Genomic DNA, 115,343 nt, shown 5'->3' with positions numbered 1-115,343 from the left:
CGACTTCCTGCGCCTGTTCCCGAGCAACGAAACCGACCAGACCTGGTCGGGCGACCTGGCCAAGCGCAGCACCAAGTGGGCTGCTGCCCTGGGTGAAAAGGACGCGGCCATCGTTGCCTGCCAGCAGAAGCTGATCGACCTCGAGAACGAAACCGGCCTGACCGTGGCCGAGATCAAGGAAATCAACCGTCGCATGTCCATCGGCGAGGCGAAAGCCCGTCGGGCCAAGAAGGAAATGGTCGAGGCCAACCTGCGTCTGGTGATCTCCATCGCCAAGAAGTACACCAACCGCGGTCTGCAGTTCCTCGACCTGATCCAGGAAGGTAACATCGGCCTGATGAAGGCGGTGGACAAGTTCGAATACCGTCGGGGCTACAAGTTCTCGACCTATGCCACCTGGTGGATTCGCCAGGCGATCACCCGCTCCATCGCGGATCAGGCGCGCACCATCCGTATTCCGGTGCACATGATCGAAACGATCAACAAGCTCAACCGGATTTCCCGCCAGATGCTGCAGGAAATGGGCCGCGAGCCGACCCCGGAAGAGCTGGGTGAGCGCATGGAAATGCCTGAGGACAAGATCCGCAAGGTATTGAAGATCGCCAAAGAGCCGATCTCCATGGAAACCCCGATCGGTGATGACGAAGATTCGCACCTGGGCGATTTCATCGAGGACTCGACCATGCAGTCGCCGATCGATGTGGCCACGGTCGAAAGCCTCAAGGAAGCCACCCGTGACGTGCTCTCGGGCCTGACCGCACGCGAAGCCAAGGTGCTGCGCATGCGTTTCGGTATCGACATGAACACCGACCACACTCTCGAAGAGGTCGGCAAGCAGTTCGACGTGACCCGCGAGCGGATCCGTCAGATCGAAGCGAAGGCGTTGCGCAAACTGCGCCACCCGACCCGCAGCGAGCACCTGCGTTCATTCCTCGACGAGTGACGATCAAACCCCGGCCCAGGCCGGGGTTTTTCTTATCCGACAAATAGTTGTGGACGGCTAGTCGACTGGCCATTTGCCCGTCTACACTCGAGTTCAGACCCACTGAACGCGAGAGTGCTATGCAGCCGATGCCGGCCATCCTGTTGTTGCTCCTGATCTTGTGGAACACAACGGCCGGCGCCCTGACCCTGACAGACGAAGAAAAAACCTGGCTTGCTGAGCATCCACAGCTGAAGCTGGGCGTCTACGCCTCCCGGCCACCGTTCGAGTTTCGTGACCAGGAGGGCCGGTACCAGGGATTGGCCGCCGATTACATCAGCTCGCTCCAGGAACGTCTTGGGGTGAACATGACGCCGGTCGAGCCCAGCAGCTGGAACGACGTGCTGCAGCAGGCGCGCGAAGGGCGTATCGATTTGCTGCCCGGCATCATGTCCACGCCCGAGCGTCAGGATTACCTGGCGTTCACCCGCCCGTACCTGGACTTCCCCATCGTCATACTGGCCCACAAGGGCGGCCCGCAACCGCGCACGATCAACGACCTGTACGGGTTGAAGGTAGCGGTGGTCGAGAACTACGCGCCGCATGAGCTGATGCGTGCCCATCACCCGGACCTCAACCTGGTGAGAATGCCCAACCTCACCTCGGCACTCCAGGCCTTGGCCACCGACACGGTGGACGCGGTGGTCGGCGACCTCGCCTCGAGCGTGTGGAGCCTGCGCCAGCTCAAGCTCGAAGGGCTGTACGTCAGCGGCGAGACGCCCTACCGCTATCAGCTGGCCATGGCCGCACCGCGCAGCGAACACGTGCTGATCGGCATCCTCGACAAGGCGATGGCTGACATGTCCAGCGCCGAAATCGCCGACATTCAGCAACGCTGGGTCGGCAATGTCGTGGACCAACGCAGTTTCTGGCGCGACATGTTGCTGTATGGCCTGCCGGCGGTGTTGCTGCTGGTGGCGATCCTGGCCGTGGTCATTCGGATCAATCGCCGGCTCAGCTCCGAAATATCCCGCCGAATTGCCCTGGAGCAAGAACTACGCAGCAGCGAATACCATTATCGCGGCCTGATCGAGAGCCTGTCGGCCATCGCCTGGGAAGCCGACGCCAACGACTTCACCTACCGCTATGTCTCCCCTCACGCCGAAGACCTGTTGGGCTATCCGCTGCACGACTGGCTCAAACCGGGCTTCTGGCGCAGCATCGTGCACCCCGACGACGCGCTCTGGGCCCAGGCTTTCTGCGAAAGCGAAACTGCAGCTGGGCGCGATCATAGCCTCGACTACCGCGTGTTGCGCGCCGATGGCCAGCCGCTTTGGGTGCGCAACATCGTCAGTATGATCGAGCACGGCCACCGCCCGGTGATGCGTGGCCTGATGATCGACATCAGTGAAACCAAGCGCACCGAGGACGCCCTGCGCCTGTCGGAGCAGAAGTTCGCCTCGGTCTTCGAGCAGTGCCCGGACATCCTGCTGATTGCCCGGCACAGCGATGGCGTGCTGCTGGAGGTCAACGAAGCGTTCGAAGAGCAGATCGGCCTGAGCCCGGGCGAAGCGCTCGGCCGCACCGCCACCGAACTCAACCTGTGGGCCGACGAAGGCATGGGGCCCAAACTGTTGCAGCGTCTGCATGAAGGCGGCATCCGCAACCTGGAAATGAGCTTTCGCCGCAGCAATGGCCAGCTATTCACAGGCCTGACCTCGGCCGAGACCTTCGAGCTCGATGGCACCCTGGCGCTGGTCGTGGCAGTTCGCGACATCAGTCAACTCAAGGAAACCCAGCAGCAACTGCAAACCTCGGAAGAAAAGTTTGCCAAAGCTTTCCATGCCTCCCCGGACGGTTTGCTGCTGTCACGCCAGAGCGACGGCCTGCTGCTTGAGGTCAACGAAGGCTTTTGCCGCCTGACCGGTTATGAGTTCCGCCAGCCGATCGACCAGACCTCGTTCGACCTGGGCATCTGGGTCGATCTGAACGAGCGCAAGCGCCTGGTCGAACGCCTGGGCCGGGATGGCTTCGTGCGCGACTTCAGTTGCCACCTGCGGCGCAGCGACGGGCAGATTCGCCTGTGCGAGCTGTCGGCCAGGCCGCTGCCGATCGCGGGCGTCGACTGCATGCTGACCATCGCCCGCGATATCACCGAACGCCACTTGATGCAGGAAAAACTGCAGCTGGCGGCCACCGTGTTCGAGAACACCGCCGAAGGCGTGTTGATCACTGATACCGACCAGCGCATCAGCGCCGTCAACCGCGCCTTCAGTGAAATTACCGGCTACAGCGAGATCGAGGCGCTTGGCCAAACCCCGCGCCTGCTGGCCTCCGGCCAACATGACAGCGCCTTCTACGCGGCCATGTGGCACCAGCTGACTGCAGAAGGCCATTGGCAAGGCGAGATCTTCAACAAGCGCAAGAATGGCGAGCTCTACCCTGGTTGGTTGACCATCAGCGCCGTGCGCAACAGCGAGCGCGAAATCACCCATTTCGTGGCGGTGTTCGCCGATATCTCAAGCCTCAAGCACGCCCAGGCCAAGCTCGACTACCAGGCCCACCATGACCCGCTGACCGGCCTGCCGAACCGCGCCCTGTTCGAGAATCGCCTGCAGGCGGTGTTGACCTGCGCGCAGGTGTCCAACCGCCAGGGCGCGGTGCTGTTCCTCGACCTGGACCGCTTCAAGCACATCAACGACAGCCTCGGTCACCCGGTGGGCGACTTGCTGCTCAAAGGCATTGCCCAGCGCCTCAAGGAGCAGGTGCGCGACGTCGATACCGTGGCGCGTCTGGGCGGCGATGAGTTCATCATTCTGCTGCCAGGCCTGCATAAGCCCAGCGATGCCGACGCCATCGCCAACAAGCTGCTGGCGTGCTTCGCCGCGCCATTCCAGGCTGGCGAGCACGAGTTCTTCACCAGTGCCAGCATTGGTTCGAGCCTCTACCCGCAGGACGGCACCGACGTCGCCACGTTGATTCGCAACGCCGATGCCGCCATGTACCGCTCCAAGGCCAAAGGCCGTAACCGCGTCGAAGCCTATACCCGCGACCTGACCGTGCAGGCCAGCGAGCGCATCGCCATGGAGCACGAGCTGCGCCGCGCCATCGAGCGCAACGAAATGAGCCTCAACTTCCAGCCCAAGCTCAGCCTCAAGACGCAAACCCTGGTCGGCGCCGAAGCCCTGATCCGCTGGAGCCACCCGACCTTTGGCGAAGTGCCACCAGAGCACTTCATTCACCTGGCCGAAGAGAACGGCACCATCCTGCAGCTGGGCGACTGGGTGCTGGAGCAGGCGTGCCAGCAGATGCACAGCTGGAAGAAGCGCTACCAAGCCTTCGGCCCGTTGTCGATCAACCTCGCCGGTGCGCAACTGCGCCACCCGAACCTGGCCCAGCGCATCGAGCACCTGTTGAAGGTCTACCAGCTCAAGGCCGGCGACCTGCAGCTGGAGATCACCGAAAACTTCATCATGAGCCAGGCCGAGGAAGCCCTGGCCGTGCTGCACGAGCTCAAGCAACTGGGCGTGCAGCTGGCCATCGACGATTTCGGCACCGGCTATTCGTCGCTCAGTTACCTCAAGCGTCTGCCGCTGGACATCCTCAAGATCGACAAGTCGTTCATCCGCGGCCTGCCCGACGATCCCCACGATGCCGCCATCGCCCGCGCCATCATCGCCCTGGGCCGCAGCATGCAGCTGACGATCATCGCCGAGGGCGTGGAAAACCAGGCGCAGCAACGCTTTTTGGCGGCTGAGGGATGCGAGCAGATACAAGGCTACATCGTCAGCCTGCCGCTGCCGCCTGAGGAATTTGCCGCAGCGTTCCTTCGCATAGCACTAACCGATCTTTCGGATGGCACGCTATCGAAACCCTCGTTATAATCCCGCCACTTACTGAGGGCCTATAGCTCAGTTGGTTAGAGCAGAGGACTCATAATCCTTTGGTCCACGGTTCGAGTCCGTGTGGGCCCACCAGATCTGCCGAAAGCCGCGCACCCGCGCGGCTTTTTCATGCCTGCGCGATAACCCTGCGGCAGGGCTTGCCCTGCCTGTCCATGCCTGACTAGGCTAACGGACTTAACGCAGAGGCTCGTCATGTCGAACGCCCTTCCCATCTCCCTCGACGAAATCGATCGCAAGTTGATCGCGCAGTTGCAGATCAACGCACGTGAGAGCGTCGCCACCCTCGCCCGGCAACTGGGTATCGCCCGCACCACGGTCAATTCACGGCTGGAGCGCTTGGAAAAACACAAGGTCATCACCGGCTACGGTGTGCGCCTGGGCCAGCGCGTGATCGGGGGCGGATTGCAGGCGTATGTCGGGATCAAAGTTCAGCCACGCTCCGGCAAGGACGTGGTGCGTCGGCTGAGCGCCATGGGCCAGGTGCAGCAGCTGTGCGCCGTCAGCGGCGAGTTCGACTATGTGGCCTGGCTGCGCAGTGACTCGCCCGAGCAACTCGATGACCTGCTGGATCAGATTGGCAGTGTCGAAGGCGTCGAGAAGACCACCACGTCGATCATCTTGAGCAACAAGGTCGATCGAGGACAGCCGCTGTGACGAGTTCGTCATAACTGTTCAATCGAGAGTCATAGTGACGAACATGCGTTCATAAAGTCTCCACTCTGCGCCTTAATTACGATCCGCCCACTCCCTAAAATGACTTCCAGCCATCTCCTATACTCAGGCTCCGCCCCTCGCGCAGCCGCTCTGGCAAGGTCATTACATGAACAACAACAACCGCCACCCCGCCGACGGCAAGCCACCGATCACCATCTTCGGCCCGGACTTTCCCTTTGCTTTCGATGACTGGCTGGCGCACCCGGCCGGGCTAGGCCGCATTCCTGCCGAGCGCCATGGCGAAGAAGTCGCCATTGTCGGTGCCGGTATCGCCGGCTTGGTGGCGGCCTACGAGTTGATGAAGCTCGGGCTCAAGCCCGTGGTGTACGAGGCGTCCAAGCTTGGTGGGCGCCTGCGCTCGCAGGCCTTCAATGGTGCTGATGGCATCGTCGCGGAGCTCGGTGGCATGCGCTTTCCGGTGTCTTCCACAGCGTTCTACCACTATGTCGACAAGCTTGGCTTGCAAACCAAGCCGTTTCCCAACCCACTGACCGGCGCCTCCGGCAGCACCGTGATCGACCTGGAAGGCCAGACCTACTACGCGCAAAAGCCCAGTGACTTGCCCGATCTTTTCCACGAGGTGGCCGACGCCTGGGCCGATGCGCTGGAAAGCGGCGCGCAGTTCGCCGATATCCAGCAAGCCATCCGTGATCGCGACGTCACGCGCCTCAAAGCGCTGTGGAACAAGCTGGTGCCGCTGTGGGACGATCGCACCTTCTATGACTTCGTCGCCACCTCGCGCTCGTTCGCCAAGTTGAGCTTCCAGCACCGCGAAGTGTTCGGCCAGGTCGGCTTTGGCACCGGGGGCTGGGATTCGGACTTCCCCAACTCGATGCTGGAAATCTTCCGCGTGGTCATGACCAATTGCGATGACCATCAGCACCTGGTCGTCGGTGGCGTGGAGCAGGTGCCGCAGGGTATCTGGCGGCACGTGCCGGAGCGCTGCGAGCACTGGCCGGCAGGCACCAGCTTGAGCGCGTTGCACGGCGGCGCGCCGCGGGCCGGGGTCAAGCGCATTGCCCGGGCCTCCGATGGCCAGCTGGCGGTGACCGATAACTGGGGCAACGCCCGCCATTATGCGGCGGTGCTGGTTACCTGCCAGAGCTGGCTGCTGACCACGCAGATCGACTGCGAAGAATCGCTGTTCTCGCAAAAGATGTGGATGGCCCTGGACCGCACACGCTACATGCAGTCGTCGAAGACCTTCGTCATGGTCGACCGGCCGTTCTGGAAAGACAAGGACCCGGAAACCGGGCGCGACCTGATGAGCATGACCCTCACCGACCGCCTGACCCGCGGGACCTACCTGTTCGACAACGGTGACGACAAGCCGGGGGTGATCTGCCTGTCCTACGCCTGGATGAGCGATGCCCTGAAGATGCTGCCGCACCCGGTGGAAAAGCGCGTGCAGCTGGCGCTCGATGCGCTGAAGAAGATCTACCCGAAAACCGACATCGCCGGCCATATCATCGGCGACCCGATCACTGTGTCCTGGGAGGCCGATCCGTACTTCCTCGGCGCGTTCAAAGGTGCGCTGCCGGGGCATTACCGCTACAACCAACGCATGTACGCGCACTTCATGCAGAAGGACATGCCCGTCGAACAGCGCGGCATGTTCATCGCCGGTGACGACGTGTCGTGGACCCCGGCCTGGGTCGAGGGCGCCGTGCAGACCTCGCTCAACGCGGTGTGGGGTATCATCAATCACTTCGGGGGCCATAGCCATCCGGACAACCCAGGCCCAGGCGATGTGTTCGACGAAATCGGCCCGATCGCCCTGGCTGACTGAACCCAAGGAGGCCGCATGCGTATCGCTCTGTACCAGGGCACACCTCACCCGCTGGATGTAGCCGGCAACGTGCAACGCCTGCGCGAGCAGGCACAACGGGCGGCAGAGGGCGGTGCACGGGTGCTGGTGTGCCCGGAGATGTTCCTGAGCGGCTACAACATCGGCCTGAGCAACGTGCGGCGGCTTGCCGAAGCCAACGACGGCCCCTCGGCCATGGCGGTGGCCGAGATCGCCCAGGCGCACGCGCTCGCCATCGTCTATGGCTACCCCGAGCGGGCCGCGGACGGGGCGATCCATAACAGCGTGCAACTGATCGATCAGCACGGCCGCAGCCTGTGCAACTACCGCAAGACGCACCTGTTCGGCGAGCTGGACCGGGCCATGTTCAGTGCCGGCGCCGATCACTTTCCGGTGGTGGAGTTGGAGGGCTGGAAGATCGGCCTGCTGATCTGCTACGACATCGAGTTCCCGGAAAACGCCCGGCGCCTGGCGCTGGCCGGTGCCGAACTGATCCTGGTGCCGACCGCCAACATGGAGCCCTACGATTTCGTCTGCCAGGTAACCGTGCGCTCGCGGGCCCAGGAGAACCAGTGCTACCTGGTGTACGCCAACTATTGCGGTGCCGAGGGCGATATCCACTACTGCGGGCAGAGCAGTATCGTCGGGCCAGACGGCAGCCTGCTGGCCATGGCCGGGCGGGACGAATGCCAGTTGCTCGCGCAGCTCGAACACGAACAGGTCCGGCGCGGCCGCGAGGCGTTTCCCTATCTCACTGACCTGCGCCGCGAGCTGCACTGGCTGAAAAACTGACCGCTGCCCCAGGCGCACCTGGCAAATGGGTTAGCATGAACGCCTGCCCTGGAGTTGCCATGCCCGACCCTACCCGCCACCTCATCCTGCCCAACGGCCTGACGCTGAAGCTGCGTCAGGCCTCGCGACTCAAGCGCTCGGCGGCAGCCCTGCGGGTGCAGGCTGGCAGCCACGACGCTTCGCCCCGCTGGCCGGGCCTGGCGCACTTCCTCGAGCACCTGTTCTTTCTCGGCACCGAGCGCTTCCCGCTGCACGACGGCCTGATGCGCTATGTGCAGGCGCTTGGCGGCCAGGTCAACGCCAGTACCCGCGAACGCACCACCGACTTTTTCTTCGAAACGCCGCCTGCAGCATTGGCCGGCGGCCTGGAGCGCTTGTGTCAGATGCTGGCCGAGCCCGACCTGGGCATCGCGCGTCAACGTCGCGAACGGGAGGTGATCCACGCGGAGTTCATTGCCTGGTCGCGCAACCCGCAGGCTCAGCAGCAGTTCGCGCTGTTGCAGGCGTTGACGGGCGAGCATCCGCTGCGGGCGTTTCACGCGGGTAACCGGTATTCGTTGCCGCTGAACAATGAGGCGTTCCAGCAAGCCCTGAACGGCTTTCACCAGCGCTTTTATCAGGCTGGCCAGATCACCCTGAGCCTGTGCGGGCCGCAATCGCTGGATGAGTTGGAGCAACTTGGCAGGCAGTACGGCGGCAGGTTCGAGGCGGGTACCAGGCGGCCGCAAAGCGTGCCACCGCCATTAGCTTGCTCGCAGCCATGGTCATTCGCCCACGAAGGCTTGCCCGATGGCGCGGAACAGGCACTTGAACTGCTGCTGGCGAACCTGCGCGACACCCGACCCGGCAGTTGGCTGGATGCCCTGCAGCGCCGCGGCTGGCTGAGAGGGTTCGCGATAGAAAAACTGTACGCCTTCGCCGGGCAGCTGTACTGGCATATCGATCTGAAGCTGAGCCCGCAGGCCGATGCTGAAGAGGCGTCGAGGCTGTTGCAGGGTTGGTTCGACTATCTGCGCCAAGTTCCAGTGGAGCTTCTTGCCAACGCCTTCGCCAGCCTGCAGCAACGCCACGAACGCAGCGCCACCGCCCTGGACCTGGCCCGCCGCGACTGCGCCGGTCTGCCATTTGCCGCACTGGATGCTCAAGGCCGCAACGCGCTCTGCCTACTGCTCGAACAGCTGCCCCGATCGACTTATGGCAGCTGGCAGTTGCCAGACGCCGACCCGCTGATGCTCGACCCTCTGCCCGCTGCGCGCAGGGTGCACAAGCCGCATGGGCTGTGGATCAGTGACCTGCTGCCGGCTACCCGGCAGTTCGCTGCGCTGTACCTGCGCTGGCAACTGCCGGCAGCGGACCATCGGCTGCAGGCTATGCTGGCGCAAGCCTTGCAGCCCTTGCAGGCGCGCTGTGAACAAGCCTCGGTACACCTGCGATTCAGTGCGATCGGCGACTTCTGGCAATTGCGCTGTGCCGGCCATCCGGCAGCGGTGCTACGGGCCACGCAAGAAGCCCTGGCCGTGGTGCAGGCGCCGAACAGCTGGCAGCAACCGGCAAACGATGACCCCGCTCTGATACCGATCAGAGCACTGCTCGAGCGCTTGCCGGACGCCGTGCTTGGCGCTGCCCCGCTGGCCAACCCGCCGGGGCCGCTCGACCAGGCACTGCTCGACGGTACCTGGCGACACAGCCGCTGGCAGGGTTTGGCCGTGGGCTTCGACCCCAGCGCCGTCCAGGCACTGAGCGCAGTGCTGCAAAACTGTCCCGGCCACGCGGGCGCGCCTTCGCCTGCGCCCCGCTGGCCGGGTCGCCGTTGGCAGCATGCCCACGTGCCCGGCAGTGAAAACGCCCTGCTGCTGTTCTGCGCCCTGCCCCCCGCTGTGCAAGGCAGTGGTCGCCTGCTCGCGCAACACTTGCAAGGGCCGGTCTACCAACGCCTGCGGGTCGAGCTGCAACTGGGCTACGCCGTTTTCAGTGCTTTTCGTCAGGTCGAGGGTGTCGACGGTCTGCTGTTTGGCGTGCAATCCCCGCACGCCGGTCAGGTCGAGATCCTCGATCATCTGTGCGCCTTGCTGGGCCAAGGCGTGACGCTAGATGTTCAGGCACGCCAGCAACTGGCCGAGCAGTTCGCCGAGCCGGCGATGGCCAATCCAGAGGTCGCGGAATGGGCTTGGCAATGCCACCTGGGCTCGCAGCCCGCCGACCTTCCCGCGCTGCAGCAGACTATCCTGAATACCCAGCAAGCTGACCTGGATGGCCTGCTAAGCTACCTGCAGAGCGAGCACTGCGCCTGGCTGTGTCTGGCCAACTGCGCCGCGCCCGACCCTGCATGGCACTGACGACAGGTCGATTGTTACGTTTGGCGCAAGGGCGCTTATCAAACAATTAACCTTTCGGTACAAAAATTTCTTGTAAGATAACGCTATCTCCGCCAAGGGAACCTACCGTTCCAGGCGGCGCCCAATGCTTAGTTGAACCCCCCATCCAGCAAGAAGGAGAACGCCCATGTGGACCAAACCTGCCTACACTGACCTGCGTATCGGCTTCGAAGTGACCATGTACTTCGCCAACCGCTAAGCCCTGCTTGCGGTTCGACGCCTCGGCTCGCCGGGGCGTCGTCGTTTTCATCTTCGGTATTTCGCACACGGAGCGGCCATGTACATCCAGATTCTCGGTTCCGCCGCCGGTGGTGGTTTCCCGCAGTGGAACTGCAACTGCGTCAACTGCAAGGGCTATCGCGACGGCACCTTGCGCGCCACGGCACGCACCCAGTCCTCCATTGCCCTGTCCGACGACGGCGAGCACTGGATACTGTGCAACGCATCGCCCGATATCCGCGCCCAGCTCCAGGCGTTCGCCCCCATGCAGCCGGCCCGTGGCCTGCGCGACACGGGTATCGATGCGATCGTCCTGCTCGACAGCCAGATCGACCACACCACGGGCCTGCTCAGCCTGCGTGAGGGCTGCCCGCACCCGGTGTGGTGCACCGACATGGTCCATCAGGACCTGACCACAGGTTTCCCGCTGTTCACCATGCTCAGCCACTGGAACGGTGGCTTGCAGTGGAACCGCATCGAGCTCGAAGGCAGTTTCGTCATCCCCGCCTGCCCGAACCTCAGGTTCACCCCATTCCCGCTGCGCAGCGCCGCGCCGCCTTATTCGCCGCACCGTTTCGACCCGCATCCGGGCGACAACCTCGGCCTGCTGGTCGAAGACACGCGCACCGGTGGCAAGCTGTTCTATGCCCCAGGGCTCGGCCAGGTCGATGACGCGCTGCTGCAGATGATGCACGACGCCGACTGCCTGCTGGTCGACGGCACGCTCTGGGAAGATGATGAAATGCAGCGCCGGGGTGTCGGTACACGTACCGGCCGGGAAATGGGCCACCTGGCGCAGAACGGCGCGGGCGGCATGCTCGAAGTGCTGGACGGCTTCGCGCGCCAGCGCAAAGTGCTCATCCACATCAACAACACCAATCCGATCCTCGATGAAGACTCCCTCGAACGCGCCGAAGTCGAGCGCCGCGGCGTCGAAGTGGCCTTCGACGGCATGAGCATCGAGTTGTAAGGAGGCGCCGTGAGCGACGCACTGCCGATGTCCCCTGCCGAGTTCGAGCAGGCCCTGCGCGCCAAAGGCGCCTTTTATCACATTCATCATCCGTATCATGTGGCGATGTACGAGGGGCGTGCGACCCGCGAGCAGATCCAGGGTTGGGTCGCCAATCGCTTCTACTATCAGGTCAACATCCCGCTCAAGGATGCCGCGATTCTCGCCAACTGCCCGGACCGTGAAGTGCGCCGGGAGTGGATTCAACGCCTGCTCGACCACGACGGCGCGCCGGGTGAAGATGGCGGCATCGAAGCCTGGTTGCGCCTCGGCCAGGCCGTGGGCCTCGAGCCTGAGCAGCTGCGCTCGCAAGAACTGGTATTGCCAGGCGTGCGCTTTGCCGTGGACGCCTATGTCAACTTCGCCCGTCGCGCCAATTGGCAGGAAGCGGCCAGCAGCTCGCTGACCGAGCTGTTCGCGCCGCAAATCCACCAGTCGCGCCTGGACAGCTGGCCGCAACACTATCCGTGGATCGACCCTGCCGGCTACGAGTACTTCCGCACCCGCCTGGGCCAGGCGCGGCGTGACGTCGAGCACGGCCTGGCGATCACCTTGCAGCACTACACCACCCGCGCCGGCCAGGAGCGTATGCTGGAGATCCTGCAGTTCAAGCTGGATATTCTCTGGAGCATGCTCGATGCCATGAGCATGGCCTACGAACTGCACCGCCCGCCTTATCACACCGTCACCCAGCAACGGGTATGGCACAAGGGGATTGCGCTATGAGCTTCGACCGTAAACAAGTGCCGAGCTGGCGCCCCGGCTACCGCTTTCAGTACGAGCCGGCGCAGCAAGGCCATGTGCTGCTGTACCCCGAGGGCATGATCAAGCTCAACGACAGCGCCGGCCTGATCGGTGGGCTGATCGACGGCAAGCGCGACGTGGCGGCGATCATCGCCGACCTGCAAGGGCAGTTCCCCGAGGTGCCGGAAGTCGCTGACGACATCGAGCAATTCATGGAGGTGGCCCGTGCCGAGCACTGGATCACCCTCGCCTGAGGTTCCGGTCGGCCTGCCGCTGTGGCTGCTGGCCGAGCTGACCTACCGCTGCCCGCTGCAGTGCCCGTATTGCTCCAACCCGCTGGACTTCGCCGCCCAGGGCCAGGAGCTGAGCACCGCGCAGTGGTTCAAGGTGATGGCCGAAGCCCGCGAAATGGGCGCGGCGCAGATTGGCTTCTCGGGGGGCGAGCCGCTGGTGCGCCAGGACCTTGCCGAGTTGATCGGCGAAGCCCGCCGCCTGGGTTTCTACACCAATCTGATCACCTCGGGGATCGGCCTCACCGAAGCGCGCATCGCCGACTTCAAGGCGGCCGGGCTGGACCATATCCAGATCAGCTTCCAGGCCAGCGACGAGCAGGTCAACAACCTGCTGGCCGGCTCGAAGAAGGCCTTCGCGCAGAAGCTGGCCATGGCCCGGGCGGTGAAAGCCCACGGTTACCCCATGGTGCTGAACTTCGTCACCCATCGGCACAACATCGACAAGATCGACCGCATCATCGAGCTGTGCATCGCCCTCGAAGCGGATTTCGTCGAACTCGCCACCTGCCAGTTCTACGGCTGGGCGCATCTCAATCGCCTGGGCCTGCTGCCCACCCGCGAGCAGCTCGAGCGCGCCGAGCAGGTCACCAACGAGTACCGTGCCAAGCTCAAGGCAGCGGGCAGCCCTTGCAAGTTGATCTTCGTCACCCCCGACTACTACGAGGAACGCCCCAAGGCCTGCATGAACGGCTGGGGCAGTCTGTTCCTGACCATCACCCCCGACGGCACCGCCCTGCCCTGCCACGGCGCGCGCCAGTTGCCGGTGCAGTTTCCCAACGTCCGTGATCATGATCTGCGGCACATCTGGTACGACTCGTTCGGTTTCAACCGTTTCCGCGGTTATGACTGGATGCCCGAGCCGTGCCGCTCGTGCGACGAAAAGGAAAAGGACTTCGGCGGTTGCCGCTGTCAGGCCTTCATGCTCACCGGCGATGCCAGCAAGGCCGACCCGGTGTGCGCCAAGTCGCCCGACCACGGCATCATCCTTGAGGCTCGCGAGCAGGCGCAAACCGCCGATCTCGCCATTGAACAGATGACCTTCCGCAATGAGCGAAACTCCCGTGTCATCGCCCGCGGCTGAGTTCAGCGCCGCCCAGGCCGTCGCTGCCGGCACCGACTTCGCCGAGCTCAAGCTCAGTGCCGATGGCCTGTTCTGGGTCGAATTCCGACCTGCCGACGGCGCCTGTCGCATCTGGCACTGGCAGCAGCAGCAGGCGCGCTGCCTGACCCCTGACGGCTTCAGTGTGCGCAGCCGCGTCTATGAATACGGCGGCGGCAGCTTCTGCCTGGGTGGCGTTGGGGTAGTGTTCGTCAACGAAAGTGACCAACAGCTCTACACTCAGCCGCTCGACGGCGCACCGCCACGCGCACTGACCGCGCGCAGCGACTGCCGCTACGGCGATGTGCAATGGCACGACGGCAGGGTTCTAGCCGTGGAGGAGTGCCATGGCGAGCAGGTCGAGCATCGCCTGGTGGCCATCGCTCAAGGGGCCCGTGAGGTGCTGGCCGAGGGCGCCGACTTCTACGCGGCACCGACCGTCAGCAGCGATGGCCAGCGCCTGGCCTGGATCGAATGGGACCGCCCGGCGCAGCCCTGGACCGTGACCCGGCTAATGTGCCGGCTGCGCGATAGCCATGGGCGCTGGGGTGCCAGCGAGTGCATCGCGGCTGCCGACGAGTCCCTGCAGCAGCCGCGCTTCGACCACGAGAGCCGGTTGTATTGCCTGTCGGACCGCAACGGCTTTTGGCAGCCATGGGGCGAGGTCGACGGCCGCTGGCAAGCGCTGCCTGCCGAGCTCGCCGACCACGCCGCGGCGCCTTGGCAAATGGGCGCGAGCACTTGGCTGGCAGCAGGTCCGCGAGACTACCTGGCCACGTGGTTCGTCGATGGCGTGGGGCAGCTGGGGCTGCGCGACGCCGACGGACGCGTGGTGCAGTACGCCAGCGCCTACACTCGCTTTCGCAGCCTGGCGGCCGATGACGCGCATATCTACGCCATCGCCGCATCGCCGATCAGCCCGCCGGCAGTCATCCGCATCGGCCGTGCTAGCCACGAAGTCAGCGTCCTTGCCGGTGGCGCCGAGGTGCTGCCCGCCGGCCGCATCAGCCTGCCGCAGCCGCTGTGCTACCCAAGCGCAGGCGCCTTGGCACACGGTTTCTTCTACCCCGCAGCGGCCAGCGACGGCCCCACGCCCTTGGTGGTGTTCATCCATGGGGGCCCGACCTCAGCCTGTTACCCGGTGCTCGATCCACGCATCCAGTTCTGGACCCAACGCGGCTTCGCCGTCGCTGATCTGAATTACCGCGGCAGCACTGGCTATGGACGAGACTATCGCCAGGCGCTGCACCTGCAGTGGGGTGTGAGCGATGTCGAGGATGCGTGCGCCGTGGTCGAGCACCTGGGCGCACGGGGGTTGATCGACCCAAGCAAAGCCTTCGTTCGCGGTGGCAGTGCTGGCGGTTACACCACCCTGTGCGCCCTTGCCTTCAGCCAGGTATTTAGCGCTGGTGCCAGCCTGTACGGGGTCAGCGATCCACTTTCCCTGGCCAAGGCTACACACAAGTTCGAAGGGGATTACCTGGACTGGCTGATCGGCGACCCGCAGCAGGATGCCGAGCGCTATCGTCAGCGCACGCCGCTGCTGCATGCAGCGCGGATCCAGGTGCCGGTGATTTTCTTCCAAGGTGAGTTGGACGCAGTGGTAGTCCCTGAGCAGACCCGCTCGATGCTGACGGCGTTGCAGGCCAATGGCATCGAGGCAGAAGGGCATTTCTACCCGGAGGAGCGCCATGGCTTTCGCAAGGCCGTGAACCTGGCCGATGCGCTGGAACGGGAATGGAAGTTCTATTGCCGCGCGCTGCGCCAGTAAGGTAGCGGGCAAGCCAGCCTGCCCGCTACCGGTCAAACCCAGATCTAGCGTTTGGCGATGATGTACACCGCATGGATGATGCCTGGGATATAGCCCAGCAAGGTCAGCAGAATATTCAGCCAGAAGGCCCCGCCAAACCCTACCTGCAGAAACACGCCCAATGGCGGAAGAATGATGGCGATGATGATGCGAATGAAGTCCATGGGGCTCTCTCCTGTAGGGGTTACAACAGAGACTCGCCGCGCCGTGCAGAGGTTCCACAGGCAAAAAAACGCCCCTGGCCGAATGAAACAGGCCAGGGGCGATGCGCAATAACGCCAGACGGTTCGTAGAAAGCTTTGATCAGGCCGGCATGTCGCGCCGGGCCTGTTGCAGGGTGTGCAGCCGGGCGAAGGCACGGGCCAGGCGCAGCAGCATCTCGTCGATGTTGCCCTTGCTCACCGTCAACGCCGGTGAGAAACGCAGTACGTCGGGCTGCACGGCATTGAGCAGCAGGCCTTCGTGCATGGCTGCATCGACCAGGGCGGGGGCCAGGTTGTCCTGAAGCTGCATTGCCCACAGCAGGCCCTGGCCGCGTACCTCGCCCTGGCCGTAGCGGCCGGCCAGACGGCTCAAGCCGTCACGCAAATGGCGGCCGCTGTCCTGCACGCGCTCGAAGAAGCCTGGCTCGAGAACCGTGTCCAGCACTGCCAGGCCCGCAGCGCTCATCAGAGCATTGCCATGGTGGCTGCCCTGCAGCTCGCCAGGCTCGGCGCAGCAGGCGTTGCCGCGGGCCAGCAGGGCCGCCAGCGGCACGCCACCGCCCAAGCCCTTGCCGAGGGTGATGATGTCGGCCCGCACGCCGTAGCTATGCTCGGCCAGCAGCGCACCGCAACGGCCGATAGCGGTCTGCACTTCATCGAGGATCAACAGGATGCCCAATTCGCGGCAGAGCTTTGCCACCCCCTGAAGGTACTCGCGGGTCGCTGGAATCACGCCGGCTTCGCCCTGGATCGGTTCGAGCATGATCGCCACGGTACGCGAGTCGACCTCGGCATGCAGCGCTGCCAGGTCATTGAACGGCACCTTGCTGAAGCCCGGCAAGCCAGGCTCGCAGCGCTTGCACGGCAGCGGATCGGAGGCCGAGAGCGCACCCAGGCTGCGGCCATGGCAGGCTTGGCTGGCGGTGATGATGTGATAGGCGCCGTTGCGGTGCAGTTGGCCCCACTTGCGCGCCAGCTTTATTGCCCCTTCGCAAGCCTCGGCGCCGCTGTTGAGCAGGTAGGCCTGATCGCTGCCGGTGCTTTGGCAGAGGCGCTCGACCAAGGTCAGCAGCTCGCGGTTGAGGTAGCCGGCGCCAGGGTTGATCAACGCCTGGGCTTGCTCGCTCAACGCCTTGCTCAGTACGGCCGGGCTGTGGCCAAGGCTGTTGACGGCGCCGCCCTGATTGAAATCCAGATAAGCATGCCCGGCATCGTCCCACAACCACGAGCCCTGACCGCGTACGAACACCTGCGCTTGGCGCTCGGCGCCGGCCAGCAGGCGCTGGGCCGGGTGTGACGGCGTCGCCACGGGGCTCACAGGCGCGCGCCGAGCCTCGGCCACGGTAACGGCAGCCGAACGGCGCAGTTTGAACAGGTTCATCGAGGCTCCAAACTCACGGTAGGGGTAACCAAGGCCCGGTCTTGGCGCCGGCGCTGATTAATTCTGTCTTGCCTATCAAAAGAGCGTTGTCGAATCGGTAACGAACAGCCGGGTCTAACGCTGTAACCCATTGGAATACGGCGATAGACTAGGGCGCAGCGGCTCACGCGGCCATTTCGATTTCCCAGCTTTTTCAATAAGTATCAGTTATGGATTTCCGCCAACTGCGTTATTTCGTCGCGGTTTATGAAGAAGGCCACGTCGGCCGTGCCGCCGAGCGCCTATCACTGTCGCAACCAGCGCTTTCACAACAGATCCGCCAGCTGGAACATGGGTTGGACCTCAGCCTCTTCGAGCGCAGCAACAAGCGCCTGTTACCGACCTTGGCGGCCCATACCCTGTACAACCACGCGGTGCCTCTGCTCGATGGCCTGCAACGTGCCCATGAAGCCATGCGCAACTTCAAGGGCCAGTCACTGCGCACCCTGGCCATCGGCGTGCTGCAAACGGTAAGGCCGAGCCTGGTGCCGCAGTTACTTGAACGCGTGCGCAAGGCGCAACCGCATCTGGTGGTGCAGATCTACGAGTTGTCGGGGCTTGAAATCGAACGGCGCCTGCTCAGCGGCAACCTCGACATCGGCATCAGTTACCTGCCCCCGCGCCAGCCGGGGCTGCATGGACTGCTGCTGTACGAAGACGAGTTGCAGCTGGTCATCCCCGACGGTCATCCCTTGAAGGACTTCAAAAAGGTCTCGATTCGCCAGGCGGCCGAATTGCCGATGTTGATGCTGGGCGAGGAATTTCAGATCCGGCAGATCTGGAAAGAACAGCTGGCCAGCCAGGGCCGACGGCCACAGGTGCAGGCAGAGATGAACAACATGGCAGGTATTCTCGACAGCCTGTCGCATACGGCGCTGGCGACTATCCTGCCCGGCCGGGCCAAGGATGCCGCTGAAGATGACCAGGGCTTGTTGTGGAAACCGCTGAGCGAGCCGCGCGTGCCGCTGCAAGTGGGCTTGGTGTTTCGTGACGCACAGCGTCAGCAGGCCTCGGTCGAGTTGCTGCGCACCTTGCTGGAGGAAGAAACCCACACCCGGTCGCCCAGTGCGCCAGCGCGCGACGTGCCTGGCTGAAGCGCAGACGAAGAAAACCCCGCCGAAGCGGGGTTCTCTAGACTGTTTCCCTATGACATCCCTATCGCCCCGCCTTCCTGGCAGGAAATCCTTCGTTGTCCCTGTTCTGTCCTTTGCGCTTCCTGCGCAACGTCCATGTGAGAAAGATTAACCGTGGATCCAATCTGACACCAGTGGCGAAAAGTCACCACGCAGTGTAGGAAAAAGCTTACAAACAGCAGCCATTCACAAACGCCTTCAGAACTGCTCGGCCGCTAGCAGATACAGCGACTCGCTGCCTGCCTGTACCGATGCGGCCAAGGACGTCACGCGCGGCAACAGGCGCGCGTAATAGAACCGTGCCGTGCCCAATTTGGCCGAGTAGAACGCCTCATCGCCCTGGCCAGCCAATGCGGCGCGTGCCATCAATGCCCACATGTAGGCGTAAGCCACATAGCCGAAGGCGTGCAGGTATTCCACCGAGGCCGCGCCGATTTCGTTCGGGTTGCCCTTGGCCTGCTCCAGTACCCATTCGGTCAAACCGTCGAGCTGATCGAGATAGCGGCCCAGGGGCGTTGCGAACTCCGTCATATCGCCATGGCAGGCGGCGATGAACTGGCGAATCTCGTCAGAGAACAGCCGGTAGAACGCACCACCGGAGGCCACCACCTTGCGCCCCATCAGGTCGAGCGCCTGGATGCCGTTGGTGCCTTCGTAGATCTGGGTGATACGCACATCGCGCACCAGTTGTTCCTGGCCCCACTCGCGGATGTAACCATGACCGCCGAACACCTGCTGGCCGTGGACGGTGCATTCCAGGCCCAGGTCGGTGAGAAACGCCTTGGCCACGGGGGTCAACAGTGCCACCAGCTCCTCGCTGCGCTTGCGCGTGGTGGCGTCTTCACTGAACTTGGCGCTGTCGAGCTGCATGGCGACATAGGTGGAAAACGCCCGACCGCCTTCGGTGAGCGCCTTCATGGTCAACAGCATGCGCCGTACATCCGGGTGCACGATGATCGGGTCGGCAGCTTTTTCCTTGGCCTGTGGGCCGGTCGGTGCGCGGCTCTGCAAGCGCTCGCGGGCGTACTCCACCGCGTTCTGATAAGAGCGCTCGGCCGACGCCAGGCCTTGAATGCCAACCCCCAGGCGCTCGTAGTTCATCATGGTGAACATCGCCGCCAGGCCCTTGTTCGGCTCGCCCACCAGGTAGCCGACCGCGTCGTCGAAGTTCATCACGCAGGTGGCCGAGGCCTGGATACCCATCTTGTGCTCGATCGAGCCGCAAGTCGCCGGGTTGCGTGCACCGAGGCTGCCATCATCATTGACGTGGAATTTCGGCACCAGGAACAGCGAGATGCCTTTGGGGCCAGCCGGTGCATCCGGCAGCTTGGCCAGCACCAGGTGGATGATGTTCTCGGTCAGGTCGTGCTCGCCGCCGGTGATGAAGATCTTGGTTCCCGTCACCTTGTAGCTGCCATCGGCCTGGGGTTCGGCTTTGGTGCGGATGATGCCCAGGTCGGTGCCCGCGTGCGGCTCGGTCAGGCACATGGAGCCGGCCCAGACACCGGCATACATGTTGGGCAGGTATTTTTCCTTCAGCGCCTCACTCCCATGGGCATTGATCGACAAGCAGGCGCCCGCCGTCAGCATCGGGTACAGGCCAAAAGCCAGGCTGGCAGCGTTGACCATTTCCTCGACCTGGGCAGAAACCGCCTTGGGCATGCCCATGCCGCCGAACTGCGGATCACCGCCCACACCCACCCAACCGCCTTCGGCGTAAGTGGTGTAGGCCTCGATGAAGCCAGCCGGCGTGCGCACGGCGCCATTGTCCCAGTGGCAGCCTTCTTCGTCGGCCGCGCGGCTCAACGGCGCGATGCTTTTGCTGGTGACCTTGCCGGCTTCTTCGAGCACCGCCAGGGCGGTTTCCACGTCGACCGCCTCAGCCAGCGCAGGCAACTGCGCCCACAGCTCGGCCACGTTGAAGACTTCATTCAGTACGAAGCGCATGTCGCGCAGGGGCGCTTTATAGTCAGCCATGACAACCTCTCGCTGGTCGGGTCAGGCGGTCGATGGACCGCAGCACTGGGCAGGGGCTCGGGTCGCTGACCCGGCATTGAATCCAGTGTAACCGAACAACTTTTGCGAGACATAGGGTCATCACGTGACCTATCAGTCAAGCCCGGTCACGCCATCCGTACCGCTCCGCGCTGGGCTTGGCGGCCGTGAACCATGACGCAATTGCGCCCCGCGCTCTTGGCGCTGTACAGCGCCTGGTCGGCGGATTTGAGCACTTGCTCGGGATTGCGATGGTCCGACTGCCGCTCGGCGACGCCAATGCTGATGGTGACCGAAACCGTACCGCTGGCGCTGCCGCTGCGGCGCTGGCGGCCGGCGCTGTCATCTTGCGGGCGGCTGTTCTGGTCGCGCAGGTGCATGGTGTAGTTGGCGATCATCTCGCGCACCGCTTCGACATGCGGCACGCACTCCTCAGCCGTCTTGCCGGCGAACACCAGGGCGAACTCCTCGCCGCCGTAACGGTAGGCGCGCCCGCCGCCGGTGACCTTGGACAGGCGGCTGGCGACCAGGCGCAGCACTTGGTCGCCGACATCATGGCCATGGGTATCGTTGAATTTCTTGAAGTGGTCGACATCGGTCATGGCGATCACATAGTTGCGCCCCAATCGCTGCATGCGTTCGTTTAGGGCGCGGCGGCCGGGCAAGCCGGTCAACTCGTCACGAAACGCCATCTGGTAGGCCTCATGGGACACCGCCGCCGCGATCATCAGCATGACCTGGCTGCACATGATGTTCAGGGTGAACGGCAGGATGAAGGTCTTGGGCAACATCCAGAAGATCCCGACCAGGCCGATCAACTGTGCCGCATGCAACGGCCGGGGTTCGCGCAGGTACTGCACGATCAGCAGGACGAAGATCAGCAGAAACAGCGGGTAGGCCATCTGGATCAGGCTCATCCACTGGCCGTGCAGGGACGGCCAGCGAATCTCGGCCAGCCAGGCCAGCAACGCATCCGGGTAGCTCTGCTCGAGCGCCACGGCCACCCCGCCGACGGCGAACAGTACAGCGAAGCGGGCGAGCAGGTCCTGAGCCAGGTGGGTGCGTTCCTGCCAGGCGCCGAACAGGCCGTAGAGCGCGGGCAACAGCAGGCAGACCAGATGAAAGATCACCGCCGCATCCTCGCGCACACGGCCATTGTCGCGATAGAAATCGGTCTGGGTGTCGAGCAGGAAGTAAGCGATGTACACCGTGACCATCAAGAACAGTTCGCGCTGGCGGCGGTACACGGCGCAGTAGGCACCGCCCAACAGCAGCACCAAGGTCGGCAAGACATTGAACAGTGACGTGAAGAAGACGTTGAGGTCCCTCACGTAAGCCGCCGCAAGCCCGGCCAGCAGCAGAATCAGCGACGGCAGGAAGTGGCTTGCGCGTACAGCGTTTAGACGAAACAAGGGTAATCTCCGACCCTGTAGATCAATAATAGCATTGTGCCTCTACTTCATCGGCAGCACACGTGAATAGATGAGTGCATGGCTGGGTTAACGGCCGTCAACCCGTCTCGCTTGAGCTTTGTTGCGTGCAAAAAAAAACGCCGCTCACAAGGAGCGGCGTTGATTCGAAGCCAACCTGCCGGGCTTAGTAGCCCAGGGCGAAGTCTTCTTCCTTCATGTCCATCAGGTTGTTTGCACCCGACAGCATGGTCGCCACATGGGCGCGGGTACGCGGCAGGATGCGCTGGAAGTAGAAGCGCGCGGTCTGCAGCTTGGCGGTGTAGAACGCTTCTTCGCTGGTGCCGGCCGCCAGTTTCTCGGCCGCCAGGCGCGCGATGTCGGCCCAGAAGTAGGCCAGGCAGGCGTAGCCGGAGTACATCACGTAATCCACCGAGGCCGCGCCCACTTCTTCGCGGTCTTTCATGGCCGCCATGCCCACTTTCATGGTCAGCTCGCCCCACTCCTTGTTCAGGGCGTTGAGCGGCGTGACAAATTCTCTGAGCGCCTCGTTGCCTTCCTGCGCCTGGCAGAACTTGTGCACGATCTTGGTGAAGCCCTTGAGCGCTTCACCCTGGGTCATCAGCACCTTGCGGCCGAGCAGGTCCAGCGCCTGGATGCCGGTCGTGCCTTCGTACAGCATGGAGATGCGGCTGTCGCGCACGTTCTGCTCCATGCCCCACTCGGCAATGAAACCATGGCCGCCATAGATCTGCACGCCGTGGTTGGCGGCTTCGAAGCCCACTTCGGTCATGAACGCCTTGGCGATCGGGGTGAGGAAGGCCAGCAGCGCGTCGGCTTTCTTGCGCTCTTCTTCATCCTGGCTGTACTTGACGATATCGACCTGCTTGGCAGTGAAGTACACCATGGCCCGATTACCTTCGGCGAAGGCTTTCATGGTCAGCAGCATACGGCGCACGTCGGGGTGGACGATGATCGGGTCGGCGGCCTTGTCCGGGGCCTTGGGGCCGGTCAGCGAACGCATCTGCAAGCGATCGCGGGCATATTTCAAGCCGCCCTGGAAGGCCACTTCGGCGTGGGCCAGGCCCTGCAGGGCAGTACCCAGGCGCGCCGTGTTCATGAAGGTGAACATGCAGTTCAGGCCTTTGTTGGCTGGGCCAATCAGATAGCCGGTGGCAGCGTCGAAGTTCATCACGCAGGTCGCGTTGCCGTGGATGCCCATCTTGTGCTCGATCGAGCCACAGGTCACGCCATTGCGCTCACCTACGCCGCCTTCGGCATTGGGCAGGAACTTCGGCACGATGAACAGTGAGATCCCTTTGGTACCTGCCGGTGCATCGGGCAGGCGCGCCAGCACGATGTGCACGATATTGTCGGCCATGTCGTGTTCACCGGCCGAGATGAAGATCTTGGTGCCGGTAACCTTGTAGCTGCCGTCGGCCTGCGGCTCGGCCTTGGTACGCAGCATGCCGAGATCGGTGCCGCAGTGTGGCTCGGTCAGGCACATCGTGCCGGTCCACTCGCCGGAAACCAGCTTGGTCAGGTAGGTGTGCTGCTGTTCGTCGGTACCGTGGGCGGAGATGGTGTTCATCGCGCCATGGGACAAACCTGGGTACATGCCCCACGACCAGTTCGAGCCGCCGACCATTTCGCTCAGGGCCAGGCCCAGCGACTCTGGCAGGCCTTGGCCGCCATGCTCGACGTCATGGGCCAGGCTTGGCCAGCCACCCTCGACGAACTGCTGGTAGGCCTCCTTGAAGCCGGTAGGGGTTTTCACCCCCGACTCGCTCCAGGTGCAGCCTTCCTGGTCACCGACACGGTTCAGTGGCGCCAGCACCTGCTCACAGAATTTCGCGCCTTCTTCCAGGATGGCGTCAACCATGTCGGGGGTGGCGTCCTGACAACCCGGCAGGCTCTGATAATGCGCCTCGTAGCCGAGCAGCTCGTCGCGCACGAAACGAATATCACGCAAGGGGGCTTTGTAATCAGGCATTGCGATGAACCTCTGTGATGAGTTCGGTAAGGGGCCGCTGATACCGACCAGCTCTTGAGTGGCTTTCGGTCAAACAGTTGTTTGAAACTTACGTTTAGCACCGCCCGATGTCAAGCAGGGACTATGGTGCCATTTATGCTGCGCAAGAGGGCATTTCTGCCAGCGTCGCCAAGCGGCCGGCAATAGCTAGAGATGAGCGCGCTCGCCGGCAAACGCCTCGGCGCAAGACGCCATCGGCATCCGTGCTAGGGCATTTACAGGCAAACGCGCTGCGGCAAGAGAAACTGAGAGCTGAGCGGGTTCAGGCGTAGGTGTCGATGAAACGACCGAGCATTTCGTCGGAAGCCTTGGCAGCTTTGACACCAATCTCTACCTGGGCTTTACCCAAGGCCAGCTCGACGGTGCTGGTGGCAAGGTCCATCTGCTGGCTGCGGTCGACACCGCGCAGGCGTTCTGCCTGGAAGTCGCTGGACTGGCTGGTGGCGGCGCGTTCGACCGACGCGTTGGCGATCTGGCCGGCGGCCTGATCGACGCGGTTCTGGCCGTTGTAGATCGCGTTGAGGCCCGCGTGATACGCGGTGCTGCCGGTGATTTCCATGTCACAACTCCAATGCATCTGGATGGGAACAGGAGCCAATTAAAACAGGCCTGGGTCGAAAAGGCCCGTTTAAATCTCTAATGGCACCTTGCCACCTGATAGGCCACAGGTATTTCTGCGCTGCTCAATCGAGCAGGTCGAGTTGCAGGTATGCCGCCACGGCGTCTGCCGATGCTTGTCTGAGCTTGGGCACACGACCCAGGCACGGCGCCGGCAGCCGCTCTGCCAAGCTGGCCAGGTTCTCTTCAAGGCGCGAGGTTTTCGGTTCGATGATGTTCGCCACCCAACCGGCCAATTGCAGCCCGTCGCGAGCAATCGCCTCGGCGCTGAGCAGCGCATGGTTGATACAGCCAAGGCGCACGCCCACCACCAGAATCACCGGTAGCTGCAAGGCAATGGCGAGGTCCGACAGATTGGCATGATTGGACAGCGGTACACGCCAACCGCCTGCGCCTTCGATCAGGGTGAAGTCCGCTTGCTGTGCGAGCACGTGCACCATGGCCTTGGCCAGCGCCGCGACCTCCAGCGCGATACCGGCTTCGCGGGCTGCCACGTGGGGCGCGATGGCCGGCTCGAAGGCGAACGGGTTGATCTGTTCGTAGCTCAGCTTGATCGAGCTTTCATCGATCAATGCCTGGGCATCGCTGTTGCGCAGTCCCTTGGCGGTCATCGTGCAACCCGAGGCCACCGGCTTGGCGCCCAGGGTGCTGAGCCCTTGAACGCGTGCGGCATGCAGCAGCCCGGCGGCGATGGTGGTCTTGCCCACGTCGGTGTCGGTCCCGGCGATGAAATAGGCCTGGCTCATGTCGCTCCTCTCATGCCTGTGGCTTGCGCAGCACACCATAGACCACTTGATAGGTAGCCGGCAGCCCCTGGGGCTGGCGAAACGCTTCGTAGGCTTGCATCAGGCCCAGCATGCGCGCCCGGCCGGTCAGACCCGCCGGCCGGCCAGGGTTGAGGTTGTGAGCGCCGAGGGCCTTGAGTTCATGGGTCAGGCTGCGCACGTCGGGGTAGTAAAGCACCTGCGCCTCACGCCGCAGAACGAGCGTCTGCAAGCCACTGGCCGCGCACAGGCGCTGATAGTCTTCGAAGCGGCGGAAACGATTGACATGCACCAGGCCATCGACCGCCTGCCAACTGGCCCGCAGTTCATCCAGGGTACCGACACACAGGCTGCTGAATGCCAGTACCCCACCTGGACGCAAGACCCGTTGGGCTTCGTCGAGCACTGCCGCGAGCTGGTCGCACCATTGCACGGCCAGGCTGCTGAACACCAGGTCGACGCAGGCTGCCCGCAGCGGCAGACGCTCGGCGTCGCCGGCCACATGGTGGCGAGCGCCGCCGCGCCGGTTGCGGGCGTGATGCAACATGCCCTCGGCGATGTCTAGCGCAACGCCGCAGGCCTGGTCGAAGCGCTCGTCCAGTACGCGGCTGAAATGCCCGGTGCCGCTGCCCAGGTCGAGCCAGCGCTGCGGTGCCAGGTCGCCAGGCAACTGCTCCAGCAGGCTGATACCGACCGCGCGCTGCAAGGCGGCGACGCTGTCATAACTGGCGGCTGCCCGGGAAAACGAAGCCGCCACCTGGCGCTTGTCCGGCAGGCTGCCAGGCAGGGTCGGACGGGATAGATCAGTCATCGCCACTCTCATGCAGGAAATTCTTGATGCCCGCCGCCAGCTCCTGGGGATACTCCAACAGGAAAGCGTGGGAACTGTCTTCGACCAGCCCGACCTCGACGTCCGGCAGCAGCTCGCTCAAGGCCTTGGCCGCCTCCGCCGGCACCAGCGCGTCGCTGCCGGCAAACAGATGCAACTGCGGCCCGGCATAGGCCTGCAAGGCCTCTCGGGTGTCGAGCATGGCCAGCACCTCGAGCCCCGTGCCAAGGTACAGCGGGTCGGTGTCGGGCACCCCGATGCCCAACTGACGCAGGAGCGTGCGCGGTTGCAAGGCGCCGTCGCTGCACAAACTGCGAAAACGCTTGAGGGTCACTGAGGTATGGCTGCGGCAGCCGTCGACAAACGTGCCGAAGGTATCTTCGGCCATGCCGTGCGGCCAGTCGCTGCGGGCAACGAAGCTCGGGTTGCTGGCCAGGGTGAGCAGGCCGCAGCAATGATCGCCACGCTTGCGTGCCAGCTCGCTGGCCAGCATGCCGCCGAACGACCAGCCGCCCAGCCAGGCATCGCTGGGCAACTTGCGGTCCAGGTAGTCGACCCACGCCTGCACATCGGCGTCGGCCAGTTCCGGCAACGCCGCCAGCTCGACCTGCAGGCGCGGATCTTGTGCGCGCAAGCTGGCGGCCAATGGCTCGAGGGCGGCGCTGCCCAGTCCCCAGCCGGGTAGAAGGATCAAACGATTACGCATCGGCGGCCTCCAGTTGTGGATAACACTCGGCCAATGCATTCAACAATAGCTGCACCTGCGCCTCGCTGTGCGCTGCACTGAGGGTCACGCGCAAACGCGCACCACCAACCGGCACGGTCGGCGGACGAATGGCGGTCACCAGCAGCCCGCGCTTGCGCAGCAACTGCGAGAGCTTCAGGGCCTTGGCGCTGTCACCGATCAGGATCGGCTGGATCGCCGTCGGGCTGTCCATCAGCGCAAGCCCCAGGCGCGCCGCGCCCTCGCGAAATTGCCCGATCAACCCGGCCAGATGCTCGCGGCGCCAGGTTTCGCGGCGCAGCAGCTCGAGGCTCTTGAGGGTGGCGCAGGCCAGCGCCGGCGGTTGGCTGGTGGTATAGATGTACGGCCGGGCGAATTGCACCAGCGCCTCGATCAGCTCTTCGCTGCCGGCGACGAAGGCGCCAGCGGTGCCACACGCCTTGCCCAGGGTGCCGATCAGCACCGGCACGTCATCGATACCCAGGCCGAAGTGCTCGACGATGCCCGCGCCCTGCGCACCCAGGGTGCCGAAGCCGTGAGCGTCGTCGACCATCAGCCAGGCACCACGCGCTCGCGCCACAGCAGCCAAGCCCGGCAGGTCGGCCAGATCGCCGTCCATGCTGAACACCCCATCGCTCACCACCAGGGTATTGCCGCAGGCTTTTTCCAGACGCTTGGCCAGGCTGCTCGGGTCATTGTGCAGGTAGCGGCTGAACCGCGCGCCGCTGAGCAATCCGCCGTCGAGCAGCGAGGCATGATTCAGGCGATCCTGCAGCACCGTATCGCCCTGCCCCAGCAGGGCAGTGATCGCGCCGATGTTGGCCATGTAGCCGGTGGAAAACAGCAGCGCACGGGGGCGTCCGGTGAGCTCGGCCAGGGCTTCTTCCACGGCGTGGTGCGGCGCGCTGTGACCGATCACCAGATGCGACGCGCCGCCACCGACGCCCCAGCGCGCGGCACCGTCCTGCCAGGCCGCGATCACCTGCGGGTGGTTGGCCAGGCCCAGGTAGTCGTTGCTGCAAAACGCCAACAACGCCTGGCCATCGACCACCACCTCGGGGCCTTGCGGGCTCTGCAGCAGCGGTCGCTGCCGGTACAGGTCAGCCGCGCGCCGTTCGGCCAGGCGCGCGGCCAGATCGAAGGCCATCTCAGGCCGATGCTGCGTCGTAGAACAGGGCGGTGCTGCGCTGCTCCACCACGGCCTGCTCGATGGCCGCCTGATGCACTTCGTCGGCATGCTCTTCACGCGCTTCGGGCTTGATGCCCAGGCGGGCGAACAGTTGCATGTCTTTGTCGGCTTGCGGGTTGGCGGTGGTCAGCAGCTTCTCGCCGTAGAAAATCGAGTTGGCCCCGGCCATGAAGGCCAGCGCCTGCATCTGCTCGTTCATTTGCTCACGGCCAGCCGACAGCCGCACGTGCGACTTGGGCATCAGGATGCGAGCCACGGCCAGCATGCGAATGAAGTCGAAGGGGTCGACATCCTGCTCGTTGGCCAGGGGCGTGCCGGCGACTTTCACCAGCATGTTGATCGGCACCGATTCGGGGTGTTCGGGCAGATTGGCCAACTGGATCAGCAAGCCTGCGCGATCGTCCAGCGACTCACCCATGCCGAGGATGCCACCGGAGCAGATTTTCATGCCGGCTTCACGCACATAAGCGAGGGTCTGCAGACGCTCGCTGTAGGTCCGCGTGGTGATGATGCTGGTGTAGAACTCAGGTGAGGTGTCGAGGTTGTGGTTGTAGTAATCCAATCCGGCGTCAGCCAGGGCCAGGGTCTGCTCCTGGTCGAGCTTGCCGAGGGTCATGCAGGTTTCCAGGCCCATGGCTTTGACGCCCTTGACCATTTCCAGCACGTACGGCATGTCCTTGGCAGAGGGGTGTTTCCAGGCAGCGCCCATGCAGAAGCGCGTCGAGCCGATGGCTTTGGCCCGGGCCGCCTCTTCGAGCACCTTCTGCACTTCCATCAGCTTCTGCTTTTCCAGACCGGTGTTGTAGTGGCCGGACTGTGGACAATATTTGCAATCTTCAGGACAGGCACCGGTCTTGATCGACAGCAGCGTCGACACCTGCACGCGATTGGCATCGAAGTGCGCGCGGTGCACGGTCTGCGCCTGGAACAACAGGTCGTTGAAGGGCTGCTGGAATAGCGCCTTGACCTCGGCCAGGGACCAGTCGTGACGTGTTGTTGCAGTTGTGCTGGCGCTCATCGGTGTTTCCTTGTTTAGGCTGTAGCTGGCGCCGAGCAGCAATGCCGTTCAGCGCATCACGGATTGCTCGCATAGTCATGGAAGGCTTATGAACTGTCAACCTTGGTTAAAGTCGCTGGTTTACAAGTGTTTAAATATTAACCACTCATGTTTGTTGTGCGGCGAATCCGCCCAGCAGCCTTACCCGCTGTGCGTAGCCTGCGAACAGGAACTGCCCTGGCTCGATGAGTATTGCCTGCGCTGCGCCCTGCCCCTGCCGATGGCAGGCCTGACCTGTGGGCAATGCAGCCGCCGGCCGCCGGCCTTCGAGCAGGTCGTGGCGCCCTGGCGCTATGGCTTCGCCCTGGACACCATGATCAGCCGTTTCAAGCACCGCAGCCAGTGGCCGCTGGGCCGCCTGTTGGCAGAACTGCTGGGCCTGAATCTGCGGCACCGCTATGCGGAAGGCCTGGCCAGGCCGCAACTGTTGATACCCGTGCCACTGTCGAGACGGCGCCTGCGCGAGCGGGGTTTCAATCAGGCTGGCATGCTGGCCCGCTGGCTGGCCAAGGCCGTGCAGATCGACTGCAAAGAGCAGTGGCTGCTGCGTTCCCGTGACACGCCTGCGCAACAGCGGCTGAACGCCAAGGCTCGGCGCGGCAATCTGCGCCAGGCCTTCGCCCTGAGCGGCGAAGCTGAATTTGCGGATCGGCATGTGGCCATCGTCGATGACGTGATGACCACCGGAGCCACTGCGCAAACCATTGCACAGCTGTTGCGTGAGGCCGGCGCGCGCAGGGTCGATGTGTATTGCCTGGCACGCACGGCAAAACCGGGGCAAGCTTGATGGGTCAGTTTCAGATAGGCGCCATCATGTCCCTGCCCGCCCCGCTTACCCAGCATATCGCCCGCCGCCCGCAGCGCATCGCGCTGCTCCAGCACATCGCCGAGCAAGGCTCGATCACCCGCGCCGCCAAGGCTGCTGGTATCAGCTACAAGGCGGCGTGGGATGCCATCGACGAGCTCAACAACCTCGCCAATCAGGCCTTGGTCGAACGCAGCACTGGAGGACGCGGCGGCGGCGGTGCGAGATTGTCGGACGAGGGGCAGCGGGTGCTGCGTCTGTATCAAAAGATCCAGGCACTGCAGGCGCAGATCCTCGATGCCGCCGAGCACGCCAGCGATCTCGATCTGCTCGGCCGCTTGATGCTGCGCACCAGCGCCCGCAACCAGTTGCAGGGCCAGGTGATCGCCATCGAGCACCAAGGGCGGTATGACCGCATCAGCCTGGCGCTGGCCGGTGGCCTGCAGATAGCAGCCTTGATCACCCCAGACAGCACTGCGCGTCTGGAACTGCACTGCGGTCGCACGGTGGTGGCGCTGCTCAAGGCCGGTTGGGTGCATCTGCTGATGGCGCAGGACGGCGCAACAACGGACGCCAACCTGCTCGACGCCACGGTCGCGGCAATTGCCACTGATGCAGAAGGCCAAGGCGAAGTACGGGTGCTGCTGGAAAACGGCCAGACACTCTGTGCGTTCGCCGATGCACAGTGGCTGGCGCAACGTGACATCAATGAAGGCGCCAGGCTCAAGGTGCAATTTCACCCTGACGCCGTGTTGCTGGGCGTGCCGGTCTAGGTGCTGGCGTCGGGCTGCCAGCCGTACTACGCCACATGCGGTACCATGCCTGAATGCCGCCATTTTCCGGAGCTTCCATGTCTCACCCCTTCGCTACCTTGACCCCCGACCTGGTGCTCGACGCCGTCGAGAGCCTGGGCTTTCTCAGTGACGCCCGTGTGCTGGCGCTGAACAGTTACGAGAACCGCGTGTATCAGGTGGGTATCGAAGGCGCTCAGCCACTGATCGCCAAATTCTACCGGCCCGGTCGTTGGAGCGATGCGGCGATCGGCGAAGAGCATCAGTTCACCGCCGAGCTGGCCGAGTGCGAGGTCCCGGTAGTAGCACCGTTGCAGCATGCCGGGCAGTCACTGTTCGAACACAAGGGCTTTCGCTTCGCGCTGTTTCCCCGGCGCGGCGGGCATGCGCCGGAACCGGGCAACCTCGATCAACTGTACCGCCTTGGCCAACTGCTCGGCCGCCTGCATGCGGTAGGCGCGGCGCGCCCGTTCCAGCACCGCGAGGCACTGGCTGTGGACAACTTTGGCCATGCTTCGCTCGACACCTTGCTCGAAGGCGGGTTCGTGCCCAAGGAGCTGCTGCCTGCCTTCGAGTCGGTAGCCCGCGATCTGCTCAAGCGCGTTGAAGCGGCCTACGCGCGCACGCCGCACCAGATCATCCGCCTGCACGGCGACCTGCACCCGGGCAACCTCATGCACCGCGACGAGGTGTATCACGTGGTCGATCTCGACGACTGCCGCATGGGCCCTGCCGTGCAGGACCTGTGGATGATGCTCGCCGGCAGCCGCGAGGAGCGCCTGGGGCAGTTGGCCGAGCTGATCGATGGCTACAACGAGTTTCACGACTTCGACCCACGCGAACTGGCCTTGATCGAACCGCTGCGCGCCCTGCGTCAGTTGCACTACAGCGCCTGGCTGGCCCGGCGTTGGGACGATCCGGCATTCCCGCCGAGCTTTCCGTGGTTCGGCCAGCCGCGCTATTGGGGCGACCAGATCCTGGCCCTGCGCGAACAGTTGGCAGCGCTGGATGAAGAACCGCTGAAATTGTTCTAGAAGCAGGTGCGGCTCTGTCTACAATAGGCCTCGCTTCACTGAGCAAGGACTCTTCATGCAAGCTGCAAACCTGCGCCGCGGGTATCTCCTGGGCCTGAGCGCCTACATCATCTGGGGCTTGTTCCCCCTTTACTTCAAAGCGATTCAGAGCGTTCCGGCGGTCGAGATCATCGTTCACCGGGTGCTTTGGTCGGCACTGTTCGGCTCCTTGCTGCTGTTGCTGTGGAAGCACCCCGGCTGGTGGCGCGAGTTGCGCGACAACCCGCGCAGGCTGGGTATCCTGGCCCTGAGCGGCACGCTGATCGCCGGCAACTGGCTGACCTATGTCTGGTCGGTGAACAACGGGCGCATGCTCGAGGCGAGCCTGGGCTACTACATCAATCCGTTGATCAATGTGCTGTTAGGCATGCTGCTGCTCGGTGAACGCTTGCGCCGCTTGCAATGGCTGGCAGTGGCCATGGCAGCGGTTGGCGTGGCCCAGCAGGTGTGGCAGGTAGGGAGCTTGCCATGGGTGTCCCTGGCGCTGGCACTGAGCTTTGGCTTTTATGGCCTGATTCGCAAGAAGGCGCCAGTTGCAGCCCTGCCGGGCTTGGTCGTGGAAACCTGGATGCTGGTGCCGCTGGCGCTCGGCTGGTTGCTGCTGCATCCGGCTGCGATGAGCGCACAAGGCGCCTTCTATGGCAGCAGCGAGGCGCTCTGGCTGATCGCAGCAGGCCCGGTGACGCTGGTTCCGCTGGTGTGTTTCAACGCGGCAGCGCGGCATTTGCCCTACACCACCTTGGGCTTCCTCCAGTACCTGGCGCCGACTCTGGTGTTGTTGCAGGCAGTGCTGCTGTTCGATGAGCATTTGTCCCAGAGCAGCCTGATGGCCTTCATCTGTATTTGGGCAGGGCTGGCGGTGTACAGCGTCGATGCCTGGCTGAATTTACGCAAACGCGCCTGATCAAAAGATGATCAAACAGCTGCAGGCCAGGTATCGCAGGGCCTGCAGCAACATCTCCAGAGGTTATCCACACCCTCGTCCCCGCGCTTTGTGCAAAAGCCAAGCAGTATTGTGCAGTTTTTGATCAAACCTCTGCAGGTCCCATGGAATATGGGGTGGCGGCTTGGACCCCCAGGTTATCCACAGGGCCTTCCCCGTAAAAGCGGGATAACCCAGGCGGGCGCTGGGCTCATTCTTCAGAGCGCCATTGCAGCTCCACCATCAAATCATCGGCCAAGCCCTCCAGGCGCCGCTGCAACTCATCCAGCGACAGGGTCAGCGGTAGCGCGAGCAGGGCGTCGGCGCGGAACAACGCCTCATTGCTCATGGGGGCCGGGGTAACTTCGGTGCTCAGACGCTCCACATTCACCCCCTGCTCTGCCAACAGCCGCGTGATATCGCGGACGATGCCAGGGCGGTCGGTACCGACCAGCTCCATGCTGATGGGCTTGCGATCACTGGCAGGCTCCAGGCCGCTTTCAGCGATGAGCACGCGGATGTCTTCTTGCGCCAACCCTTTGAGCGACTTGAGCAATGCTTCATGTCGCGACGCCGGTACTGCGACCCGCAAAATGCCAGCGAACTGCCCCGCCATGCGCAGCATGCGGCTTTCCAGCCAGTTGCCGTCATGTTCGGCAATGCACTGGGCAATCCGCTCGACCTGACCTGCTTTGTCAGGTGCTATAACGGTCAACACTAGATCATCCACTAGCCACCCCCTGCACTGAGCCGCCGACGGCGGCGAAATCGCGTATCGCGTGAGTATAGGCAAGGCGCGGCAACCTGCCGCAGGGCAGAACGGCACACCAATCGTGTACTGTTTCAAGATTTATCTGGAACAATCCACCTCTTTTTTGCGAACATAGCGCGTTCCAGCGTGACCATAAGCGACCAACCGGTCGCAGAACGGCGCTTTTAGTCTGATTTTGCCGCGTCTACCGCTTCATGTAGTATCCCGTGGCGCGGACTACAAAACGTCGTTTGGATGTCTGCCAAGGCGCCTGTGAAAATACGCACACTGTCTGCCAGCCGGTCTGGCAGGCTGCACCCAGCCGCGCTCGGCTCGTTCGCCGAGGGCAAGCACTGGTACGTGTTTAGAGAAGCGCTACAGGCTTAATACAGAAGAGCGAAATAGCTGAGCAGAGTGAGGCAAGCAATGACTGGATACGTTCAAGTCGGTGGCCTTCAGGTCGCCAAGGTCCTGTACGACTTCGTCAACGACGAAGCCATCCCAGGGACCGGCATCGTCGCCGAGCAGTTCTGGGCCGGTGCAGAGAAGATCATCAATGACCTCGCTCCAAAGAACAAAGCCCTGCTCGCCAAGCGCGACGAGCTGCAAGCCAAGATCGACGCCTGGCATCAGGCACGCCAAGGCCAGGCCTTCGATGCCGTAGCCTACAAAGCATTCCTCCAGGAAATCGGCTATCTGCTGCCACAAGCCGAAGATTTCCACGCCACCACCCAGAACGTGGACGAAGAAATCGCCCACATGGCTGGCCCGCAACTGGTGGTGCCGGTCATGAACGCCCGCTTTGCCCTGAACGCCGCCAATGCCCGTTGGGGCTCGCTGTACGACGCGCTGTACGGCACCGACGCCATCAGCGATGAAGGCGGTGCCGAGAAAGGCCAGGGCTACAACAAGGTACGTGGCGACAAGGTCATCGCCTTCGCCCGCGCCTTCCTCGACGAAGCCGCACCACTGGCCGCGGGCTCGCATGTCGATTCCACCGGCTACCGCATCGAAGCGGGCAAGCTGGTCGTCGCACTGAAGGGCGGCAGCAACAGCGGCCTGCGTGATGACGCTCAGCTGATCGGCTTCCATGGCGATGCCGCGGCGCCAACGGCCGTGCTGCTCAAGCACAACGGCCTGCACTTCGAGATCCAGGTCGATGCCAGCACGCCGGTCGGCAGTACCGACGCCGCCGGGGTCAAGGACATCCTGATGGAGTCGGCGCTGACCACCATCATGGACTGCGAAGACTCCGTGGCCGCCGTCGACGCCGACGACAAGGTGGTGGTCTACCGCAACTGGCTGGGCCTGATGAAAGGCGACCTGGCCGAGAACGTCAGCAAGGGTGGCAAGAGCTTCACCCGCACCATGAACCCGGACCGCGAATACGCCGCGCCCAACGGTGGCAGCGTGACCCTGCATGGTCGCTCGCTGTTGTTCGTGCGCAACGTTGGTCACCTGATGACCAACCCGGCGATCCTCGATGCCCAGGGCAACGAGATTCCCGAAGGGATCCAGGACGGCATCTTCACCAACCTGATCGCCCTGCACAACCTCAACGGCAACACCAGCCGCCGCAACACCCGCACCGGCAGCGTCTACATCGTCAAGCCGAAAATGCACGGCCCGGAAGAAGTAGCCTTCGCCGCCGAGATCTTCAGCCGTGTCGAAGACGTGCTGGGCATGCCGCGCAACACCGTCAAGGTCGGCATCATGGATGAAGAACGCCGGACCACGGTCAACCTCAAGTCGTGCATCAAGGCGGCTGCCGAGCGTGTGGTGTTCATCAACACCGGCTTCCTCGACCGCACCGGCGATGAAATCCATACCTCGATGGAAGCCGGCGCCGTCGTGCGCAAGGGCGCGATGAAGAACGAGAAGTGGATCGGCGCCTACGAAAACAACAACGTCGACGTAGGCCTGGCCACCGGGCTGCAGGGCCGGGCGCAGATCGGCAAAGGCATGTGGGCCATGCCCGACTTGATGGCGGCCATGCTCGAGCAGAAGATCGCTCACCCGCTGGCCGGTGCCAACACCGCCTGGGTGCCGTCACCCACCGCCGCCACCTTGCATGCCCTGCACTACCACAAGGTCGACGTGCAGGCACGCCAGCGCGAACTGGCCTCGCGCACCCCAGCGTCGGTCGACGATATCCTGACCATTCCGCTGGCCGCCAATACCCAGTGGTCTGCCGAAGAGATCCGCAGCGAACTGGACAACAATGCCCAGGGCATCCTTGGCTATGTGGTGCGCTGGATCGACCAGGGCGTGGGTTGCTCAAAGGTCCCGGACATTCACGATGTCGGGCTGATGGAGGACCGTGCCACCCTGCGTATTTCGGCGCAATTGCTGGCCAACTGGCTGCGCCATGGCGTGGTCAGCCAAGAGCAGGTGCTGGAAAGCCTCAAGCGCATGGCGGGCGTGGTGGACAAACAGAACGCCGGTGATGCCTCGTACCGGCCGATGGCGCCGCACTTCGATGACAACATCGCCTTCCAGGCCGCTGTCGAGTTGGTGCTCGAAGGTGCCAGGCAGCCCAACGGCTACACCGAGCCGGTGTTGCACCGCCGGCGCCGCGAGTTCAAGGCTCGCAACGGGTTGTAAGGCGCGAGCCACAAAGTAACAAGGGGCGCTGCGGCGCCCCTTTTTGCTAGGCGATTCGTAACTCTGCCTTGACCAGGCTGAGCAACTTGCCCAAGTCCACCGGTTTCAGCAGAAAGTCGACGACGCCCAGGTGCATGACATCCACCGCTTCCTTCACGTCGGTGTCGCCTGAAACCACGATGATCGATAGCGCCGCCCGCTCCGACTCACGGACCTCCTTGATCAGCTCAAGACCATCGGCCGGCTGCATGCGCAGGTCGGTGATCATCAAAGCAATGCGCGGCTCGTAGTGCAGCTTGAGCATCGCCTCCTGCGCACCGTCAGCCGTCATGCACTCGATGCCCCTGCTTTTCAGGTACAGCTTCAAGGCCTCGCTGTTCACCGGATTGTCATCGACAATCAATACCACGGGGCTCGGCGCCAGCGGCGCACTTACCACGGCCAATGCTTCGCGCTCAGCGTCGCTCAGAATGTCGTCATGCTCAGCCATGGTCATCTCGTCAAAAAAATCCCGCTTAAGGTTTAAGACCGCAGAACCGGCGTAACCCGGCTCGCCTTTCGTCGGCTGTTTGACACCGCCATTCATAGACTTACGTCCAATGGGCACCACTGCGTTGTCGGCTGACCATGGATGCCGAGAACAACAAGGCCGGCACCTATATAGATATATATAGTCCGGCGCAGCGATACGGTCAGTGTCATGAGTAAAAAGGACGCCTACAGCCAGGCGGGCAGAACGGCAGTACTGCAGAACATCCAGGGTACCTTGCAGTTCCTCCAGCGCTTCCCGCCGTTCAATCAGATGGAACATGCACACCTGGCGTTTCTGGTGGAGCAGTGCCAGCTGCGCTTCTATGCCCGTGGCGAAAGCATCATCAAGCCGGCCGATGGGCCGGTCGAGCACTTCTATATCGTCAAGCAAGGCCGCGTGGTGGGCGAGCGCCAGCACCTGGTCAAGCCGGGAGTGGAAACCACCTTCGAGATCGCCGGCGGCGAGTGCTTTCCGTTGGCGGCACTGCTCGGCGAACGAGCCACCCGCACCGAACACCTGGCTGGGGAAGATACGTTCTGCCTGGAACTGAACAAGGCGGCGTTCATTCGCATCTTTTCGCTGTCGGAAGTGTTTCGCGATTTTGCCCTGCGCGGTGTCAGCAGCCTGCTCGACCAAGTCAACCAGCAGGTGCGCAACCGCGCCGTGCAGACCCTGGGTATGCAGTACTCGCTCAACACCCCGCTGGGCGAGCTGGCCATGCGCCACCCGGTGGTCTGCGAGCCGCACACACCCTTGCGCGAGGCCGTGCGCCTGATGCACGAACAGCAGGTCGGCAGTATCGTCGTGGTCGACCCGCAGCGTTACCCGATCGGCATTTTCACCCTGCGCGACCTGCGCCAGGTGGTCGCCGCCGCCGACACTGACCTGGCCGCCGCCATCGCGGGGCACATGACCGCCCAGCCCTTTTACCTCAGCCCCCAGGCCAGTGCCTTCGACGCCGCGATCGCCATGACCGAGCGGCACATCGCCCATGTCTGCCTGGTGGATAACCAGCGCTTGTGCGGGGTGGTGTCAGAGCGTGACCTGTTTTCCTTGCAGCGGGTCGATCTGGTGCACCTGGCGCGCACGATCCGCCACGCCCCGCGTCTTGATGCCCTGGTGCAATTGCGCGGCGAGATTGGTCAGCTGGTCGAGCGCATGCTCGCACATGGCGCTTCCTCGACGCAGATCACCCAGATCATCACCCTGCTCAACGATCACACGGTGTGCCGCGTGATCGAACTGGCCCTGGCCGAACGCGGCGACCCCGGGGTGCCGTTCAGCTGGTTGTGCTTCGGCAGCGAAGGGCGCCGTGAGCAGACCCTGCATACCGATCAGGACAACGGCATCCTGTTCGAGGCCAACGACAGCGCCGACGCCGATGCCATTCGCGCGCGCCTGCTGCCATTGGCACAGTACATCAATCAGTGCCTGGCGCAGTGCGGCTTCAGCTTGTGCCAGGGCAACATCATGGCCGGCAACCCCGAGCTATGCCTGTCGCGCAATGAATGGGCCAACCGCTTCGCCGCCTTCGTGCGCGAGGCCAGCCCGGAAAACCTGCTGGCGTCGAGCATCTACTTCGACCTGCGGGTGGTCTGGGGAGATGACAGCGGGTGTGAACAGCTGCGCCGCCAGCTGCTCGAGCAGGTAGCCGACAACCGCATCTTCCAGCGCATGCTGGCCGCCAACGCCTTGCGCCAACGCCCGCCAGTCGGTCGCCTGCGCGAATTCGTGCTCAGCCGCCAGGGCGACGACAAAGCTGCCACCCTCGACCTCAAGGTCCAGGGCCTGACCCCGTTCGTCGATGGCGCCCGCCTATTGGCGTTGGCCAACGGAATCGGCGCGTGCAATACCCTGGAACGCCTGCGCCAGTTGGTCGCCAACGGTGTGATCGATGGCTTCGATGGCGCCGCCTTCGAGGAGGCCTACCACTTTATCCAGCAGACCCGCATGCAACAGCACCAGCGCCAGACCCGTAGCAACCTGCCCTATTCCAACCGTGTCGACCCGGACAGCCTCAACCACCTGGACCGGCGCATCCTGCGCGAGTCGCTGCGCCAGGCGCAACGCCTGCAAAGCAGCCTTTCCTTGCGGTACCAGCTGTGAGCCTGTTCGCCTGGCTGCGCCCCGCCGGGCCACTGCTGGACGATGCCTTGCGCCAGCGCCTGGCCCGCCTGCCGTCGGCACTGCCACTGGGTGTCTGCTCCCTGCGCGAACAGCGCTGGGTGGTGCTCGACCTCGAAACCAGTGGCCTCAACCTCAATCGCGATGAAGTGCTGTCGATCGGTGCCGTTGCCATCGCCGATGGCGCCATCGATTTTTCCCAACAGTTCGAGCGCACCCTGCACCGCCCGCAGGTCAAGACCAGTGCCAGTGTGCTGATTCACGGCCTGGGGCCAAGCGCCCTGGCCGCCGGTTGCGACCCGGCCGAGGCCTTGCTCGATCTGCTCGAGTTCATCGGCAACAGCCCGGTGCTGGCCTTCCATGCGCCCTTCGACCAGCGCATGCTGGCGCGCGCCTTGAAGCACAGCCTCGGGCATCGCTTGCAGGTGCCCTTCATGGACGTCGCCGAACTGGCGCCGATGCTCAACCCCGACACCGTGCTGCGCGAAGCGGGCCTTGACGACTGGGTGGCGCGCTTTGGCCTGCAGGTCGATGAGCGCCACCATGCCAGTGCCGATGCCCAGGTCACGGCTGAACTTGCGCTGATTCTGTTCAGCCAGGCTCGACGCCAGCAGTTGGACAGTCCGCTGCAACTGGAGCAGCGCCTGCGCGATTGGCGTCGCCGCGCGGTGCCGGCCTACGGCTTATGAACGCCCCATCAGCGTCAGTTTTTTCCATGATGGCATTCCGATAAGCGTCCATTGCAAGCGCCCCCGCCCTCTGTAACAATCGCGAATAATTATCGTTAGTTAATGCATTCGCTCCGGGGGGACGCTGCGTGTCTTCTGCCCACAGTCCACATGCCGAGTTGGTCGGCGCGCTGTACCGCGACCATCGTCGCTGGCTGCTGGCCTGGCTGCAGCGCAGCATCGCCTGCCGCCAGCGTGCCGAAGACCTGAGCCAGGACACCTTCGTGCGCCTGCTTGGCCGTGAGCAGCTGGACACCCCCCGCGAACCCCGTGCCTTCCTCGCTTCGGTCGCCAAAGGCCTGCTGTTCGATCATTTCCGCCGCGCCGCATTGGAGCAGGCCTATCTGGCAGAGCTGGCGTCACTGCCCGAAGCCGAACAACCCTCAGCGGAAATCCAGCACCTGATCCTCGAAGACCTCAAGGCCATCGATCGTCTGCTCGGCAAGCTGTCGAGCAAGGCCCGCGCTGCATTCCTGCACAACCGCCTCGATGGCATGAGCCATGCCGCCATTGCCGAGCGCCTGGGCGTCTCGGTGTCGCGGGTGCGCCAGTACATCGCGAAAGGCATGCGCCAGTGCTACGTGGCCTTGTACGGTGAGCCGACGTGAACAGCGCACCGGTTTCCTCACGGGTGTTGGAGGCTGCCATCGCCTGGAAGCTGACCCTCGACGCAGGCTGCGGCACGCCTGAGCAACACAGCGCCTTCAGCCGCTGGCATGCCGCCAGCGAAGAACATGCCCGCGCCTGGCAGCAGCTTGGCGCCCTCGATCAGCGTGTCGGCGCGGCAGCCGGTCCCGCCCGTCAGGCCCTGCTGCAATCACGCGCCGGCCTGCGCCGGCGCATCGGCAAAGCCGGCAGCAGTCTGGCCGGCATGCTGCTGCTGGGCGGTCTGCTGGCCTGGCTCGCCGGGCCTTCGTTGGCACCCAGCTATTGGCTGGCAGATCAACGCACCGCCACCGGCGAACTGCGGACCCTGCGCTTGGCCGACGGCACGCTGCTCAGCCTCAACAGCCACACGGCGGTAGATATCGACTTCGACGGCGAACAGCGTGTGCTGGTGCTGCACCAGGGCGAAATTTCCGTAGAGACCGGTCACGACGATCCGCGTGCCCTGCTGGTGCGCACCGACGACGGCCGCCTGCGGCCACTGGGCACGCGCTTCCTGGTGCGCCGCGAAGCCCAGGGCACACGCCTGGAAGTGCTGCAGTCATCAGTGGCGGCCAAGCCGCACAATCACCTCGAGGAGCAGGTACTGCACGAAGGTCAGCAGGTTTTGATGAGCGCCGATGGCCTGGGCCAGGTGGGCGCGGTAGCGACCGGAGCCGACGCCTGGACCCGCGGCATGCTGGTGGTCGACAACATCCGCCTGGCCGAGCTGCTGAAACAGCTGAGTCCTTATCGCAGTGGCCATCTGGGTGTAGCCGCTGAAGTCGCCGACCTGCGCGTGAGCGGCAGCTTCCCATTGACCGATACCGACCTGGCGCTTGCCTCGCTGCTCCCGGTGCTACCGGTGAAGCTCGAACGGCATGCCCCGTGGTGGGTGACCGTCGTTCCCAAATAGATGATTTAGCGGCGAGCGCCTGCTCGTTACCTGCGACCGGGCGCCGAAGCGCCCGCCTGCGGCTCACCTTCAGAGCCGAATAATTCTCAGTATTTTTCCGATTAGCCCTGTCACTTCTGCAATCTCGCTCGGCAAGGAAGCAATTAGCACTCATCCGTCGAGGAACCGCTGAATGTCCCGTGCCGTTGATCGTGTCTTGCGTCCTAGCCTGTTGGCCTTGGCGGTCGCGTTTTGCCTGCCATTGACCAGCCCCACCCTGCATGCCGCCGAGCAGGCTGCGCTGCGTACCTACAACCTGCCAGGCGCGCCGCTGGCCTCCACCCTCAACCAGATCGCCAGCCAGGCGGGCATCACCCTGGCCATCGACCCGGCCCTGGTCAGCGGCCGCACCGCGGCGCCGGTCAACGGCCAGTACGATGGCCTCGCCGCGCTGCAGGCAGCCTTGGCAGGCACCGGGCTGCAGTTGCAGTCGAGCAGTGCGGGCAGCTATAGCCTGGTGGCCATACCGGACGGTGCGCTGGCCCTGCCAGAAACCGCGATCAATGCCAGCACGGCCTATGAAAGTGCTTGGGGGCCGGTGGACGGCTATCTGGCCAAGCGCACCGCCGCAGGGACCAAGACCGACACCGCGCTGGTAGAGGCGCCGCGCTCGATTTCCATCGCCACGCGCCAGCAGATGAGCGACCGTAGCGTACACAGCCTCGACGACGCCGTGAAATACATGCCGGGCATCGTTTCGGCCAGTTTCGGCAGCGATACCCGTTATGACTGGATGCGCGTGCGTGGCTTCGAGCCGACCCAGTTCCTCGACGGCTTGCCGCTGCCGCGCGGGGTCTACGCCAACCCCAAGGCCGAAACCTGGAACCTCGACCGCCTGGCGCTGCTGCGCGGCCCGGCCTCTTCGGTCTATGGGCAAACGCCTCCCGGCGGCCTGCTGGACATCGTCAGCCGTCGCCCGCAGGCCGAAAGCACGCATGAAATCGAAGTGCAATATGGCAGCGACAACCATCGCCAGCTCAACTTTGCCAGCACCGGCAAGATCGATGAGCAAGGCCAGTTCCTGTACGGCGTCAGCGGCGTGATTCGCGACGGCGGCACGCAGATCGATCACATCGACGACAAGCGCTACAACATCGCCCCGAGCCTGACCTGGAACATCGACGAGGACACTTCGCTGACCTTGCTCAGCCAGTTCACCCGTGACGATACCGGCGCCACCAGCCAGTTCCGACCGATCCAGGGCACCAAGATCGACATGCCGTTCGGCAAGATCTCGCACCACAAGAACCTGGGTGATCCGGATTACGAGTTCTACGACCGTACCTATTACGCGCTGGGTTATGCCTTCGAGCATCGGCTTAATGACGTCTGGCAGTTCCGTCAGAACCTTCGCTACACCAAGTCGGACCTGGCCTTCCAGACCATCACCCCCGGCAGCTATTACCAGCCTGGCGGCCCGGTGCAAGACGACGGCACGGTCAGCCGCATGTCCACCAATACCGACGAGGACATCAGCCAGTTCGCGGTGGACAACAACTTCCAGGCCGACTTCGCCACTGGCGACATCACCCACACCCTGCTGCTGGGCCTGGACCACCAGCGGGTCAACAGCAACTACCTGTCGATCTTCGGCTTCAACGTGCCGAACAGCAACGTGATCGACCCCGTATACGGCGTGCCAATCACCCGCCCCGACCGCTCCACGGCGTTCTACGATTACAACCAGAAGACTCGCCAGACTGGCCTCTATGCGCAGGACCAGATGGCCCTGGGCAACTGGCGTCTGACCTTGGGTGGGCGCGAGGACTGGGTGCACACCAGCACCAAGTTCCTCAACCAGGGCAACGCCACCAATACCCAGCGCGACAAGCAATTCAGCGGCAACGCGGCGCTCAGCTATGTGTTCGACTCAGGCTTTGTGCCGTACATCTCCTATGCCGAGTCGTTCCAGCCCGCCAGCAATGCGGCTGTGTCAGCCTCCGAGTCGTTCAAGCCCACCGAGGGCAAGCAGTGGGAGCTGGGGGTGAAATACCAGCCGCCGGGCTCCAACACGCTGCTGACGGCAGCGGTGTATGACCTGACCCAGAAGAATGTCTCGGTCACCAACAATCAGGGCGGTGTGACCTTCACCAGCCAGACCGGCGAAGTGAAAGTGCGAGGCCTGGAACTCGAAGCGGTGGCTGATGTGTCGGACAACCTCAAGCTGACCGCCGCCTACACCCTCGCCAAATCCGAAGTGCAGGACGGCCTGTACAAGGGCAACCGTCTGCAACTGATGCCCAACCAGCAAGCCTCGCTGTGGGCCGACTACACCTGGCACAGCGGCATCCTCGATGGCTTCGGTATCGGCGGCGGCGCCCGCTACACCGGCAATACCTATGGCGACCAGGCCAACACCTACCTGGGCAAAGCCAACGCCTACACCGTGTTCGACGCCAGCGTGCACTACGACCTCGGCCGCCTGAGCAACAGCCTCAAAGGCGCCTCGGTAGCCGTCAATGCGACCAACCTGCTGGACAAGGACTATCTGTCCACCTGCGATAGCTATTACTGCTACTACGGTGACGAACGCAGCGTGGTAGCCAGTGCTTCCTATCAGTTCTGAAAGAACGGGGGGCTGCTGCGCAGCCCCCAGGTTCGCACAGACCGAATCGGTACTGTCATGAAAAGCCCAACCCTTCGCCGCTGGTCGGTGATTCACACCTGGAGCAGCCTGGTCTGCACCCTGTTCCTGTTGTTATTGGCCCTCACCGGCCTGCCGCTGATCTTCCATCACGAACTCGAACACCTGCTCGGCGATGCCGCAGTGCTGCGCGAGATGCCCGCTGGCACCGCGCACCTGGACCTGCAGCAGCTGGTCAGCAAGGCCGAGCAGCACCGCCCGGGTGAAGTGGTGCAGTATTTCGGCTTCGACAAGGACGAACCAGACGGCGTGCTTGCCATCACTGCCGCCAGCGCCGGCACCGAACCCAACGCGTCGCACACCTTCATGCTCGATGCCCGCACGGGCGAGGCAGTGGCCATGCCAGCCGCCAACGGCGGTGTCATGATGCTGATGCTGCGCCTGCACGTAGACCTGTTCGCAGGCCTGCCCGGCAAGCTGCTGCTGGCCTTCATGGGCCTGCTGTTCATCGTCGCGATAATTTCCGGCACGGTGCTGTACGCGCCGTTCATGCGCCGCCTGGGTTTCGCCAGCGTGCGCCGTGACAAGTCGCGCCGGCTGCGCTGGCTCGACCTGCACAACCTGATCGGCGTGGTCACCCTGACCTGGGCGCTGACCGTGGGCGTGACCGGCGTGATCAGCGCGCTGTCGGATCTGGTGATCGCCGCGTGGCGCAATGACAGCCTGGCGGCGATGGTTGCGCCGTACCAGGACGCGCCGGCGCTGAGCGAGCGCGCCCCGGCCACGCGCCTGCTAGCGATCGCCAGCGAGGCTGCGCCGGGCATGCGTGCAGACTTCATCGCGTTTCCCGGAACGCGTTTCTCCAGCGAACACCACTACGCGGTGTTCATGAACGGTGCCACGCACCTGACCTCGCACCTGTTCACCCCAGTGTTGATCGATGCCCGTACCCTGGAGGTCACCGCAGTCGGCGACCGCCCCTGGTACATGGACGCCATGGGGCTGTCGCAACCCCTGCATTTTGGTGATTACGGCGGGCGTCCCATGCAGATCCTGTGGGCCGTGCTGGATATCCTGACCATCGTCGTGCTCGGCAGCGGTGTCTACCTCTGGCTGGACAAACGCAAGCGCGCCAGGGAGGCCAAGGCATGAGCCACCGCTCTCGTTCCACCGTGCGCGTGTTAGCCTGGCCTGCCCTCATCGCCCTGCTCGGGGCCCTGGGTTTGTTCGCCGCCCTGCTCGGTGACGGCGCCTGGGATCTGCTGGCCTGGCTCGGCCTGGGCATCCCGGCAGCCTTGAGCCTGCGCGCACTCTGGCAAGGCTCAGGGCGAAGATGAGGTAGCAGGCTACACCCAGCCGGCGCACGCCTCACCACACCATGCCCGCTCCCGCCTACAAGGAGCGCCGCATGCTACCTTTGCAACGCATCGATTCGCTTCACGACCAGATAGTGGCATCGCTCGCGGCGATGCCGGTCATCAACACACCGCTGCCTTCACGCCAGCAACTGCACGGCGACCTGGCCGACTATTGGGCCTCGCCGAACAGCCAGGGCCTGTCGCGCCGTGAACAGCTGGCCGAGAGCCGTCGCGCCATGCTCCACGCCGAATCCGCTCTGCGCGTAAGCGACGGCACCTTGAGCGCCGAGCAAGCCGCAGCGTTCAGCGTGCTGCTCGACATGCCGCAGGCCTGGCAACGCCACCATCAGGCGCTGGAGCGCCGCGCCCAGATCTACCGGCCAGTGCTGTCGCGCAGCCGCCCGGCCTGGCGTGCGGCCATACCAGGCCTGTTCGTCATGGTTCTCGGCCAGGCCGAAGGCCGCGACCTCGATCCTCAGCACCCGACTGGGCCAGTGCTGGTGTTCGGGCTGGGTCAGGGACTGGAGAGCTACGACTCACTGCAGGCCCTGCACCAGGAGCTGAGCGAGCGCGTCGACGACCCGATCCAGGGCAGGCAGCTGCTGCAGTTGCTGGTCGAACCAGACAGCCTGGCCAGTGCCCGCCAGGCCGATCAATTGCGTTACCAGTGGTACGCCGATGATCCACTGCTGGCACAAGTCGACAGCTTGATCGAAGCGCAGCGGCTGCGACTGAATCAGGTATGGTCAAGCCCCTCGAGCGACGCCGCGCCAAGCGTCGAGCAACTCCGTCGGGCTCTGCAGCTGGCCGAGGATGCAGGCAGCAAGACGCTGCTGGCCACGCGCTACGCCGCTCTGCTGGAAAAAAACCTGCCTAATTGGATGCGTTCGGCGAGTCCGCAAGCGCTTGCCCACATCATGCAGGGCATGCAGGAACTGGTGGCCGCAGGCGAGCGGGTAGCAGCGCCCGGCATCCTGACCCTACGCCAGTTTCAGCAACAAGACACCCTGCAGCTTTGGGCCCGCCAGCGTGTCGAAGCACGCCTGCGCCATGACCTGGGGCTGGACCTGACCCCCGAGCAGACTTTCGTCACCGTGGTTCACACCCGCCAGACCGGGCCATGGATCTACCCGCTGCAACCCTCGACCCACGTCACCTGGCGGGGCTTTCAGAAGGTCGGCGGCCAACTGATCGAAGCGGTCGCTGTGCGCTATTCGCTGGACGAGCTGGCCAGGCATAACGTGGCATGGTTCGACTACGACTACTGGCTGACTGCACGCGTCAGCGCAAGTGACAGCAGGGCCTTGCCTGCTGGCTTGACGCCTGCCTACATCAAAGCGATGGTCAGAAGCCTGAACGTCGGCGCGAGCTATGCCGATTACCTGCGCACGCAGCTGCTGGACACTGCCGCCGGCCAATGGCGCTTGCGCGCCCACAGCGTGATCAATCGCGCGCGCATGCGTGCCGAAGCCGCCAAGGCGCGTTATGCCGGGCACCTTGCCCAGGACTGGGACGAACGCGACTACCGTTGGGTCGAGCAGGTCATTTCCCAGCCACACAACGCCCTGCGCCCACGTATCGATGGGCATCCGGTAATCGTTCGGCAGCTGCTGATCGAGCAGCACACCGTGCTGGGCGTGCTGCTCTTGAGCAGCGGCTCGCCAAATACAAACGCCTTTGTGCTGTATACCCCCGACGCCCCGGACCGCCGTGCCTGGCGCTCGTTCGCGAGCCCCCGTGCGCTGTTGCGCCTGGTCCGTGCCAAGCCCGCGCTGCGCACCTATCTGGCACAGCGTCTGCCGCTGTTGCCCGCTGAGCAGATTGAGCGCTGGCTGGTCAAAGGACAGCTGGCCAGGCGCTTGCAGACCCCCGCCATCGAGGACGATCTGTTCCACGCCTGCTACATGGCCGAGGTGCGCAGCATGCTGGCACTGGCAGACGCCGACAGCCAGACCACGGCCGAGGCAGACCTCCACCAGGCGGTCACCCTGAGCTGGACACTGCTTGATCTCATCAGCATCTTTCTGCCGATCAAAGTCATGGTGCCGTTGACGCTTGGGCGCATGGTGCTGGAGATCTGGAAAGGCGTGGACGCTTACCGGCACGAAGACCTCAATGGCGTGCTGACCCATGCCTACAATGCCCTGAGCCATGCCAACGACGCCGGCACCAGCCTGGTCAGCACCGGGCTGGTGCGGCGTGTGTTGCGCGGCATACCCAAGCCACCGCCGCTGTTATTGCCACTGCGCTATAGCGTCAAGCCTGACAGCAGCAACCTGCGTTACCACATCAACGGTCTGTACGGGGAACAGGTGCATGAAAAAGCCTCGGCCTTCGAGGGTCTGTCCCAGTACTACGTGCAGGACAGCCATGGCCGCTACTACAAAGTGACGTTCGATGGCAGTCGCTGGGGGGCGATCGACCCGGACCAACCGGACGCCTACCTGACCCAACCGGTCAAACGCCTGGCCAACGGCGATTGGGTAATCGACTCACCGTTGCTCTGGTACGACGGCCTGCCGGATCTGCAGTTGCTGCTCGACAGCTGCCGCTTGCCGGCGCCGTTACAGGGCACCGCGCTGAGCGCAGCCGATGGCCTGCATGATGCGGATGGGCAACTGTACCTGCAGACCGACGCCGGACAGTTGCCGCTGCGCCAGCACATCCTGGCGGGCCGCTACCACCTGCCGATACCTGAGGCTGACACGGCCGGGGTGGTGCCATGGGCGGTCCTGCGCTGGCGAGATGAACAATGGCGCATCCAAGTGCGCCAGGCAGGGCGCAGCAGCGACTGGCTGGCCCTGCCTGCGGCCTATTCGGTGAGTTTGGGCAGCAACTGATCCAGGCGCTGGTACAGCGCGCTGCCGCTCGGCCAGTTGCGCAGCAGCCGCGCCCGGTCCCGGGCGTAGGCTGGCGCAAAGCTGAGCCCAGTGGCGTGCTGGCACATGGCGTCGAGATCGATCAGCCACCATTTGCCATCGGCCCAGAACAGGTTATGCCCCTTGAAGTCGCCATGGCTGATGCGCTCGCGGATCAACTGCTGCATGACCTGAACCAGGGCATCGAGCTGTTCCTGGGGGGCATCACCACTGTCTACATAGGGCGCGAAACACTCGCTCAAGTCCGGCCCGTCGAGGTACTCGGTGACCAGGTAGGCCCGGCTACGCAGCCCCAGCACCCGCTGCTCCAGCACCGCCAAGGGCCGGGGCGTGGCGATGTCGAGAAACATCAGACGCTGGCCTTCGATCCACGAATGCCAGGCCCGGCTAGGGCGCCAGAAGCGCTTGAACCAATGGGCAGTGTTCTTGATGTTGTAGCGCTTGAGGATCAGCGAGCGCCCCTGCACCTCGATGCGCGCCACGCTGGCCGCGCCTCCGGTCTTGTACAGGTGGCCTTGCTCGAGCAACGCATCGGCCTGCTCCAGCACCGCAAGCAGGTCCGGCAGTTGGTCACGTGCAATCCCGCGCAGCCCGGAGAGACTGCGCTCGACGCTGAACAGGCTGCACTCGCGGCCGGCTTTTTCCAGATAGTCCTTCTGCCGCCAGTGGCGCACCTTGTCGACCTGCTTCTGCAGCGCTTCCATCGGCAAGGCGTGCTCGGCGTTGGCCAGCAGGTAGTGCACCAGCAGCTCTTCGATGAAGGGTTCCAGACGCTTGGGCAACTGGGCGAAGAACACCCCGAGGTTTTCCAGCACGCGCGCACGCGTGAGCGGCTGCCCTGGCGTCTCGGCCTTGATGCCGGCGCCATCGATCAAGTACAGCTTGCCGCCATGGCGCAGCAGGTTGTCCAGGTGCAGGTCTTCCTGCCACAGCCCTTGCGCGTGCATCTGCGCAACGGCAGTGAGCGCTTCGGCCAACACCGCCTGCTGCTCGTCAGCCAGCACCGGCATCGCCTCGACCGCCGCCCAGGCATCGGCCAGGCTCTCGGCGCCATCGAGAAACTCGAACAGCAACCAGCCGCCCTCGCCCTCGACAAGCCCATCGGCGAGCAGCTTCGGTGTCGTCAGGTGCTGTTGCGCCAGCAGCCTGACGCCATCGAGTTCACGCTGGAAATGCCGCGCGGCATTACCGCCGACCAGCAGCTTGGCCAGGACCGGCGTGCCGCGCCAGATGGCGGCGCCGACGTAGCGCTGCCCCGGCAGCACGCGCAGCAGGCTGAGCAGTTGCAGATCCGCGCTGCCGGCCGCATCGGCCAGGGTGATGCTCAACGGCAGCGTCGGGCTGCGCCCAGCTGCTTGCAGTTCGGACAAGCGCATCAACGGGCCTCCTTTTCACGACGGCGGTGCATCAGGCGTTGCAGCCAGGTATCGACCAGGGTGCTGGCGGCAGGTTGTTGCAGGTAAGCGGCCAGCAGCTGGCGCACGTCCGCTTCGCTCCAGATCGGTGCACGGCGCAACAATGGCTCTAGGTCGCGCAGGCGATCGCGCATGCCAAACAGCAGTGGCCGGGTTTTTTCCAGGTCGATCAGTTGCGCTTCCCAGCTTTCGCGACGCGGGCGCAGGAAGATGTGCTTGGGATAGAAGCAGCCATGCACCTGGCCGGCCCCGTGCAGCGTGCGCGCCAGCTGCCCGCAGGCGTTGAGAATAGCGATGCGGGCCGCGTCGTCCAGCTCGGGCCACTGGGCCAGCAGGCTGTCAAGATCGTTCCATTGATCCAGCGCGCGGGTCATCAGCATCGCCCGGTGCTGGCCGTTGTGCTTGCGCTCGCCATAGAACACCGCCTGCAGCGCCGGGATGCCCAGCTTCTGGTAACGGCTGATGTTGCGGAACTCGCGGGAGAAGGTCGGTTCGCCGAACGGTCGGTGCAAGCTGCGGGTCAGGTAGTCGCACTGGCGCTTGAGGTAGTAGCCCTTGCCCTCCAGCTCCAGGCGATAGACGCTACTCCAACCGCCACGTGCCGTGTTGGGTTCATCCACCGCGTCCAGCTGCAGCGCCCACAGCGCTTCGAAATCATTCAAGCCATGGCGCTTGAGCAACGCAAGATCGGTACTGGCCAGGTAATCGGTCATTCCCTTCCCTCGAAGAAGCCCAGTACCTGGCGAATCCGGCGCTTGTCCTGCGCACTCAGGCGCTCGCGCTCACGGTACTGCAGGTAGAAGCGCAGGCGCTGGGTCGCCGACAGGTGATACTTGGCCACCTTGTCCAGGCATGCCAAGTCCTTGATCAAGCGATGCCGCCACATGAAGCCACGCCAGAAGTCGCCGGTCGGGCAGTCGATGAAGAACAGCGTACCCTGATCGTCCACCAGCAAGTTGCGCCACTTGAGGTCGTTGTGGGCAAAGCGGTGCTGGTGCATGACCCGGGTGTGGCGAGCCAGTTGGCGGCTCAGCTGATCGACCCAGGCGCGATCGGCCAGGCGCGCGTCGTGCCGTTCGGCCAGCGCCGATAGGTCTTCGGTGTGCGGCAATTCACGGGTGATCATCGCCCCGCGACCAAAGGCCAGACCCTTGCGCTCCAGCCCCCAGGCCACCACCTCGGCCGTCGGGATGCCCCACTTGGCGAACTGCTTGAGGTTCTGCCATTCAGCCTTGATGCGCGGGCGCCCCAGGTAGCGGCGCATGTGTTTGCCAGCGCCGGTATAGCGCTTGACGTAATAATTGACCCCATCGCGCTCGACGCGCACGACCTCGCTGAGCGGGTCGCGCGTGAGGCGCTCGCCCTGCAAGGCGAATACCGCGTCGAGGCTGCCGAAGTCCGCCGCCAGGTGTTGATAGCCTGGCGCCAGTGTCCAACCCGCCATCAGAGTGCATCCCCATAGCGTTGCTTGCGATCGTAGAGTTTCTGCGCCTTGCCCTCGAGCCAGGCGAGCAGGCTCGCCTCTTCGGCCAGCACCTGGCGCAGCGGGCGCTGGAAATAACCGCGCAGGAAGCGCAACTTGTCACGCCGCGTCAGGCCGATGTCCAGGGCCGAGAAGTACAGCGCGGCCAGGTCCTTGTCGCGCCAGCGCCGGCTGATTGTCGCGCGGGTCTGCGCGCGGTGCAGGTCGATCACCGACAGTTTGAAGTCATCCGCCGTCACCGGGCGGTCGGTGTGCAGCAGAAAGTGGCAGATGTAGCAGTCACGGTGATTGACCCCGGCGCGGTGCATGGTGCCGGTCATCTTCGCCACTTCGGCGATCAACGCGCGTTTCAGACGTGGCTGCGGTGGCTGCTGGCGCCAGTCGATGCTGAAATCTTCAAGGCTGATGGTCGGTGCCAGTTCCTCGGTGATGATGAACGAATGCTGGCTGGCCGGGTTGCTGCCGCGCTCGCCGTAGGCCACCGCGGTCATGGTTGGCACGCCGGCCTCATGCAGGCGCTGGATGGCTCGCCATTCCTGGCCGGCACCAAGCACCGGCAATTTCGCGGTGAACAGGTTCTTGAAGATTTCGCCCCAACCGATACCACGGTGAATCTTGACGAAGAAACCTTCGCCAGCGACTTCGGTACGCAAGGTCCGGCGCCCTTCGAGCTCGCGGTATACCTCACCTTGCAAGGCTTCGACGGCCACGAACGGATCGCGCCCGGCCCACAGCCGCTTGAAGGGTTCGGCCACTATCAGCTTCATGCGTTCTCCTGCCCCAGGATCACATCGGCAGCATGCTGCGGCATGCTGTAGAGGTCAGCGCTGTCGGCAAACGCCAGACCATTGCGCGACCAGTCGGCACGGGCGTGCGGGTCTTCGAGCATGCGCTGCAGGTAGCCGTTGAGCTGCTCTTGCTCGAACGGCTCGTCCAGCACCAGGCCACTGTTGGCCTCGGCAATGTAGTGGGCGTAGCCGCAGACCTTGGACACCAGCACCGGCAAACCGGCTACCAGCGCTTCGAGCAGCACGGTGCCGGTGTTTTCGTTGTAGGCCGGGTGGATCAACAGGTCGGCGCCCAGCAGAAAGCGCGGGATATCGCTGCGACCTTTGAGAAACTGCACCTGCTCGCCCAAGCCCAGCGCCGCGCTCTGCAGCTGGAACACCTTGGGATCGTCCTGGCCGATGACCATCAGCCGAGTCCGCTTGCGCAAGGCCGACGGCAGCGCCGCCAATGCCTTGAGGCTGCGGTCGACACCCTTGGTCTTGAAGCCTGAACCGATCTGCACCAGCAACAGGTCATCGGCGCCCAGGTTGAATTCGCGGCGAAAGTCGGCGCGGATCTCGGCAGCGTTGTCCGGCGCCCTGCGGTCCTGGGAAATACCCGGCGGCAACAGGTGGAAACGCTCCACCGGCGTGCCGTAATGCTTGATGAACAACGGCTGCTGCACCTCGGAAATCATCAGGATCTCGGTGCTGGCGTCCTTGGCGAACACGGCGCGCTCGTACTCGGCGAAGTGCCGGTAGCGGCCCCAGCGCCGGTACAGACCGCCGCGCAAGGTCTGCGCCTTGTCTTCGAAACAACCGTCGGCGGCGTAATACACATCCAGCCCCGGCATCTTGTTGAAACCGATCAGCCGATCCACCGGGCGCTTGGCCAGGTCGGCCGCCATCCAGGCGCTGAGTTTCTCGTTACGGCGGTGGTTGAAAACGGCCTTGACCGGCGCCACCAGCACTTCGAAGCCCGGTGGAATGTCGCCTTCCCAGATCAGCGTGTAGACCCGGATCTGGTGGCCGCGCTTCTGGCATTCCAGGGCAATGCGCATGAAGTCGCGCTGCAGTCCGCCAAAAGGGAAGTATTTGTAGAGTACGAAAGCCAGTTGCATCAACGGACATCCTCAGCCAGCAGCAGCGCGCTCAAGCGGCTCGCCACATGCTCGGGATTCAGGCGAGTGAAGCACAATGGCCACTCGCGTTTGAGATCGAACCGGCGCAGGTCCTCGGCGCTCGGCTTATAGGTGCATTTCTTCTGCAGGCAAGGCGCGCAAGACCAGTCGCTGGCCTGGTGTACCTGGGTCCGTCCGTAGGCGCCGGTCAGGCCCGGGTTGGTCGGGCCGAACAGGGAGATGGTCGGCACATCGAGTGCCGCCGCCAGGTGGCCAAGGCCGGTATCGACCGCCACGCAGGCTTTCGCCGCCGCCAGTACGCGAGCGACGCCGACCAGATTCAACTTGGGGAGCACCTGGCAATTGTTCAAGCCTTGGGCGATGCGCTCGGCACGGGCTTTTTCCGCAGTGTTGCCCCAGGGCAGGCGCACCTGCAGCTGGCGTCGGCCCATGCGCTCGGCAAGCTCGCGCCAGTAGGCTTCGGGCCAGTGCTTGGTGGCCCAGGTGGTGCCGTGCAGAAACACCACATAAGGCGCGGCGGGCGGCAATTGCAAACGCTCGAGATCCAGGCCGTAGTGGCCGACGCCTTCGGGCAGGTCATAGGCCAGGGCCATGGCGAACAACTGGCGCACGCGCTCGACCGCATGCTGCCCGGTGGCCACCGACAAGCGCCTGTCGTAGAAGCGACTGGCCCAGCCCTCGCGGGCGCTGTAGCGGTCCAGTCCGGCTACCGGTGCTTTCACGTAGCGGGTCAGCCAGGCGGACTTGACCAAACCCTGGGCATCGATCACCAGGTCATACCGACGCTCGCGCACGCGCTGCTTGAAGGCCTTCCACTCGCCGCTCTTGAGGGTCTGCCAGAGGTTCTTGCGCCAGCGCCGAATCGCCACCGGAATCACCCGGTCGACCGCCGGATGCCAGCCGGGGATCTCGGCGAAACCTTCTTCGACCACCCAGTCGAAGCGGATCCCGGGCACCGCGTGGGCGGCGTCGGTCAACGCCGGCAGGGTGTGGATCACGTCGCCCAGCGACGAGGTCTTGATGATCAGTACCCGCACTTAGTCGACCTCGGCCAGCACGTCGATGATGTTTGGCCCACCCAGCCGGGTGAGCGCGGCGATGACCATGCCGGGTTCGAGCAGGCGCAGGCAGTTGTAATGGCCGAAACGGCAGGTGCGGTCGAAGCACGGGCTGCACTCGATGCCGGTGCGCACCACTTCGACCTGTTCGGCCAGCGGCGGCGTGAAACCGGGCGAGGTCGAGCCATAGACTGCCACCAGCGGGCGATTGAGCGCCGCCGCCACGTGCATCAGGCCAGAATCGTTGGACACCACGGCATCGGCGCAGGACATCAGGTCGATGGCCTCGGCCAGCGAGGTTTCGCCGGCCAGGTTGTACGATTCTTCTCTTAGCCCCGGGATCAGCCGCTCGCGGATCTGCTCGCCGACCGGGTGATCGTTTTTCGAGCCGAACAGCCACACCTGCCAGCCCTGACGAATCATCGCGTCGGCCACGGCGGCGTAATGCTCGGCAGGCCAGCGCTTGGCCTCACCGAACTCGGCGCCTGGACACAGCGCCAGCACAGGGCGGTCCAGGGTCAGGCCGAACTTGGCCTGCGCAGCCTCGCGGCTGTGCGCCTCGATCTGCAGGTGCGGCCGCGGATAGGGCTGCGGCAAATCGGCGTCCGGCGCGTAGGCCAAGGCCATGAAGCGCTCGATCATCAACGGATAACGGGCTTTGTCGAGCTTGCGCACATCGTTGAGCAGGCCAAAGCGCATCTCGCCGCGCCAGCCGGTGCGCTTGGGAATGCCGGCAAAGAACGGCACCAGCGCCGACTTCAGCGAATTGGGCAACAAGATGGCCTGGTCATACTGACCGGCCAGGGATTTGCCGATGCGCCGCCGCGTGGCCAGCTCCAGCGCCCCATGGCCGAGCGGGAAGCTCAAGGCCTGGCGCACTTCGGGCATGCGCTCGAGGATTGGCCGGCTCCACTCGGGGGCCAGCACGTCGATCACGCAGTCGGGGTGCTGCTGTTTCAGGCACTGGAACAGGGTCTGCGCCATCACCATGTCGCCGACCCAGCTGGGGCCAATGATCAGTATTCTCATGCTTAGTCCAGAAACGCTCGGGGAGGCTACAGGCTGCATACCGCCTGGCCTCCCCTCTTTATATTCAGGCTATGTGGCCGACAGTGTACCACTGCCGTCGAGGCAGGCGCCCTGGCGGCGGCTATCTCAGGTCAGCCCCAACTCGCTCCAGATGCGCCGCACCTCGCGACGCTCGTCGGCAAACTGCGCCGCATCGATCACCCCGGCCTGCTTCTGCAGGGCCTGGCGGTGCGACGCCGAGCGGAAGGCCTTGTACACCTCACGCAACAGCACCGCGTCACTGGCCGGCATCAAGCCTGCCTGCTCCAGCTCTTCCAGAATGCGGATGTTATCGGTCCATCGGAGTATGGCCGGGTGCTGGTCAGACCAGGCCAAAGCGGCGTATTGCACCATAAATTCGATATCGACGATACCGCCGGCATCCTGCTTGATATCGAACGCCACACCCGCCTCGTAGGCATTGGCTGCGGTCCCGGCCGCGGTGGCCTTGGTACCCAGGTTGTCACGCATCTTGGCGCGCATCTCGCTGACTTCCACCCGCAGCTTCGCCAGGTCACGCGGCTGGCCGAGCACCCTGGCGCGTACGCCCTCGAACGCCGTGGCCACCTGCGCGCAGCCGACCAGCACGCGGGCACGCACCAGCGCTTGATGCTCCCAGGTCCAGGCCTCGTTCTGCTGATAGCGCTCGAAGGCGCCCAGCGAACTGACCAACAGCCCGGCTGCACCCGAGGGACGCAGGCGCATGTCCACCTCATAGAGCTGCCCGGAGTTGGTATGGGTGGTCAGCAGGTGAATGATGCGTTGGCCCAGGCGGGTGAAGAACTGGGCGCCATCGATCGGCTTGGCGCCGTCGGTTTCAGCATTCGGGTCGCCGTCATGGATGAACACCAGGTCCAGGTCCGAGCCATGGCCCAGTTCCAGGCCGCCGACCTTGCCGTAACCGATGATCACGAAGCCTGGATCGCACACACTGCCGTCACTGCGCTGGGGCTGGCCGTGGCGAGCCACGGTCTGGCGCCAGGCCAAGGCCAGAACCTGGTCGAGAATGGCTTCGGCCAGCCAGGTCAGGTAATCGCTGACCTTCATCAATGGCAGATTGCCGCTGATTTCCGAGGCGGCCACCCGCAGGCTGTGGGCCAGCTTGAAATGCCGCAGCGCCTCCATCTGCTGTTCGAGATCGTCCTCGGGAATACGGGTAAGGCGCTCACGCAGTTCGGCCGCCAACTCTGGCGCCAACGGTGGGCTGAACAGACGCCCTTCGTTGAGCAGCTCATCGAGCAGCAGCGGGTAGCGTGCGATCTGCTCGGCAATCCATGGACTGGCCGCGCACAGGGTCAACAGACGCCGCAAGGCGCCGGGGTTTTCCGTGAGCAGCACCAGGTAGGCCGAGCGCCGCGCGACAGCTTCGACCAGCGGCAGTACGCGTTCGAGCACCAGGTCCGGGTTGTCATGCTCTACCGCCTGGGCCAGCAGGCGCGGAATGAATGCGTCCAGGCGCTCACGGCCAATGCGCTGAATCGAGCGCAGCTGCGGGCTGGCGCGTAACCCGCCCAGCCGGCGCAGGGCCTCGGCTGGTTGCTCGAAGCCAGCCTCGGCCAACTGGCGACCAGCGGCCTCTTCGTCCTGGGCCTGCTCCCACAACGGCGACCATTCGCCGCCCACCACCAGCTCACCCTCGCCTTCGTCGTCGTCGGGGTCGGGGTCGGCGATGACCTGGCGAAAATGCCAGTCGATACGCCCGCGCCAGTGCATCAACTGGGCATGGAACGCCTGCCAGTCGGCGAAGCCGAGCATGAAGGCGATACGCGCGCGGTCCAGGTCGTTGTCCGGCAGCATCTGCGTCTGGCGGTCGGCGATGGCCTGGATGGCATGCTCGGTATAGCGCAGAAACTCATAACCCTCACGCAGTTCGGCAACCACTGCCGGCGGCAGATAACCCTGAGCTTCCAAGGTTGCCAGGACCTTGAGCAGCGGCCGCTGTTGCAGGCTCAAGTCGCGCCCGCCATGAATCAACTGGAACGCCTGGGCGATGAACTCGACTTCGCGAATGCCCCCGGCACCCAGCTTGATATTGTCGGCCATGCCCTTGCGCCGCACCTCCTGCTGGATCAGCTGCTTCATGGTGCGCAGCGCTTCGATGGCGGAGAAATCCAGATAGCGGCGGTAGACGAATGGGCGCAGCATTTCCTGCAATTGCGCCCCGGCGGTTTGATCACCGGCCACCACCCGCGCCTTGATCATGGCGTAGCGCTCCCAGTCGCGCCCCTGGTCCTGGTAATACTGTTCCAGGGCATTGAAGCTCAGCACCAGCGCGCCAGCCGAGCCGTAGGGGCGCAGGCGCATGTCGACGCGAAATACGAAGCCATCGACGGTCACCGGGTCCAGGGCCTTGATCAGACGCTGGCCCAAGCGGGTGAAGAACTCCTGGTTTTCCAGCGAACGCTTGACGCCTTCGGTCTCGCCGCCCTCGGGGAAGCCGAAAATCAGGTCGATGTCCGACGACAGGTTCAGCTCCCCTGCCCCCAGTTTGCCCATGCCCAACACCACCATATGTTGCGGCTGGCCGCTGCGGTTGCCGATCGGCGTGCCGAACTGCTGGCAGTGACGCGGGTACAGCCACTGGTAGGCTTCATCGATGGCGGCGTCAGCGAGGTCCGAAAGGTCGCGACAGGTTTCGCCGAGTGCAGCCTGCCGGGTGATGTCGCGCCAGATGATTCGCAGCTGTTGGCGATTGCGCGCGCGGCGCAGGTGACGCGCCAGTTCTTCCTCGCTTTGCGCGGCCTGGGCCGCTGCAGCGATCTGCGTGCGCAACTCGCCTGGGCCGTAGCGCCGTTCCAGCTCGCCACTGGCGATCAGGCTGAGCAATTGCGCCGGTTCGCGCTGGACCGCAGCGAGCACGAAGTCGCTGGCAGCGGCGACCTGATCGAACTGCTGGCGGTAGGCTGGGGTCAACGCCTGCAGATCGAGGTCGGCATTGCCGGCCACGGCATCGCGCAGAAACTGCTGGTTGCGCACGACCAGCGGTTGCAGGGATTCAGGCAGTTCGGGCGGCAAAGGCAGGCGCATGGGCTATCCTTGATCGGCGTGAAATGGAGGAGGAAAAGCAGCCGCGAGGAATCCGGCACACGGTTGGACTGTCGTACAAAAGTTGGAAATAGCTGAAAAAACCGAATCCCTGGCACTAATCATCAAGATTCGCCCGCTCTCGACACCAAGCCAACCAACATGAACGTTTTTCCTCACAAGCCGAGGTGCGACCAAACGTCGCATTTCTGTAGTTTTACTACTACCCATTGGATGCAAAAGCATGAAATGCCGGAGCAAATGTAGTAAAACTACACGGCGCCGGGAGACACCCCGGTAATCCAAGAATTCACGACGTCTGCCCATAAGGCCAGTCGCAAACTCAGGCCCCCGATTCTGGTGGCCTTTCCGCCCTGGAGCAAGCCATGCAAGACCTCGATCCAATCGAAACCCAGGAATGGCTGGATGCCCTGGAGTCGGTCCTCGACAAAGAAGGCGAAGACCGCGCTCATTACCTGATGACCCGCATGGGCGAGCTGGCCACCCGTAGTGGCTCCCAGCTGCCGTACGCGATCACCACGCCATACCGCAACACCATCCCTGTCACCCACGAAGCACGCATGCCTGGCGACCTGTTCATGGAACGCCGCATTCGCTCGATGGTGCGTTGGAACGCGTTGGCCATGGTGATGCGCACCAACCTCAAGGACTCGGACCTGGGCGGCCACATCTCCAGCTTCGCTTCCAGTGCCACCCTGTACGACATCGGCTTCAACTACTTCTTCCAGGCCCCTACCGAAGAACATGGCGGCGACCTGATCTTCTTCCAGGGCCATGCCTCGCCAGGCGTCTACGCCCGCGCGTTCATGGAAGGCCGCATCAGCGAAGAGCAGATGGACAACTTCCGCCAGGAAGTCGACGGCAAAGGCCTGTCCTCCTACCCGCACCCCTGGCTGATGCCTGATTTCTGGCAGTTCCCCACCGTGTCGATGGGCCTGGGCCCGATCCAGGCGATCTACCAGGCACGCTTCATGAAGTACCTCGAAGCCCGTGGCTTCATCCCGGCCGGCAAGCAGAAGGTCTGGTGCTTCATGGGCGATGGCGAGTGCGACGAGCCGGAATCCCTGGGCGCCATTGCCCTGGCCGGCCGCGAAAAGCTCGACAACCTGATCTTCGTCATCAACTGCAACCTGCAGCGCCTCGATGGCCCGGTACGCGGCAACGGCAAGATCATCCAGGAACTCGAAGGCGTGTTCCGCGGTGGTGGCTGGAACGTCAACAAAGTGGTCTGGGGCCGTTTCTGGGACCCACTGCTGGCCAAGGACACCAACGGTGCCCTGCAGCGCCGCATGGACGAAGTCATCGACGGCGAGTACCAGAACTACAAAGCCAAAGACGGCGCATACGTGCGTGAGAACTTCTTCAACACGCCAGAACTCAAGGCCATGGTCGAAGACCTGTCCGACGACGAGATCTGGAAGCTCAACCGTGGCGGCCACGACCCGTACAAGGTCTATGCGGCCTACCACCAGGCGGTCAACCACAAAGAACAGCCGACCGTCATTCTGGCCAAGACCATCAAGGGTTACGGTACCGGTGCCGGCGAAGCCAAGAACACCGCGCACAACACCAAGAAGGTCGACGTCGACAGCCTGCGTCACTTCCGTGACCGCTTCGACATCCCGGTCAAGGATGCCGACCTCGAGCACCTGCCGTTCTTCAAGCCTGAAGAAGGTTCTGCCGAAGCCAAGTACCTGGCCGAGCGCCGTGCTGCCCTGGGCGGTTTCGTGCCGCAGCGCCGCGCCAAGAGCTTCAGCGTGCCGACTCCGCCACTGGAAACGCTGAAGGCGATTCTGGACGGCTCGGGCGACCGCGAAATCTCCACCACCATGGCCTTCGTGCGCATCCTGGCGCAACTGGTCAAGGACAAGGACATCGGCCAGCGCATCGTGCCGATCATCCCGGACGAAGCCCGTACCTTCGGTATGGAAGGCATGTTCCGCCAGCTGGGCATCTACTCGTCGGTCGGCCAGCTCTACGAGCCAGTCGATAAAGACCAGGTGATGTTCTACCGCGAAGACAAGAAGGGCCAGATCCTCGAGGAAGGCATCAACGAAGCCGGCGCCATGTCGTCGTTCATCGCTGCCGGTACCTCGTACAGCTGCCACAACCAGCCGATGCTGCCGTTCTACATCTTCTACTCGATGTTCGGTTTCCAGCGCATTGGCGACCTGGCCTGGGCCGCTGGCGACAGCCGCACCCGTGGCTTCCTGATCGGCGGTACCGCCGGCCGTACCACCCTCAACGGTGAAGGCCTGCAGCACGAAGACGGTCACAGCCACATGATGGCGGGCACCATCCCGAACTGCCGCACCTACGATCCAACCTACGGCTACGAGCTGGCGGTAATCATCCAGGACGGCATGAAGAAGATGACCGAAGAGCAACAGGACATCTTCTACTACATCACCGTGATGAACGAATCCTACCAGCAGCCTGCCATGCCGGCCGGTGTCGAGGAGGGCATCATCAAGGGCATGTACCTGCTCGAGGAAGACACCCGCGAAGCGGCGCACCACGTCCAGCTGATGGGCTCGGGCACCATCCTGCGCGAAGTCCGCGAAGCGGCGAAGATCCTGCGCGAAGAGTTCAACGTCGGTGCCGACGTGTGGAGCGTCACCAGCTTCAACGAACTGCGTCGCGACGGCCTGGCCGTGGAACGTGCCAACCGCCTCAAGCCTGGCCACAAGCCACAGCAGACCTACGTCGAGCAGTGCCTGGGCGGGCGCAAGGGCCCGGTCATCGCCTCCACCGACTACATGAAGCTGTTCGCCGAGCAGATTCGTCAGTGGGTGCCGAGCAAAGAGTTCAAGGTCCTGGGTACCGACGGTTACGGTCGCAGCGACAGCCGCAAGAAGCTGCGTCACTTCTTCGAAGTCGACCGTCACTTCGTGGTGCTGGCTGCCCTGGAAGCGTTGGCTGACCGTGGCGAGATCGAGCCCAAGGTTGTGGCTGATGCCATCGCCAAGTTCGGCATCGACCCGGACAAGCGCAACCCACTGGACTGCTGAGGAGTATTTTTAAGTGAGCGAACTCATTCGCGTACCTGACATCGGCAGCGGTGAAGGTGAAATCATCGAGCTGTTCGTCAAGGTCGGTGATCGTATCGAGGCTGATCAAAGCCTGCTGACCCTGGAGTCCGACAAGGCCTCCATGGAAATCCCGGCCCCCAAGGCCGGTGTTATAAAGGAACTGAAGGTCAAGCTGGGCGACCGCCTGAAAGAAGGCGACGAACTGCTGGTCCTGGAAGCCGAGGGCGCCGCTGCGGCCCCTGAGGCAGCTGCCCAAGCACCGGCGCAAGCGCCTGAGCCCGCGCCGGCCGCTGAAGCTGCAGCGCCTGCCGAGGCCCCGGCCCCGGCTGCTGGCGCCAGCGTGCAGGACATCCACGTGCCGGACATCGGTTCGTCGGGCAAGGCCAAGATCATCGAAGTGCTGGTCAAGGTTGGCGACACTGTCGAAGCTGACCAGTCGCTGATCACCCTGGAGTCCGACAAGGCCTCCATGGAGATTCCATCGCCGGCTGCCGGCGTGGTCGAAGAAGTGCTGTGCAAGCTCGAAGACGAAGTCGGCACTGGCGACCTGATCTTCAAGCTCAAGGTCGCAGGTGCCGCTGCCCCTGCGGCTGCGCCCGCTCCAGCCAAGGCTGAGGCGGCGCCGGCTGCCGCGCCTGCCGCTGCAGCACCAGCCCCAGCTGCAGCGCCTGCTGCGGCTGCAAGCGCACCGGCTGCGGCAAGCAACGCCAAGGTCCATGCAGGCCCTGCAGTGCGTCAGTTGGCCCGCGAATTCGGTGTCGAGCTGGGCGCTGTCGCCGCCACTGGCCCGCACGGCCGTATCCTCAAGGAAGACGTGCAGGTCTACGTCAAGGCGATGATGCAGAAGGCCAAGGAAGCCCCGGCTGCTGCCGGCGCGACCGGTGGTGCTGGCATTCCGCCGATCCCTGCAGTGGACTTCAGCAAGTTCGGTGAAGTCGAGGAAGTGGCCCTGACCCGCCTGATGCAGGTCGGTGCTGCCAACCTGCACCGCAGCTGGCTGAACGTGCCGCACGTGACCCAGTTCGACTCCGCCGATATCACCGAGCTGGAAGCTTTCCGCGTCGCGCAGAAAGCCGTGGCCGAGAAGGCCGGCGTCAAGCTGACCGTGCTGCCGTTGCTGCTCAAGGCCTGCGCCTTCCTGCTCAAGGAACTGCCGGATTTCAACAGCTCGCTGGCACCAAGCGGCAAGGCCATCATCCGCAAGAAGTACGTGAACATCGGCTTCGCCGTGGATACCCCGGACGGCCTGCTGGTCCCTGTGATCAAGAACGTCGACCAGAAGAGCCTGCTGCAACTGGCTGCCGAAGCCGCTGCGCTGGCTGAAAAAGCCCGCAGCAAAAAGCTCTCGGCCGACGACATGCAAGGCGCGTGCTTCACCATTTCCAGCCTCGGTCACATTGGCGGCACCGGCTTCACGCCGATCGTCAACGCGCCGGAAGTTGCGATCCTGGGCGTCTCCAAGGCGACCATGCAGCCTGTCTGGGATGGCAAGGCCTTCCAGCCGAAGCTGATGCTGCCGCTGTCGCTGTCCTACGATCACCGTGTGATCAACGGCGCCGCCGCCGCGCGCTTCACCAAGCGTCTGGGCGACGTGCTGGGCGACATCCGCACCATGCTGCTGTAAGGCAGCCCGCTGCCCCCGTACGCGGGGGCAGCAACGTTTTCGAGCTGCCACGCTCGTACCTCAACCCCGCCACCTTGGCGGGGCTTTTTTTGCCTGGTCAACGGCGGCGCGCACAGCCGATTACAGTTTCCCGCCGAGCGGCCGAAAACATGTAAAGGACAGCCCTAATGGCCGCTTGCCAGCCCTAGGGACATGATGCAACCTTGCCAGATGCGCCGTCGCTCAGACCGCGTCCCTCTTCAAGCGAGTCTTCGATGAAAAGCCAACCCGATGCCGCCAGCCGTGTGGCGGCCGAGGTCGTCACGCAGCTCCCCGTGCCTTCACGGCTCGGCATGCTGCGTTTCGAAAGGCTCAACGAAGCGAACTGGGCAATGTTGTACCTGGACCCAGCCTGCTACCGACAGTTCGGCCTGCCAGCTTCGGAGCTCTGCGCGTTGATCGATTCGCCCTATGCCAGCCTGATGGAGCCTGAGGCCCGCTACCGGCTGCATGACGACATTCAGCTGCAACTGAGCAATCGTGGCTATTACCGGGTGCGCTACATCCTGCACACGCAGACCCACACCTTGCGCCTGATGGAAACCGGCGAGGCGTTCAAGCAGCACAATCGCCAGTTGCTGCGCGGCTACCTGAGCGTGCTGGACGACGAAGACGACAGCGAGTTCGACACTCATGCCCTGGAGTCGCGCAACAATCGCCTGCAACTGGCCCTGCAGATCAACCAGCGCGCCCAGCAGGAGCAGCTCGAACACCTGGAGCGCGTGCGCGCCCAGCAAGACCTGATCCTGCGTCTGGCTCGCCAGCGTTACAGCGCGGAAAACTCGCTGCTCGAAGCCGCCCAACTGATCACCCGCAGCGCCTGTGAGATCTACAAGGTCGACAGCGCCAGTATCTGGCACCTCGACGATCAGCGCCTGGAGCCCATCAGCGCCTGGCTGCGCAGCGAACAACTGCACCGTCTGCCGGAACCCATCGATGCCAGTCGCTTTCCCGACTACCTCGAAGCGCTGCACGCCAGCCGTGCCATCGATGCGCACAACGCCAAGCATGACCCGCGAACCCGTGAACTGGCCGAGTGCCTGTCCGCCGACAACAACGCCATGCTCGATGCCAGTATCCGCGTCGATGGCCAAGTGGTGGGCGTGCTGTGCCTGGAGCAGACCGGCCAGCCAAGGGCCTGGCAGTCCGACGAAATCGCCTTTGCCGGCGAACTGGCCGACCAGTTCGCCCAGGTCATCACCAACCACAACCGGCGCACTGCGGCCAGCGCCTTGCACCTGTTTCAACGCGCCGTCGAGCAGAGCGCCAGCGCCTTTTTGCTGGTCAACCGCAGCGGCGTGGTCGAGTACGTCAACCCCAGCTTCACCGCCATCACCCAATACAGTACCGAGGAGGTGCAGGGTCACCACCTGGCCGAGCTGCCAGCCCTGGAGAACCTCAGCGAGCTGCTGTTCGACTCGCCGTCGAGCCTGGCCATGGGCAACAGCTGGCAAGGCGAGTTCAAGAGCCGACGCAAGAACCTCGAACCCTACTGGGGCCAGCTGTCAATTTCCAAGGTCTATGGCGACAACCGCGAGCTGACCCATTACATCGGTATCTACGAAGACGTCACCCAGAGCAAGATGGCCCAGCAACGCATCGAGCGCCTGGCCTACACCGACAACCTGACCAACCTGGGCAACCGCCCGGCGTTCATCCGCAAGCTCGACGAGCGCTTTGCCCGTGACAGCGAAAATCCGCTGTGCCTGCTGCTGGTGGACATCGACAACTTCAAGCGCATCAACGACAGCCTGGGCCACCACACCGGCGACAAGCTGCTGGTCAGCCTGGCCAGGCGCTTGCGCAACAGCCTGAGCGCCAATGGCGTGCTGGCCCGCTTCGCCAGTAACGAATTCGCCGTGCTGCTCGATGAAACCAGCCTGGAAGATGGCCAGAGCGTCGCCCAGCAATTGCTGCGCACCCTCGACAAGCCGATGTTCGTCGACAACCAGCTGATCAACGTCACCGCCTCCGTGGGCCTCTCGTGCGCGCCGCTGCACGGCAGCGATCCGACCACGCTGATGAAGAACGCAGGCCTGGCATTGCACAAGGCCAAGGCCAACGGCAAGCACCAGGTGCAAGTGTTCACTGAAGTGCTCAATGCCGAGGCCAGCTACAAGCTGTTCGTCGAGAACAACCTGCGCCGCGCGCTGACCCAGAACGAACTGGAGGTGTTCTACCAGCCCAAGCTGTGCCTGCGTAGCGGACGCTTGCTGGGGCTGGAGGCGTTGCTGCGCTGGAACCACCCCGAGCGCGGCATGATCCGCCCGGACCAGTTCATCAGCGTGGCCGAGGAAACCGGCCTGATCATCCCCATCGGCAAGTGGGTGGTGCGCCAGTCCTGCCGCATGAGCCAGCAACTGCAACAGGCCGGCATGGGTTGCCTGCATGTCGCGATCAACCTGTCGCCCAAGCAGTTCTCCGATCCGGATCTGGTGGCCTCGATCGGCACCATCCTCAAGGAAGAAGGCCTGCCGGCGCACCTGCTCGAGCTGGAACTGACCGAGGGCCTTCTGCTCGAAGCCACCGAAGACACCCACCGCCAGCTCGACGAGCTCAAGGCCCTGGGCCTGACCCTGGCCATGGATGATTTCGGTACTGGCTATTCGTCGCTCAGTTACCTGAAGAAATTTCCGATCGACATCATCAAGATCGATCGCAGTTTCATCAACGAGATCCCTGACAACCAGGACGACATGGAAATCACCTCTGCCGTGGTGGCCATGGCGCACAACCTCAAGCTAAAGGTGGTGGCCGAGGGTATCGAGACGCCGGAACAGCTGGCCTTCCTGCGCCGGCACCGCTGCGACGTGGGCCAGGGCTACCTGTTCGACCGCCCCATTCCCGGCCGGGAGCTGGAAGAAAAACTCAAGCGCTATCCGCGCGGTCCAATGGCCTGACAGCAACGCCAAGCTCGGGCACACTAGTCCTCATCCGGGCCACGTGCGAGCGGCCCCAGCACCTATTCACAGACCTACAGAGGAACGGCCATGGTCCTGCGTTCGGAAATCCTGGTGAACAAAAACGTCATGCCTACCGCGGAACAGGCCCTGCCTGGTCGCGAAACGCCCATGCAGTTGCCCGAGTTCCACTACGTGTTCGAAGGCACCCCATTGCTTGGCCCCTTCTTCGAAGGCGCTATCGACTTCGCCATCTTCGGCCTTGGCTGCTTCTGGGGCGCCGAACGGCGCTTCTGGCAGCGTGAAGGCGTGGTCAGCACCGTGGTCGGCTACGCTGGCGGCTTCACCCCGAACCCGACCTACGAAGAAGTCTGCTCGGGCCTGACCGGCCATACCGAGGTGGTGCTGGTGGTGTACGACAAGGACAGGGTCAGCTACCGCGAGCTGCTGGCGATGTTCTGGGAGCTGCACAACCCTACCCAAGGCATGCGTCAGGGCAACGATGTCGGCACCCAATACCGCTCGGCAATCTACTGCACCAGCCCCGAGCAGCTCGAGCAGGCCAAGGCCAGCCGCGATGCTTTCCAGGCTGAGCTGAGCAAGGCCGGCTTCGGCGAAATCACTACCGAAATCGATCAGGCCCCGACCGTGTACTTCGCCGAGGCCTACCACCAGCAGTACCTGGCCAAGAACCCCAACGGCTACTGCGGCATCGGCGGCACCGGTGTGTGCATGCCGCCAAGCCTGCAAGGCAACTGAGCCATGGGCAGCATGACCCTGTTCCACTCGCCATTGTCGCCTTTCGTACGCAAGGTCATGGTGGTGCTGCACGAAACTGGCCAGCTGGACAGGGTCACCCTGCAGCCGGTGAACATCAGCCCGGTCAATGCCGACGCGCAGCTCAACCAGGACAATCCGATCGGCAAGATTCCTGCCTTGCGCCTGGCGGACGGTACGGTCCTGCATGACAGTCGGGTCATCTGCGAATACCTCGATCAGCAGCACGTTGGCCAACCGCTGCTGCCCCGCGAGGGCTCGGCGCGCTGGCGGCGCATGACCCTGGCATCGCAGGCCGATGCGATGCTCGATGCAGCGGTGGCCAGCCGCTACGAGCGTTTCCTGCGCCCTGAAGACAAGCGCTGGGATGCCTGGCTGGAGGCGCAAGCCGAGAAGATTCGCCGCAGCCTGGCCAACCTTGAGCAGCAGCACCTGGCGGAACTGGCGTCTGGTTTCGATCTGGCGGCGATTGGCGTGGCCTGTGCGCTGGGGTATCTGGACCTGCGTCAGCCAACGTTTGGTTGGCGCGAGCGTCAGCCCGGCTTGGCTGCCTGGTACGCCGAGGTCGCCAAGCGACCGTCGATGCAGGCAACCGCTCCGCCAGCCTGACGGCGCTGCAACCCTTGCAGGAGCCGCCTTGCCGGGGCGCTCCTGCACGAGCGCCAAACCACGCTGTGGATCAGCAGCCAGGCTTGCCCGCTGTGTACTTCTTGGCCGGATTGACCGCCGCCTTGAACTCACGCAAGGCCTTCGAGCCGATCAGCAGCGGATAATTGAAGCTGCTGCGGTCCACCAGATTCACTTCGACCGTGCGTTTCTCCTCACCCAGGCACAGCTCCAGGTCGACCACCGGGCGCTTGGACACTTCCGGCGTGTCGCCCTCGTCCTCTTCATCGGCCCGGCCTTTGATCTTGCTGATGCGCGACACCTTGTGTTCGTAGACCTTGCCGTCCGAGTCCTTGGTCGCCAGGCGGAAGCGCACCCACTCATCGCCATCTCGGGTGAACATCTCGATGTCCTTGGCGGACAGTGAGGCGGTGAAGGCCCCGGTGTCCATCTTGGCTTTGAGCGTTTCGCCCAGCTCAGGCAACTTGATGTTCTCGTAGCGACCATAGAGCGTGGGATCGGCAGCCATCACCGGCAGGGCCAGCAGCGATAACAGGGCAAGCAGTGGTTTCACAGTCGGGCTTCCTTGAAAGGGGTCAGTGCTTAGACTGCACTGGGCAGATAGGTTCGCGGTCACAAGCCTAGCCAACATGTTGTGAAACATTTGTCTGTGCCGCCGAGCATTGGATATTTGGCGTAGCGCGCAGCGCTGCTTATCATTGCGCCCTGCTAATTTCCCACAACAAGAGTCTCTCTATGCGTCGCCTGTTTACCGGCATTCTTACGACCACCCTGCTGCTGCTCAACACGGTGGTGTTGATCTGCCCGCTGTTGGTCTTCGCGTTGCTCAAGCTGGTATTACCCGGTCGCGGACGCGACTACGCCTCGGCGGCGGTGATGTGGGTGGCGGAAACCTGGTCGGAAATCGACAAGGCGATTTTCGCCCTGTGCATCCCCACGACGTGGGACATTCGCGGCGTGGAGAACTTGCGCCGCGACACCTCGTATCTTGCCATCAGCAATCACCAGACCTGGGTAGATATCCCGGCGTTGATCGAAAGCCTCAACCGGCGCACGCCGTTCTTCAAGTTCTTCCTGAAAAAGGAGCTGATCTGGGTGCCGCTGCTGGGCCTTGCCTGGTGGGGCCTGGATTACCCGTTCATGAAGCGCTACAGCAAGGCGTTCCTGGACAAGCATCCCGACCTCAAGGGCAAGGACCTGGAAATCACCAAGGCCGCCTGCGAGCTGTTCAAGCGCCAGCCGGTCACCGTGGTCAACTATTTGGAAGGCACACGCTTTAGCGAAGCCAAGCACCGCGAACAACAATCGCCCTATCGCTACCTGCTCAAGCCCAAGGCGGGCGGCGTGGCGTTCGTGCTGGCGGCCCTGGGCGAGCAACTCGATGCCCTGCTGGACGTCACCATCGTTTACCCCGGCAACCCGGCCCCGGGCTTCTGGGCGTTGCTCAACGGCAGCATCAGCCGGGTAGTTATCGACATTCAGGTACGCGAGTTGGACCCCGCGCTGTGGGCGGGTGATTACGAAAATGATCCGGCGTTCCGCCAGACCGTGCAGGCCTGGGTCAATCAACTGTGGCTGGAAAAGGATCGACGGATCGAACTGCTGCGGGCAGAACTGCGCTGAGCGACACGCCCCGAGGGTGACCGCACGCCTCGATTAGAACCCTGGCTAATAATCAGCATAAGTAATCCTTTTTTGTCATCACCCCCTCATGTGGATAAAAATCGACCAAAGCACAACTACAAAAATGCCTGGATCGATCGATGGCCAACCTACCCAGCTCCAACTCCGCCCAACTGCGCCGCGTCCTCGGCCTCCCCGCCCTGGTCTTCTTTGGCCTGGTGTACATGGTCCCGCTGACCATCTTCACCACCTACGGCATCGTCACCGAGATCACCGGTGGGCGCACCGCCAGCGCCTATCTGGTCACCCTGGTGGCCATGCTGTTCACTGCGGCCTCCTACAGCTTCATGGTCAAGCGTTTCCCGGTCGCCGGGTCCGCCTATTCGTACACCAACATGGCGTTCGGCCCCAACGTAGGGTTTCTGGCCGGATGGTCGCTGCTGCTCGATTACCTGTTCCTGCCCATGATCAACTACCTGCTGATCGGCCTGTTTCTCAACATTGCCTTCCCGGCCATTCCGGCCTGGTCGATTGCCTTGGCTGCGATCGTGCTGGTGACCGTGCTCAATGTGGTGGGCATCCACTCGGTGGCCAAGACCAGTAACCTGATCGTCGGCGCGCAGATCGTCTTCATCGGGGTGTTCGTCGCGCTGTCGTGCCAGTCGCTGGGCGGTCAGCCCGTGGACTTGCTGTCGCCGCTGCTGGGCGACGGCTCACAGCCTGGCTTTGGCGCGATCATGGCAGGGGCCGCCGTGCTGTGCTTGTCGTTCCTGGGCTTCGATGCCGTTTCGACGTTGGCCGAGGAATGCCGCGACGCGCGCCGCGACGTGCCACGGGCGATCATCCTCACCACGCTGTTCGCAGGGGTGCTGTTCACGGTCCTGGCCTATGTCAGCCAGCTGGTCTTGCCCGGCAGCACGTTCGCCAATGCCGATGCCGCGGCCAATGAGGTCATGTTCAAGGCGGGCGGGCAATTTCTGGCCAACTTCTTCACTGCCGCTTACGTGGCTGGCAGCCTGGGGTCGGCACTGGCCTCGCAGGCAGCGGTGTCGCGCATCCTGTTCACCATGGGGCGCGACAACGTGTTGCCACGGCGCAGCTTCGGCTACCTGTCGCCGCGCTTCGGCACACCCGTGTTCGCCATCGTGCTGGTATCGGCGTTTTCGTTGTTGGCGCTGGTGATCGACCTCGCCACCCTCGCCTCGCTGATCAGCTTCGGTGCGCTGGTGGCGTTCTCGGCGGTGAACCTGGCAGTGGTGAAGACCCACTTGATGGATGACCGCGCCCAGCGTCACCTCAAGGGGCTGCTGTGTTATGGCCTGGTGCCGTTGGTGGGCTTGAGCCTGACCTTGTGGCTGTGGACCAGCCTCTCGGCGCTGACCTTGGTGATCGGCCTGTGCTGGTTCGCCCTGGGCCTGGCTTACCTGGCAGTGCTCACCGCCGGCTTCCGCCGCCCGGTCCGGCTGGTGGACTTCACTGAAGCCGCCTGAGCGGACGTGGCCCTGCTGTGCTTGTCATGTGGGAGCCAGTGCCGGCGAAAAGGCCGGCACTGGCGCCGTAAAGATCATCACACCGACGGTTGAGCCAACGGCGCAGGCGTTGTCCACAAGCTCCCCAGGCTCTGCAACAACGATCCGGCAATCCCCTGCTGCCCCAGGTACTGCAGAATCAACGGCGCAAACTGGCCGATCATGCCGGTATCCATCCCCAGCGCCTTGAACGCGTTGTCCAGGTCACTGCGGCTTTCCACATCATTGCCCAGGGCCTTGCTCAAGGCCCACTGACTGTCCTTGTTCTCACCCAGCAACTCACCCAACCCACTCAGCCCGCCCAGGGCATTGGCCCCCGACAGCAGGTCCAGCCCCGGCACGGCCTTGCTCAGCTGGCCATAGTCATAGGTACTGAGGTTGTTGCGCGCCAGCCCCAGCATCGCCCCTGCCCCGCCCACCGCCTGTTCGGGGGTGATGTTCAACTGGCTGCCCAGCGTATTGAGCAGGTCGGCCTGCCCCTCGGGCGCCTGTACCTGGCCTTGTTGCTTCTGACTCTGCATGGAGGAGACGGCGTTGGCGGCGTCGCTCAGGTTGAAGGCGAACACCGGGCTTGCGGCCAAGGTCATGAGGGTTGCCAGGGTGAATGCTTTCATCGGGAGGGACCTCGTGGGTCGGGATGACCTCGGGAACGGATATTGGAGCGAAAGCCGGGAAAATTGTTCCCTGCCCTCGTCAGTTTAATTTGTCGATCCGAAGCTGCTGTCAGCTTCGACCAGCCAATTATCCGCAAGGATGTATTTGCCTATTATTTTTGCCAGTTGACGCTCAGCATAGAGCGCATGAAGACTAAAGCGTCGAACATGACCCTGCTGATCGATACCAAGGTGATCACCATGCCCGCTCGCAGCCGTACATATGTCTTCTATCAGAAAAACAACGTTACCGGATTACTTTCAGGCGGCGAAAATCGCCGGGTGATACAAGCAAACAACATAGCCTTAGCAGAATCCTGCAGTGACGACGCTACCCCAGCATCCATATTGGCAAGCGACTTGAATGGATCCATCTTCGAAGTCATAAGCAGCACTTCACGTGAAACCCATGCCTATTCGGCTTATGGCTTTAATGTAAAACTACCTTCGCCCAACACTTTGTTTGGATTTAACAGAGAAATGGTAGATCTGTCGAGATGTGTTTACTTACTCGGCTCATACCGTACGTACAGCCCTGGACTCAAGCGCTTTCAATCACCTGACAATTTGAGCCCCTTCGAAGCGGGTGGGCTAAACAGCTACTGCTATGTAAGCGGAGACCCCATAAATCAGGTAGATCCGTCAGGCCACGCCTTTATAAAAGGCCTTAAAAACCTCCTGGGGCGTCAGGAAAGAAAATTTGAAAGAATAAAAAGATATAATGATGACGCCTCACACTACAATGCCAAAGCGAAGCCCCTTACGTTAAGAGATAACGCCCGCAGCGCAGCTGATGGACGGGTCGACATTACCAAACTTTATTTCAACCGGGAAACCATCGAACAGATCGACCAACTCCCGGCCAGGCCAATATTGTCAAACAAAGACCGGCACTACGCAAACAAACACGAACGAGCCGTGGCCCAGCTTGTTGAAGACCCAAGAGAAAGCCCCTCTTATCTATTCACTCAAGTTCTAATCAAGAAAAATCTCAAGGAACTAAATAGGCTTCGACGAGAAATTCACCCCGCAAAAGCGGCTCGCGAGGTCCGTGGTCATGTTCCGGAAAGCAGTTTGCCGGGCTACTGGACTGGACGTAAGCCTAGGGACCGATTTGGTTTCAACCCTGAAGTCTGATTCGACGTAGAACAGGTGTTGAGCACACCAACGCGTTGTCGCGGATCGATTAGCAGCGAACAGATGAAATCTGCTTAGGTTTTCGTTATTTGCTCTTACCTGTGGGACGTTTCTGAGTTACTGGGCTTGTCCGCTATCGCGGCACAGGTCCAGCTGAACCAGAGTTCTGAACCTTTTATGCCTCCGCTGACATCTCCGCGGCTTCGGTCTCGTAACATGATTTAGGCGTGCTGACCAAAGCGCTGATGAACGATGCAGGGTTGGGGATGGTGGGCCAGCGAACGGTTAAAACTGTCATTTTTGCCAGTATCTAAATCCCTGTAGGTATTCACAATGAGCTGCACTGAGAGCCCATCCATCCCGCGCAGCAGGTGGTCTAGCCATGAACAAAGCACCGAATCGCACGCTCTTCTTTTACCAACTCAACAAGCTCATCTGCATCAAGCAAGGCGACCAGCATCGCTCCATTTTCCGGCATGCGGATGTGCCGCTGGCTGAACATCAAGTGGGTGGCGACCCGAGCACCGCATTGTTAGCCACTGACGATAAAGGTTCGGTTCTCGTCGCTGCGGACGAAGGCGATTCGGAAGACCACCTCTATTCAGCCTACGGTCACGATCCTAACCTGCCGTCGGCACGAACTGCATCAGGCTTCAATGGCGAGTTTTTCGAACCACACTCTATCTGCTATCGCCTTGGGCAAGGTTATCGAGCGCTAAGTGTAGTGCTGATGCGATTTCTCTCAGCCGATAGCTGGAGCCCTTTCGGGCAAGGCGGCACTAACGCCTATACCTATTGCAGCGGTGATCCAATTAACAACACCGACCCCAGTGGCCATGTGCTGGTCCGGGTTCCACCCGCCTCAGCGCTCACTCCCAGGGCACCCAGTACACCTAGCTATCTGGAATCCTGGGGCAAGCGGATCGTGCAGCGCTTCAAGGTAGATCACTATGAGAGCTTGACCACAAAGACGATTGTGACGACAGGTAAGGGCAGGAATACCAGCAGCCAGGTTAGCGAAACAACACGTAGAACGTTACGCACCACTGAGCTGTTCGAAGTGATTGCCGATCCCCATAAAGGCCCGGCTACCGTGCACGTTACCCGTACACAGCTGGACAGCTTCCTGGAAGCGAGCAATAACCTGCGTAACGCACAGGCGGCTAACGCACTGGTCGATTCGGCTAACACAGTGAGCACTGCCTATATCCGCAACTTAGAGAATTTCCGGCGCGGCTTGACCGTTAGCGGCGAAGATCTGGCACGGCGAGCCAACAACCCAAACGATCTGACAGCGTACTTGGCGGGGAGCTTCCGAGTCAGCGACGGCAACTCGAAGATTCGTCAACGTTAATGATCATTACGGCTGTACCCACTTTGGCTACCGATATCCTCCATTCAGAAAAAAGCCCCTCATCGTGAGGGGCTCTTGGTTACATCACGCGATCACGCCGCGCCCCACATCTTGTGCGGGTCGATCACGAATTTCTTCGGCACACCGGCATCGAACTCGCCGTAACCTTCCGGCGCCTGATCCAGGTTGATCACCTGCACACCCACCACTTCAGCGATGTTGATGCGATCCCACATGATCGCCTGCATCAGCTGGCGGTTGTACTTCATGGTCGGGGTCTGGCCGGTGTGGAAGCTGTGCGACTTGGCCCAGCCCAGGCCGAAGCGGATGCTCAGCGCGCCAATCTTGGCAGCGGCGTCCACCGCACCCGGGTCCTCGGTCACATACAGGCCAGGGATACCGATCTGGCCGGCAACACGGGTCACCTGCATCAGCGAGTTGAGCACGGTGGCTGGTGCTTCGTGCTTGGCGCCTTCATGGCCATGGCCACGGGCCTCGAAGCCTACGGCGTCAACGGCGCAGTCCACTTCCGGCTCGCCGAGGATGTCGACGATCTGCTCGTGCAGCGGGGTGTCCTTGGACAGGTCGACCACTTCGAAGCCCTGGGACTTGGCGTGGGCCAGGCGCGCCGGGTTGAGGTCGCCGACGATCACGCAGGCAGCGCCCAGCAGGCGCGCCGAGGCAGCGGCAGCAAGGCCAACGGGGCCTGCGCCAGCGACGTAGACGGTGCTGCCTGGGCCAACACCTGCGGTGACAGCGCCGTGGTAGCCGGTCGGCAGAATGTCGGAGAGGCAGGTCAGGTCACGGATCTTCTCCATGGCCTTGTCGCGCTCTGGCAGTTTCAGCAGGTTGAAGTCGGCGTAGGGCACCAACACGTATTCGGCTTGCCCGCCAGTCCAGTCGCCCATGTCGACGTAGCCGTAGGCACCGCCTGCGCGGGCCGGGTTGACCGTCAGGCAGACACCGGTGTGCATCTCTTTGCAGGAGCGGCAGCGGCCGCAGGCGACGTTGAACGGCACCGACACCAGGTCGCCGATCTGCATGCGCTCGACGTCGCTGCCTTTCTCGACGATTTCCCCGGTGATTTCGTGGCCCAGGACCAGGCCGACCTGGGCAGTGGTACGGCCACGGACCATGTGCTGGTCGGAGCCGCAGATGTTGGTGGAGACCACCTTGAGGATCACGCCGTGCTCGATCTTCTTGCCGCGCGGGTCCTGCATTTTCGGGTAGTCGATCTTCTGCACTTCGACCTTGCCGGCGCCGAGATATACCACTCCACGATTGCCAGACATGCTCTTACCTCGCTTGATTTGTATTTATGCAGCGGTGGTTGAACGTGCCGCCATCCATGGGCGGCATGTGTTACTGGAATGCAGGGAATTGTGGGCTTGATAGGGCGATGTGCGCTGACTGGAAACGACAGGGAGATGCCATTTAGCGGCAAGGAAAAAGCTGGGGCCGCTGTGCGACCCTTTCGCGACACAAGGCCGCTCCTACAGGGGGAATGTGACACCTGCAGGCGCGGCCTTGTGTCGCGAAAGGGCTGCACGGCAGCCCCAACAGGTTCAGAGCACGACGGTCCGATTGGCGTTGAGGAACACCCGCCGCTCGATGTGATAGCCCACCGCCCGGGCCAAGGTCAGGCACTCGATGTCGCGGCCCTTGGCGATCAGGTCTTCCGGGTAGTGGCTGTGGTCGACGGTCTCCACCCCTTGGGCAATGATCGGCCCTTCGTCCAGGTCGTTGTTGATGTAGTGAGCCGTGGCGCCGACCATCTTCACGCCCTTGTTGTAGGCCTGATGGTACGGCTTGGCGCCCTTGAAGCCCGGGAGCAACGAGTGGTGAATGTTGATCGCCCAGCCATCCAGACGCCGACACAGCTCCGGCGACAACACCTGCATGTAGCGGGCCAGCACCACCAGCTCCGCACCGGTTTCCTCGATCACCTGAATCACCTTGCGCTCTTGCGCAGGCTTATCCTTGGGGTCGAGGGCGAAATGGTAGTAGGGAATCTTGTGCCAGTGCGCGAGCGGCTCGAGGTCGGGGTGGTTGGACACCACCGCGACCACATCCATCGACAGCTGGCCGATGCGCTGCCGGTACAGCAGATCGTTCAGGCAGTGGTCGGCCTTGGACACCATGATCACCACTTTGGGGCGGTGATTCGGTGCGGTCAGCTCGAAGCTCATGCCGAAGGCATCGCTGCGCTCGGCAAGGCCGGAACGAAAGCCGGCTTCGTCGAAATCGTCCGGTTGGCGAAACTCCACCCGAATGAAGAAACGCCCAGACAGCCGGTCGTCGAAGGAATGGTGCTCGGTGACGTAGCAGCGCTGCTCGTAGAGGTAACGCGTCACCACGTCGACCGTGCCGAGCATGCTCGGGCAGTCGGCGGTGAGAATCCAGGTATCCGGTGCCCGACTCATGTTCAGCGCTCCTTAACCTTCGATGCTCAAGCCATACTCAGCCGACGCGTCCTGCAGCCACAGCCACCAGTAGTCGGCGAAGCTGCGACGAATGACCAGCTCCCAGGTGTCCTCGGCAGTGCGCCGGATCACCAGTTGCGACTTGGCGAACACGGTGCCGACCGCCTTGCCGACCGGGAAGTTGTTCGGATGAACGTCGTAGCTGGTGGATTTCATCAGCACTTCACGCACGTTCGGCCCACGCAGCTCCAGCAGACTCTGCCCGCCGCTGACGTTGACCACCTGGATGTGCTGGCCTTCAAGCGCCGCGCGCAGCTTCTGCTCGACGGCCAGTTCCTCACCACCCGGGACGATCAGCAGCCACTCATCCGGCCCGACCCATTGCAGCGACATGTCGCCGTTGGCGACCACGGTCAATGCCACAGGCAGCTCCAGGCCCAGGGCCTTGTGCACGCCAGCGGCGAACTCCGGGTTGTGGCCGTCGCCACGCAGGGTCAGATGGCCGAGGAACTTGCGTTCGCGCAAGGTCACGCCGGCGTTCTTGCGACCCTTGCCGACCAGGCTGGCCAGATCGGCGTGATGCAGTGGCGACTGGGCCTTGGCCTCAGCGCCGGGATTTTGCTGGAAGACGTTGATAGCGCTCATTTCGTACCTGCCTTGAATTCTTGTTCGTCAGGGCAGCGCAGCCATGGGTTCAGGCTGCGCCGCCATCCGGGGCCTTAGACGTTCTGCCGCTCACCCTTCGGATCGAAGAACACCGAAGACACGATTTCCGCCTCGATCACGCTGCCATCGGCCTGCGGCGAGTAGACACGCTCGCCCATGCGCTTGAGGCCGCCCTTGACCACACCCATGGCGAACGAGTAGCCCAGGGAGTTGGCTGCGTAGCTGGAGGTCACGTGGCCGACCATGTCCATGGGGATCGGCTGCTTCGGATCGAACACCAGCTGAGCACCTTCCGGCAGCCATTTGGTCGGGTCGATCGGTTTCAGGCCAACCAGCTGCTTGCGGTTGTCACGCAGGCAGTCCTCGCGGTTCATGCCACGCAGGCCGATCCACGAGAACGGCTTGTTGCGGCCCACGCACCAGCTCATGTTGAGGTCGTCCGGGTTCATCGAACCGTCGGTATCCTGGCCGACGATGATGAAGCCCTTCTCGGCACGCAGGACGTGCATGGTCTCGGTGCCGTATGGCGTCAGGTTGTACTTCTTGCCGGCTTCGATGATCTGTTCCAGCACGCCCATGGCGTAGTTGGCCTGGACGTTGACTTCGTACGACAGCTCACCGGTGAACGAGATACGGAACACCCGCGCAGGGACCCCGCCGACGTTGCCTTCCTTCCAGGTCATGAACGGGAAGGCTTCCTTGTCCATGTCGATGTCGGTCAGCTCGCTGAGCAGCTTGCGGCTGTTGGGGCCGGACAGGGTCATGGTGGCCCAGTGGTCGGTGACCGAGGTGAAGTACACCTTCAGGTCCGGCCATTCAGTCTGGTGGTACAGCTCCATCCACTGCAGGACGCGGGCAGCGCCGCCGGTGGTGGTGGTCATGATGAAGTGGTTGTCGCCGACGCAGGCGGTCACGCCATCATCGAAGACCATGCCGTCTTCCTTGCACATCAGGCCGTAGCGGGCCTTGCCCACATCGAGCTTGGTCCAGGCGTTGGTGTAGATGCGGTTGAGGAACTCGCGGGCATCCGGCCCCTGGATGTCGATCTTGCCCAGGGTCGAGGCGTCCAGCAGGCCGACGCTGTCGCGCACCGCCTTGCACTCGCGGGCCACGGCGGCGTGGATGTCTTCACCGGCCTTGGGGAAGTACCACGGCCGCTTCCACTGGCCGACGTCTTCGAACTCGGCACCGTTTTTCACGTGCCAGGCATGCAATGCAGTGAAGCGCACCGGCTCGAACAGGTGACCACAGTGGCGACCCGCTACCGCGCCGAATGTCACCGGCGTGTAGTTGGGGCGGAACATGGTGGTGCCCATTTCCGGAATGGTGATACCGATCGAACGGGCGGCAATCGCCAGGCCGTTGATGTTGCCCAGTTTGCCCTGGTCGGTACCGAAGCCCAGCGCGGTGTAGCGCTTGACGTGCTCGACCGACTCGAAGCCCTCGCGGGTCGCCAGCTCGATGGCGGCGGCGGTCACGTCGTTCTGCTGGTCGACGAACTGCTTGGGTGCGCGAGCGGTACCCTTGTCGTGCGGCACCTGGAACAGCGCGACGGTTGCATCTTCCTTGCGGGCAACGGTTTTCGGCAGCACGCCGACGGTAGCCTTGAAGCCTGCCTCGGTGGCAGCACGAGCGCCGCCTTCGAAACCATCGGCGATCACATCGCCAAGCGCGTAGACGCCGTTGATGCCGCCGACGCACTCACGTTTCTGCGGCGCATCGCCCGGCACGAAACCGAGGATATCGTCACGCCACACCGGACGGCCACCGAGGTGCGAGGCCAGGTGCACGATCGGGCTGTAACCACCGGAGGTGGCGATCAGATCACAGTCGAGGGTTTCGCCTGGGCTGGTGACCTTGTGTGCCTGCACATCGATAGCGGCGACTCGGGCAGCGGTCACGTGCTTGCTGCCCTTGGCCTCTATCACGGCGCTGGAGGTGAGGATGCGAATGCCCTTGGCGCGCGCTTCTTCGACCAGCGAACCGCGGGGGTTGTGACGGGCGTCGGCGATGGCCACGACCTGCAGGCCGGCATCGTGCCAGTCCAGCGCAGCGCGGTAGGCATGATCGTTGTTGGTCGACAGCACCAGCTTGCGGCCGGGCGCTACGCCATAACGGCGCACATAGGTCGACACGGCGCCGGCCAGCATGTTGCCTGGCAGGTCGTTGTTACCGTAGACCAGCGGACGCTCGTGGGCACCGGGCGCCAGCACCACGCGCTTGGCCCGCGCGCGGTGTACGCGATGACGCACCTGGCCCATCGGCGCGCGGTCGCCGAGGTGGTCGGTCAGGCGCTCGTGGATGGTCAGGAAGTTGTGGTCGTGGTAACCGTTGACCGTGGCGCGTGGCAGCAGGGTCACTTCCGGCAGGCTTTCCAGTTCTTTGACCACGGCGTTGACCCAGTCGCTGGCAGGCTTGCCGTCGAGGGTTTCGCGGGTGTCGAGCAGGCTGCCGCCGAACTCTTCCTGCTCATCGGCGAGGATCACGCGGGCGCCGCTGCGGGCTGCAGCCAGTGCCGCGGCCAGACCGGCCGGGCCGGCGCCGACGATCAGCACGTCGCAGTGCTGGTTCATGTAGTCGTAGCTGTCCGGATCGTTCTGCAGCGGCGCACGGCCAAGCCCTGCGGCTTTGCGGATGTACTTCTCGTAGGTCATCCAGAACGATTTGGGGTACATGAAGGTTTTGTAGTAGAACCCCGGCGGCATCATGTTGCCGCCAACCTTGCCCAGGATGCCCATCACGTCGTTGTTGACGTTGGGCCAGCCGTTGGTGCTGGTGGCGACCAGACCTGCATACAGCGGCTGCTGCGTGGCGCGCACGTTGGGGATCTGGGTGGCTTCGGTGGAGCCGATCTGCAAAATGGCATTGGGCTCTTCGGTGCCGGCGGCGATGATGCCGCGTGGCCGCGAGTACTTGAAGCTGCGCCCGACGATATCGACGCCGTTGGCCAGCAAGGCAGCGGCCAGGCTGTCACCGGCATAACCCTGGTAGGTCTTGCCGTTGAAGGTGAAGTTCAGGACCTTGCTGCGGTCGATACGGCCGCCGCTGGCGAGGCGATAGGTCTGGCTCATACTTTTTCCCCTTGGCCTTTGACGGTCGACACTGGGCTGGTTTGCTTGCCGGCTTCGGTCACTTGCGGCTTCTCGCCAATCTTGTAGGTCTCCAGAATCTCGTAGGTCACGGTATTACGGGTGACGTTGAAGTACTGCCGGCAGCCGGCGACGTGGTCCCACAGCTCATGGTGAATACCGCGCGGGTTGTCACGGTAGAACATGTAGGTGCCCCACTCCTCGTCGGAGCAGGCGTTGGGGTCCAGCGGGCGAGCGATGTGCGCCTGGCCAGAGGCGTGGAACTCTTCTTCGGAGCGCAGCTCGCCGCAGTGGGGACAGAAAATATGCAACATGACGGTGTCTCCGGTTAGTGGGCGACGGCGGCGGCGCCGTGTTCGTCGATCAGTGCGCCGTTGTAGAAACGGTCCATGGAGAACGGCGCAGCCAGTGGGTGCATTTCGCCCTTGGCCAGGCTCGCGGCGAAGACGTTGCCCGAACCCGGGGTCGCCTTGAAGCCGCCGGTACCCCAACCGCAGTTGAAGAACATGTTCTTGACCGGGGTCTTGGTGATGATCGGGCAGGCGTCCGGCGAAGTATCGACGATGCCGCCCCACTGACGGTTCATGCGCACGCGCGAGAGGTTGGGGAACATCTCGACGATGGCCTGCAAGGTGTGCTCGATGACCGGATAGGAGCCGCGTTGGCCGTAGCCCAGCCAGCTGTCGATACCGGCGCCGATCACTAGGTCGCCCTTGTCGGACTGGCTGATGTAACCGTGCACCGCGTTGGACATGATCACGCTGTCGATGATGGGCTTGATCGGTTCCGATACCAGCGCTTGCAGCGGGTGCGATTCCAGCGGCAGGCGGAAGCCGGCGAGCTTGGCCATGTGCCCGGAGTTACCGGCAGTGACCACGCCAACGCGCTTGGCACCGATGAAGCCCTTGTTGGTTTCGACGCCGATGACCGCGCCGTTCTCCTTGCGGAAACCGATCACCTCGGTCTGCTGGATCAGGTCCACGCCCAAGGCGTCGGCGGCACGGGCATAGCCCCAGGCCACGGCGTCGTGACGCGCCACGCCACCACGGCGTTGCACGGTGGCGCCGAGGATCGGGTAGCGGGTGTTCTTCGAGCAGTCCAGGTACGGAATTTCGGCCGCGACCTGGGCAGTGTTGAGCAGCTCGCCATCGACGCCGTTGAGGCGGTTGGCCGACACCCGACGCTCGGAGTCGCGCATGTCCTGCAAGGTGTGGCACAGGTTGTAGACGCCGCGCTGGGAGAACATCACGTTGTAGTTGAGGTCCTGGGACAGGCCCTCCCACAGTTTCATGGCGTGCTCGTACAGGTGCGCGGACTCGTCCCACAGGTAGTTGGAACGCACGATGGTGGTGTTACGGGCGGTGTTGCCGCCGCCCAGGTAGCCCTTCTCGATCACCGCGACGTTGGTGATGCCATGTTCCTTGGCCAGGTAGTAGGCGGTCGCCAGGCCATGCCCACCACCGCCGACGATGACCACGTCATAGACCTTCTTAGGGGTCGGCGTGCGCCACATGCGCTGCCAGTTCTCGTGGTGGCTGAGGGAGTGCTTGAGAAGGCCGAAGCCCGAGTAACGTTGCATGGTGTGTGACTCCACTCAGCGGTAAACAGGGAAATCTGCGCACAGCGCGGCGACGTTCTTCGCCACATCGGCTTCGACGTCAGCGTCACCGAGGTTGTCGAGGATGTCGCAGATCCAGCCAGCCAGCGCCACGCACTGGGCGACCTTGAAGCCGCGGGTGGTGACGGCTGGTGTGCCGATGCGCAAGCCAGAGGTCACGAACGGCGACTGCGGATCGTTCGGGACGGCGTTCTTGTTGACGGTGATGTGCGCGCGGCCCAGGGCAGCGTCGGCATCTTTACCGGTCAGGCCCTGACGGATCAGGCTGACCAGGAACAGGTGGTTGTCGGTGCCACCGGAGACCACGTCATAACCGCGGTCGACGAATACCTGGGCCATGGCCTGGGCGTTTTCGATGACTTGTTGCTGATAAGCCTTGAACTCAGGCTCCAGCGCTTCCTTGAAGCACACCGCCTTGGCCGCGATCACGTGCATCAGCGGGCCACCCTGGGCACCGGGGAACACGGCAGCGTTGAGCTTCTTTTCGATCTCTTCGTTGGACTTGGCCAGAATCAGGCCGCCACGTGGACCGCGCAGGGTCTTGTGGGTGGTGGTGGTGACCACATCGGCGAACGGAATCGGGTTCGGGTACAGGCCCGCGGCGACCAGGCCAGCCACGTGGGCCATGTCGACGAACAGCAGCGCCCCGACCTTGTCGGCGATGGCGCGGAAGCGCGGGAAGTCGAGGGTCTTGGAGTAGGCCGAGAAGCCGGCGACGATCATCTTCGGCTTGTGCTCGATCGCCAGGCGCTCGACTTCGTCGTAGTCGATCAGGCCAGTGTTGGTATCGATGCCGTACTGCACGGCGTTGTACAACTTGCCCGAGGACGACACCTTGGCGCCGTGAGTCAGGTGGCCACCATGGGCCAGGCTCATGCCCAGGATGGTATCGCCTGCCTGCAGCAGGGCCAGGTAGACCGCGCCGTTGGCGGAAGAACCTGAGTGCGGCTGGACGTTGGCGTAGTCGGCACCGAACAGCTGCTTGGCGCGCTCGATGGCCAGCGCCTCGACCTTGTCGACATGCTCGCAGCCGCCGTAGTAGCGCTTGCCTGGATAGCCTTCGGCGTATTTGTTGGTCAGGCCGCTGCCTTGGGCCTGCATCACGCGCTGGGACGTGTAGTTTTCCGAGGCGATCAGCTCGATGTGATCTTCCTGCCGCTGTTCTTCGGCATTCATCGCCGCCAGCAGTGCATCGTCGTAACCTTGGATCTGGTCTTGCTTGCTGAACATCTTGTATCTCCCGGCAGCGATCATTTTTTGTTGGGCGGGTTCAATCGACCCTTTGCGGCGATGGTATGACTGGGCGGGTCGGGTCAGATGCCTGCGCACGCCTTGCAATGGCGCGTTTACGACATTGGCTTTGGCGTTGCACGTCCAGGCCACTTGGCGGGCATTGCCAGCCGGGCCAGGCGCTGGCGGCCGGCTTGTATAGGCAACCGCTGAATCGATGGTTTAGAGTGCTGTCCTGCGTCGTTCACAGGACAGTAGCGTCATGACAGACAAGAGCCAGCAATTTGCCAGCGACAACTATTCCGGGATTTGCCCAGAAGCCTGGGCCGCCATGGAGAAGGCCAACCAGGGCCATGATCGCGCCTACGGCGACGACCAGTGGACCGAGCGCGCGGCCCAGTATTTTCGCGACCTGTTCGAAACCGACTGCGAGGTGTTCTTCGCCTTCAACGGCACGGCCGCCAACTCCCTGGCCCTGGCCTCGCTGTGCCAGAGCTATCACAGCGTGATCTGCTCCGAGACAGCCCACGTCGAAACCGACGAGTGCGGCGCGCCGGAGTTCTTCTCCAACGGCTCCAAGCTGCTGACCGCAGCCAGCGTCAACGGCAAGCTGACGCCCGAGTCGATCCGCGAGGTGGCGCTCAAGCGTCAGGACATCCACTACCCCAAGCCACGCGTGGTGACCATCACCCAGGCCACCGAAGTGGGCACGGTGTATCGCCCTGACGAGCTCAAGGCGATCAGCGCGACCTGCAAGGAGCTGGGGCTGAACCTGCACATGGATGGCGCGCGCTTCACCAACGCTTGCGCGTTCCTCGGCTGCAGCCCGGCCGAGCTGACCTGGAAAGCCGGCGTCGATGTGCTGTGCTTTGGCGGCACCAAGAACGGCATGGCCGTGGGCGAGGCGATCCTGTTCTTCAACCGTCAGCTGGCTGAAGACTTCGATTACCGCTGCAAGCAGGCCGGGCAGCTGGCCTCGAAGATGCGCTTCCTGTCGGCGCCATGGGTGGGGTTGCTGGAGGACGGCGCCTGGTTGCGCCATGGTGGACACGCCAATCATTGCGCGCAGTTGCTGGCGTCGTTGGTCAGTGGCCTACCCGACGTGCAGTTGATGTTCCCGGTGGAGGCCAACGGGGTGTTCCTGCAGCTGCCTGAGCACGCACTCGAAGCGCTGCGCAGCAAGGGCTGGCGCTTCTACACCTTCATCGGCAGCGGCGGCGCGCGGTTCATGTGCTCGTGGGATACCGAAGAAGCGCGAGTGCGCGAGTTGGCAGCCGATATTCGCAGCATCGTCAGCGCCTGACGGGCCCCATGCGCAGGCAAGCCTGCGCTCGCCTGGGGCCTGCGCAGGCATTACTGTTCGGCGATGGTGCGCACGATGGCATCGACCGTGGCGTCAATCTGCGCCTGGGTGCGCGCCAAGGTGTTCTGGTGTTCGTGCTGCAGCTCGACCTGCTTGGAACACAGGTTCAGTGCAGCGAGCACCAGCAGTTTGTCACCAATCAGGGTCGGGTACTGTCGCTTGGTGTCGTTCAGCGCGGTGTTGAGCATCCGCACGGCCTGGGCCAGGGTTTCTTCCTGGCCCTCTGGCGCCTTGATCGAATAGTCGATGCCGAGAATCGACACGACATTGATCGGCTGCTCTTGCAGTCTCATGCCTCGACGGCACCTGCACTGGCGCGCTCGAGCAGGGCCTGGATGCGCGCTGCGGCGGCGCCTTGCTTCTCTTCCTGCTCCATCAGCGACAGCTGCAGGGTTTCGTTCTCTTCCTTGGCCTGGGCCAGTTCCTGGCCGAGGGTGGCGTTGTGCGCGGTGAGTTGCGCATTTTTCTGCATCAGGTCGCTGACCAGTTGCTCGAGTTGATTCAGGGAGGCTTCCAGCATGGGGTCTATCTCGGTTGTTGCAAAGGGCGCACACGATAAAGAAAAGCGTGAGCCCCCGCCATTAAATATCGATTTCGCGAGGTTTCACGCCGCAGATTGACAGGCTATCGGCTCCCTTGTTCCGACCTGCGTCAACCGTCGGTCAGCTTTCGAGCTGCTAATGGCTAGCTACAAGCTGCAAGCTACAAGAAAGAGCGACGGTGGCGCGTTCCCTCTTGCAGCTTGCAGCTTGCACCTTAGTAGTCGATGCGCACGTCGCCCTTGGGCACGCTGCAGCACGACAGGATGTAGCCTTCGGCCTCGTCTTCTTCGGTGATCCCGCCGTTGTGTTCCATCTCCACTTCACCGCCCAGCTTGAGCACCTTGCAGGTGCCACAGATGCCCATGCCGCAAGCTTTGGGGATCATCAGGCCGACTTTCGCTGCAGCCGCGTGCACGGTCTCGCCCGGGGCGATGCGGATGCTCTTCTCGCTGCCGATGAATTCCACCAGGTTCAGGTCCGAGGCATCGACTTCCGGTGCATCGGCAGCCTGCTCGGCATGCTCCACGGCATCGGCCTTGGCCTCCGCTGGGGTCGCCCCGAACGACTCCTCGTGGTAGTTCTTCATGTCGAAGCCGACCGCTTCGAGCATGCGCTTGACTGCGCTCATGTACGGGGTCGGACCGCAACAGAACACCACGCGCTCCATGTAGTCCGGAGCGATCAGCTCCATCAGGCGCTGGTTCAGATAACCGCGATAACCCGCCCAGGGCTCGCCCAGGCCATGTTTCTCGCAAATGATGTGCAGGCTGAAGTTCGGCACGCGCGAGGCCATTTGTTCGAGCTCGCGGTGGTAGATGATGTCCTTGGGCGAACGAGCGCTGTGCACGAACACCATGTCGACATTGGCATTGGTGTCGTAGAACCAGCGCGCCATCGACATCACCGGGGTGATACCGACGCCACCGGAAAGGTAGAGCACCTTGGCCGCCGGGAAATCGATGGCATTGAACAAGCCCACCGGGCCGTGCACCGGCAACTCGGCGCCTTCGTGCATGGTGTCGTGCAGGAAGTTGGACACCTGCCCGCCCGGCACGCGCTTGACCGTGATCGAGAAGCTGTAGGGCACCGACGGCGAGCTGGAGATGGTGTAGGAGCGCATCACCGGCTTGCCTTCGATCTCCAGCTCCAGGGTCACGAACTGCCCGGGCTTGAAGAAGAACATGATCGGCTGGTCGGCCATGAAGCAGAAGGTGCGCACGTCCCAGGTCTCCTGGATGACCTTGACGCAGCGCACGATGTGGCGGCCGTTGGCCCAGGTCTGGGTAGTGACCGGATTGAGGAAGGTATCGGACATGTTCATCTCCAGCAGCCGACTAGTGGGCTTTTTATGGCTGGGATAATGCGCAAGCTTGCGACGCCGTACATTCCTGCCAGCGACATCGGCGTGCTTATCGCGACCAGCCCCGCACGACAAGGCTTGGCGCGTCGTAATTCAAATCGGCCATGTCGCCCATGGATACGGATCACGCCGCCTTCGGACGCACACTCCACGGCAAAACAACCTGCCATTTTTCGCAGGCAGCCTTGCGCCAACCACAACAACGATTAGCCACCTTTTGCCGGCCGCACACGGCCCCGAGGAATACACGATGGACGTCACCGCAACCCTGAGCCTGGGCGATCCACTTGAAGCTGCACGCAAGGCGACTGCCGAGATGCTGCAGACCCGCGAGCGCACCTACTCGCTGCCCCAGCCGTTCTACACCGACGAGCGTCTGTTCCAGATCGACATGCAGGAGATCTTCCACAAGGAGTGGTTGATCGCCGGCATGACGTGCGAGATCCCGGCCAAGGGCAACTACATCACCTTGCAGATCGGCAAGAATCCGATCCTGGTGGTGCGAGGCACCGAAGGCAAGGTGCATGCCTTCCATAACGTCTGCCGCCACCGCGGTTCACGCCTGTGCGTCAGCGACAAGGGCAAGGTGGCCAAGCTGGTCTGCCACTACCACCAGTGGACCTATGAACTGGACGGCCGCCTGCTGTTCGCCGGCACCGAAATGGGCGCCGATTTCGACATGAAGGAGTACGGCCTCAAGCCTGTGCACGTGAAGGTCGCCGGCGGCTATATCTTCATCAGCCTGGCGGAAAACCCGCCTGCCATCGACGAGTTCCTGGCCACCCTGGACCACTATATGGAACCGTACGACATGGAAAACACCAAGGTGGCGGTGCAGACCACCTTGATGGAAAAGGCCAACTGGAAGCTGGTGCTGGAAAACAACCGCGAGTGCTACCACTGCTCCGGCTCCCACCCAGAGCTGCTGCAAAGCCTGCTGGAGTGGGACGACACCAATGACCCGCGCGCCGACCAGGCCTTCAAGGACCACGTGGCTGCTTCCGCTGCCGCCTGGGAAGCCGAGAAGATCCCGTACCTGCACAAGAGCCATGGCCTGCGTAACCGCATCGTGCGCATGCCGCTGCTCAAGGGCACCGTGTCGATGACCATGGACGGCAAACAGGCCTGCCAGAAGCTGATGGGCCGCATCAAGAACCCGGACCTGGGCTCGATGCGCATCCTCCACCTGCCGCACTCGTGGAACCACTGCATGGGCGATCACATGATCGTCTTCACCGTGTGGCCGATCAGCGCGCAGGAGACCATGGTCACCACCAAGTGGCTGGTGCACAAGGATGCGGTAGAAGGCGTGGACTACAACCCTGAGCACATGCGCAAGGTATGGGATGCCACCAACGACCAGGACCGCCGCCTGGCCGAAGAGAACCAGCGCGGGATCAATTCCACCGCCTACCAGCCCGGGCCGTACTCGAAGACCTACGAGTTTGGCGTGGTCAACTTCATCGACTGGTACAGCCAGCGGGTACTGGAGAACCTGGGGGCGGAGCCGGCGCCGTACTTGAAAGAAGTTCAAGCTCAATAACTGACTGAAACACGCCTGTGGATGAACCACAGGCGTTTCTCATCAGCTGCTGCGGATATCCTTGCGTTCGTCTGAGAGTGAGTTGGAGGGTGAGTTGGAGGGTGGCCTCCCAGCCGGATTTATTCCGGAATCCTGCATCAACTCCACTTCTGTCAATTCCAGCGATATAGGTTCTCGCCTTCGGGGAAACCAGGCGGTCACCATAGCCCCCGTGTTCGCTTTGACGTTTTGCCATGCCCGGGGTCCCATGGCTTTAACGGCCAAAGCTGCTTTGGTTAACAGTGACAAGGCCACCAAGTCTGTTCCAAGCGCTCCAGCAACGAATGCTTGCGGAGCAAATCGGGTGTAGCTGGTTATTGCCGCGCCCGTACTTATCGCGCCGCCAAGCACTGCGAGCGCATTAGCGCCCACTCCCCATCTGGAAGTGGGTACCGGTAAGACCAGGGACATGACAGCGCCTGCTGCGTTCAATGCCACTACCCCGCCGTTGAGCGCGTGTCCGGCGACTGCAGAGACAATAGCGGGTACCGGGGGTGGCGGTGTAGTGGTGGGTAGCGTCGATGTGAAGGTACGGCGTAGAGGGAAGCCACCCGACGGATCCCGACGGTTTACCGGATCGCCTGCGCAGTACATATACGCATTCATCCCGCCTTTGCCAAACGGGCTCAGTCTATCTGCACTTTGAAAGCGCATGATGCCCGGATTGAATTGCCGATAGCCGTTGCCTAGGTGATAACAGCCCGTCAGAGGATCCTTGGGTTCGCCACAGAACGCACTCATTGGCCCGTCTTGATCGGCAGACCGCCCATAGGCCGTATACGCACGGGGGACATGAGCCGAATCGTTGATGACAGAATGCTGGCCGTCGAGCGCAAGTAGCCGTACATGTTCCATGGCAGGCCTCGGAGATTGAGGGTGAATTCACAGCTGATAGTGGTATGTACCAGCCTCTATGTCGAAAAGCGCGGGAGCTTCACAAGCGGATGGCGACGCCTGCCGCGGGTCGTTTTACATGGACGTTTCAGGATGTACGCCTCACCACTCTGACGCTTTCTGGCGGACTCGGCGACGAGCGGAAATCACTCAAAGGAAGTACGACTTGCGGGCCGCTCGATCGCCAGGGTTTATGCTGCGCCAATTTCCATGCTTCAAACGCAGAGGTCGCCAGCGATATACTCGTCAACCCTGCAACTGCCCAGGTTTGCCAGTCGCTTTCCGGATCAACCATCCGAGTGATACCGATGGTAATCCCCGCAGTAGCTGATACGGCACTGATGCTGGAAAGCACCCAATCTGAGCGAGTGGGCAATGGAATGTCCGGCGCGAGCGGCTCCAGGGCAGTCCTTCGTGCAGCACTGCCCTGCTTGTAAAGAGATCTGAAGCGCAATCCGCTGATGAACAGCCCCACCATATTGGTCAGAACACTCAGCGCTGGAAGCACATAATCCGCTGGCTTGGACTCTGACTGGGCACCAGTGGGGTCACGGTGGTTGACTGGATCACCCCTGCAATATGCATAACTATTCAGCCCACCCTGGTCAAACGGGCTTAGCCTGTCTGCTGACTGAAAGCGCATCAAAGCAGGGTTGTAGGCACGGTAGCCATTGCCCAGGTGGTAACACGTGGTAAAGGGATCATGGCGCTCATCGTTGAATGCAAGCACACCGTCTGTGGCATTCGCTCGGTAGCCGTAGGCAGAATAGCGACTGACAGCGAGTGGCACGAGGAGCATCGGGACCGTTCCTGATGGGTGAACCTCGAAAGAGATTACCCGGCCGAACGCGCCACGCTCCACTGGCAGTTTTGTCAGTAGACGGGCTCATCGACATGCCCTGTCCACACGGTGATGGTCCACAGCCGGCGCCGTGCAATGCGATTACTTGGGTCAAAACCGCGTCATGCACAGGCACCAGGCTGAAACCATGAGGTGGCCAGGCTCAGCGCAGGACACCCTCCTCTATCAGCAGCTTGAGGATGGCTTCGGCGCCTTCCTGTGGAGAAACGTCCTTCAGCACCTTGCCACCACCACCACTGGCCTTGGCGGTGGCTGCCTTCATCCGGTCCGCGCCGCTCTTGGCTTTGATCACCTTGAGCCGCTTAGGTCGTGGCCGTGCTGGCTGCAGCTCGGCATCCGTGAGCAATTGATCCTCGACGATCGTGACATTACGCGCCGCCAGCACGCCACGGCGCGCCGGCCCGAACGCGCTCTGGCGAGGCTTGGGGGCGGCGTTATCCACAGTCGCCAGCAGCGGTAGACGCACTTTCAGGCGGCGACGTTGGCCACGCGGCAGTGCCTGCAGCACCTGGGCAGTACCGTTTTCGATCGACTCCACCTCGGCCAAGCCGACGATCAGCGGCCAGCCCAACTTCTCGGCCAGCAGAAACGGCAACATCCCCGAGCCTTCGCCGGTTTCGGCCTGGCTGCCGGTCAGCACCAGTTGCGCGCCGGCATCGCGCAGGTAATCGCCCAGCACGCCCAGCACATCGGCACCGACCGGTTGCTCCAGCACGTCCAGGTGCTCCAGGCCCATGCCCAGGTAGGCACGCAATGCTTCTTCATGCGGGTCGCCGGCGTGTACCACTTGCAAATCATCCCCAGCCAGCTGCAAACCCAGCTCGACGGCGCGTGCGTCTTGCTCGGCGCGGCGCGCGCGGCCGGAGCTTGGGTGAGCACCGATGGAAACCAGGCTGATCACTTTCGTACTCATGCTCATGCCCCTATGCCGCATCGCGCTGAGCGCCGCTGCGGAAGTTTTCCACAGCCTCGATCAAGGCCTTGAGAATTGCCGAGCTGTCGCCAATTACCGACAGGTCGGCGCGTTTGATCATGTCGCAGCCAGGGTCCATGTTGATCGCCACGACCTTGTCGCAGGCGCCGATGCCTTGCAGATGCTGGATAGCGCCGGAGATACCCACCGCCATGTACACCCGCGCGGTGACCCAGGTACCCGTGGCGCCCACCTGGCGATTGCGCGGCATGAAGCCGTCGTCCACCGCCACCCGCGAGGCACCCTCGGTAGCGCCAAGGGCTGAGGTCGCCTGGTGATACAGGTCCCAGTCCTTGACCCCGTTGCCCCCGGACACGATGAATTCTGCTTCGGCCATGGCGATGGTCGCCGGGTCCACAGCCACCGAACCGAGGTCTTCGATGCGCGAGAGGCTGCGCACCACGCTTGTGGACAACTCGACCGGCAGTGCCTCATGCCGGGTATCACTGACTGGATCGGCGCACTCTGCGGCTGCCAGGATCAAGCGCGGTAGCGAGCGCTGCAGGTCCTGCTGGCCGGCGCCGGCACGGCCGATGCATTGGCCGTCCTTGACCTGCCACACCCGTGTGGCCGGCCGCTCGCCGAGCGAGGCGCCCAGGCGCCGACCCAACTCGCCGCCGCCGGTGCGGCTGTCTGGCAGCAGCCAATGGCGCGGCGTGAACTGGTTATCCACAGCGCGCAGGCCCTGCACCAATTGCTCGGGCGCGTAACCTTCGAATGCTTCACCCTCGATCACCAGCAGGCGGTCGACGCCAGCGCTGGCGAAGTTGCTTTCCTTGTGCTCACCAAAGACCACGGCGAGCACTGCGCCGTCACTGCCGGCCAGGCCGTGGGCCAGACCCAGCAGATCACGGTCATGGCTGCTCAGGCGGCCACCGACCATGTCCGGCACCACCGCCACGTAGAAGGCCGGTGTCGGCACCTGGTGCAAAGGCAACTGCACTTCGGCGGCGGCCGTGCGCCGCCCACCGACGCCGGTGCCCTGCTGGGCGCCGCTGCGATCGATGCGCTTGAGGCCAGCAGGGCCAACGAACCCGGCCGCCACGGCGTGGGGATTCTTGCGCATGAGGCCGTTGGGCCCCATCCAGCTGGTCTGTTGCGTCTGCATTGCCGCATGCAGCGGATGCAGACGGTTACGGGCGATCCACTCGGCGCGTGGGTCGCGGCGGATGATGTCGCTCATCAATGCACCTCCGCAGGTTCACGTTTGCTTGCGGGCGACTTGGCAGGCGCCGGCGCTTGCTCTTCGATCAGCACATCGGCGACCAATTCGGCGAGGTCCTTGATCTGTGGGCGCGGTTCGACCACACCTTCGAGCATGGCGGTGCATTGCGGGCAGCCCACGGCCACCAGCTCTGCCTCGGTCTCGTGAATGTCGTCCATGCGCATGTCAGGGATACGCTGCTTGCCAGGGATGTCGGTGATCGGTGCACCGCCGCCGCCGCCGCAGCAACGCGAACGGAAACCTGAGCGCTGCATCTCGCGTACTTCGATTCCCAGTGCCTTGAGCACCTCGCGCGGCGCTTCGTATTCACCGTTGTAACGGCCCAGGTAGCAAGGGTCGTGGTAGGTGACGCTGCCGCCCTTGTGCTGGCCCAGGTTGAGTTTCTTCGCCGCGATCAATTCGGCGATGTAGGTACTGTGGTGCTGTACCTGGTATTCACCGCCCAAGGCGCCGTATTCATTCTTCAGCACGTGGAAGCTGTGCGGATCGCAGGTGACGATGCGCTGGAAGCTGTACTTGGCCAAGGTCTGGATGTTGCGTTTGGCCAACTGCTGGAAGGTCGCCTCGTCGCCCAGGCGCCGCGCCACGTCACCGCTGTCGCGTTCTTCCAGGCCAAGTACGGCGAAGTCCACGCCCGAGGCTTTGAGCACTTTGACGAACGAGCGCAGGGTGCGCTGGTTGCGCATGTCGAAGGCGCCGTCTCCGACCCAGAACAGCACCTCGGTGGTGTTCACCTCAGACAGCAGTTTCAGGTTCAGGTCAGCCGCCCAGTTCATCCGCCCACCGGGGGCGAAGCCGCCTGGGTTGTCGGTGGCGATCAGGTTGTCCAGCACCTCGGCGCCTTTGTTTGGCGTGGCGCCTTTCTCGAGGGTCAGGTGGCGACGCATGTCGACGATGGCATCGACGTGCTCGATCATCATCGGGCACTCCTCGACGCAGGCGCGGCAGGTGGTGCACGACCACAGGGTTTCGGCATCGACCAGGCCGTTGACGATCGGCTGGTGCGGGTTGCCGCCATGCTCGCCAAGCGGCTTGCCGGGGTACGGGCTGCCGGCGAACTTGGCGTCGGTGCCACCCGCCAGGCCGATCACCATGTCCTGGATCAGTTTCTTCGGGTTCAGTGGCTGGCCGGCGGCGAAGGCTGGGCACATGGCCTCGCACTTACCGCACTGCACGCACGCGTCGAAGCCGAGCAGCTGGTTCCAGGTGAAATCGACCGGCTTCTCCACACCCAGCGGGGCGCGCGGGTCTTCGAGGTCCAGCGGTTTGAGGCCGGTGGAGCGACCGCCGCCGAAGCGCTCGGCGCGGCGGTGCCAGGCCAAGTGCAGGGCGCCGGCGAAGGCATGCTTCATTGGCCCGCCCCAGGTCATGCCGAAGAACAGCTCCGACACACCCCACAGCACGCCCAGGCCGAGAATGCCCACCATGACCCAGCCGCCGGTATTGGCCGGCAGGATTCCGGCCACCGGCAAGGTAGCGATGAAGAAGCTCGCCGCGAACACCAGCAAGCTCTTGGGCAGCCGCATCCACGGCCCCTTGGACAGGCGCGCAGGCGGGTTCAGGCGGCGTTTGAAGACGAAGATCGCGCCCGTGAACATGATTACCGTGGCCACCAGCAAGGCGTAGCCGAGGATCTTGCTCTGCAGGCCGAAGCCGTGCACCAGGATCGCCAGCGCGGCCGACAGCACGAAGCCACCGGCGGTGGCGACGTGGGTCCTGGACATGTACTTGTCGCGCTCGACCACGTGGTGCAGGTCCACCAGGTAGCGCCGCGGCATGGCCAGCAGGCCGCCGATCAGGTTGACCTTGGCAGGCCGGCCACGTCGCCACATGCGCACCCGGCGCAGGGCGCCGAGCACCGCCAGACCGAGGGCAGCGAACAGCAGGATGGGTAGAAGGGTGTTCAACATGGGAGGCTCCCACAACAGCTGGATTCTTGCGTCACCTCAATGGCGGCGCGGACCCCTGTAGGAGCGAGCATCGCTCGCGATAGCGCCCGGTCGGACAACCCGGTTGCCAAAGCCGACGCCATCGCGAGCTCTGCTCGCGCCTACAGGGGGGCCAGTCCCGCCTCTACAGAGGCGGTGCGATCAGAAGTCCTTGCACAGGCGCAAGGCGTCGTAGATCGCGGCATGCACGTTGCGCTGGGCTACGCAGTCACCAATGCGGTACAGCAGGTAACCCTCGCCCGGTTGGCTGAGCATCGGCTGTGGCTTGATGGCGAACAGCGCCTCCACGTCGATCTGGCCCTTGTTGCGCGAGCCGTCCTTCAGCGCGTAGTACAGCTGCTCGTCAGGACGCACGCCGTTCTCCACCACCACCTGGTCGACCACGCGTTCTTCCTTGGCGCCGGTGTACTCGTTCTCCAGTACCGCCACCAGCTTGTCACCCTCGCGATAGACCTTTTCCAGCATCATGTCGCCGGTCATGATCACTTCCTTGGGGTACATGCTGCGGTAGTAGGTCGGGAAGGTCGTACCGCCCATGGCCACGCCCGGCTTGATGTCGTCGGTGACGATCTCGACCTGGCTGCCCTTGTCGGCGATGAAGTCGGCCACCGACATACCGGTGAATTCGCAGATGGTGTCGTACACCAGCACGTTCTTGCCCGGCGCGACCTTGCCGTCGAGCACGTCCCAGCTGCTGACCACCAGCCCTTCGTCAGCGCCCCAGTGCTCGTTCTGCTCGAGGAACGAATGCCCGCCGACCGCCAGCACGATCACATCCGGACGCAGGTCCTGAATGGTCGGCACGTCAGCGGCAGTGCCCAGGCGCAGGTCGACCTTCAGACGCGCCAGCTCCAGCTGATACCAGCGGGTGATACCGGCGATCTGGTCGCGCTGCGGCGCCTTGGCGGCGATGGTGATCTGCCCGCCGATCTGGTCCTTTTTCTCGAACAGGGTCACGTCGTGGCCACGCTCGGCAGCGACCCGCGCCGCTTCCATGCCCGCCGGACCTGCACCTACCACCACCACCTTGCGCTTGACCCCAGTGGTCTTCTCGATGATGTGCGGCACGCCCATGTATTCCCGGGAGGTCGCAGCGTTCTGGATGCACAGCACATCCAGGCCCTGGTACTGGCGGTCGATGCAGTAGTTGGCACCGACGCACTGCTTGATCTGGTCGATCTGGCCCATCTTGATCTTGGCGATCAGGTGCGGGTCGGCCATGTGCGCACGGGTCATGCCGACCATGTCCACGTAGCCGCCTTCCAGAATGCGCGTGGCCTGGTTCGGGTCCTTGATGTTCTGCGCGTGCAGCACCGGTACCTTGACCACTTCCTTGATGCCGGCCGCCAGGTGCAGGAATGGCTCCGGCGGGTAGCTCATGTTCGGGATGACGTTGGCCAGGGTGTTGTGGGTGTCGCAGCCAGAGCCGACCACGCCGATGAAATCGAGCATGCCGGTGCCGTCGTAGTAGGCGGCGATCTGCTTCATGTCCTCGTGGCTCAAGCCATCGGGGTGGAATTCGTCACCGCAGATGCGCATGCCTACGCAGAAATCGTCACCGACTTCGGCACGTACCGCCTTGAGCACTTCCAGGCCGAACTTCATGCGCCCTTCGAAGCTGCCGCCCCATTCATCGGTACGCTTGTTGACCCGAGGGCTCCAGAACTGGTCGATCATGTGCTGGTGCACCGCCGACAGCTCGACGCCATCCAGGCCGCCTTCCTTGGCCCGGCGCGCTGCTTGTGCGTAGTTGCCGATCACCCGCCAGATCTCTTCGACCTCGATGGTCTTGCAGGTGGCGCGGTGCACCGGTTCACGGATACCTGACGGCGACATCAGGGTCGGCCAGTTGAAGCCGTCCCAGCGCGAGCGACGACCCATGTGGGTAATCTGGATCATGATCTTGGCGCCATGCTTGTGCATGGCGTCAGCCAGGTTCTGGAAGTGCGGGATGATGCGGTCGGTCGAGAGGTTGACCGACGCCCACCATTCCTGCGGGCTGTCGATAGCCACCACCGACGAGCCACCACAAATGGCCAGGCCGATACCGCCCTTGGCCTTCTCTTCGTAGTACTTCACGTAGCGGTCGGTGGTCATCCCGCCGTCAGTGGCGTAGACCTCGGCGTGCGCGGTGCTGAGCACGCGGTTGCGGATGGTCAGTTTGCCGATCTGGATCGGTTGGAACATTGCTTCGAATGCCATGACGCTATCTCCGGCTTACAACGGCTTTGTAACGAACAGGCCATCTTCGTGGCCTTCTTCCGACCCGCCGTACACCTGTTCGGCGACGGTGCGAATCGAGCTGCCGCGGGCAGCGAGAATCTGGTCCATGGCGCCGGCGAACCAGCCGGTGAACATGTAGTCGACCTTGCGGCCACACTTGCCATAGACGTAGACGAATGCAGAGTGCTTGAGCTTGACGCTGCAGGTGCCTTTATCCAGGTCGATGTCCTGGATCTCGAACAGGCCCCAGCCACGCTGGCTCAGGCGCTTCATGTAGTGTTCGAACACCGCCACGCCTTCCAGGCCATGGCATTCGGCTTCTTTTTCGCACCAGTGCCAGGCGGACTTGTAACCGGCCTTGTAGAGGATCTCGGCGTACTTGTCGGCGCCCAGGACTTCCTCGATGCCCATGTGGTTGTTGACGAAGAAATGCCGCGGCACGTACAGCATCGGCAAGGCATCGCTGGTCCAGACACCGGTCTCGCTGTCGACTTCGATTGGCAATTGCGGGGCGATCTTGGCCATGGAAACTCAACTCCAGAAAATTTTTGTTTGGATGCCCCTGCGTTGCTGGCAGGGGCCGGTCAGGCGTGGAGAGCGGCTTATTCGCCCCAGACATCCTTGAGGACATTGACCCAGTTCTCGCCCATGATCTTGCGCACCACGCGCTCGGAATGGCCGCGTTTGAGCAAGGTCTCGGTGAGGTTGGGGAACTCGCCAACGGTGCGAATGCCCAGCGGGTTGATGATCTTGCCGAAGTTGGTCAGGCGACGGGCGTAGCCCTTGTCGTGGGTCAGGTACTCGAAGAAGTCCTGGCCGTGGCCCTGGGTGAAGTCGGTGCCGATACCGATGGCGTCTTCACCGACGATGTTCATGGTGTACTCGATGGCTTCGGCGTAGTCGTCGATGGTCGAATCGATACCCTTGGCCAGGAACGGCGCGAACATGGTCACACCGACGAAGCCGCCGTGGTCGGCGATGAAGCGCAGCTCTTCATCGGACTTGTTGCGTGGGTGTTCCTTGAGGCCCGAAGGCAGACAGTGGGAGTAGCACACGGGCTTCTTCGATTCGAGGATGACTTCCTCGGAAGTTTTCGAGCCGACGTGGGACAGGTCGCACATGATGCCGACGCGGTTCATCTCGGCGACGATCTCGCGGCCGAAGCCCGACAGGCCGCCATCGCGCTCGTAGCAACCGGTACCGACCAGGTTCTGGGTGTTGTAGCACATCTGCACGATGCCCACGCCCAGCTGCTTGAACACATCGACATAGGCGATCTGGTCTTCGAAGGCATGGGCGTTCTGGAAGCCGAACAGAATGCCGGTCTTGCCCAGCTCCTTGGCTTTGCGGATGTCGGCGGTGGTGCGCACCGGCATGACCAGGTCGCTGTTGTCGCGTATGAGTTTCTGGCTGGCGGCGATCTGGTCGACGGTGGCCTTGAAACCTTCCCAGACCGAGACGGTGCAGTTGGCCGCAGTCAGGCCGCCCTTGCGCATGTCCTCGAACAGCTCACGGTTCCACTTGGCAATGATCAGGCCGTCGATAACGATGCTGTCGGCGTGCAGCTCGGCTGGGCTCATCAGGCTGTCCCCTTTTTATTCAGTTGGGCTTCGCCGAACCACGTGCCGGCGCTTTGGGGCCAGCATATGCCTGTGCCCGGTGACGCCCCGATGCAAAAACGACAGGGGGTTTGCCGAAAGCGTCAAGGCGCGACATAGCGCCCTCTGGCCCGCCGTTCGGCAATGAGAGACGGTCTCGATAACGACATGGCCGAGCGGTTCATGAACATTTCTGCAGGTGGCTACCGCCGCGCGCGCGTCTGAGCGAGAATCCCTGCGATTCGTCAGCCTGATGAGGAGCAGAGGGATGAAATCATTGGCGTGGCTGGTACTGCTGGCGGCCGTCTCCGGCGCCCAGGCCGGCGAAGAAGAAAGCACCCCATGCGACAACGTCGAGACCGACCAGCAGACGTACGCGTGCGCGGCGTTCAACAAGCACACCGCCGAGCGCGAGCTGAAGGCGTCGTACGAGGACCTGCTGCAGCGTATCCGTGACCAGTATGCCGACGACAATGCCCAGGCCAGTGCCCTGACCGCGCGCATGAGTACTGCAGAGCAACTGTGGCGGCAGCTGCGCGATGCTGATTGCACGGTCGAGACGTACGCCGAAAAAGCCGGCAGCAACGCATTCCAGGCAGCATGGGATACCTGCGTGGCGCAGCACAGCGATGACCGTTCGGAATATCTGCAGTCCATCGGCCAGCAGTGAACGGGCGTAGGACCTCGGATAACGGCCGCAGCCATCAGGCCGACAGGCGGGTCGCTACCCGATAAGAACGCGCGACCCAGCGCCTAGCGGGCCGCGTGCAGTCTGTCAGTGACCTGCTTCAGCCTGGCTGGATTCAACCCGGTACACGATCTGGCCAATGTGTTCGATCCCACCTGCCGATTGCGACATGCTCAACCCCACAGGCAGCGCATGCTCCTGATGCATGTCCGGCACGTCGAAGGGTCCTGCATAGCTGCCGCGATAACTACGGTTGGCGGGCACGCCGTTTTTCTGGCCCAGCACACCGAAGACGCCACCCGAAGCGAAGCCCTTCACCTTCATGGAACGCGTGGCTACCATCGACCAGTCAACTATGCATGGGAAGTCCGACATGTAATGAATGCCTGGAGGAACTACGATCGGGCATTTGGCGTTTAATCGGATCATTCCTGGAAGGTCGTACAAGGTAACCTGCAACGCTTCTTCCTCACCAGGCCGCTGAGTGTTTGCCGCTAGGGAGACGATGTCCTTGGTGATGGGGAAGCCTCGGGCGACCATCTCAACACCGGCGGGCAGGTCCGGCGCCAAATTGAGGTAATCGATACGGAAACCGCCCGTCTGCCGACTGGTGAAGCAGCGCTCTCCGCTATGCCCTTGAATGCACACCGTCTGGCCTGGTGCGAGACCATTCACGTAAGCTGACGACGCGCGGTTTTGCCAGCCGTCACAAGGGCTGCCGCTCAATCGGGTCACGGCCACGCCCTGCGGTAACGGCAGCCTGCAACTGACACCCGTCACGCGTTCACCCTCGAACAAGAGGATCTCCGGCCTAGTCGGCTTTCGCGCTTGGCTGGAAATGCTGAACAGGTTGTTGAGCAGTGCGCCCCCCTTGATTTCAACCTTGCGGCCTTGCTCCCCGCTTACCCAGTTGGGCATACCCTGCAAATTATTGAGGCTGAATGTGCCATTGAAGGGTCCGGACAAGCACCACTCCCGGTCATCTGCGCCCTGCAAGCAGACGCTGCCCCCGGAGCTGAAGTAAGCGACTTGAAGCGAGGCTGCCTTATTGCGAAAACTGGCACAGGAGGTGTCGGACAGGTCCAGGTTCGCGCCGTTGTAGTCATAAGCGAACGCGCAGGTATTGCCTTGAAGGTTGGGCTTGTCATACACGTTGATCCACATTTTCTTGCGCACTTCTGCGGTGTGCGAAACAGAACTCAGGCCCCGGGTCAGCGGCCCGCCTTTATGGTCATACCAGACGCCTTTGGGCAAATTGGGCATACCGCTGAGGGTGCGCAGATGCACATCCCCTTCATGATCCCCCCAATAGCACCGCTCCGAGTCGGCCTGGGTACCTTGCAGACAGATGCTCTCGCCTGGGGTGAAGCCCTCCAGCCTGGCCGAAGCGGCTTTGCTCTCGAACCCTGAGCAGCGCGTGTCGCGCAGGTGTGTGCGAGGAGCGCCGGCAGCTAACCTGAACTCGCAGGTATCCCCCCACTCACTCTCTTGAGCGAACAAGACTATGTTGATCGACCTTAGCCGCGGCGTGGCCGACATCGATACGGCATTGCTCAGCGCCCCCACCGAAACTACCTGCATACCTGCGGGTACTTGTGGATTGCTTCCAGTCAGATCGGCGCTGAATCGTCCACGGAAGGTCGTTGAGCTGAAGCAACGTTCTGTCAGCCCCGTGCCATCCTGGAAACACACCGTTTTGCCAGGCTGCATGTTGTAAATCAAGGCCGTGCGAATGTCGGGGGAGTCGCAGTTAAGGGGCTTGAGGAGTTGGTACTCTTCGGCAACGTTGCGCAGGCTGCAGATCTCGCTTCCATTCGCCGCAGTTGAAAATCGGATGGCCAGGCCCTGCGGGTCACCCGAACTGATCAGGTTGGTGATCGACTTGGACGGCTGCGTTGATTGATCCTTGAGCACCGGCTGTACGGTGAGCTTCATGCTGTTCCAATCGAACAGGGTTTGCAGGTAGCTGTGAGCCTGCAAGCCTCCTGAGCGATACACCGGTACACCCACAATAGAACCCGCGTATCCCACCGAATCGTGGATATGCCCTGCAAACACTGCACTGACGCCATATTCGATGAGCAGGTCTGCAAACTCAGTGATCCTGATATTGCGCTGCCACTCCCAGTCCTTGTGCAAGTTGACAATGATCACCTGATTACGGCGCCGTGCATCGGCCAAGGCCCCCGCGAACCATGCCATTGAGTCGGTGATCTTGAAATAGCGCTTAGGGTTGGGGTTTGGAAAGCCACCCGTGGACCACGAACGGGTATAGGTCGGTTCCAGGTTGAGCTGGATCAACTCGACCCGCCCTACCGCTACCGCGTAGGAGAGCGAGCCTGTATGGGTACTTCCGTTGTACCGGTAATCGAAACCGGTCTTCGGCGAGATAGCCTGCACCCAGGTAATCTGGTCGCAGGTCGCATCCCGCGCACACCCATTGTTGCCGCAGTCATCCACGTTATTCGAATAATCATGGTTACCCAGACCTGGCAGCATCAGCGGGCCGCCCACACCACCGGCGAGTTGCTGACGAAACAGATTGCGCGTGTCCCGACGCTCATCGCCATGGCCGTACTCGGTCATGTCGCCATTGATCACCAGCGGCACGTAGTAGTTTTTGCTCATCCGCTCTGCACGAATTGCCGACAGCGTCCTGGTGACCGCTGCTTTCCAGCCAGGCTCGTCGATCTCTTCCCTGAAAGGTTTGCGCTCGGCCATGTAGCGATAGGCTTGCGGATCGGACGCAAAGATCATCAGTTGCTGGTTACCCGGGTAGTTGGCGAGCTGGTTCCAGCCAGGCTTGATGAATTCGGAGAAGGTTTGCGAATCGGCGCCTTCACAACCCTCGGCGGCTCTGCTGCTTGCTGCTGGATCCGCAATAGGGGCCGGCGTCTGCTCCTCGGCGAAAGCGGCGCCGGTCAGCAGCATGTGTGCTAGTAAACAAAGGCGTGATGCGGTAACGAAGCCAGGCCACCCCATGATCGGTGCTCCAACTGGATGAGGACGGCACCACGTTAGAGCAGCCGAGAGGTGGCAGGAAACTGGCAGAAATATCAGGTCGGCGGCTTGCGTTGTGCCGACGTACTCATCGCTGGCCAAGCGGCGATCTTCAAACGGCCCGGGCCAGCCTGTCTTCACGCGGGCAGCGCTGGTAGCGCGCCCGATAACAGCGGGTAAAGTACGAAGCCGACTCGAACCCGCAGGCCACCGCCACTTCCAGTACGCTCATGTCGGTCTGGTGCAACAGCTGCCGCGCCTTGTCCAGCCGCAGTCGTAGATAGAAGCCACTGGGCGTGTCGTCCAGATGCAAGCGGAACAGGCGCTCCAGCTGCCTGCGGGTCACCTGCACTGCATCGGCCAACACCTGGGTATTGAGCGGCTGCTCGATATTGCCCTGCATCTCGCCGATCACCTTTACCAGCTTCTTGTTGCTGATGCCGTAACGGCTGGCGATCTGCATGCGTTGGTGGTCCTGGCGCGGGCGGATGCGCCCTAGCACGAATTGCTCGGACACCTGCACCGCCAGCTCGCTGCCATGGGCCTGGGCGATCAGGTCGAGCATCAGGTCGATCGATGCAGTGCCGCCCGCGCAGGTGATGCGACGGCGGTCGATCTCGAACAGTTCCTGGGTCACCTGCAGGCGTGGGTAGCGCTCCTTGAATGCCTCCAGCGCCTCCCAGTGCAACGTTGCACGGTAACCGTCGAGCAAGCCGGCCTCGGCCAGCACCACGGGGCCGGTGTCGATGCCGCCGAGGATCACGCCCTCATGCTCAAGCCGACGCAGCACCTGCTGCAGCCGTGGGCCATAACAGGCCAGCGGCTCGAAGCCGGCGACGATCAGCAGCACGCCGCCCGCTTCGCCCTCTCCCAGGGCGCCATCGGCATTGACCGACATGCCATTGCTGGCCTGCACTGCACCGCCATCCAGGCTCAGCACGCGCCATTGGTATGACGGCCCCTTGAAGCGGTTGGCCACCCGCAGGGGTTCCACGGCACTGATGAAGCCCATCGCCGAGAACCCTGGCAACAGCAGGAAATGAATCAGTTGCGGCATTGCATGCTCCACGACGAAAGGTGGTCGCCTCCGTGCAAATCTTGGTCGCCAGGGTGCGATTTCCCACCCTGGCGCCAGCGTAGCTTATCCACACGGCCCGCAGAGGTCGCCCTCAATAACAATACGCCCTGCCGATGGAGAGCCACCATGCACAGCTTGATCCGCCGCAGTCTGTTGAGCCTTGCCCTGAGCAGCATCGCTTCCACCCCGCTGTTCGCCGCCGAGCCAGCAGTTTGCAAGAACGTACGCCTCGGCGTGGTCAACTGGACCGACGTCATCGCCACCAGCGCCATGGCCCAGGTGCTGCTCGACGGTCTGGGCTACCAGACCAAGCAGACCAGCGCCTCGCAGCAGATCATCTTCGCCGGCATCCGCGACCAGCGCCTGGACATGTTCCTGGGTTACTGGAACCCGATCATGACCCAGACCATCACCCCGTTCGTCGACGCCAACCAGGTCAAGGTTCTGGAAAAACCCAGCCTGGAAGATGCCCGCGCCACCCTGGCGGTGCCGAAGTACCTTTACGACAAGGGTTTGAAAACCTTCGCCGACATCCACAAGTTCGAGAAGGAACTGGGCGGCAAGATCTACGGCATCGAGCCCGGCTCCGGTGCCAACACCCAGATCAAGGCCATGATCAGCAAGAACCAGTTCGACCTGGGCAAGTTCCAGCTGGTCGAGTCTAGTGAGGCCGGCATGCTCGCCGCCGTCGACCGCGCCGTGCGGCGCAAGGAAGCGGTGGTTTTCTTCGGCTGGGCGCCGCACCCGATGAACGTGAACATCGACATGGCCTACCTGGGCGACAGCCAGGACGCACTGGGCCCGGATGAAGGCCGTGCCACGGTGTGGACAGTGACCGCGCCGGACTACGCCCAACGTTGCCCCAACGCCCACCGCCTGCTGGCCAACCTGAACTTCAGCGCCGAGGACGAGAGCCGCATGATGCAGCCGCTGCTCGACCACAAGGACGCGTTGGAGTCGGCCCGCCAGTGGCTCAAGGACCACCCTGAGGACAAGGCCCGCTGGCTGGAAGGTGTGACCACCTTCGATGGCAAGCCGGCGGCGGACAACCTCAAGCTCAGCGCCAACTGACAAGGCCTGTTCGCCGGCTAGCCAGCTCCCCCAGCAGTAGCGCTGACCAGGGTTCACCGAGAACCCTGCGGGGGCGGGCTTGCCCGCGAAAAGCCCACCACAGACAACCCAAGGAACCGCCATGAACCACGACGTCATCATCACCTGCGCCCTCACCGGCGCCGGCGACACAGTCGCCAAGAGCCACCTGGTCCCGGTCACCCCGAAACAGATCGCCGAAGCCGCCGTAGAAGCGGCCAAGGCCGGCGCTACCGTGGTCCACTGCCACGTCCGCGATCCGCAGACCGGGCGTTTCAGCCGTGACGTGGCGTTGTACCGCGAAGTCATGGAGCGCATCCGCGAAGCCGACGTCGACATCATCGTCAACCTCACCGCCGGCATGGGCGGCGACCTGGAGATCGGCCCAGGTGAAACGCCCATGGAATTCGGCCCCGGTACCGACCTGATCGGCCCGCTGGAACGCCTGGCCCACGTCGAAGCGCTGCTGCCGGAAATCTGCACCCTGGACTGCGGCACCCTCAACTTTGGCGACGGCAACGCCATCTACGTCTCCACCCCCGCGCAACTGCGCGCCGGGGCCAAGCGCATCAGCGAACTGGGCGTGAAAGCCGAGCTGGAAATCTTCGACACCGGCCACCTATGGTTCGCCAAACAGATGATGAAAGAAGGCCTGCTCGAAGATCCGCTGTTCCAGCTGTGCCTGGGCATTCCGTGGGGCGCACCGGCCGACACCACCACCATGAAGGCCATGGTCGACAACCTGCCTGCCAACGTCACCTGGGCCGGCTTCGGCATTGGCCGCATGCAGATGCCGATGGCCGCCCAGGCCGTGCTGCTCGGCGGCAACGTGCGCGTGGGCCTGGAGGACAACCTGTATCTGGACCGTGGCGTGCTGGCCAGCAACGGTCAGCTGGTGGAACGCGCCGCCGAAATCATCACCCGCCTGGGTGGCCGCGTGCTCAGTCCGGCTGAAGGCCGGGAAAAAATGAACCTCAAGCGCCGCTGATTGCACCCTGGAGATCGATATGCCCTTCATCACCGAAATCAAGACCTTCGCTGCCCTGGGTAGCGGCGTGATCGGCAGCGGCTGGGTTGCCCGCGCCCTGGCCCACGGCCTGGACGTAGTCGCCTGGGACCCGGCCCCCGGCGCCGAGCAGGCCCTGCGCAAACGCATCGCCAATGCCTGGCCGGCACTGGAGAAACAAGGCCTGGCCCCAGGTGCATCGCAAGACCAACTGCAATTTGTGTCCACCATCGAGGAATGTGTACGCGACGCCGACTTCATTCAGGAAAGCGCACCCGAGCGCCTCGAGCTCAAGCTCGACCTGCACGCCAAGATCAGCGCCGCCGCCAAGCCCGATGCGATCATCGGCTCCAGTACCTCGGGCCTGCTGCCCAGCGAGTTCTACGAATCGTCCACCCATCCCGAGCGCTGCGTGGTCGGTCACCCGTTCAACCCGGTGTACCTGCTGCCGCTGGTCGAGATCGTCGGTGGCAGGCGCACGGCGCCAGCGGCCATCGAAGCGGCCAAGACCGTCTACACCGCGCTGGGCATGCGCCCGCTGCACGTGCGCAAGGAAGTCCCCGGCTTCATCGCCGACCGCCTGCTCGAAGCGCTGTGGCGCGAAGCGCTGCACCTGGTCAACGATGGCGTCGCCAGCACCGGCGAGATCGACGACGCGATTCGCTTCGGCGCCGGCTTGCGCTGGTCGTTCATGGGCACCTTCCTCACCTATACCCTCGCCGGTGGCGATGCCGGCATGCGCCACTTCATGGCGCAGTTCGGCCCTGCCCTGAAGCTGCCCTGGACCTACCTGCCAGCTCCGGAGCTGACCGACACGCTGATCGACGACGTGGTCGAAGGCACGTCGCAGCAACTGGGCGAGCACAGCATCGCCGCGCTCGAGCGCTATCGTGATGACACGCTGCTGGCGGTGCTGGAAGCGGTGAAGACCAGCAAGGCCAAGCACGGCATGGCTTTCGCCGACTGAGGAGAAGACGATGCCCGCACTGATCACCTACCGCACCCCAGTCCAGGAGGACTGGGTCGACTACAACGGCCACCTGCGCGACGCCTTCTACCTGCTGATTTTCAGCTACGCCACCGACGCGCTGATGGAGCACATCGGCCTGGACGAAGGCAGCCGTGGGCACAGTGGCCACTCGCTGTTCACCCTGGAGGCGCACATCAACTATCTGCATGAGGTGAAACAGGGGACAGAGGTGTGGGTGCAGACACAGATCATTGGCGTCGACCACAAGCGCCTGCACGTCTACCACAGTCTGCACCGCGCAGGTTTCGACGAGGCCTTGGCGGCCAGCGAGCAGATGCTGCTGCATGTGGATCTGGCAGGCCCCCGATCGGCGCCGTTCAGTGAGCGCAGTACGGCCCTGCTGCAGGACTTGCTGGGCAGTCAGCACGACCTGCCCGCTGCCCAGTTCGTTGGCCGGATCATCCAGCTCCCCCGCTGATCAGGCAAAAAAAAATAACCCCGGAAAGCCGTGAGCATCCGGGGCCAAGAGCGAGCAACATTCACTGTATCCACTGTGCATGAACGCGGGTGACCAAACCCTGCATTACCGTAGATGGCTTGAGTGTGCGGACTTCCAGCGCGGTCGATTTAGCCGGAAACGACCTGTTCTTAGCCAAAGCAGCCATGCCGGCATCTTGCTGTTGCGGGCATGTCGCAGGCGTCACAGAATCGGTCGTAAACAACAGCAGCTCTCTCTTCGCGATAAAAGGGACAACAGCCATGATGCATGCGGATTTGATTGACCAGGACGACCTGGCAGGCCACCTGCGCGCGCGCGGATTCGACATTCCCGCCGGGGCCACTGCCGAACAGGCCTGCGAGGCGGTGGTACGCGGCTTGACCGAGCCTAATGCACGCGCGCTCAAAGGCATGGTCGAGCAGATGTACACCGGCAGCGCGACCATTCTGCCGGCGGTGCGCCAGGCGATCGACAAGCAGCTGCTGCCGGCGCTGGCGCAGTTCAACAAGCGCGCCTGACCGCCACTTCTGCGCTGGCCCCGTTGTGCGCCAATCGACGCACAACGGGGCCAGCGTCGTTTCAAAGCCTCACGCTGGCAAACGTCGACTCGTTGCGCGCCTGGCTCAAGGCGGCCATCGGCCCACTGTGCGGCGACAGGGTCATGGCCTGCGGGATCGGCATCATGGCCACCTGCTGCGTGGTGTTGGAGCCGACGCGCTCATCGCGCGGCGGGATGCCGAAGTATTCGCGGTAACACTTGGAGAAGTGCGGCGTGGACACGAAGCCGCACACCGAGGCGACTTCGATGATCGACATCGGCGTCTGCTTGAGCAGCTGGCGCGCGCGGATCAGGCGCAGCTTCAGGTAGTAGCGCGACGGCGAGCAGTGCAGGTATTTCTGGAACAGCCGCTCGAGCTGGCGGCGCGATACCGACACGTAGACGGCCAGTTCGTCGAGGTCGATCGGCTCTTCGAGGTTGGCTTCCATCAGCGCGACGATTTCCTGCAGCTTCGGCTGGTTGGTGCCGAGCATGTGCTTGAGCGGCACGCGCTGATGATCCTGCTCGTTACGGATACGCTCGTAGACGAACATTTCCGAGATGGCTGCCGACAGCTCGCGGCCGTGATCGCGGCTGATCAGGTGCAGCATCATGTCCAGCGGCGCGGTTCCGCCCGAGCTGGTGAAGCGATTACGGTCAAGGGTGAACAGGCGGGTGCTCATGTTGACCCGCGGGAACGCCTCCTGCATGGCGGCCAGGCATTCCCAGTGCACGCTGCAATCGAAGCCATCGAGCAGACCGGCACAGGCCAACGCCCAGCTGCCGGTACACACCGCGCCAAGGCGGCGTGACTGGCGAGCCTGGGCCTGCAGCCAGGTGACATGCTCGCGGGTAACGGTACGCTGAATGCCCACGCCACCGCAGACGATCACTGTGTCAATCGGTGGCGCACTGTGCATGGCTGCATCGGGGGTGATCTGCAGGCCGTCACTGGCCCATACCTGGCCACCGTCGACGGTCAGCGTGTGCCAGCGGTACAGCTCGCGGCCGGACAACTGGTTGGCCATGCGCAGCGGTTCGACCGCCGATGCCAGGGAGATCAGGGTGAAATTATCCAGAAGAAGAAACCCGATGGACTGGGGTGCTGTGCGGTTCTGGGTTGAATTCCCGGAGGTGTACGACGTCATCGCGATTTCTCCTCACACAAATGCAGGGTGTGTGCCTCAGGCGGGCACTGATTTCTTGTTATTGCCCCCGTCTCATGTGTAGGGGCTGGTTTCCAATCCCAACGCAAACGCCGTGCCTGAAATTGAACGGCTGATCGAAAAAACCTGAAAACGACGTCTTCATCTGCCAAATCAGGTACTTCGAGCGTTGTGAATATCCTGCTGAAACGCGCGTCCTAGCGCCGTTGCTGTAACTGCTGAGCAATTAAGTGACACGCGTTGGGTAAGTTGCCCAGAAACGACACTCTTGAGTGTCACCGACAATGCCCACATCGATTGCGACAGCCGACGATCGGTCGCCTGCGCCGTGCACTGAAACGGGGCTTGGCGCACCGATAAAACTCAAGGGCTTCTACCCGGGCGATGCAAGCTGCCCGTGCAGAAGCCCTTGTGATCGATCAGCCCGTCAGCACTCGATGGCGCTGACCGCCAGCCCGCCGCGCGAGGTTTCTTTGTATTTGTCGTGCATGTCGGCGCCGGTGTCACGCATGGTGCGGATCACCTGGTCGAGTGAAATGAAATGCTCGCCGTCGCCGCGCAGCGACATCTGCACCGCGTTGATCGCCTTGACCGCAGCGATGGCGTTGCGCTCGATGCACGGCACCTGCACCAGGCCACCGACCGGATCGCAGGTCAGGCCCAGGTTGTGCTCAAGGGCAATTTCGGCGGCGTTTTCCACCTGCGGCGGGGTTGCCCCGAGCACCTCGGCCAAGCCGGCAGCCGCCATGGCGCAGGCCGAGCCGACCTCGCCCTGGCAACCGACCTCGGCGCCTGAGATCGATGCGTTCTTCTTGCACAGGATGCCCACCGCCGCTGCCGCGAGGAAGAAATCGACCACGCTCGACTCATCCACTGCGTCGCTGAAGCGCATGTAATAGTGCAGCACCGCAGGAATGATCCCGGCGGCGCCATTGGTCGGCGCGGTGACCATGCGCCCCCCGGCGGCGTTTTCTTCGTTGACCGCCAGGGCGAACAGGTTGACCCACTCCATGGCGCTCATGGTCGAGCCGATCACGTTGGGCTTGCCGATCTCTTGCAGGCTGCGGTGCAGCTTGGCGGCGCGGCGCCGCACATTGAGCCCACCGGGCAGCGTGCCTTCGTACTTGAGGCCGTTGTTGACGCATTCCTGCATCGCGTCCCACAGCTTGTGCAGGCCGGCGCGAATCTCCGCTTCGCTGCGCCAGACTTTCTCGTTGGCCATCATCAATTGCGACACGCTGAGGTCGTTTTGCTTGCACAGCCGCAGCAGTTCGGCGGCGCTGTTGAAATCGTAAGGCAGCACCGTCTGATCGGCGTCCAGCACACCGCTGGCCGCCTGCGCGGCATCGACCACGAAACCGCCGCCGACCGAGTAGTAGGTATCGCGATGCAGCTCGCCCTGAGCGCCTTCGGCGATCAGGGTCATGGCGTTGGGGTGATACGGCAGGTTTTCCTCCAGCAGCAGCATGTCGCGGGCCCAGACGAACTCGATGGGCAGGCGGTTATCCAGCTTGAGGACATGGGTTTCGCGCAGATCGGCAATGCGCGGCACGATCTGGGTAGGGTCGATGGCGTCGGGCCATTCGCCCATCAGGCCCATGATGGTGGCGTTGTCAGTGCCGTGACCGACGCCGGTGGCCGACAGCGAGCCGTACAGGCGCACCTCGATCCTTTGCACCTGTTCCAGCTCACCGCGCTCACGCAGCCCCTGGACGAACAGGGCGCCGGCACGCATGGGGCCGACGGTATGTGAGCTGGAAGGCCCGACACCGATCTTGAACAGGTCGAACACGCTGATGGCCATTGTCGAATCACCTCTTGCTGGGCTTGTCTCTGCGCGCCAGGCGCAGGGCGGGGCAACTGCTAGGCTGAAGCTGCGAGCCGCCAGGAATGCACGCATCATCGGGCTTTTGCCTACCCCCTCGCCGTCTGCAACCGACGTACTTTTGTCCAGCAGCGCCGCTGGTTTTCGGCCATCGATGCGCCGCTTTCAAACGCGCTTGTGACGTAAAAATGCGGTGGGAGGGATGGAAAAATCCATAAACGACATCGCCCGTACTGGAAGCGACCCGTTGCGTACTGGTTACGACCCCACCAGTAGGCGATTGCCCGGCGCTGGAGGATTATCGAAAGCGACTCGTAAAGCACGGCCACGCAACCTGCCCTCTGCAGGCCTGGTCGACCGGACCCTGAGAAAACCCGGCGACCCACGCGAACCCGAAGACAAAATCACAGGAGTCCACCCATGAAAGGTTCACCCTCGCTGTTGCTGGTCGCGATGCTGAGCGCACCGCTGCTGGCCCAGGCCGCCGAACCCGAGCAGTGCCAGACGGTACGCTTCTCCGACGTCGGCTGGACCGACATCACCGTCACCACGGCGACCACCAGCGTTGTGCTCGAGGCACTGGGCTACAAGACCCACACCACCATGATCTCGGTGCCGGTGACCTACAAGTCACTGGCAGCCGGCAAGGACCTGGACGTGTTTCTCGGCAACTGGATGCCGACCATGGAAAACGACATCAAGCAGTACCGCGATGCCGGTACGGTGGAAACCGTGCGCGCCAACCTGGAAAACGCCAAGTACACCCTCGCCGTGCCCCAGGCGCTGTACGACAAGGGCCTCAAGGATTTCAGCGACATCCCCAAGTTCAAGGATGAGCTGGGCGGCAAGATCTACGGCATCGAGCCGGGCAACGATGGCAACCGCACCATCCAGAGCATGATCGACAAGAACGCCTTCGGCCTCAAGGATGCCGGTTTCAAGATCGTGCAATCGAGCGAGGCCGGCATGCTGTCGCAGGTCGACCGCGCGCAGAAACGCGGTGAGGCGATGGTGTTCCTGGGTTGGGAACCGCATCCGATGAACACCCGTTTCAAGATGCAGTACCTGACCGGCGGGGACGACTTCTTCGGCCCCGACTTCGGCAAGGCCACTGTGTACACCAACACCCGCAAAGGCTACGTGCAGCAATGCAGCAACGTCGGCCAACTGCTGAAGAACCTGTCGTTCGAGCTCAAGGACGAGAGCACCATGATGGGCTACGTCCTGGACGACAAGATGAAGCCTGACGCAGCCGCCAGGAAGTGGCTCAAGGACAACCCCGGCAAGCTCGATACCTGGCTGGCCGGCGTTACCACCGTGGATGGCAAACCAGGCCTTGAGGCGGCCAAGGCCAAGCTCGCTCAATAACGCAATACGCCGTAGCGCTACCTCGGGGCGGGACCGTGCCCGCCCCGGACTGATTTCAATCTTTGCAGGTGGAAGCTCGCTATCATGCTTATCGATCAGAAAATACCCTTGGGGCAGTACATCGCGTCGTTCGTCGAATGGCTGACCCAGAACGGCGCGAACTATTTCGATGCCATCGCTCAAGGCCTGGAATTCATGATCCATGGGGTCACCAGCGCCCTGACCTTCTTCAACCCCTTCGTGCTCATTGCCATCTTCGCCGCGCTCGCGCACTTCATTCAGCGCAAGTGGGCACTGACCGCATTCGTCGCCGTGTCATTCCTGTTGATCCTCAACCTGGGTTACTGGCAGGAAACCATGGAAACCCTCGCCCAGGTCACCTTCGCCACCGTGGTGTGCGTGGCCATCGGTGTGCCGCTGGGTATCGTCGCGGCGCACAAGCCGATGTTCTACACCGCCATGCGCCCGGTGCTCGACCTGATGCAGACCGTGCCGACGTTCGTCTACCTGATCCCGACCCTGACCCTGTTCGGCCTGGGCGTGGTGCCGGGGCTGATCTCGACGGTGGTGTTCGCCATCGCCGCGCCCATTCGCCTCACCTACCTGGGCATCTGCGACGTCCCGCAAGAGCTGATGGACGCCGGCAAGGCCTTCGGCTGCTCACGCCGCCAACTGCTCACCCGAATCGAACTGCCGCATGCGATGCCGAGCATCGCGGCCGGCGTTACCCAGTGCATCATGCTGTCGCTGTCGATGGTGGTGATCGCCGCCCTGGTGGGCGCCGATGGGCTGGGCAAACCTGTGGTCAACGCACTGAACACCGCCGATATCTCCCTGGGCTTCGAAGCGGGCCTGGCGATCGTGCTGCTGGCGATCATGCTCGACCGTATCTGCAAGCAGCCGGAACTGCCGGCAAGGGGTGAGGCATGAGTATCATTCGATTCGAAGACGTCGACGTCATCTTCTCCAACAAGCCGCGCGAGGCGCTGTCGCTGCTCGACCAGGGCCAGACCCGCGAGCAGATCCTGCAGAAGACCGGCCTGGTGGTCGGGGTGGAAAAAGCCAACCTGGACATCAACAAGGGCGAGATCTGCGTCCTGATGGGCCTCTCAGGCTCGGGCAAGTCGAGCCTGCTGCGCTGCATCAACGGCCTCAACACCGTGAGCCGCGGCAAGCTGTTCGTCGAGCACGAAGGCAAGCACATCGACATCGCCCACTGCACCCCGGCGGAGTTGAAGATGATGCGCACCAAGCGCATTGCCATGGTGTTCCAGAAATTCGCCCTGATGCCTTGGCTGACGGTGCGCGAGAACATCAGCTTCGGCCTGGAAATGCAGGGCCGCCCGGAGAAGGAGCGGCGCAAGCTGGTCGATGAGAAACTCGAACTGGTCGGCCTGACCCAATGGCGCAACAAGAAGCCCGACGAGCTCTCCGGCGGCATGCAGCAGCGCGTGGGCCTGGCCCGGGCGCTGGCGATGGACGCCGACATTCTGTTGATGGACGAACCGTTCTCGGCGCTCGACCCGCTGATTCGCCAGGGGCTACAGGATGAGCTGTTGGACCTGCAGGCCAAGCTGAGCAAGACCATCGTGTTCGTCAGCCATGACCTGGACGAGGCGCTGAAGCTCGGGAGCCGCATCGCGATCATGAAGGACGGGCGGATCATCCAGTACAGCAAGCCGGAAGAGATCGTGCTGAACCCGGCCGACGAATACGTGCGCACCTTCGTCGCCCACACCAACCCGCTCAACGTGCTGTGCGGGCGCAGCCTGATGCGCAGCCTGGACAACTGCAAGCGGGTCAATGGCTCGGTGTGCCTGGACCCCGGTGGCGATTCGTGGCTGGACCTGGGCGAAGGCAATTCGATCAAGCGCGCGCGCCAAGGGCAGAACGGGCTGGACATGCAGAACTGGGCGCCTGGGCAGGCCGTCGAAGGCCTGGGCCGCAGGCCGACGCTGGTGCATGCCGACATCGGCATGCGTGAGGCGCTGCAGATTCGTTACCACACCGGTAACAAGCTGGTGCTGCAGGACAACGACAAGGTCGTGGGGATTCTCGGTGATACCGAGCTTTACCACGCCTTGCTCGGCAAGAATCACGGGTGATGCAAATGGGGCCGCGTTGCGGCCCTTTCGCGCCCGCTCTGGCGTTCCGGCAAGGCCAGTGTTCGATACGTGAGCGAGGCTTGCGCAGTCTCTGCAGGAGCGCCCTGGGGGCGCGAACGGAGGGCAACACCCTCCCAGCAAGGTTTCAGCGAACGACGATTCCGCGCGACGCCATGTAAGCCTTGGCCTCTGGCACGGTGTATTCACCAAAGTGGAAGATACTGGCCGCCAGCACCGCGCTGGCGTGCCCTTCCAGAATGCCATCTGCCAGGTGTTGCAGGTTGCCCACCCCACCCGAAGCAATCACCGGAATGCCCAACGCGTCACTGATGGCGCGGGTAACGCCCAGGTCGAAGCCATTTTTCATGCCGTCCTGATCCATGCTGGTCAGCAGGATCTCACCGGCACCCAGGCCTTCCATCTTCCGTGCCCACTCAACGGCATCCAGCCCGGTCGGCTTGCGCCCACCGTGGGTGAAGATCTCCCAGCGCGGCGCTTCACCTGGCCCGGACACCTTCTTGGCATCGATGGCAACGACGATGCATTGCGAACCGAAACGGTCTGCCGCTTCGCCGACGAACTCCGGGTTGAACACCGCAGCGGTGTTGATCGAAACCTTGTCGGCACCGGCGTTGAGCAGGTTGCGGATATCCTGCACGGTGCGCACGCCACCGCCGACGGTCAGCGGGATGAACACCTGGCTAGCCATGCGCTCGACGGTATGCAGGGTGGTATCGCGACCGTCGACGCTGGCGGTGATGTCGAGGAAGGTGATTTCATCGGCACCCTGCTCGTTGTAGCGACGGGCAATTTCCACCGGGTCGCCAGCATCACGGATGTTCTCGAACTTGACGCCCTTGACCACACGGCCGTTATCCACGTCCAGGCAAGGGATGATGCGCTTGGCCAGTGCCATGATTGCGTCCTCAGCCTTGGTAGTTGTCACAGAAGGCCTGGGCCTCGGCGACATCGAGGGTGCCTTCGTAGATGGCGCGGCCGGTGATGGCGCCGATGATCCCTGGGGCCTTGGCCTCCAGCAGGGCTTTGATGTCACCCAGGTTGTGGATGCCGCCCGAGGCGATTACCGGGATCGACGTGGCTTCGGCCAGGGCCTTGGTGAAGGGCACGTTGCAGCCCTGCATCATGCCGTCCTTGGCGATGTCGGTGTAGACGATCGCGGAAACGCCATCGGCCTCGAAGCGCTTGGCCAGGTCGATGACCTGCACCGAGCTGACCTCGGCCCAGCCGTCGGTGGCGACGAAGCCGTCTTTCGCGTCCAGGCCCACGATGACCTTGCCTGGGAAGGCTTTGCACGCTTCGGCGACGAACTCAGGCTGCTTGACCGCCTTGGTGCCGATGATCACGTAGCTGACACCCGCCTTGACGTAATGCTCGATGGTTTCCAGCGAGCGAATACCGCCACCGATCTGGATCGGCAGGTGCGGGTAGCGCTTGGCGATGGCGGTGACCACTTCACCGTTGACCGGCTGGCCTTCGAAGGCGCCGTTGAGGTCGACCAGGTGCAGGCGGCGGCAGCCCCCTTCGACCCACTTGGCGGCCATGCTCACCGGGTCGTCGGAGAATACCGTGGAGTCTTCCATGCGGCCCTGGCGCAGGCGTACGCAGGCACCGTCCTTCAGATCGATAGCGGGGATAATCAGCATCTTGGGAACCTGTCTGTTCTTGGGGGTTCAGGGCTTTTCGAGTGCCCACAGATCGCTTTCGATGCTCTCGAACCGCTCCTTGAGGTGCAGCTGAACATCGGCAATCGCCCTGTTGTAGTAATGGGGTGCAATTTCTTTGCTGAACAGCTCAAGGACCTCGGCCACTTCGAACGAACCCAGCTGCAGTTCGAAGCGGTCTTCGAGAAAGCGCTTGAGTGTGTCGAGCGCCTCGCGTTCCTCTTCGGGAGCCAGGGTAATGTTCGGGGCCTTGGTCTTCGAGCGGCTCATTTACCAGCGCCCGTCCCAGGCCACGAAGTTCTGCAGCAGCTGCAGGCCATGGGTATGGCTCTTCTCCGGGTGGAACTGCACGGCAAAGCGCGAGCCATCTGCCAGGGCGGCGGCGAAATCGACGCCGTAGTGGCCGCGACCGACCACCTGGCCCGGCTTGCCGGCGTTGATGTAGTAGCTGTGCACGAAGTAGAAACGTGCGCGGTCGCTGATGTCGTGCCACAGCGGGTGGTCGATGGTCTGACTGACCTCGTTCCAACCCATGTGCGGCACCTTCAGGTGCTCGCCGTGTTCTTGCAGGTCCTTGCCGAAGAAACGCACCTGGCCTGGGAACACACCGATGCAGTCGACACCGTCGTTTTCTTCGCTGTGCTCGAGCAGCGCCTGCATGCCGACGCAGATGCCGAGAAACGGGCGGTCCTGGCTGACTTCGCGGACCAGGCTGTCGAAGCCCAGGCGGCGGATTTCGGCCATGCAGTCGCGAATCGCGCCCACGCCCGGAAACACCACGCGGTCCGCTTCGCGAATCACCGCAGCGTCACTGGTGACCATCACCTTGCCGGCACCGACGTGCTCCAGCGCCTTGGCCACCGAGTGCAGGTTGCCCATGCCATAGTCGATTACCGCTACCGTCTGCATTTACAGGCACCCTTTGGTCGACGGCATCTGCCCGGCCATGCGCTCGTCGAGGGTCACGGCCATGCGCAGGGCGCGGCCGAAGGCCTTGAACACGGTTTCGATCTGGTGATGGGTGTTGTGCCCACGCAGGTTGTCGATGTGCAGGGTCACCAGGGCGTGGTTGACGAAGCCCTGGAAGAACTCCTGGAACAGGTCGACATCGAAGCCGCCCACGCTGGCGCGGGTGTACGGCACATGCATCTGCAGGCCTGGGCGGCCGGAGAAGTCGATAACCACGCGCGACAGCGCTTCGTCCAACGGCACGTAGGCGTGGCCGTAGCGGAAGATGCCCTTCTTGTCGCCAATGGCCTGGGCGAACGCCATGCCCAAGGTGATACCGACGTCTTCGACGGTATGGTGATCGTCGATATGCAGGTCGCCCTTGCACTCGATATCCAGATCGATCAAGCCGTGTCGGGCGATCTGGTCCAGCATGTGTTCAAGGAAAGGCACGCCGATATCGAATCGGGCCTTGCCGCTGCCATCGAGGTTGATCGAGCACTTGACCTGGGTTTCCAGGGTATTGCGCTCGACGGAAGCCTTACGTTCGACCATCACCAGCTCCGCAAAATCATGGGGCGAAAAGGGCTCCATTATAGGCCCAGATCGCGCTGGCTTGAAACGCGGATGACATATGGCAAGGCAAGGAATTGTGCAGGCGCACAGGCCTACAGGTCTATACAACCGAGCAATTGGGG

At 63.1% G+C, this 115,343-nt stretch carries 96 protein-coding genes and 1 tRNA gene (1 of these 97 running past the window's edge); 47 read left to right on the top strand and 50 right to left on the bottom strand.

Translation table 11 applies throughout. From position 1 onward, the window contains the following. The 13 genes from rpoD to ACLEJW_RS18735 all read left to right on the top strand — a co-directional run. A protein-coding gene (rpoD, locus tag ACLEJW_RS18795; RefSeq protein ID WP_145183517.1) for an RNA polymerase sigma factor RpoD crosses the window boundary here: on the top strand, positions 1 to 943 show its 3' portion. It extends 905 nt beyond the left edge of the window; only the last 943 of its 1,848 coding nucleotides appear in the window; its start codon lies off the left edge, out of view; the stop codon is at positions 941 to 943. Between the two features lie 119 nt (positions 944 to 1,062). After that, positions 1,063 to 4,806 carry an EAL domain-containing protein gene (locus ACLEJW_RS18790; protein ID WP_145183521.1) on the top strand — a complete coding sequence of 1,248 codons (3,744 nt, stop codon included), beginning with the start codon at positions 1,063 to 1,065 and terminating at the stop codon, positions 4,804 to 4,806. Between the two features lie 16 nt (positions 4,807 to 4,822). Next, positions 4,823 to 4,899 (top strand) — tRNA-Ile (locus ACLEJW_RS18785). 120 nt (positions 4,900 to 5,019) lie between these two features. After that, on the top strand, positions 5,020 to 5,481 hold the full coding sequence (locus tag ACLEJW_RS18780) for an Lrp/AsnC family transcriptional regulator (RefSeq protein WP_145183525.1): 462 nt from the start codon (positions 5,020 to 5,022) through the stop codon (positions 5,479 to 5,481). A gap of 166 nt (positions 5,482 to 5,647) precedes the next feature. Next, positions 5,648 to 7,330, top strand: a complete 1,683-nt coding sequence (locus tag ACLEJW_RS18775) for a flavin monoamine oxidase family protein (protein ID WP_440778035.1) — start codon at positions 5,648 to 5,650, stop codon at positions 7,328 to 7,330. A 15-nt stretch (positions 7,331 to 7,345) separates the two neighbouring features. Then, a complete protein-coding gene (locus ACLEJW_RS18770; RefSeq protein WP_145183531.1) occupies positions 7,346 to 8,140 on the top strand; it encodes a carbon-nitrogen hydrolase family protein in 795 nt (264 codons plus the stop codon). A gap of 59 nt (positions 8,141 to 8,199) precedes the next feature. Further along, entirely contained in the window at positions 8,200 to 10,476 is a 2,277-nt protein-coding gene (gene pqqF, locus ACLEJW_RS18765; RefSeq protein WP_313455098.1) for a pyrroloquinoline quinone biosynthesis protein PqqF, read from the top strand. 166 nt (positions 10,477 to 10,642) lie between these two features. Next, a complete protein-coding gene (gene pqqA, locus ACLEJW_RS18760; RefSeq protein ID WP_003243383.1) occupies positions 10,643 to 10,714 on the top strand; it encodes a pyrroloquinoline quinone precursor peptide PqqA in 72 nt (23 codons plus the stop codon). Between the two features lie 78 nt (positions 10,715 to 10,792). Continuing rightward, the gene (pqqB, locus tag ACLEJW_RS18755) at positions 10,793 to 11,704 is read left to right on the top strand and encodes a pyrroloquinoline quinone biosynthesis protein PqqB (RefSeq protein WP_440778034.1); all 912 of its coding nucleotides are present in this window, start codon (positions 10,793 to 10,795) and stop codon (positions 11,702 to 11,704) included. 27 nt (positions 11,705 to 11,731) lie between these two features. Further along, entirely contained in the window at positions 11,732 to 12,469 is a 738-nt protein-coding gene (gene pqqC, locus ACLEJW_RS18750; RefSeq protein WP_178108296.1) for a pyrroloquinoline-quinone synthase PqqC, read from the top strand. Next, on the top strand, positions 12,466 to 12,741 hold the full coding sequence (gene pqqD / locus ACLEJW_RS18745) for a pyrroloquinoline quinone biosynthesis peptide chaperone PqqD (protein WP_145183544.1): 276 nt from the start codon (positions 12,466 to 12,468) through the stop codon (positions 12,739 to 12,741). Before pqqC ends, pqqD begins: the two co-directional genes overlap by 4 nt. Further along, complete coding sequence (gene pqqE / locus ACLEJW_RS18740; protein WP_313295920.1) at positions 12,713 to 13,861, top strand: pyrroloquinoline quinone biosynthesis protein PqqE; 1,149 nt, start codon at positions 12,713 to 12,715, stop codon at positions 13,859 to 13,861. Before pqqD ends, pqqE begins: the two co-directional genes overlap by 29 nt. Beyond that, complete coding sequence (locus ACLEJW_RS18735) at positions 13,827 to 15,650, top strand: prolyl oligopeptidase family serine peptidase (protein ID WP_440778033.1); 1,824 nt, start codon at positions 13,827 to 13,829, stop codon at positions 15,648 to 15,650. The genes pqqE and ACLEJW_RS18735 overlap by 35 nt, the downstream gene beginning before the upstream one ends. A 44-nt stretch (positions 15,651 to 15,694) precedes the next feature. Here ACLEJW_RS18735 and ACLEJW_RS18730 read toward each other — a convergent pair whose 3' ends face one another. Beyond that, a complete protein-coding gene (locus tag ACLEJW_RS18730) occupies positions 15,695 to 15,853 on the bottom strand; it encodes a YqaE/Pmp3 family membrane protein (RefSeq protein WP_145183552.1) in 159 nt (52 codons plus the stop codon). A gap of 139 nt (positions 15,854 to 15,992) precedes the next feature. Further along, positions 15,993 to 17,273, bottom strand: coding sequence for an aspartate aminotransferase family protein (locus ACLEJW_RS18725; RefSeq protein WP_313455091.1), 1,281 nt, complete (start codon positions 17,271 to 17,273; stop codon positions 15,993 to 15,995). 209 nt (positions 17,274 to 17,482) lie between these two features. On the opposite strand from ACLEJW_RS18725, the gene ACLEJW_RS18720 reads away from it, so the two are divergent. After that, positions 17,483 to 18,406 carry a LysR family transcriptional regulator gene (locus ACLEJW_RS18720; RefSeq protein ID WP_313455089.1) on the top strand — a complete coding sequence of 308 codons (924 nt, stop codon included), beginning with the start codon at positions 17,483 to 17,485 and terminating at the stop codon, positions 18,404 to 18,406. A gap of 237 nt (positions 18,407 to 18,643) precedes the next feature. On the opposite strand, the gene ACLEJW_RS18715 is transcribed toward ACLEJW_RS18720, so the two are convergent. The 9 genes from ACLEJW_RS18715 to bioB form a co-directional block, all read right to left on the bottom strand. Then, positions 18,644 to 20,422: an acyl-CoA dehydrogenase C-terminal domain-containing protein gene (locus ACLEJW_RS18715; protein ID WP_313295926.1), complete on the bottom strand. Its 1,779-nt coding sequence runs from the start codon at positions 20,420 to 20,422 to the stop codon at positions 18,644 to 18,646. A 146-nt stretch (positions 20,423 to 20,568) separates the two neighbouring features. Then, the gene (locus ACLEJW_RS18710; protein ID WP_145183564.1) at positions 20,569 to 21,852 is read right to left on the bottom strand and encodes a GGDEF domain-containing protein; all 1,284 of its coding nucleotides are present in this window, start codon (positions 21,850 to 21,852) and stop codon (positions 20,569 to 20,571) included. 184 nt (positions 21,853 to 22,036) lie between these two features. Then, the gene (locus ACLEJW_RS18705) at positions 22,037 to 23,842 is read right to left on the bottom strand and encodes a phenylacyl-CoA dehydrogenase (protein ID WP_440778032.1); all 1,806 of its coding nucleotides are present in this window, start codon (positions 23,840 to 23,842) and stop codon (positions 22,037 to 22,039) included. A 301-nt stretch (positions 23,843 to 24,143) separates the two neighbouring features. Then, entirely contained in the window at positions 24,144 to 24,440 is a 297-nt protein-coding gene (locus ACLEJW_RS18700) for a pyrroloquinoline quinone biosynthesis protein PqqE (protein ID WP_313295930.1), read from the bottom strand. 124 nt (positions 24,441 to 24,564) lie between these two features. After that, positions 24,565 to 25,245, bottom strand: coding sequence for a dethiobiotin synthase (gene bioD / locus ACLEJW_RS18695; RefSeq protein WP_440778031.1), 681 nt, complete (start codon positions 25,243 to 25,245; stop codon positions 24,565 to 24,567). 10 nt (positions 25,246 to 25,255) lie between these two features. Further along, the gene (bioC, locus tag ACLEJW_RS18690) at positions 25,256 to 26,074 is read right to left on the bottom strand and encodes a malonyl-ACP O-methyltransferase BioC (RefSeq protein ID WP_145183576.1); all 819 of its coding nucleotides are present in this window, start codon (positions 26,072 to 26,074) and stop codon (positions 25,256 to 25,258) included. After that, positions 26,067 to 26,798, bottom strand: a complete 732-nt coding sequence (locus ACLEJW_RS18685; protein ID WP_313455081.1) for an alpha/beta fold hydrolase — start codon at positions 26,796 to 26,798, stop codon at positions 26,067 to 26,069. Before ACLEJW_RS18685 ends, bioC begins: the two co-directional genes overlap by 8 nt. Next, the gene (gene bioF / locus ACLEJW_RS18680) at positions 26,791 to 27,963 is read right to left on the bottom strand and encodes an 8-amino-7-oxononanoate synthase (RefSeq protein WP_145183582.1); all 1,173 of its coding nucleotides are present in this window, start codon (positions 27,961 to 27,963) and stop codon (positions 26,791 to 26,793) included. The genes ACLEJW_RS18685 and bioF overlap by 8 nt, the downstream gene beginning before the upstream one ends. A 1-nt stretch (position 27,964) precedes the next feature. Beyond that, the gene (gene bioB, locus ACLEJW_RS18675) at positions 27,965 to 29,023 is read right to left on the bottom strand and encodes a biotin synthase BioB (RefSeq protein WP_313295939.1); all 1,059 of its coding nucleotides are present in this window, start codon (positions 29,021 to 29,023) and stop codon (positions 27,965 to 27,967) included. Between the two features lie 88 nt (positions 29,024 to 29,111). Here bioB and ACLEJW_RS18670 point away from each other — a divergent pair, with 88 nt between their 5' ends. The 4 genes from ACLEJW_RS18670 (at position 29,112) to rarD (ending at position 32,635) form a co-directional block, all read left to right on the top strand. After that, complete coding sequence (locus tag ACLEJW_RS18670) at positions 29,112 to 29,849, top strand: ComF family protein (protein WP_313455077.1); 738 nt, start codon at positions 29,112 to 29,114, stop codon at positions 29,847 to 29,849. 26 nt (positions 29,850 to 29,875) lie between these two features. Next, complete coding sequence (locus tag ACLEJW_RS18665; protein ID WP_313455075.1) at positions 29,876 to 30,640, top strand: TOBE domain-containing protein; 765 nt, start codon at positions 29,876 to 29,878, stop codon at positions 30,638 to 30,640. 77 nt (positions 30,641 to 30,717) lie between these two features. Beyond that, positions 30,718 to 31,692, top strand: coding sequence for a serine/threonine protein kinase (locus tag ACLEJW_RS18660; RefSeq protein WP_313295945.1), 975 nt, complete (start codon positions 30,718 to 30,720; stop codon positions 31,690 to 31,692). A 55-nt stretch (positions 31,693 to 31,747) separates the two neighbouring features. Beyond that, entirely contained in the window at positions 31,748 to 32,635 is an 888-nt protein-coding gene (rarD, locus tag ACLEJW_RS18655) for an EamA family transporter RarD (protein WP_145183597.1), read from the top strand. A 229-nt stretch (positions 32,636 to 32,864) separates the two neighbouring features. On the opposite strand, the gene ACLEJW_RS18650 is transcribed toward rarD, so the two are convergent. Then, positions 32,865 to 33,383: a glycine cleavage system protein R gene (locus ACLEJW_RS18650; RefSeq protein WP_313455072.1), complete on the bottom strand. Its 519-nt coding sequence runs from the start codon at positions 33,381 to 33,383 to the stop codon at positions 32,865 to 32,867. Between the two features lie 447 nt (positions 33,384 to 33,830). Between ACLEJW_RS18650 and ACLEJW_RS18645 the strand changes: the two genes are divergently transcribed. Continuing rightward, entirely contained in the window at positions 33,831 to 36,008 is a 2,178-nt protein-coding gene (locus ACLEJW_RS18645; RefSeq protein ID WP_145183603.1) for a malate synthase G, read from the top strand. A gap of 46 nt (positions 36,009 to 36,054) precedes the next feature. Here the strand turns inward: ACLEJW_RS18645 and ACLEJW_RS18640 are convergent, their stop codons facing one another. Continuing rightward, on the bottom strand, positions 36,055 to 36,594 hold the full coding sequence (locus ACLEJW_RS18640; RefSeq protein ID WP_145184965.1) for a response regulator: 540 nt from the start codon (positions 36,592 to 36,594) through the stop codon (positions 36,055 to 36,057). A 114-nt stretch (positions 36,595 to 36,708) separates the two neighbouring features. Here ACLEJW_RS18640 and ACLEJW_RS18635 point away from each other — a divergent pair, with 114 nt between their 5' ends. The 8 genes from ACLEJW_RS18635 (at position 36,709) to ACLEJW_RS18600 (ending at position 47,774) form a co-directional block, all read left to right on the top strand. Next, complete coding sequence (locus ACLEJW_RS18635; RefSeq protein WP_440778030.1) at positions 36,709 to 38,646, top strand: DUF294 nucleotidyltransferase-like domain-containing protein; 1,938 nt, start codon at positions 36,709 to 36,711, stop codon at positions 38,644 to 38,646. Continuing rightward, positions 38,643 to 39,353, top strand: a complete 711-nt coding sequence (locus tag ACLEJW_RS18630; protein ID WP_440778029.1) for a 3'-5' exonuclease — start codon at positions 38,643 to 38,645, stop codon at positions 39,351 to 39,353. Before ACLEJW_RS18635 ends, ACLEJW_RS18630 begins: the two co-directional genes overlap by 4 nt. Before the next feature lie 128 nt (positions 39,354 to 39,481). Further along, complete coding sequence (locus tag ACLEJW_RS18625; RefSeq protein WP_440778028.1) at positions 39,482 to 40,000, top strand: RNA polymerase sigma factor; 519 nt, start codon at positions 39,482 to 39,484, stop codon at positions 39,998 to 40,000. Beyond that, positions 39,997 to 40,953, top strand: a complete 957-nt coding sequence (locus ACLEJW_RS18620; RefSeq protein WP_440778027.1) for a FecR domain-containing protein — start codon at positions 39,997 to 39,999, stop codon at positions 40,951 to 40,953. Before ACLEJW_RS18625 ends, ACLEJW_RS18620 begins: the two co-directional genes overlap by 4 nt. A gap of 172 nt (positions 40,954 to 41,125) precedes the next feature. After that, on the top strand, positions 41,126 to 43,558 hold the full coding sequence (locus ACLEJW_RS18615; protein ID WP_440778026.1) for a TonB-dependent siderophore receptor: 2,433 nt from the start codon (positions 41,126 to 41,128) through the stop codon (positions 43,556 to 43,558). A 57-nt stretch (positions 43,559 to 43,615) separates the two neighbouring features. After that, the gene (locus ACLEJW_RS18610) at positions 43,616 to 44,728 is read left to right on the top strand and encodes a PepSY-associated TM helix domain-containing protein (protein ID WP_440778025.1); all 1,113 of its coding nucleotides are present in this window, start codon (positions 43,616 to 43,618) and stop codon (positions 44,726 to 44,728) included. Further along, positions 44,725 to 44,913: a hypothetical protein gene (locus ACLEJW_RS18605; RefSeq protein ID WP_313455060.1), complete on the top strand. Its 189-nt coding sequence runs from the start codon at positions 44,725 to 44,727 to the stop codon at positions 44,911 to 44,913. The genes ACLEJW_RS18610 and ACLEJW_RS18605 overlap by 4 nt, the downstream gene beginning before the upstream one ends. A gap of 71 nt (positions 44,914 to 44,984) precedes the next feature. Next, entirely contained in the window at positions 44,985 to 47,774 is a 2,790-nt protein-coding gene (locus ACLEJW_RS18600) for a dermonecrotic toxin domain-containing protein (RefSeq protein ID WP_440778024.1), read from the top strand. On the opposite strand, the gene ACLEJW_RS18595 is transcribed toward ACLEJW_RS18600, so the two are convergent. From ACLEJW_RS18595 to glnE, 8 genes are all read right to left on the bottom strand, one after another. Then, positions 47,747 to 49,189 carry a lipopolysaccharide kinase InaA family protein gene (locus ACLEJW_RS18595; protein WP_440778023.1) on the bottom strand — a complete coding sequence of 481 codons (1,443 nt, stop codon included), beginning with the start codon at positions 49,187 to 49,189 and terminating at the stop codon, positions 47,747 to 47,749. The genes ACLEJW_RS18600 and ACLEJW_RS18595 overlap by 28 nt on opposite strands. Then, positions 49,189 to 49,941, bottom strand: a complete 753-nt coding sequence (locus ACLEJW_RS18590) for a lipopolysaccharide kinase InaA family protein (protein ID WP_440778022.1) — start codon at positions 49,939 to 49,941, stop codon at positions 49,189 to 49,191. The genes ACLEJW_RS18595 and ACLEJW_RS18590 overlap by 1 nt, the downstream gene beginning before the upstream one ends. Then, positions 49,938 to 50,672 carry a lipopolysaccharide kinase InaA family protein gene (locus ACLEJW_RS18585; RefSeq protein WP_440778021.1) on the bottom strand — a complete coding sequence of 245 codons (735 nt, stop codon included), beginning with the start codon at positions 50,670 to 50,672 and terminating at the stop codon, positions 49,938 to 49,940. The genes ACLEJW_RS18590 and ACLEJW_RS18585 overlap by 4 nt, the downstream gene beginning before the upstream one ends. Next, on the bottom strand, positions 50,672 to 51,478 hold the full coding sequence (gene rfaP, locus ACLEJW_RS18580) for a lipopolysaccharide core heptose(I) kinase RfaP (protein WP_145183639.1): 807 nt from the start codon (positions 51,476 to 51,478) through the stop codon (positions 50,672 to 50,674). Before rfaP ends, ACLEJW_RS18585 begins: the two co-directional genes overlap by 1 nt. Further along, positions 51,475 to 52,599, bottom strand: a complete 1,125-nt coding sequence (locus tag ACLEJW_RS18575; protein WP_145183642.1) for a glycosyltransferase family 4 protein — start codon at positions 52,597 to 52,599, stop codon at positions 51,475 to 51,477. The genes rfaP and ACLEJW_RS18575 overlap by 4 nt, the downstream gene beginning before the upstream one ends. Further along, positions 52,599 to 53,657 carry a lipopolysaccharide heptosyltransferase I gene (gene waaC, locus ACLEJW_RS18570; RefSeq protein ID WP_440778020.1) on the bottom strand — a complete coding sequence of 353 codons (1,059 nt, stop codon included), beginning with the start codon at positions 53,655 to 53,657 and terminating at the stop codon, positions 52,599 to 52,601. The genes ACLEJW_RS18575 and waaC overlap by 1 nt, the downstream gene beginning before the upstream one ends. After that, positions 53,658 to 54,707, bottom strand: a complete 1,050-nt coding sequence (waaF, locus tag ACLEJW_RS18565) for a lipopolysaccharide heptosyltransferase II (protein ID WP_313298451.1) — start codon at positions 54,705 to 54,707, stop codon at positions 53,658 to 53,660. Positions 54,708 to 54,833: 126 nt separating this feature from the next. Further along, a complete protein-coding gene (gene glnE / locus ACLEJW_RS18560; RefSeq protein ID WP_440778019.1) occupies positions 54,834 to 57,773 on the bottom strand; it encodes a bifunctional [glutamate--ammonia ligase]-adenylyl-L-tyrosine phosphorylase/[glutamate--ammonia-ligase] adenylyltransferase in 2,940 nt (979 codons plus the stop codon). A gap of 383 nt (positions 57,774 to 58,156) precedes the next feature. Between glnE and aceE the strand changes: the two genes are divergently transcribed. The 5 genes from aceE (at position 58,157) to ACLEJW_RS18535 (ending at position 66,772) form a co-directional block, all read left to right on the top strand. Then, positions 58,157 to 60,802 carry a pyruvate dehydrogenase (acetyl-transferring), homodimeric type gene (gene aceE / locus ACLEJW_RS18555; RefSeq protein ID WP_145183657.1) on the top strand — a complete coding sequence of 882 codons (2,646 nt, stop codon included), beginning with the start codon at positions 58,157 to 58,159 and terminating at the stop codon, positions 60,800 to 60,802. A 13-nt stretch (positions 60,803 to 60,815) separates the two neighbouring features. Continuing rightward, positions 60,816 to 62,447 carry a dihydrolipoyllysine-residue acetyltransferase gene (aceF, locus tag ACLEJW_RS18550; RefSeq protein ID WP_145183660.1) on the top strand — a complete coding sequence of 544 codons (1,632 nt, stop codon included), beginning with the start codon at positions 60,816 to 60,818 and terminating at the stop codon, positions 62,445 to 62,447. 254 nt (positions 62,448 to 62,701) lie between these two features. Continuing rightward, a complete protein-coding gene (locus ACLEJW_RS18545; protein WP_313298459.1) occupies positions 62,702 to 65,386 on the top strand; it encodes a putative bifunctional diguanylate cyclase/phosphodiesterase in 2,685 nt (894 codons plus the stop codon). Between the two features lie 90 nt (positions 65,387 to 65,476). Further along, positions 65,477 to 66,145, top strand: a complete 669-nt coding sequence (gene msrA, locus ACLEJW_RS18540; protein ID WP_145183666.1) for a peptide-methionine (S)-S-oxide reductase MsrA — start codon at positions 65,477 to 65,479, stop codon at positions 66,143 to 66,145. Positions 66,146 to 66,148: 3 nt separating this feature from the next. Next, entirely contained in the window at positions 66,149 to 66,772 is a 624-nt protein-coding gene (locus ACLEJW_RS18535; protein WP_440778018.1) for a glutathione S-transferase, read from the top strand. A gap of 70 nt (positions 66,773 to 66,842) precedes the next feature. On the opposite strand, the gene rloA2 is transcribed toward ACLEJW_RS18535, so the two are convergent. Next, a complete protein-coding gene (gene rloA2 / locus ACLEJW_RS18530; protein ID WP_145183671.1) occupies positions 66,843 to 67,343 on the bottom strand; it encodes a retropepsin-like aspartic peptidase RloA2 in 501 nt (166 codons plus the stop codon). 182 nt (positions 67,344 to 67,525) lie between these two features. On the opposite strand from rloA2, the gene ACLEJW_RS18525 reads away from it, so the two are divergent. After that, a complete protein-coding gene (locus ACLEJW_RS18525) occupies positions 67,526 to 68,413 on the top strand; it encodes an acyltransferase (protein ID WP_145183674.1) in 888 nt (295 codons plus the stop codon). A gap of 140 nt (positions 68,414 to 68,553) precedes the next feature. Beyond that, a complete protein-coding gene (locus tag ACLEJW_RS18520; protein WP_313298465.1) occupies positions 68,554 to 69,903 on the top strand; it encodes an APC family permease in 1,350 nt (449 codons plus the stop codon). Between the two features lie 77 nt (positions 69,904 to 69,980). On the opposite strand, the gene ACLEJW_RS18515 is transcribed toward ACLEJW_RS18520, so the two are convergent. Beyond that, positions 69,981 to 70,556 (bottom strand): DUF2780 domain-containing protein, encoded by a 576-nt coding sequence (locus ACLEJW_RS18515; protein ID WP_440778017.1) that lies wholly within the window; start codon positions 70,554 to 70,556, stop codon positions 69,981 to 69,983. Between the two features lie 207 nt (positions 70,557 to 70,763). Between ACLEJW_RS18515 and ACLEJW_RS18510 the strand changes: the two genes are divergently transcribed. Together ACLEJW_RS18510 and ACLEJW_RS18505 are read left to right on the top strand one after the other, a co-directional pair. Further along, positions 70,764 to 71,732, top strand: coding sequence for an RHS repeat-associated core domain-containing protein (locus ACLEJW_RS18510; protein ID WP_440778016.1), 969 nt, complete (start codon positions 70,764 to 70,766; stop codon positions 71,730 to 71,732). A gap of 382 nt (positions 71,733 to 72,114) precedes the next feature. Continuing rightward, complete coding sequence (locus tag ACLEJW_RS18505; protein WP_313455038.1) at positions 72,115 to 73,086, top strand: RHS repeat-associated core domain-containing protein; 972 nt, start codon at positions 72,115 to 72,117, stop codon at positions 73,084 to 73,086. A 92-nt stretch (positions 73,087 to 73,178) separates the two neighbouring features. On the opposite strand, the gene fdhA is transcribed toward ACLEJW_RS18505, so the two are convergent. The 7 genes from fdhA to ACLEJW_RS18470 all read right to left on the bottom strand — a co-directional run bounded on the left by fdhA (position 73,179) and on the right by ACLEJW_RS18470 (position 82,112). Beyond that, entirely contained in the window at positions 73,179 to 74,378 is a 1,200-nt protein-coding gene (gene fdhA, locus ACLEJW_RS18500; RefSeq protein WP_023532721.1) for a formaldehyde dehydrogenase, glutathione-independent, read from the bottom strand. A gap of 273 nt (positions 74,379 to 74,651) precedes the next feature. After that, positions 74,652 to 75,509, bottom strand: coding sequence for a formyltetrahydrofolate deformylase (purU, locus tag ACLEJW_RS18495; protein ID WP_440778015.1), 858 nt, complete (start codon positions 75,507 to 75,509; stop codon positions 74,652 to 74,654). Between the two features lie 12 nt (positions 75,510 to 75,521). Continuing rightward, entirely contained in the window at positions 75,522 to 76,154 is a 633-nt protein-coding gene (locus ACLEJW_RS18490) for a sarcosine oxidase subunit gamma (protein ID WP_145183688.1), read from the bottom strand. A 74-nt stretch (positions 76,155 to 76,228) separates the two neighbouring features. Beyond that, positions 76,229 to 79,246 (bottom strand): sarcosine oxidase subunit alpha, encoded by a 3,018-nt coding sequence (locus tag ACLEJW_RS18485; protein WP_440778014.1) that lies wholly within the window; start codon positions 79,244 to 79,246, stop codon positions 76,229 to 76,231. Further along, positions 79,243 to 79,578, bottom strand: coding sequence for a sarcosine oxidase subunit delta (locus tag ACLEJW_RS18480; protein ID WP_145183694.1), 336 nt, complete (start codon positions 79,576 to 79,578; stop codon positions 79,243 to 79,245). Before ACLEJW_RS18480 ends, ACLEJW_RS18485 begins: the two co-directional genes overlap by 4 nt. 14 nt (positions 79,579 to 79,592) lie before the next feature. Further along, positions 79,593 to 80,843 (bottom strand): sarcosine oxidase subunit beta family protein, encoded by a 1,251-nt coding sequence (locus ACLEJW_RS18475; protein WP_145183698.1) that lies wholly within the window; start codon positions 80,841 to 80,843, stop codon positions 79,593 to 79,595. Between the two features lie 15 nt (positions 80,844 to 80,858). Continuing rightward, positions 80,859 to 82,112, bottom strand: a complete 1,254-nt coding sequence (locus ACLEJW_RS18470) for a serine hydroxymethyltransferase (RefSeq protein ID WP_440778013.1) — start codon at positions 82,110 to 82,112, stop codon at positions 80,859 to 80,861. 262 nt (positions 82,113 to 82,374) lie between these two features. On the opposite strand from ACLEJW_RS18470, the gene ACLEJW_RS18465 reads away from it, so the two are divergent. After that, a complete protein-coding gene (locus tag ACLEJW_RS18465; RefSeq protein WP_440778012.1) occupies positions 82,375 to 83,415 on the top strand; it encodes a threonine aldolase family protein in 1,041 nt (346 codons plus the stop codon). Positions 83,416 to 83,465: 50 nt separating this feature from the next. Here the strand turns inward: ACLEJW_RS18465 and ACLEJW_RS18460 are convergent, their stop codons facing one another. The 3 genes from ACLEJW_RS18460 to gbcB all read right to left on the bottom strand — a co-directional run bounded on the left by ACLEJW_RS18460 (position 83,466) and on the right by gbcB (position 85,332). Beyond that, positions 83,466 to 83,768: a cell division protein ZapA gene (locus ACLEJW_RS18460; protein WP_145183707.1), complete on the bottom strand. Its 303-nt coding sequence runs from the start codon at positions 83,766 to 83,768 to the stop codon at positions 83,466 to 83,468. Beyond that, a complete protein-coding gene (locus ACLEJW_RS18455; RefSeq protein ID WP_313298491.1) occupies positions 83,765 to 83,995 on the bottom strand; it encodes a hypothetical protein in 231 nt (76 codons plus the stop codon). The genes ACLEJW_RS18460 and ACLEJW_RS18455 overlap by 4 nt, the downstream gene beginning before the upstream one ends. 236 nt (positions 83,996 to 84,231) lie before the next feature. Further along, the gene (gbcB, locus tag ACLEJW_RS18450) at positions 84,232 to 85,332 is read right to left on the bottom strand and encodes a glycine-betaine demethylase subunit GbcB (RefSeq protein WP_145183713.1); all 1,101 of its coding nucleotides are present in this window, start codon (positions 85,330 to 85,332) and stop codon (positions 84,232 to 84,234) included. A gap of 295 nt (positions 85,333 to 85,627) precedes the next feature. Here gbcB and gbcA point away from each other — a divergent pair, with 295 nt between their 5' ends. Further along, positions 85,628 to 86,920, top strand: a complete 1,293-nt coding sequence (gene gbcA, locus ACLEJW_RS18445) for a glycine-betaine demethylase subunit GbcA (RefSeq protein ID WP_145183719.1) — start codon at positions 85,628 to 85,630, stop codon at positions 86,918 to 86,920. A gap of 42 nt (positions 86,921 to 86,962) precedes the next feature. On the opposite strand, the gene ACLEJW_RS18440 is transcribed toward gbcA, so the two are convergent. From ACLEJW_RS18440 to ACLEJW_RS18405, 8 genes are all read right to left on the bottom strand, one after another. Beyond that, positions 86,963 to 87,814: an RHS repeat-associated core domain-containing protein gene (locus tag ACLEJW_RS18440; RefSeq protein WP_440778011.1), complete on the bottom strand. Its 852-nt coding sequence runs from the start codon at positions 87,812 to 87,814 to the stop codon at positions 86,963 to 86,965. Positions 87,815 to 87,941: 127 nt separating this feature from the next. Then, on the bottom strand, positions 87,942 to 88,652 hold the full coding sequence (locus tag ACLEJW_RS18435; protein WP_440778010.1) for an RHS repeat-associated core domain-containing protein: 711 nt from the start codon (positions 88,650 to 88,652) through the stop codon (positions 87,942 to 87,944). 205 nt (positions 88,653 to 88,857) lie between these two features. After that, positions 88,858 to 89,628: an electron transfer flavoprotein subunit beta gene (gene etfB / locus ACLEJW_RS18430; RefSeq protein ID WP_145183728.1), complete on the bottom strand. Its 771-nt coding sequence runs from the start codon at positions 89,626 to 89,628 to the stop codon at positions 88,858 to 88,860. 10 nt (positions 89,629 to 89,638) lie between these two features. Next, positions 89,639 to 90,871: an electron transfer flavoprotein subunit alpha gene (gene etfA / locus ACLEJW_RS18425; protein ID WP_313298505.1), complete on the bottom strand. Its 1,233-nt coding sequence runs from the start codon at positions 90,869 to 90,871 to the stop codon at positions 89,639 to 89,641. Beyond that, positions 90,871 to 92,823, bottom strand: a complete 1,953-nt coding sequence (gene dgcB, locus ACLEJW_RS18420) for a dimethylglycine demethylation protein DgcB (RefSeq protein ID WP_440778009.1) — start codon at positions 92,821 to 92,823, stop codon at positions 90,871 to 90,873. Before dgcB ends, etfA begins: the two co-directional genes overlap by 1 nt. A 180-nt stretch (positions 92,824 to 93,003) precedes the next feature. Then, entirely contained in the window at positions 93,004 to 95,064 is a 2,061-nt protein-coding gene (gene dgcA, locus ACLEJW_RS18415) for a dimethylglycine demethylation protein DgcA (protein WP_145183737.1), read from the bottom strand. Positions 95,065 to 95,079: 15 nt separating this feature from the next. After that, positions 95,080 to 95,610: a DUF5943 domain-containing protein gene (locus tag ACLEJW_RS18410; protein WP_013970507.1), complete on the bottom strand. Its 531-nt coding sequence runs from the start codon at positions 95,608 to 95,610 to the stop codon at positions 95,080 to 95,082. A 77-nt stretch (positions 95,611 to 95,687) separates the two neighbouring features. Beyond that, positions 95,688 to 96,665 (bottom strand): dipeptidase, encoded by a 978-nt coding sequence (locus tag ACLEJW_RS18405; protein ID WP_313298517.1) that lies wholly within the window; start codon positions 96,663 to 96,665, stop codon positions 95,688 to 95,690. A 286-nt stretch (positions 96,666 to 96,951) separates the two neighbouring features. Here ACLEJW_RS18405 and ACLEJW_RS18400 point away from each other — a divergent pair, with 286 nt between their 5' ends. After that, complete coding sequence (locus ACLEJW_RS18400) at positions 96,952 to 97,353, top strand: lysozyme inhibitor LprI family protein (RefSeq protein WP_313298520.1); 402 nt, start codon at positions 96,952 to 96,954, stop codon at positions 97,351 to 97,353. A gap of 105 nt (positions 97,354 to 97,458) precedes the next feature. Here ACLEJW_RS18400 and ACLEJW_RS18395 read toward each other — a convergent pair whose 3' ends face one another. Both ACLEJW_RS18395 and ACLEJW_RS18390 read right to left on the bottom strand, forming a co-directional pair. After that, entirely contained in the window at positions 97,459 to 100,302 is a 2,844-nt protein-coding gene (locus ACLEJW_RS18395; RefSeq protein WP_440778008.1) for a metallophosphoesterase family protein, read from the bottom strand. Between the two features lie 181 nt (positions 100,303 to 100,483). Next, positions 100,484 to 101,428 carry a GlxA family transcriptional regulator gene (locus tag ACLEJW_RS18390; protein ID WP_313298525.1) on the bottom strand — a complete coding sequence of 315 codons (945 nt, stop codon included), beginning with the start codon at positions 101,426 to 101,428 and terminating at the stop codon, positions 100,484 to 100,486. A 147-nt stretch (positions 101,429 to 101,575) separates the two neighbouring features. Between ACLEJW_RS18390 and choX the strand changes: the two genes are divergently transcribed. The 5 genes from choX to ACLEJW_RS18365 all read left to right on the top strand — a co-directional run bounded on the left by choX (position 101,576) and on the right by ACLEJW_RS18365 (position 105,531). After that, positions 101,576 to 102,520, top strand: coding sequence for a choline ABC transporter substrate-binding protein (gene choX, locus ACLEJW_RS18385; protein WP_145183755.1), 945 nt, complete (start codon positions 101,576 to 101,578; stop codon positions 102,518 to 102,520). A gap of 121 nt (positions 102,521 to 102,641) precedes the next feature. Continuing rightward, positions 102,642 to 103,526: a 3-keto-5-aminohexanoate cleavage protein gene (locus ACLEJW_RS18380; RefSeq protein WP_145183758.1), complete on the top strand. Its 885-nt coding sequence runs from the start codon at positions 102,642 to 102,644 to the stop codon at positions 103,524 to 103,526. Between the two features lie 19 nt (positions 103,527 to 103,545). Next, a complete protein-coding gene (locus ACLEJW_RS18375; protein WP_313455027.1) occupies positions 103,546 to 104,511 on the top strand; it encodes an L-carnitine dehydrogenase in 966 nt (321 codons plus the stop codon). Between the two features lie 10 nt (positions 104,512 to 104,521). Then, on the top strand, positions 104,522 to 104,992 hold the full coding sequence (locus ACLEJW_RS18370; RefSeq protein ID WP_313298533.1) for a thioesterase family protein: 471 nt from the start codon (positions 104,522 to 104,524) through the stop codon (positions 104,990 to 104,992). A gap of 281 nt (positions 104,993 to 105,273) precedes the next feature. Next, positions 105,274 to 105,531, top strand: coding sequence for a hypothetical protein (locus tag ACLEJW_RS18365; RefSeq protein WP_009682891.1), 258 nt, complete (start codon positions 105,274 to 105,276; stop codon positions 105,529 to 105,531). 61 nt (positions 105,532 to 105,592) lie between these two features. Here ACLEJW_RS18365 and ACLEJW_RS18360 read toward each other — a convergent pair whose 3' ends face one another. Next, positions 105,593 to 106,699 carry a GlxA family transcriptional regulator gene (locus tag ACLEJW_RS18360; RefSeq protein ID WP_145183786.1) on the bottom strand — a complete coding sequence of 369 codons (1,107 nt, stop codon included), beginning with the start codon at positions 106,697 to 106,699 and terminating at the stop codon, positions 105,593 to 105,595. A 445-nt stretch (positions 106,700 to 107,144) separates the two neighbouring features. Beyond that, positions 107,145 to 108,521 (bottom strand): L-serine ammonia-lyase, encoded by a 1,377-nt coding sequence (locus tag ACLEJW_RS18355; protein ID WP_313298538.1) that lies wholly within the window; start codon positions 108,519 to 108,521, stop codon positions 107,145 to 107,147. A gap of 441 nt (positions 108,522 to 108,962) precedes the next feature. On the opposite strand from ACLEJW_RS18355, the gene ACLEJW_RS18350 reads away from it, so the two are divergent. From ACLEJW_RS18350 to choV, 3 genes are all read left to right on the top strand, one after another. After that, positions 108,963 to 109,910, top strand: coding sequence for a choline ABC transporter substrate-binding protein (locus ACLEJW_RS18350; protein ID WP_145183792.1), 948 nt, complete (start codon positions 108,963 to 108,965; stop codon positions 109,908 to 109,910). 81 nt (positions 109,911 to 109,991) lie between these two features. Then, positions 109,992 to 110,840: a choline ABC transporter permease subunit gene (gene choW, locus ACLEJW_RS18345; RefSeq protein ID WP_178108297.1), complete on the top strand. Its 849-nt coding sequence runs from the start codon at positions 109,992 to 109,994 to the stop codon at positions 110,838 to 110,840. Further along, positions 110,837 to 112,015 carry a choline ABC transporter ATP-binding protein gene (gene choV / locus ACLEJW_RS18340; RefSeq protein ID WP_145183799.1) on the top strand — a complete coding sequence of 393 codons (1,179 nt, stop codon included), beginning with the start codon at positions 110,837 to 110,839 and terminating at the stop codon, positions 112,013 to 112,015. The genes choW and choV overlap by 4 nt, the downstream gene beginning before the upstream one ends. Before the next feature lie 145 nt (positions 112,016 to 112,160). Here the strand turns inward: choV and hisF are convergent, their stop codons facing one another. Genes hisF through hisB form a run of 5 tightly spaced genes read right to left on the bottom strand, consistent with a single transcriptional unit; the run spans position 112,161 to position 115,200 of the window. Then, positions 112,161 to 112,931, bottom strand: a complete 771-nt coding sequence (hisF, locus tag ACLEJW_RS18335) for an imidazole glycerol phosphate synthase subunit HisF (RefSeq protein WP_145183803.1) — start codon at positions 112,929 to 112,931, stop codon at positions 112,161 to 112,163. Positions 112,932 to 112,941: 10 nt separating this feature from the next. Then, positions 112,942 to 113,679, bottom strand: coding sequence for a 1-(5-phosphoribosyl)-5-[(5-phosphoribosylamino)methylideneamino]imidazole-4-carboxamide isomerase (gene hisA, locus ACLEJW_RS18330; RefSeq protein WP_145183805.1), 738 nt, complete (start codon positions 113,677 to 113,679; stop codon positions 112,942 to 112,944). A gap of 27 nt (positions 113,680 to 113,706) precedes the next feature. Beyond that, on the bottom strand, positions 113,707 to 113,967 hold the full coding sequence (locus ACLEJW_RS18325; protein ID WP_313298548.1) for a DUF2164 domain-containing protein: 261 nt from the start codon (positions 113,965 to 113,967) through the stop codon (positions 113,707 to 113,709). Further along, the gene (gene hisH / locus ACLEJW_RS18320; RefSeq protein WP_145183808.1) at positions 113,968 to 114,606 is read right to left on the bottom strand and encodes an imidazole glycerol phosphate synthase subunit HisH; all 639 of its coding nucleotides are present in this window, start codon (positions 114,604 to 114,606) and stop codon (positions 113,968 to 113,970) included. Continuing rightward, entirely contained in the window at positions 114,607 to 115,200 is a 594-nt protein-coding gene (hisB, locus tag ACLEJW_RS18315; protein ID WP_023532883.1) for an imidazoleglycerol-phosphate dehydratase HisB, read from the bottom strand. It lies immediately after the preceding gene. Positions 115,201 to 115,343: the final 143 nt, after the last annotated feature.

The sequence above is a fragment of the Pseudomonas sp. SMSB3 genome (assembly GCF_052041965.1).
Taxonomy (GTDB): domain Bacteria; phylum Pseudomonadota; class Gammaproteobacteria; order Pseudomonadales; family Pseudomonadaceae; genus Aquipseudomonas.
This window is presented reverse-complemented; position numbering and strand designations above follow the sequence as displayed.

Coding starts and splice junctions, on each gene's coding strand:
- ACLEJW_RS18790 (WP_145183521.1), top strand. CDS start 1,063: ATGCAGCCGATGCCGGCCATCCTGTTGTTGCTCCTGATCTTGTGGAAC.
- ACLEJW_RS18780 (WP_145183525.1), top strand. CDS start 5,020: ATGTCGAACGCCCTTCCCATCTCCCTCGACGAAATCGATCGCAAGTTG.
- ACLEJW_RS18775 (WP_440778035.1), top strand. CDS start 5,648: ATGAACAACAACAACCGCCACCCCGCCGACGGCAAGCCACCGATCACC.
- ACLEJW_RS18770 (WP_145183531.1), top strand. CDS start 7,346: ATGCGTATCGCTCTGTACCAGGGCACACCTCACCCGCTGGATGTAGCC.
- pqqF (WP_313455098.1), top strand. CDS start 8,200: ATGCCCGACCCTACCCGCCACCTCATCCTGCCCAACGGCCTGACGCTG.
- pqqB (WP_440778034.1), top strand. CDS start 10,793: ATGTACATCCAGATTCTCGGTTCCGCCGCCGGTGGTGGTTTCCCGCAG.
- pqqC (WP_178108296.1), top strand. CDS start 11,732: ATGTCCCCTGCCGAGTTCGAGCAGGCCCTGCGCGCCAAAGGCGCCTTT.
- pqqD (WP_145183544.1), top strand. CDS start 12,466: ATGAGCTTCGACCGTAAACAAGTGCCGAGCTGGCGCCCCGGCTACCGC.
- ACLEJW_RS18735 (WP_440778033.1), top strand. CDS start 13,827: ATGAGCGAAACTCCCGTGTCATCGCCCGCGGCTGAGTTCAGCGCCGCC.
- ACLEJW_RS18730 (WP_145183552.1), bottom strand. CDS start 15,853: ATGGACTTCATTCGCATCATCATCGCCATCATTCTTCCGCCATTGGGC.
- ACLEJW_RS18725 (WP_313455091.1), bottom strand. CDS start 17,273: ATGAACCTGTTCAAACTGCGCCGTTCGGCTGCCGTTACCGTGGCCGAG.
- ACLEJW_RS18720 (WP_313455089.1), top strand. CDS start 17,483: ATGGATTTCCGCCAACTGCGTTATTTCGTCGCGGTTTATGAAGAAGGC.
- ACLEJW_RS18715 (WP_313295926.1), bottom strand. CDS start 20,422: ATGGCTGACTATAAAGCGCCCCTGCGCGACATGCGCTTCGTACTGAAT.
- ACLEJW_RS18705 (WP_440778032.1), bottom strand. CDS start 23,842: ATGCCTGATTACAAAGCCCCCTTGCGTGATATTCGTTTCGTGCGCGAC.
- ACLEJW_RS18700 (WP_313295930.1), bottom strand. CDS start 24,440: ATGGAAATCACCGGCAGCACCGCGTATCACGCGGGCCTCAACGCGATC.
- bioD (WP_440778031.1), bottom strand. CDS start 25,245: ATGAGCCAGGCCTATTTCATCGCCGGGACCGACACCGACGTGGGCAAG.
- bioC (WP_145183576.1), bottom strand. CDS start 26,074: ATGACTGATCTATCCCGTCCGACCCTGCCTGGCAGCCTGCCGGACAAG.
- ACLEJW_RS18685 (WP_313455081.1), bottom strand. CDS start 26,798: ATGCGTAATCGTTTGATCCTTCTACCCGGCTGGGGACTGGGCAGCGCC.
- bioF (WP_145183582.1), bottom strand. CDS start 27,963: ATGGCCTTCGATCTGGCCGCGCGCCTGGCCGAACGGCGCGCGGCTGAC.
- bioB (WP_313295939.1), bottom strand. CDS start 29,023: ATGAGCGCCAGCACAACTGCAACAACACGTCACGACTGGTCCCTGGCC.
- ACLEJW_RS18670 (WP_313455077.1), top strand. CDS start 29,112: ATGAACTGTCAACCTTGGTTAAAGTCGCTGGTTTACAAGTGTTTAAAT.
- ACLEJW_RS18665 (WP_313455075.1), top strand. CDS start 29,876: ATGTCCCTGCCCGCCCCGCTTACCCAGCATATCGCCCGCCGCCCGCAG.
- ACLEJW_RS18660 (WP_313295945.1), top strand. CDS start 30,718: ATGTCTCACCCCTTCGCTACCTTGACCCCCGACCTGGTGCTCGACGCC.
- rarD (WP_145183597.1), top strand. CDS start 31,748: ATGCAAGCTGCAAACCTGCGCCGCGGGTATCTCCTGGGCCTGAGCGCC.
- ACLEJW_RS18645 (WP_145183603.1), top strand. CDS start 33,831: ATGACTGGATACGTTCAAGTCGGTGGCCTTCAGGTCGCCAAGGTCCTG.
- ACLEJW_RS18640 (WP_145184965.1), bottom strand. CDS start 36,594: ATGAATGGCGGTGTCAAACAGCCGACGAAAGGCGAGCCGGGTTACGCC.
- ACLEJW_RS18635 (WP_440778030.1), top strand. CDS start 36,709: ATGAGTAAAAAGGACGCCTACAGCCAGGCGGGCAGAACGGCAGTACTG.
- ACLEJW_RS18615 (WP_440778026.1), top strand. CDS start 41,126: ATGTCCCGTGCCGTTGATCGTGTCTTGCGTCCTAGCCTGTTGGCCTTG.
- ACLEJW_RS18610 (WP_440778025.1), top strand. CDS start 43,616: ATGAAAAGCCCAACCCTTCGCCGCTGGTCGGTGATTCACACCTGGAGC.
- ACLEJW_RS18605 (WP_313455060.1), top strand. CDS start 44,725: ATGAGCCACCGCTCTCGTTCCACCGTGCGCGTGTTAGCCTGGCCTGCC.
- ACLEJW_RS18600 (WP_440778024.1), top strand. CDS start 44,985: ATGCTACCTTTGCAACGCATCGATTCGCTTCACGACCAGATAGTGGCA.
- ACLEJW_RS18595 (WP_440778023.1), bottom strand. CDS start 49,189: ATGCGCTTGTCCGAACTGCAAGCAGCTGGGCGCAGCCCGACGCTGCCG.
- ACLEJW_RS18590 (WP_440778022.1), bottom strand. CDS start 49,941: ATGACCGATTACCTGGCCAGTACCGATCTTGCGTTGCTCAAGCGCCAT.
- ACLEJW_RS18585 (WP_440778021.1), bottom strand. CDS start 50,672: ATGGCGGGTTGGACACTGGCGCCAGGCTATCAACACCTGGCGGCGGAC.
- rfaP (WP_145183639.1), bottom strand. CDS start 51,478: ATGAAGCTGATAGTGGCCGAACCCTTCAAGCGGCTGTGGGCCGGGCGC.
- ACLEJW_RS18575 (WP_145183642.1), bottom strand. CDS start 52,599: ATGCAACTGGCTTTCGTACTCTACAAATACTTCCCTTTTGGCGGACTG.
- waaF (WP_313298451.1), bottom strand. CDS start 54,707: ATGAGAATACTGATCATTGGCCCCAGCTGGGTCGGCGACATGGTGATG.
- glnE (WP_440778019.1), bottom strand. CDS start 57,773: ATGCGCCTGCCTTTGCCGCCCGAACTGCCTGAATCCCTGCAACCGCTG.
- aceE (WP_145183657.1), top strand. CDS start 58,157: ATGCAAGACCTCGATCCAATCGAAACCCAGGAATGGCTGGATGCCCTG.
- ACLEJW_RS18545 (WP_313298459.1), top strand. CDS start 62,702: ATGAAAAGCCAACCCGATGCCGCCAGCCGTGTGGCGGCCGAGGTCGTC.
- msrA (WP_145183666.1), top strand. CDS start 65,477: ATGGTCCTGCGTTCGGAAATCCTGGTGAACAAAAACGTCATGCCTACC.
- ACLEJW_RS18535 (WP_440778018.1), top strand. CDS start 66,149: ATGGGCAGCATGACCCTGTTCCACTCGCCATTGTCGCCTTTCGTACGC.
- ACLEJW_RS18525 (WP_145183674.1), top strand. CDS start 67,526: ATGCGTCGCCTGTTTACCGGCATTCTTACGACCACCCTGCTGCTGCTC.
- ACLEJW_RS18520 (WP_313298465.1), top strand. CDS start 68,554: ATGGCCAACCTACCCAGCTCCAACTCCGCCCAACTGCGCCGCGTCCTC.
- ACLEJW_RS18515 (WP_440778017.1), bottom strand. CDS start 70,556: ATGAAAGCATTCACCCTGGCAACCCTCATGACCTTGGCCGCAAGCCCG.
- ACLEJW_RS18510 (WP_440778016.1), top strand. CDS start 70,764: ATGACCCTGCTGATCGATACCAAGGTGATCACCATGCCCGCTCGCAGC.
- ACLEJW_RS18505 (WP_313455038.1), top strand. CDS start 72,115: ATGAACAAAGCACCGAATCGCACGCTCTTCTTTTACCAACTCAACAAG.
- fdhA (WP_023532721.1), bottom strand. CDS start 74,378: ATGTCTGGCAATCGTGGAGTGGTATATCTCGGCGCCGGCAAGGTCGAA.
- purU (WP_440778015.1), bottom strand. CDS start 75,509: ATGAGTCGGGCACCGGATACCTGGATTCTCACCGCCGACTGCCCGAGC.
- ACLEJW_RS18490 (WP_145183688.1), bottom strand. CDS start 76,154: ATGAGCGCTATCAACGTCTTCCAGCAAAATCCCGGCGCTGAGGCCAAG.
- ACLEJW_RS18485 (WP_440778014.1), bottom strand. CDS start 79,246: ATGAGCCAGACCTATCGCCTCGCCAGCGGCGGCCGTATCGACCGCAGC.
- ACLEJW_RS18480 (WP_145183694.1), bottom strand. CDS start 79,578: ATGTTGCATATTTTCTGTCCCCACTGCGGCGAGCTGCGCTCCGAAGAA.
- ACLEJW_RS18475 (WP_145183698.1), bottom strand. CDS start 80,843: ATGCAACGTTACTCGGGCTTCGGCCTTCTCAAGCACTCCCTCAGCCAC.
- ACLEJW_RS18470 (WP_440778013.1), bottom strand. CDS start 82,112: ATGTTCAGCAAGCAAGACCAGATCCAAGGTTACGACGATGCACTGCTG.
- ACLEJW_RS18465 (WP_440778012.1), top strand. CDS start 82,375: ATGACAGACAAGAGCCAGCAATTTGCCAGCGACAACTATTCCGGGATT.
- ACLEJW_RS18460 (WP_145183707.1), bottom strand. CDS start 83,768: ATGAGACTGCAAGAGCAGCCGATCAATGTCGTGTCGATTCTCGGCATC.
- ACLEJW_RS18455 (WP_313298491.1), bottom strand. CDS start 83,995: ATGCTGGAAGCCTCCCTGAATCAACTCGAGCAACTGGTCAGCGACCTG.
- gbcB (WP_145183713.1), bottom strand. CDS start 85,332: ATGTCCGATACCTTCCTCAATCCGGTCACTACCCAGACCTGGGCCAAC.
- gbcA (WP_145183719.1), top strand. CDS start 85,628: ATGGACGTCACCGCAACCCTGAGCCTGGGCGATCCACTTGAAGCTGCA.
- ACLEJW_RS18440 (WP_440778011.1), bottom strand. CDS start 87,814: ATGGAACATGTACGGCTACTTGCGCTCGACGGCCAGCATTCTGTCATC.
- ACLEJW_RS18435 (WP_440778010.1), bottom strand. CDS start 88,652: ATGCTCCTCGTGCCACTCGCTGTCAGTCGCTATTCTGCCTACGGCTAC.
- etfB (WP_145183728.1), bottom strand. CDS start 89,628: ATGAGTACGAAAGTGATCAGCCTGGTTTCCATCGGTGCTCACCCAAGC.
- etfA (WP_313298505.1), bottom strand. CDS start 90,871: ATGAGCGACATCATCCGCCGCGACCCACGCGCCGAGTGGATCGCCCGT.
- dgcB (WP_440778009.1), bottom strand. CDS start 92,823: ATGTTGAACACCCTTCTACCCATCCTGCTGTTCGCTGCCCTCGGTCTG.
- dgcA (WP_145183737.1), bottom strand. CDS start 95,064: ATGGCATTCGAAGCAATGTTCCAACCGATCCAGATCGGCAAACTGACC.
- ACLEJW_RS18410 (WP_013970507.1), bottom strand. CDS start 95,610: ATGGCCAAGATCGCCCCGCAATTGCCAATCGAAGTCGACAGCGAGACC.
- ACLEJW_RS18405 (WP_313298517.1), bottom strand. CDS start 96,665: ATGAGCCCAGCCGAGCTGCACGCCGACAGCATCGTTATCGACGGCCTG.
- ACLEJW_RS18400 (WP_313298520.1), top strand. CDS start 96,952: ATGAAATCATTGGCGTGGCTGGTACTGCTGGCGGCCGTCTCCGGCGCC.
- ACLEJW_RS18395 (WP_440778008.1), bottom strand. CDS start 100,302: ATGCTGCTGACCGGCGCCGCTTTCGCCGAGGAGCAGACGCCGGCCCCT.
- ACLEJW_RS18390 (WP_313298525.1), bottom strand. CDS start 101,428: ATGCCGCAACTGATTCATTTCCTGCTGTTGCCAGGGTTCTCGGCGATG.
- choX (WP_145183755.1), top strand. CDS start 101,576: ATGCACAGCTTGATCCGCCGCAGTCTGTTGAGCCTTGCCCTGAGCAGC.
- ACLEJW_RS18380 (WP_145183758.1), top strand. CDS start 102,642: ATGAACCACGACGTCATCATCACCTGCGCCCTCACCGGCGCCGGCGAC.
- ACLEJW_RS18375 (WP_313455027.1), top strand. CDS start 103,546: ATGCCCTTCATCACCGAAATCAAGACCTTCGCTGCCCTGGGTAGCGGC.
- ACLEJW_RS18370 (WP_313298533.1), top strand. CDS start 104,522: ATGCCCGCACTGATCACCTACCGCACCCCAGTCCAGGAGGACTGGGTC.
- ACLEJW_RS18365 (WP_009682891.1), top strand. CDS start 105,274: ATGATGCATGCGGATTTGATTGACCAGGACGACCTGGCAGGCCACCTG.
- ACLEJW_RS18360 (WP_145183786.1), bottom strand. CDS start 106,699: ATGACGTCGTACACCTCCGGGAATTCAACCCAGAACCGCACAGCACCC.
- ACLEJW_RS18355 (WP_313298538.1), bottom strand. CDS start 108,521: ATGGCCATCAGCGTGTTCGACCTGTTCAAGATCGGTGTCGGGCCTTCC.
- ACLEJW_RS18350 (WP_145183792.1), top strand. CDS start 108,963: ATGAAAGGTTCACCCTCGCTGTTGCTGGTCGCGATGCTGAGCGCACCG.
- choV (WP_145183799.1), top strand. CDS start 110,837: ATGAGTATCATTCGATTCGAAGACGTCGACGTCATCTTCTCCAACAAG.
- hisF (WP_145183803.1), bottom strand. CDS start 112,931: ATGGCACTGGCCAAGCGCATCATCCCTTGCCTGGACGTGGATAACGGC.
- hisA (WP_145183805.1), bottom strand. CDS start 113,679: ATGCTGATTATCCCCGCTATCGATCTGAAGGACGGTGCCTGCGTACGC.
- ACLEJW_RS18325 (WP_313298548.1), bottom strand. CDS start 113,967: ATGAGCCGCTCGAAGACCAAGGCCCCGAACATTACCCTGGCTCCCGAA.
- hisH (WP_145183808.1), bottom strand. CDS start 114,606: ATGCAGACGGTAGCGGTAATCGACTATGGCATGGGCAACCTGCACTCG.
- hisB (WP_023532883.1), bottom strand. CDS start 115,200: ATGGTCGAACGTAAGGCTTCCGTCGAGCGCAATACCCTGGAAACCCAG.